The 115,343-nt window shown below is 70.9% G+C and carries 87 protein-coding genes (2 of these 87 only partly in view); 51 read left to right on the top strand and 36 right to left on the bottom strand.

The annotated features are described in order from the left end of the window. On the top strand, positions 1 to 547 hold the 3' portion of the coding sequence (locus tag ACQPZX_RS34080) for an AI-2E family transporter (protein WP_433364500.1). 521 nt of this gene lie to the left of the window's left edge; the window shows 547 of its 1,068 coding nt (coding positions 522-1,068); its start codon lies beyond the left edge, outside the window; the stop codon is at positions 545 to 547. Here ACQPZX_RS34080 and ACQPZX_RS34075 read toward each other — a convergent pair. Beyond that, positions 544 to 2,031: a non-reducing end alpha-L-arabinofuranosidase family hydrolase gene (locus ACQPZX_RS34075; protein ID WP_433364497.1), complete on the bottom strand. Its 1,488-nt coding sequence runs from the start codon at positions 2,029 to 2,031 to the stop codon at positions 544 to 546. The two genes, ACQPZX_RS34080 and ACQPZX_RS34075, sit on opposite strands and share 4 nt — an antisense overlap. 334 nt (positions 2,032 to 2,365) lie before the next feature. Between ACQPZX_RS34075 and ACQPZX_RS34070 the strand changes: the two genes are divergently transcribed. From ACQPZX_RS34070 to ACQPZX_RS34040, 7 genes are all read left to right on the top strand, one after another. Continuing rightward, complete coding sequence (locus ACQPZX_RS34070; RefSeq protein WP_433385566.1) at positions 2,366 to 3,424, top strand: ricin-type beta-trefoil lectin domain protein; 1,059 nt, start codon at positions 2,366 to 2,368, stop codon at positions 3,422 to 3,424. 3 nt (positions 3,425 to 3,427) lie between these two features. Further along, the gene (locus ACQPZX_RS34065) at positions 3,428 to 5,035 is read left to right on the top strand and encodes a glycoside hydrolase family 27 protein (RefSeq protein WP_433364494.1); all 1,608 of its coding nucleotides are present in this window, start codon (positions 3,428 to 3,430) and stop codon (positions 5,033 to 5,035) included. Positions 5,036 to 5,038: 3 nt separating this feature from the next. Further along, on the top strand, positions 5,039 to 6,844 hold the full coding sequence (locus tag ACQPZX_RS34060) for a family 43 glycosylhydrolase (protein ID WP_433364491.1): 1,806 nt from the start codon (positions 5,039 to 5,041) through the stop codon (positions 6,842 to 6,844). Between the two features lie 31 nt (positions 6,845 to 6,875). Beyond that, positions 6,876 to 8,312, top strand: a complete 1,437-nt coding sequence (locus tag ACQPZX_RS34055) for an arabinofuranosidase catalytic domain-containing protein (protein ID WP_433364488.1) — start codon at positions 6,876 to 6,878, stop codon at positions 8,310 to 8,312. A gap of 12 nt (positions 8,313 to 8,324) precedes the next feature. Then, a complete protein-coding gene (locus tag ACQPZX_RS34050) occupies positions 8,325 to 10,295 on the top strand; it encodes an alpha-L-fucosidase (RefSeq protein WP_433364485.1) in 1,971 nt (656 codons plus the stop codon). Positions 10,296 to 10,408: 113 nt separating this feature from the next. After that, on the top strand, positions 10,409 to 11,233 hold the full coding sequence (locus ACQPZX_RS34045) for an alpha/beta fold hydrolase (RefSeq protein ID WP_433364482.1): 825 nt from the start codon (positions 10,409 to 10,411) through the stop codon (positions 11,231 to 11,233). A gap of 127 nt (positions 11,234 to 11,360) precedes the next feature. Further along, a complete protein-coding gene (locus ACQPZX_RS34040) occupies positions 11,361 to 11,999 on the top strand; it encodes a fasciclin domain-containing protein (protein WP_433364479.1) in 639 nt (212 codons plus the stop codon). 59 nt (positions 12,000 to 12,058) lie between these two features. Here the strand turns inward: ACQPZX_RS34040 and ACQPZX_RS34035 are convergent, their stop codons facing one another. Beyond that, on the bottom strand, positions 12,059 to 12,784 hold the full coding sequence (locus tag ACQPZX_RS34035) for an anti-sigma factor (RefSeq protein WP_433364477.1): 726 nt from the start codon (positions 12,782 to 12,784) through the stop codon (positions 12,059 to 12,061). Next, positions 12,738 to 13,316 (bottom strand): RNA polymerase sigma factor, encoded by a 579-nt coding sequence (locus ACQPZX_RS34030; protein WP_433364475.1) that lies wholly within the window; start codon positions 13,314 to 13,316, stop codon positions 12,738 to 12,740. Before ACQPZX_RS34030 ends, ACQPZX_RS34035 begins: the two co-directional genes overlap by 47 nt. Before the next feature lie 156 nt (positions 13,317 to 13,472). On the opposite strand from ACQPZX_RS34030, the gene ACQPZX_RS34025 reads away from it, so the two are divergent. The 6 genes from ACQPZX_RS34025 to ACQPZX_RS34000 all read left to right on the top strand — a co-directional run bounded on the left by ACQPZX_RS34025 (position 13,473) and on the right by ACQPZX_RS34000 (position 20,964). Then, positions 13,473 to 14,297, top strand: a complete 825-nt coding sequence (locus tag ACQPZX_RS34025; RefSeq protein WP_433364472.1) for a DUF4397 domain-containing protein — start codon at positions 13,473 to 13,475, stop codon at positions 14,295 to 14,297. Between the two features lie 35 nt (positions 14,298 to 14,332). Continuing rightward, positions 14,333 to 14,935 carry a class F sortase gene (locus ACQPZX_RS34020; protein ID WP_433385563.1) on the top strand — a complete coding sequence of 201 codons (603 nt, stop codon included), beginning with the start codon at positions 14,333 to 14,335 and terminating at the stop codon, positions 14,933 to 14,935. Between the two features lie 164 nt (positions 14,936 to 15,099). After that, on the top strand, positions 15,100 to 17,451 hold the full coding sequence (locus ACQPZX_RS34015) for a ricin-type beta-trefoil lectin domain protein (protein WP_433364469.1): 2,352 nt from the start codon (positions 15,100 to 15,102) through the stop codon (positions 17,449 to 17,451). Positions 17,452 to 17,563: 112 nt separating this feature from the next. Next, on the top strand, positions 17,564 to 19,234 hold the full coding sequence (locus ACQPZX_RS34010) for a serine hydrolase domain-containing protein (RefSeq protein ID WP_433364466.1): 1,671 nt from the start codon (positions 17,564 to 17,566) through the stop codon (positions 19,232 to 19,234). 9 nt (positions 19,235 to 19,243) lie between these two features. Further along, positions 19,244 to 19,915, top strand: a complete 672-nt coding sequence (locus tag ACQPZX_RS34005) for a response regulator transcription factor (RefSeq protein WP_433364463.1) — start codon at positions 19,244 to 19,246, stop codon at positions 19,913 to 19,915. Then, positions 19,912 to 20,964 (top strand): HAMP domain-containing sensor histidine kinase, encoded by a 1,053-nt coding sequence (locus ACQPZX_RS34000; RefSeq protein WP_433364460.1) that lies wholly within the window; start codon positions 19,912 to 19,914, stop codon positions 20,962 to 20,964. The genes ACQPZX_RS34005 and ACQPZX_RS34000 overlap by 4 nt, the downstream gene beginning before the upstream one ends. Positions 20,965 to 20,969: 5 nt before the next feature. On the opposite strand, the gene ACQPZX_RS33995 is transcribed toward ACQPZX_RS34000, so the two are convergent. From ACQPZX_RS33995 to ACQPZX_RS33960, 8 genes are all read right to left on the bottom strand, one after another. Further along, positions 20,970 to 22,235, bottom strand: coding sequence for an MFS transporter (locus ACQPZX_RS33995; RefSeq protein WP_433364457.1), 1,266 nt, complete (start codon positions 22,233 to 22,235; stop codon positions 20,970 to 20,972). Next, on the bottom strand, positions 22,232 to 22,795 hold the full coding sequence (locus ACQPZX_RS33990; RefSeq protein WP_433364454.1) for a winged helix-turn-helix domain-containing protein: 564 nt from the start codon (positions 22,793 to 22,795) through the stop codon (positions 22,232 to 22,234). The genes ACQPZX_RS33995 and ACQPZX_RS33990 overlap by 4 nt, the downstream gene beginning before the upstream one ends. A 94-nt stretch (positions 22,796 to 22,889) precedes the next feature. Then, positions 22,890 to 23,192, bottom strand: a complete 303-nt coding sequence (locus tag ACQPZX_RS33985) for a hypothetical protein (protein WP_433364451.1) — start codon at positions 23,190 to 23,192, stop codon at positions 22,890 to 22,892. 87 nt (positions 23,193 to 23,279) lie between these two features. Next, the gene (locus tag ACQPZX_RS33980) at positions 23,280 to 26,528 is read right to left on the bottom strand and encodes a BTAD domain-containing putative transcriptional regulator (protein ID WP_433364448.1); all 3,249 of its coding nucleotides are present in this window, start codon (positions 26,526 to 26,528) and stop codon (positions 23,280 to 23,282) included. A 54-nt stretch (positions 26,529 to 26,582) separates the two neighbouring features. Beyond that, the gene (locus ACQPZX_RS33975; protein ID WP_433364445.1) at positions 26,583 to 27,149 is read right to left on the bottom strand and encodes a dihydrofolate reductase family protein; all 567 of its coding nucleotides are present in this window, start codon (positions 27,147 to 27,149) and stop codon (positions 26,583 to 26,585) included. Then, positions 27,146 to 28,408 (bottom strand): SGNH/GDSL hydrolase family protein, encoded by a 1,263-nt coding sequence (locus ACQPZX_RS33970; protein WP_433364442.1) that lies wholly within the window; start codon positions 28,406 to 28,408, stop codon positions 27,146 to 27,148. Before ACQPZX_RS33970 ends, ACQPZX_RS33975 begins: the two co-directional genes overlap by 4 nt. 24 nt (positions 28,409 to 28,432) lie before the next feature. Next, positions 28,433 to 28,783 (bottom strand): DUF1801 domain-containing protein, encoded by a 351-nt coding sequence (locus tag ACQPZX_RS33965; protein ID WP_433364440.1) that lies wholly within the window; start codon positions 28,781 to 28,783, stop codon positions 28,433 to 28,435. 10 nt (positions 28,784 to 28,793) lie between these two features. Continuing rightward, positions 28,794 to 29,915, bottom strand: coding sequence for a serine hydrolase domain-containing protein (locus tag ACQPZX_RS33960; RefSeq protein WP_433364437.1), 1,122 nt, complete (start codon positions 29,913 to 29,915; stop codon positions 28,794 to 28,796). A gap of 128 nt (positions 29,916 to 30,043) precedes the next feature. Between ACQPZX_RS33960 and ACQPZX_RS33955 the strand changes: the two genes are divergently transcribed. Beyond that, positions 30,044 to 30,181 (top strand): hypothetical protein, encoded by a 138-nt coding sequence (locus tag ACQPZX_RS33955; RefSeq protein WP_433364434.1) that lies wholly within the window; start codon positions 30,044 to 30,046, stop codon positions 30,179 to 30,181. A 43-nt stretch (positions 30,182 to 30,224) separates the two neighbouring features. Here the strand turns inward: ACQPZX_RS33955 and ACQPZX_RS33950 are convergent, their stop codons facing one another. Together ACQPZX_RS33950 and ACQPZX_RS33945 are read right to left on the bottom strand one after the other, a co-directional pair. Beyond that, positions 30,225 to 30,815: a TetR/AcrR family transcriptional regulator gene (locus tag ACQPZX_RS33950; protein ID WP_433364431.1), complete on the bottom strand. Its 591-nt coding sequence runs from the start codon at positions 30,813 to 30,815 to the stop codon at positions 30,225 to 30,227. Then, complete coding sequence (locus ACQPZX_RS33945) at positions 30,815 to 31,759, bottom strand: arginase family protein (protein ID WP_433364428.1); 945 nt, start codon at positions 31,757 to 31,759, stop codon at positions 30,815 to 30,817. Before ACQPZX_RS33945 ends, ACQPZX_RS33950 begins: the two co-directional genes overlap by 1 nt. Positions 31,760 to 31,851: 92 nt before the next feature. Here ACQPZX_RS33945 and ACQPZX_RS33940 point away from each other — a divergent pair, with 92 nt between their 5' ends. Beyond that, positions 31,852 to 32,784, top strand: coding sequence for a DMT family transporter (locus ACQPZX_RS33940; RefSeq protein WP_433364426.1), 933 nt, complete (start codon positions 31,852 to 31,854; stop codon positions 32,782 to 32,784). 59 nt (positions 32,785 to 32,843) lie between these two features. On the opposite strand, the gene ACQPZX_RS33935 is transcribed toward ACQPZX_RS33940, so the two are convergent. After that, the gene (locus ACQPZX_RS33935) at positions 32,844 to 34,250 is read right to left on the bottom strand and encodes an endo-1,4-beta-xylanase (RefSeq protein ID WP_433385560.1); all 1,407 of its coding nucleotides are present in this window, start codon (positions 34,248 to 34,250) and stop codon (positions 32,844 to 32,846) included. A gap of 417 nt (positions 34,251 to 34,667) precedes the next feature. Between ACQPZX_RS33935 and ACQPZX_RS33930 the strand changes: the two genes are divergently transcribed. From ACQPZX_RS33930 to ACQPZX_RS33910, 5 genes are all read left to right on the top strand, one after another. Further along, on the top strand, positions 34,668 to 36,086 hold the full coding sequence (locus ACQPZX_RS33930; RefSeq protein ID WP_433364423.1) for a non-reducing end alpha-L-arabinofuranosidase family hydrolase: 1,419 nt from the start codon (positions 34,668 to 34,670) through the stop codon (positions 36,084 to 36,086). A gap of 251 nt (positions 36,087 to 36,337) precedes the next feature. Beyond that, positions 36,338 to 37,687 (top strand): endo-1,4-beta-xylanase, encoded by a 1,350-nt coding sequence (locus tag ACQPZX_RS33925; RefSeq protein ID WP_433364420.1) that lies wholly within the window; start codon positions 36,338 to 36,340, stop codon positions 37,685 to 37,687. Positions 37,688 to 37,691: 4 nt separating this feature from the next. Then, on the top strand, positions 37,692 to 39,680 hold the full coding sequence (locus ACQPZX_RS33920) for a family 43 glycosylhydrolase (RefSeq protein ID WP_433364417.1): 1,989 nt from the start codon (positions 37,692 to 37,694) through the stop codon (positions 39,678 to 39,680). Between the two features lie 14 nt (positions 39,681 to 39,694). After that, entirely contained in the window at positions 39,695 to 40,936 is a 1,242-nt protein-coding gene (locus tag ACQPZX_RS33915; protein WP_433364414.1) for a cellulose binding domain-containing protein, read from the top strand. A gap of 214 nt (positions 40,937 to 41,150) precedes the next feature. Beyond that, the gene (locus ACQPZX_RS33910; protein WP_433364411.1) at positions 41,151 to 42,842 is read left to right on the top strand and encodes an RICIN domain-containing protein; all 1,692 of its coding nucleotides are present in this window, start codon (positions 41,151 to 41,153) and stop codon (positions 42,840 to 42,842) included. A 287-nt stretch (positions 42,843 to 43,129) separates the two neighbouring features. Here ACQPZX_RS33910 and ACQPZX_RS33905 read toward each other — a convergent pair whose 3' ends face one another. Further along, positions 43,130 to 44,209 (bottom strand): aldo/keto reductase, encoded by a 1,080-nt coding sequence (locus tag ACQPZX_RS33905; protein ID WP_433364408.1) that lies wholly within the window; start codon positions 44,207 to 44,209, stop codon positions 43,130 to 43,132. A gap of 82 nt (positions 44,210 to 44,291) precedes the next feature. Between ACQPZX_RS33905 and ACQPZX_RS33900 the strand changes: the two genes are divergently transcribed. After that, positions 44,292 to 45,182: an AraC family transcriptional regulator gene (locus ACQPZX_RS33900; RefSeq protein WP_433364406.1), complete on the top strand. Its 891-nt coding sequence runs from the start codon at positions 44,292 to 44,294 to the stop codon at positions 45,180 to 45,182. A gap of 31 nt (positions 45,183 to 45,213) precedes the next feature. On the opposite strand, the gene ACQPZX_RS33895 is transcribed toward ACQPZX_RS33900, so the two are convergent. After that, positions 45,214 to 46,545: an extracellular catalytic domain type 1 short-chain-length polyhydroxyalkanoate depolymerase gene (locus tag ACQPZX_RS33895; RefSeq protein ID WP_433364403.1), complete on the bottom strand. Its 1,332-nt coding sequence runs from the start codon at positions 46,543 to 46,545 to the stop codon at positions 45,214 to 45,216. A gap of 259 nt (positions 46,546 to 46,804) precedes the next feature. On the opposite strand from ACQPZX_RS33895, the gene ACQPZX_RS33890 reads away from it, so the two are divergent. Then, the gene (locus tag ACQPZX_RS33890) at positions 46,805 to 47,755 is read left to right on the top strand and encodes a PaaX family transcriptional regulator (protein WP_433364400.1); all 951 of its coding nucleotides are present in this window, start codon (positions 46,805 to 46,807) and stop codon (positions 47,753 to 47,755) included. Positions 47,756 to 47,820: 65 nt separating this feature from the next. Here the strand turns inward: ACQPZX_RS33890 and ACQPZX_RS33885 are convergent, their stop codons facing one another. Next, positions 47,821 to 49,281, bottom strand: coding sequence for a sigma-70 family RNA polymerase sigma factor (locus ACQPZX_RS33885; RefSeq protein ID WP_433364397.1), 1,461 nt, complete (start codon positions 49,279 to 49,281; stop codon positions 47,821 to 47,823). 202 nt (positions 49,282 to 49,483) lie between these two features. Further along, a complete protein-coding gene (locus ACQPZX_RS33880) occupies positions 49,484 to 50,629 on the bottom strand; it encodes an RCC1 domain-containing protein (RefSeq protein ID WP_433364394.1) in 1,146 nt (381 codons plus the stop codon). Positions 50,630 to 50,971: 342 nt separating this feature from the next. Between ACQPZX_RS33880 and ACQPZX_RS33875 the strand changes: the two genes are divergently transcribed. From ACQPZX_RS33875 to ACQPZX_RS33865, 3 genes are read left to right on the top strand one after another with little or no spacing between them, the layout of a single operon-like run. Continuing rightward, positions 50,972 to 52,264 (top strand): extracellular solute-binding protein, encoded by a 1,293-nt coding sequence (locus tag ACQPZX_RS33875; protein ID WP_433364391.1) that lies wholly within the window; start codon positions 50,972 to 50,974, stop codon positions 52,262 to 52,264. Positions 52,265 to 52,270: 6 nt separating this feature from the next. Continuing rightward, the gene (locus ACQPZX_RS33870) at positions 52,271 to 53,239 is read left to right on the top strand and encodes a carbohydrate ABC transporter permease (protein ID WP_433364388.1); all 969 of its coding nucleotides are present in this window, start codon (positions 52,271 to 52,273) and stop codon (positions 53,237 to 53,239) included. After that, positions 53,236 to 54,072 carry a carbohydrate ABC transporter permease gene (locus ACQPZX_RS33865; protein WP_433364385.1) on the top strand — a complete coding sequence of 279 codons (837 nt, stop codon included), beginning with the start codon at positions 53,236 to 53,238 and terminating at the stop codon, positions 54,070 to 54,072. Before ACQPZX_RS33870 ends, ACQPZX_RS33865 begins: the two co-directional genes overlap by 4 nt. A gap of 7 nt (positions 54,073 to 54,079) precedes the next feature. Here ACQPZX_RS33865 and ACQPZX_RS33860 read toward each other — a convergent pair whose 3' ends face one another. Next, positions 54,080 to 54,517: an ATP-binding protein gene (locus ACQPZX_RS33860; RefSeq protein WP_433364383.1), complete on the bottom strand. Its 438-nt coding sequence runs from the start codon at positions 54,515 to 54,517 to the stop codon at positions 54,080 to 54,082. A 76-nt stretch (positions 54,518 to 54,593) separates the two neighbouring features. Between ACQPZX_RS33860 and ACQPZX_RS33855 the strand changes: the two genes are divergently transcribed. After that, a complete protein-coding gene (locus ACQPZX_RS33855) occupies positions 54,594 to 55,790 on the top strand; it encodes a PP2C family protein-serine/threonine phosphatase (RefSeq protein WP_433364380.1) in 1,197 nt (398 codons plus the stop codon). On the opposite strand, the gene ACQPZX_RS33850 is transcribed toward ACQPZX_RS33855, so the two are convergent. Further along, positions 55,781 to 56,392 (bottom strand): TetR/AcrR family transcriptional regulator, encoded by a 612-nt coding sequence (locus ACQPZX_RS33850; protein ID WP_433364377.1) that lies wholly within the window; start codon positions 56,390 to 56,392, stop codon positions 55,781 to 55,783. The genes ACQPZX_RS33855 and ACQPZX_RS33850 overlap by 10 nt on opposite strands. 92 nt (positions 56,393 to 56,484) lie before the next feature. Between ACQPZX_RS33850 and ACQPZX_RS33845 the strand changes: the two genes are divergently transcribed. From ACQPZX_RS33845 to ACQPZX_RS33815, 7 genes are all read left to right on the top strand, one after another. Next, positions 56,485 to 57,828 (top strand): cytochrome P450, encoded by a 1,344-nt coding sequence (locus ACQPZX_RS33845; RefSeq protein ID WP_433364374.1) that lies wholly within the window; start codon positions 56,485 to 56,487, stop codon positions 57,826 to 57,828. Positions 57,829 to 57,837: 9 nt separating this feature from the next. Then, positions 57,838 to 59,415: a succinic semialdehyde dehydrogenase gene (locus tag ACQPZX_RS33840; RefSeq protein ID WP_433364371.1), complete on the top strand. Its 1,578-nt coding sequence runs from the start codon at positions 57,838 to 57,840 to the stop codon at positions 59,413 to 59,415. Between the two features lie 10 nt (positions 59,416 to 59,425). After that, positions 59,426 to 60,568, top strand: coding sequence for an acyl-CoA dehydrogenase family protein (locus ACQPZX_RS33835; protein ID WP_433364368.1), 1,143 nt, complete (start codon positions 59,426 to 59,428; stop codon positions 60,566 to 60,568). Beyond that, complete coding sequence (locus ACQPZX_RS33830) at positions 60,565 to 61,530, top strand: acyl-CoA dehydrogenase family protein (protein ID WP_433364365.1); 966 nt, start codon at positions 60,565 to 60,567, stop codon at positions 61,528 to 61,530. The genes ACQPZX_RS33835 and ACQPZX_RS33830 overlap by 4 nt, the downstream gene beginning before the upstream one ends. Continuing rightward, complete coding sequence (locus tag ACQPZX_RS33825) at positions 61,530 to 63,032, top strand: class I adenylate-forming enzyme family protein (RefSeq protein ID WP_433364362.1); 1,503 nt, start codon at positions 61,530 to 61,532, stop codon at positions 63,030 to 63,032. The genes ACQPZX_RS33830 and ACQPZX_RS33825 overlap by 1 nt, the downstream gene beginning before the upstream one ends. Further along, the gene (locus tag ACQPZX_RS33820; RefSeq protein WP_433364359.1) at positions 63,029 to 63,859 is read left to right on the top strand and encodes an SDR family oxidoreductase; all 831 of its coding nucleotides are present in this window, start codon (positions 63,029 to 63,031) and stop codon (positions 63,857 to 63,859) included. The genes ACQPZX_RS33825 and ACQPZX_RS33820 overlap by 4 nt, the downstream gene beginning before the upstream one ends. Positions 63,860 to 64,038: 179 nt before the next feature. Continuing rightward, positions 64,039 to 64,959 (top strand): IS110 family transposase, encoded by a 921-nt coding sequence (locus tag ACQPZX_RS33815; RefSeq protein WP_433364356.1) that lies wholly within the window; start codon positions 64,039 to 64,041, stop codon positions 64,957 to 64,959. Here ACQPZX_RS33815 and ACQPZX_RS33810 read toward each other — a convergent pair. The 3 genes from ACQPZX_RS33810 to ACQPZX_RS33800 all read right to left on the bottom strand — a co-directional run bounded on the left by ACQPZX_RS33810 (position 64,872) and on the right by ACQPZX_RS33800 (position 66,651). Then, positions 64,872 to 65,786: an IS3 family transposase gene (locus ACQPZX_RS33810; protein ID WP_433364353.1), complete on the bottom strand. Its 915-nt coding sequence runs from the start codon at positions 65,784 to 65,786 to the stop codon at positions 64,872 to 64,874. The two genes, ACQPZX_RS33815 and ACQPZX_RS33810, sit on opposite strands and share 88 nt — an antisense overlap. Then, positions 65,783 to 66,094, bottom strand: a complete 312-nt coding sequence (locus ACQPZX_RS33805; RefSeq protein WP_433364350.1) for a transposase — start codon at positions 66,092 to 66,094, stop codon at positions 65,783 to 65,785. The genes ACQPZX_RS33810 and ACQPZX_RS33805 overlap by 4 nt, the downstream gene beginning before the upstream one ends. 230 nt (positions 66,095 to 66,324) lie before the next feature. Continuing rightward, positions 66,325 to 66,651 carry an ArsR/SmtB family transcription factor gene (locus ACQPZX_RS33800; protein ID WP_433364347.1) on the bottom strand — a complete coding sequence of 109 codons (327 nt, stop codon included), beginning with the start codon at positions 66,649 to 66,651 and terminating at the stop codon, positions 66,325 to 66,327. A gap of 74 nt (positions 66,652 to 66,725) precedes the next feature. Here ACQPZX_RS33800 and ACQPZX_RS33795 point away from each other — a divergent pair, with 74 nt between their 5' ends. Then, positions 66,726 to 67,751: a quinone oxidoreductase family protein gene (locus tag ACQPZX_RS33795; protein ID WP_433364344.1), complete on the top strand. Its 1,026-nt coding sequence runs from the start codon at positions 66,726 to 66,728 to the stop codon at positions 67,749 to 67,751. Here ACQPZX_RS33795 and ACQPZX_RS33790 read toward each other — a convergent pair. The 4 genes from ACQPZX_RS33790 to ACQPZX_RS33775 form a co-directional block, all read right to left on the bottom strand. Beyond that, a complete protein-coding gene (locus ACQPZX_RS33790) occupies positions 67,726 to 69,039 on the bottom strand; it encodes an Ig-like domain-containing protein (protein WP_433364341.1) in 1,314 nt (437 codons plus the stop codon). The genes ACQPZX_RS33795 and ACQPZX_RS33790 overlap by 26 nt on opposite strands. A gap of 99 nt (positions 69,040 to 69,138) precedes the next feature. After that, positions 69,139 to 71,391 (bottom strand): endopeptidase La, encoded by a 2,253-nt coding sequence (gene lon, locus ACQPZX_RS33785; RefSeq protein ID WP_433385557.1) that lies wholly within the window; start codon positions 71,389 to 71,391, stop codon positions 69,139 to 69,141. Positions 71,392 to 71,515: 124 nt separating this feature from the next. Continuing rightward, the gene (locus ACQPZX_RS33780) at positions 71,516 to 72,661 is read right to left on the bottom strand and encodes an alpha/beta hydrolase family protein (RefSeq protein ID WP_433364338.1); all 1,146 of its coding nucleotides are present in this window, start codon (positions 72,659 to 72,661) and stop codon (positions 71,516 to 71,518) included. Between the two features lie 45 nt (positions 72,662 to 72,706). Continuing rightward, positions 72,707 to 74,311 (bottom strand): MFS transporter, encoded by a 1,605-nt coding sequence (locus tag ACQPZX_RS33775; protein ID WP_433364335.1) that lies wholly within the window; start codon positions 74,309 to 74,311, stop codon positions 72,707 to 72,709. Positions 74,312 to 74,358: 47 nt separating this feature from the next. Between ACQPZX_RS33775 and ACQPZX_RS33770 the strand changes: the two genes are divergently transcribed. Next, positions 74,359 to 76,083 carry a SulP family inorganic anion transporter gene (locus tag ACQPZX_RS33770; protein ID WP_433364331.1) on the top strand — a complete coding sequence of 575 codons (1,725 nt, stop codon included), beginning with the start codon at positions 74,359 to 74,361 and terminating at the stop codon, positions 76,081 to 76,083. 6 nt (positions 76,084 to 76,089) lie between these two features. Here ACQPZX_RS33770 and ACQPZX_RS33765 read toward each other — a convergent pair whose 3' ends face one another. Further along, the gene (locus ACQPZX_RS33765; protein WP_433364328.1) at positions 76,090 to 77,409 is read right to left on the bottom strand and encodes a neutral zinc metallopeptidase; all 1,320 of its coding nucleotides are present in this window, start codon (positions 77,407 to 77,409) and stop codon (positions 76,090 to 76,092) included. A gap of 35 nt (positions 77,410 to 77,444) precedes the next feature. Further along, positions 77,445 to 78,077 carry a TetR/AcrR family transcriptional regulator gene (locus ACQPZX_RS33760; protein ID WP_433364325.1) on the bottom strand — a complete coding sequence of 211 codons (633 nt, stop codon included), beginning with the start codon at positions 78,075 to 78,077 and terminating at the stop codon, positions 77,445 to 77,447. Positions 78,078 to 78,163: 86 nt separating this feature from the next. Here ACQPZX_RS33760 and ACQPZX_RS33755 point away from each other — a divergent pair, with 86 nt between their 5' ends. The 8 genes from ACQPZX_RS33755 (at position 78,164) to ACQPZX_RS33720 (ending at position 89,419) form a co-directional block, all read left to right on the top strand. Further along, the gene (locus ACQPZX_RS33755) at positions 78,164 to 79,393 is read left to right on the top strand and encodes an oxygenase MpaB family protein (protein WP_433364323.1); all 1,230 of its coding nucleotides are present in this window, start codon (positions 78,164 to 78,166) and stop codon (positions 79,391 to 79,393) included. Positions 79,394 to 79,450: 57 nt separating this feature from the next. Further along, a complete protein-coding gene (locus ACQPZX_RS33750) occupies positions 79,451 to 81,400 on the top strand; it encodes a GMC family oxidoreductase N-terminal domain-containing protein (protein WP_433364320.1) in 1,950 nt (649 codons plus the stop codon). Positions 81,401 to 81,490: 90 nt separating this feature from the next. After that, positions 81,491 to 82,762, top strand: a complete 1,272-nt coding sequence (locus ACQPZX_RS33745) for a cation:proton antiporter (RefSeq protein WP_433364317.1) — start codon at positions 81,491 to 81,493, stop codon at positions 82,760 to 82,762. Between the two features lie 31 nt (positions 82,763 to 82,793). Further along, positions 82,794 to 83,435, top strand: coding sequence for a YesL family protein (locus tag ACQPZX_RS33740; RefSeq protein ID WP_433364315.1), 642 nt, complete (start codon positions 82,794 to 82,796; stop codon positions 83,433 to 83,435). Further along, entirely contained in the window at positions 83,432 to 84,949 is a 1,518-nt protein-coding gene (locus ACQPZX_RS33735; RefSeq protein WP_433364312.1) for an extracellular solute-binding protein, read from the top strand. The genes ACQPZX_RS33740 and ACQPZX_RS33735 overlap by 4 nt, the downstream gene beginning before the upstream one ends. Continuing rightward, positions 84,949 to 85,902, top strand: a complete 954-nt coding sequence (locus tag ACQPZX_RS33730) for an ABC transporter permease (protein WP_433364309.1) — start codon at positions 84,949 to 84,951, stop codon at positions 85,900 to 85,902. The genes ACQPZX_RS33735 and ACQPZX_RS33730 overlap by 1 nt, the downstream gene beginning before the upstream one ends. Then, positions 85,902 to 86,759, top strand: coding sequence for a carbohydrate ABC transporter permease (locus tag ACQPZX_RS33725; RefSeq protein ID WP_433364306.1), 858 nt, complete (start codon positions 85,902 to 85,904; stop codon positions 86,757 to 86,759). Before ACQPZX_RS33730 ends, ACQPZX_RS33725 begins: the two co-directional genes overlap by 1 nt. 2 nt (positions 86,760 to 86,761) lie before the next feature. Continuing rightward, the gene (locus ACQPZX_RS33720; RefSeq protein WP_433364303.1) at positions 86,762 to 89,419 is read left to right on the top strand and encodes a hypothetical protein; all 2,658 of its coding nucleotides are present in this window, start codon (positions 86,762 to 86,764) and stop codon (positions 89,417 to 89,419) included. Here ACQPZX_RS33720 and ACQPZX_RS33715 read toward each other — a convergent pair. Next, a complete protein-coding gene (locus ACQPZX_RS33715) occupies positions 89,412 to 91,904 on the bottom strand; it encodes a galactose-binding domain-containing protein (RefSeq protein ID WP_433364300.1) in 2,493 nt (830 codons plus the stop codon). The genes ACQPZX_RS33720 and ACQPZX_RS33715 overlap by 8 nt on opposite strands. Before the next feature lie 84 nt (positions 91,905 to 91,988). Between ACQPZX_RS33715 and ACQPZX_RS33710 the strand changes: the two genes are divergently transcribed. From ACQPZX_RS33710 to ACQPZX_RS33695, 4 genes are all read left to right on the top strand, one after another. Beyond that, positions 91,989 to 92,921, top strand: a complete 933-nt coding sequence (locus ACQPZX_RS33710) for a nucleotide excision repair endonuclease (RefSeq protein WP_433364297.1) — start codon at positions 91,989 to 91,991, stop codon at positions 92,919 to 92,921. A gap of 83 nt (positions 92,922 to 93,004) precedes the next feature. Beyond that, positions 93,005 to 95,809, top strand: coding sequence for a BTAD domain-containing putative transcriptional regulator (locus ACQPZX_RS33705; RefSeq protein WP_433364294.1), 2,805 nt, complete (start codon positions 93,005 to 93,007; stop codon positions 95,807 to 95,809). A gap of 123 nt (positions 95,810 to 95,932) precedes the next feature. After that, the gene (locus ACQPZX_RS33700) at positions 95,933 to 104,626 is read left to right on the top strand and encodes a DNRLRE domain-containing protein (protein WP_433364291.1); all 8,694 of its coding nucleotides are present in this window, start codon (positions 95,933 to 95,935) and stop codon (positions 104,624 to 104,626) included. A 20-nt stretch (positions 104,627 to 104,646) separates the two neighbouring features. Continuing rightward, entirely contained in the window at positions 104,647 to 105,279 is a 633-nt protein-coding gene (locus ACQPZX_RS33695) for a hypothetical protein (RefSeq protein WP_433364288.1), read from the top strand. A gap of 1 nt (position 105,280) precedes the next feature. Here ACQPZX_RS33695 and ACQPZX_RS33690 read toward each other — a convergent pair whose 3' ends face one another. Genes ACQPZX_RS33690 through ACQPZX_RS33675 form a run of 4 tightly spaced genes read right to left on the bottom strand, consistent with a single transcriptional unit; the run spans position 105,281 to position 109,212 of the window. Continuing rightward, positions 105,281 to 106,090, bottom strand: a complete 810-nt coding sequence (locus tag ACQPZX_RS33690; protein ID WP_433364285.1) for a carbohydrate ABC transporter permease — start codon at positions 106,088 to 106,090, stop codon at positions 105,281 to 105,283. Further along, positions 106,087 to 106,995, bottom strand: a complete 909-nt coding sequence (locus ACQPZX_RS33685; protein ID WP_433364282.1) for a carbohydrate ABC transporter permease — start codon at positions 106,993 to 106,995, stop codon at positions 106,087 to 106,089. Before ACQPZX_RS33685 ends, ACQPZX_RS33690 begins: the two co-directional genes overlap by 4 nt. Continuing rightward, the gene (locus tag ACQPZX_RS33680; RefSeq protein WP_433364279.1) at positions 106,995 to 108,266 is read right to left on the bottom strand and encodes an ABC transporter substrate-binding protein; all 1,272 of its coding nucleotides are present in this window, start codon (positions 108,264 to 108,266) and stop codon (positions 106,995 to 106,997) included. The genes ACQPZX_RS33685 and ACQPZX_RS33680 overlap by 1 nt, the downstream gene beginning before the upstream one ends. 16 nt (positions 108,267 to 108,282) lie before the next feature. Then, positions 108,283 to 109,212, bottom strand: coding sequence for an N-acetylmuramic acid 6-phosphate etherase (locus ACQPZX_RS33675; RefSeq protein ID WP_433364276.1), 930 nt, complete (start codon positions 109,210 to 109,212; stop codon positions 108,283 to 108,285). Positions 109,213 to 109,396: 184 nt separating this feature from the next. Between ACQPZX_RS33675 and ACQPZX_RS33670 the strand changes: the two genes are divergently transcribed. The 3 genes from ACQPZX_RS33670 to ACQPZX_RS33660 are packed head-to-tail and all read left to right on the top strand — an operon-like array spanning position 109,397 to position 113,255. Then, complete coding sequence (locus ACQPZX_RS33670; protein ID WP_433364273.1) at positions 109,397 to 110,662, top strand: exo-beta-N-acetylmuramidase NamZ family protein; 1,266 nt, start codon at positions 109,397 to 109,399, stop codon at positions 110,660 to 110,662. Beyond that, positions 110,659 to 112,335 (top strand): serine hydrolase, encoded by a 1,677-nt coding sequence (locus ACQPZX_RS33665; RefSeq protein WP_433364270.1) that lies wholly within the window; start codon positions 110,659 to 110,661, stop codon positions 112,333 to 112,335. Before ACQPZX_RS33670 ends, ACQPZX_RS33665 begins: the two co-directional genes overlap by 4 nt. Positions 112,336 to 112,340: 5 nt before the next feature. Further along, positions 112,341 to 113,255, top strand: coding sequence for a MurR/RpiR family transcriptional regulator (locus tag ACQPZX_RS33660; RefSeq protein WP_433364268.1), 915 nt, complete (start codon positions 112,341 to 112,343; stop codon positions 113,253 to 113,255). Between the two features lie 116 nt (positions 113,256 to 113,371). On the opposite strand, the gene ACQPZX_RS33655 is transcribed toward ACQPZX_RS33660, so the two are convergent. Continuing rightward, the gene (locus ACQPZX_RS33655; RefSeq protein WP_433364265.1) at positions 113,372 to 114,391 is read right to left on the bottom strand and encodes an N-acetylglucosamine kinase; all 1,020 of its coding nucleotides are present in this window, start codon (positions 114,389 to 114,391) and stop codon (positions 113,372 to 113,374) included. Positions 114,392 to 114,418: 27 nt separating this feature from the next. Then, on the bottom strand, positions 114,419 to 115,343 hold the final stretch of the coding sequence (locus tag ACQPZX_RS33650; RefSeq protein WP_433364262.1) for a putative bifunctional diguanylate cyclase/phosphodiesterase. Its footprint extends 1,304 nt past the window's final position; 925 of the gene's 2,229 nt are visible here — the last part of the coding sequence; its start codon lies off the right edge, out of view; it ends in the stop codon at positions 114,419 to 114,421.

Below are 115,343 nucleotides of genomic sequence, written 5' to 3'. Positions count from 1 at the left end.
CGTCGCGCTGCGGGAGGATCATCCACGGCTGGCCGGCGCGCTCGCGGGTTTCGTGGCCAACACCCGGCGGTACGTCGCCATCACCGGCATCTTCGCGATCATCGTGGGCTCGCTGGATGTGGTCTTCCTGCTCATCCTGGGGATCCCGCTGGCGTTCCTGTGGGGCCTGCTCGCGGCGGCCTGCAACTTCATCCCGTACGTCGGATTCATCATCGGCCTGGTCCCGCCCGCCCTGCTGGCGCTGCTGACCCAGGGGTGGCAGAGCATGGTGCTGGTGATCGTCGTCTACATCATCCTGAACTCGATCGTCACCACCATCGTCCCGGCGAAGGTCGTCGGCGACGCGGTGGGCATGTCGATGACGGTGACCATCGCGTCGGTGGCGTTCTGGTCGTGGGTCCTCGGCCCGCTGGGCGCCGTGCTCGCCATCCCGCTCAGCCTCCTGGCCAAGGCCGTCTTCATCGACTCCGTCCCGTCGGCACGATGGCTCGCCGGTTTCGTCGACGCGGGCCCGCGCCGAACGCGGGCCCGCGCTGGCGACTCCTAACGCTGCCGGGTCAGCAGGCCCGGGCGGTACGGCAGGAGGCCGTAGTCGCCGCCGGAGCTGGGTGAGCGGCCTTGGTAGAGCAGTTGGAGGTTGCAGGGGTCGATGGTCATGGTCTGGTCGGCGGTGGAGCGGACGAGGTCGCCGTGGCTGATGTCGTTGGTCCAGGTGGCGCCGCTGTTGGCTTTGCCGGCGAAGGGGTTGCTCTCGGTGGCGGCCTGCGGTGTCCACGACCCGCCGAGGCTGCTGGCGGTGAACGAGCGGAAGTAGCGGCCGTTCGCCCCGATCGCCTCGACGATCATCAAATATTGATTCTGACCGGCGACTTTGTAGACCTGCGGGGCTTCGAACAGGTTGTTGGTGGTGTCGCTCATGATCGTGGTGTAGGAGGTGCCGAAGTTTCCGGGGAAGTTGCCGATCGGCATGCTGGCCCGATAGATCTTGCCGTTGTCGCCGGCGAAGAACAGGTACATGTTGGTGCCGTCACCGATCAGGGTCTGGTCGATGGGTCCGGTGCCGGAGCCGGAGATGCTGCCGGAGAACAGTGGTTGCGCGGCCGACCAGCCGTTGGCGTTGGTGGGGTTGCTGGAGGTGCGGTAGGAGAAGGCGGTCGGGCCCCATTGGTAGGCGAGGACCCAGATGCTCTTGGGGGCGAAGTAGAACAGGGTCGGTGCGACGGTGCCGGAGGACATGCCGTTCTGGCTGGCCGAGGCCATGTCGGACCAGTTGGTGAAGACCCCGAAGTTCATCGAGCCCCACGTCGAGCCGTTGTCGTGCGTGGTCGCGTAGACGAGGTGTCCACCGTTGTAGGGCACGGTGGTGAAGTCTTTGAGGGAAGCCCAGCCCGACTTCGGGTTGGCCAGCGAGCCGGTCGAGGTCCAGCGGTACGTCGACGGCAGCGTGCAGGTGCCGCCCGTCGGCGGCGTCGTGGGGGTGGAGCCACCGATCCGCACGAGCTGCCACTGCTGGTTGGCGCCGTTCCAGTCGGCGTACTGGACGATGTTGCCGCCATCGCCGGTGGAGGCGCCCTGTACCTCCATGGCCTTGCCGCTGTTGCGGTTGATCAGCTGGATGTACCCGTCGATGTCCTGGATACCGAACTGCTGGTTGGCGGCGTTGTTGTCGGTCCACTGCACGATGGAGCCGCCGTCGGCGGTCGACCAGTTGTAGACGTCGAGAACCTTGCCGGACAGGCGTGACTTGAGCCGGTAGTAGCCGCCGCCGGAGTCGACGAACTGCCACTGCTGCTGGTTCTGGTCGTTGCGGCTCCACTGGGTGATCCGGGCGCCGTCGTTGGTGGCGAGGTTGTAGACGTCGAGCGCTTTGCCGCTGTTGCGGTTGACCAGCACGTACCAGGCGCTGGTGTCGATCGTCGCGGCCGAGGCCGCGGGGGCGTTGACGATCGTGAACACGCCGCCGGCCAGCGTGGTCAATGCCGCGGCTGCCACCGCCAGCCATCGGTGGCGTCGGCTCGGGGATGGTTCCACGTCGGTCCTCCTGAGGGTGATCACGCGGGTCCATTACATTTCGTCGATGTTAACCTTCACAAACTTTGAGTCAAGAATGGAATTTTCCGAAGGCGGCACTGAAAACTTGTTATGCGCGCGTAGGTACGACAGTCAGCCCGGTTATCAGGGGCTCAATCGGGCTCAAATTGGCCGCTTGAAGGTTCGGAAACGATATGGCAATCTCACGAATCAAGCTGTTAACGTTCTCATCCCCATTCCCCAGCCTTTGTTGTCGCTAACACGTGCCCGGCCGACAGGAGGCATCCCCGTGCAGAGAAGAAGGCGATGGTTCGTCACCGCGGCGCTCGGCGCCATGGTCATGGCGGCCGGCGTCACCGTCCCGGCCGCCGGCGCGGCCGCCGAGTCGAACGGCGGCGTGCGGGTCATGCCGCTGGGCGACTCCATCACCGAAGGCACCCAGGTTCCCGGCGGATACCGCATCGGCCTGTGGCAGCGGCTGGCCGCCGCCGGTTACCGGGTCGACCTGGTCGGCTCCCAGTTCAACGGCCCGGCCGCCCTGGGCGATCACGACCACGAGGGTCACCCCGGCTGGCGGATCGATCAGATCGACGCCAACGTCAACGCGTGGCTGGGCAGCACCAGCCCGCGTACCGTGCTGCTGCACATCGGGACCAACGACGTCCTGCAGAACTTCAACCTCGGCGGCGCGCCGAACCGGCTGTCCGCCCTCATCGACCACATCGCCGCGGCGGCGCCCTCGGCGGACGTGTTCGTGGCGACGATCATCCCGCTGAGCTCCGCGAGCCAGGAATCGGCCGCGCGTGCCTTCAACGCCGCCGTACCCGGTATCGTGCAGGCCAAGGCAAACGCCGGCAAACGGGTCCACCTTGTCGACATGCATGCCGCGCTGACCACCGCGGACCTCATCGACGGGATCCATCCCACCGCCGGCGGCTACGACAAGATGGCCGCCACCTGGTACGCGGCGCTGCGCGCGGTCCCCGGCGCCATCGGCGACCCCGGCACCCCGGGCACCGGCGGGGCGCTGGTCGGCACCGCTTCCGGCCGTTGCCTGGACGTGCCCGGCGGCAGCACGGCCAACGGCACCCAGCCGATCATCTGGGATTGCAGCGGCGGCGCGAACCAGCGCTGGACGGTCAGCGGCCAGACATTGCAGGCCCTCGGCAAATGTCTGGACTCGCCGACGAACGCTGCCGCGGGCGCCAAGGCGCAGCTGTGGGACTGCCACGGCGGCACGAACCAGCGATGGAACCTCAACGCCAACGGCACGATCAGCAACGCCCAGTCCGGCCTCTGCCTGGACGTCAGCGGCAACGCCACCGCGAACGGCACCCCGGTCGTCCTCTGGAACTGCACGGCGACCGCGAATCAACTCTGGACGAGGCGGTAACCCATGAGACGCTTGATGATCATGCTGGCCGCGGCGGTGCTGCTGCTGTCGGGCGCCCCCGCCGCGCAGGCGCTCGAGAACGGCGTGGCCCGCACGCCACCGATGGGCTGGAACAGCTGGAACACCTTCGGGTGCAACATCAACGAGACGCTGATCCGGCAGATGGCCGACGCCATCGTCAGCAGCGGCATGCGCGACCTCGGCTACGAGTACGTCGTGGTCGACGACTGCTGGTTCAACCCCAACCGCGACTCGGCCGGCAACCTGCAGGGCGACCCCAGCCGCTTCCCCAGCGGCATGAAGTCCCTCGGCGACTATCTGCACGGCAAGGGCCTCAAGTTCGGCCTGTACGAGGTGCCGGTCGCCGAGACGTGCGCCCAGTACTCCAACGCGTACCCGGGTGCGACCGGCAGCCAGGGCCATGAGGCGCAGGACGCGCGGCAGTTCGCCGCCTGGGGCGTCGACTACCTCAAGTACGACTGGTGCTCGCCGAACGGCAGCATCGACGAGCAGGTCGCCACGTTCGCCAAGATGCGCGACGCGCTGGCCGCCACCGGCCGGCCGATCGTCTACAGCATCAATCCCAACAGCTTCCACGCCAAGACCGGACCCCAGCGCAACTGGGGCGACGTGGCCAACATCTGGCGCACCACCGAGGACATCACCAACGCGTGGGACACCGGCCAGACCAACGGCTACCCGATGGGCATTCAGAACATCGTCAACGTCACCGTGCCGCTGGCCGGATACGCCCGGCCGGGCGCCTTCAACGACCCCGACATGATGGAGGTCGGCCGCGGCGGCATGACCGATACCGAGATGCGCAGCCACTTCGCGCTGTGGGCGATGCTCGCCTCCCCGCTGATCGCCGGCAACGACATCCGGAGCATGAACACCGCCACCCAGACGATCCTGAAGAACCAGAGCCTGATCGCGATCAACCAGGACTCGCTGGGCCTGCAGGCCACGCAGATCTCGTACGACGGAACGCGCCGGGTGCTCGCCAAGCGGCTGTCCAACGGCGACGTCGCGGTGGCCCTGTTCAATCAGGGCAGCGGCACCACGACGGTCGCGACCACGGCCGCCGCGATCGGCAAGACCGGCGCCTCGTTCACGCTGCGCGACGCCTGGTCCGGCGCGACCAGCACCACCACTGGGACGATCAGTGCCTCCGTGCCAGGCCACGGCACCGTCGTGTACCGGGTCAGCGGCGGGGGCACCGGCACTCCCTCCGGTGCCGCCACCCTGGTCAGCGCCGCCTCCGGGCGCTGCCTGGACGTGCCCAACAGCAACACGGCCAACGGCACCCAGCCGGTCATCTGGGACTGCAACGGCGGCGCCAACCAGCGCTGGACCAGCTCCGGCCAGGCCCTGCAAGCGCTCGGCAAGTGCCTCGACGCGCCGGTCAACGCCGCCGCCGGCGCCAAGGTCCAGCTGTGGGACTGCAACGGGGGCGCCAACCAGCAGTGGACGCTCAACGCCGACGGCACCGTCCGCGGCGCGCAGTCCCAGCTGTGTCTCGACGTCGACCACAACAACACCGCGAACGGCACTCTTGTCCTGCTCTGGACCTGCACCGCCGCCGCGAATCAACTCTGGACGAGGCGGTAGCCCATGCGAACGAAGATCGCCCTCCTGGCCGCGGCCGTGCTGAGCGTGCTCGCCCTGTTCGCGCCGGCCGCGCACGCCGACAACCCGATCGTGCAGACCATCTACACCGCCGACCCCGCGCCGCTGGTCTACAACGGCCGCGTCTACCTCTACACCGGTCACGACGAGGACAACTCCACCTACTTCACGATGAAGGAGTGGCGGGTCTGGTCGTCGGCCGACATGGTCAACTGGACCGACCACGGCTCGCCGCTCAACCTGGCCAGTTTCAGCTGGGCCAGTGCCAACGCCTGGGCCGGGCAGACCGTCTACCGCAACGGCAAGTTCTACTGGTACGTCCCGATGACCGTGCGAGCCACCGGGCAGATGGGCATCGGCGTGGCCGTCTCGAACAGCCCCACCGGGCCGTTCACCGACGCGATCGGCCGTCCGCTGGTCAGCAACGGCCAGATCGACCCGACCGTGTTCGTCGACGAGGACGGCCAGGCCTACCTGTACTGGGGTAACCCCGATCTGTGGTACGTGCGGCTCAACGCCGACATGACCTCGTACTCGGGAAGCCCCACCAAGATCGCGCTGACCACCGCCGGCTTCGGCACGCGCACCGGCGACGCCAACCGGCCGACTCTCTTCGAAGAAGGACCGTGGGTGTACAAGCGCAACGGCCTGTACTACATCGTCTTCGCGGCGAAGTGCTGTTCGGAGTTCATCGCCTACTCGACCGCGACCGGCCCGACCGGACCGTGGACCTACCGCGGCACGATCATGCCGACCCAGGGCGGCAGCTTCACCAACCACCCCGGCGTGATCGACTTCAACGGCGGGTCGTACTTCTTCTACCACAACGGGGCGTTGCCCGGCGGTGGCGGCTACACCCGCTCCGTCGCCGTGGAGAAGTTCAACTACAACTCCGACGGCACCATCCCGACGATCACCATGACCAGCGCGGGGGCGCCTCAGGTCGGCACGCTCAACCCGTACGTGCGCCAGGAAGCCGAGACCATCGCCTGGGAGAGCGGGGTGGAGACCGAGCCCGCAAGCGAGGGCGGCATGAATGTCGGCTACATCGACAACGGCGACTACATCAAGGTGAAGGGCGTCGCCTTCGGCAGCGGCGTGACCTCGTTCTCCGCGCGGGTCGCCTCGGCCGCGTCCGGCGGCGCCATCGAGCTCCGCCTCGGCAGCGCCGGCGGCGCCGTCGTCGGCACCTGCGCGGTGCCCGGGACCGGCGGCTGGCAGACGTGGACGACGGTCACCTGCCCGGTCAGCGGCGCCACCGGCACCCAGGACCTGTACCTGCGGTTCACCGGCGGAGGTGGCTCGCTGTTCAACGTGAACTGGTGGCAGTTCAGCGGGTCGGCCGCCACCACCGACGCGATCACCAACGGCACCACGGAGAACGGCACCACCGGCTGGCGGGTGTTCGGCGCCGGGACGCTGACGTCGAACACGAGCGTGGCGCACGGCGGCACCCGGTCCCTGGCGATCGCCGGCCGCACGGCGTCGTGGAACGGCATCGCGCAGGACGTGACGTCCCGCCTGACCAGCGGCAAGACGTACACCACGAGCGCGTGGGTCCGGAGCCAGAGCGGTACGCCGTCGGCGCGCGCCACCCTGGCGATCACAGCGGGCGGCTCGACCACCTACATGTCGCTGACGCCCTCGACGACGGTCAATTCCGGAGGCTGGACGCTGCTGTCCGGCACGGCCGCGGTGTCGTGGAGCGGCACCCTGACGAACGCCACGTTCTACGTCGAGACCGACTCCGGCACCGACGGCTACTACCTCGATGACGTGTCGCTCCGATAGCGAGCGTCCCACCCTCAGCATCGGAGGAAACGTGCGTCTCATCGTCAGTACCGCGTTGAGCCTCGTGCTCACGGCCACGGCCGTCACCGTCACCCAGCACGCCGCGGCGGCCGCCGTCGTGGGCACCCCCACCCGCATCGTCGGCGCGGCCTCGGGCCGCTGCCTCGACGTCCCGAATTCCAGCACCACCAACGGCGCGCAGGCCCAGCTCTACGACTGCTCCGGCGCCGCCAACCAGTCCTGGACCTACACGAGCACGAAACAGCTCACCGTCTACGGCAACAAATGCCTCGACGCGTACGGCCGGGGCACGGCCAACGGGACGGCCGCCGTCATCTGGGACTGCAACGGCCAGACCAACCAGCAGTGGAACGTGAACGCCGACGGCACGGTCACCGGCGTGCAGTCGGGCCTCTGCCTCGACGCGAACGGGGCGGCCACCGGGAACGGCACCAAGATCATCCTGTGGTCCTGCAACGGCCAGGCCAACCAGCGATGGAGCCAGGGCACGTCGACCGCGACCGGCGGGCCCTGCGACCTCTACGCCGCCGGCGGCACCCCCTGCGTCGCGGCGCACAGCACCGTGCGTGCCCTCTACAGCTCCTACCGGGGCAACCTCTACCAGGTCCGGCGCGGCTCGGACAACGCCACCAGGAACATCGGCGTGGCCGACGCCGCAAGCCAGGACTCCTTCTGCGCCGGCACGAGCTGTGTGATCACGGTGGTGTACGACCAATCCGGCCGCGGCAACGACCTGTGGTACCAGGGGTCGTCCGTGGTGCCCGGGTCACCGCAGAGCAAGCCCGCGGTGGCGACCACCGAGTCGCTGAGCATCGGCGGGGCCAAGGCGTACTCCCTCTACATCAACCCGGGAAACAGTTACTGGCGCGACGGCCACCTGACCGGCGTGCCCACCGGCAGCGCGCCGGAAGGCATGTACATGGTCACCAGCGGAACGCACGTCAACAGCGGCTGCTGCTTCGACTACGGCAACAGCGAGACCACCCGCAAGGCCGACGCCGCCGGCGCGATGGACGCCATCAACTTCGGCAAGCAGTGCTGGTTCGGCGGCTGTTCGGGAACCGGTCCGTGGGTGCAGGCCGACCTCGAGTGGGGGCTCTTCCCCGGCGGCAGCACCTCGTGGAACCCGAACCAGCGGGCCTTCACCAGCAAGTTCGTGACGGCGACGCTGAAGAACAACGGCACCTCGCGGTTCGCCATCAAGGGCAGCGACGCCCAGTCCGGCAGCCTCGTCACGCTCTGGGACGGCGCTCTTCCCTCCGGGTACAACCCGATGAAGAAGCAAGGCGCGATCGTCCTCGGCAGCGGCGGTGACTGCTGCAAGCCCGACGGCGGCGCGAATCTGAGCGCCGGGACCTTCTACGAGGGCGCCATGGTCGCCGGCTACCCGTCCGACGCGACCGAGAACGCCGTCCACGCCAACATCGTCGCCGCCGGCTATCGCTGAAGGAGTGATCCCATGCCCGCCCCCCGATTCACCCGGCGGTCCGTCCTGGCCGCCGCCGGCGCGACCGGCCTCCTGCACGTGACGCCCGCGTTCGCCGCCATCCCCGGGCCGTCCAGCTACACCGCCTCCTGGTCGTCCGTCGATCAGCACCCGCCGGCGCCGGAGTGGTTCCAGGACGCCAAGTTCGGGATCTATTACCACTGGGGCGCGTTCAGCGTTCCCGCCTACGGCAACGAGTGGTACCCGCGGAACATGTACAACAACGGCTCGAACGAGAACAACCACCACAAGGCCGTGTACGGCGATCCGTCCGCCTGGCCGTACCACAACTTCATCAACGGCGGCCGCGACAAGGCGGGCAACTGGGTGCAGTTCGCGCCCAAGCTGGTCTCCGCCGGCGGCGCCTTCGATCCCGGGGCGTGGGCGCAGCTGTTCGTCGACGCCGGAGCGAGGTTCGCCGGGCCGGTCGCCGAGCACCACGACGGCTTCTCGATGTGGAACAGCAGCGTCAACGAGTGGAACTCGGTGGCCCGCGGCCCCCGGCTCGACCTGCTGCGCCTGCACGCCGACGCGATCCGCGGCAAGGGCCTCAAGCTCATGGTCGCGCTGCACCACGCGTACAACTTCACCGGTTTTTACCAGTGGGTGCCCAGCCAGTCGGACGCGAGCCTGCGCAAGCTCTACGGCCAGCTGGGCGCCCCTGCCGAGCAGCAACTCTGGTACGACAAGCTGCGCGAGGTCGTCGACGGCTATCAGCCCGACCTGATCTGGCAGGACTTCAACCTCACCCAGCTGCCCGAGTCCCGGCGGCTGGACTTCCTGGCGTACTACTACAACCGCGCGGTCGCGTGGGACAAAGAGGTCGTCGCCACCTACAAGGACGGCTTCAACAACCGCGGCGAGGTCTTCGATTTCGAGCGGGGCGGGCCGGCCGGCATCCAGACTCCATACTGGCTCACCGACGACAGCATCAGCAGCTCGAGCTGGTGTTACACGGTCGGCATCGGCTACTACTCGACCAACGCGCTGCTGCACGCGCTCATCGACCGGGTGAGCAAGAACGGCAACATGGTCCTCAACATCGCGCCGATGGCCGACGGCACGATCCCCTCCGGGCAGCAGACGATCCTGCGCGGCATCGGCGACTACCTCAAGCGCTTCGGCGAGTCGATCTACGCCACCCGGGCCTGGACCGCCTTCGGCGAGGGGCCGACGCAGATGGGCGGTGGCACGTTCCAGGCGCCGCGCACCGGAACACCGCAGGACATCCGCTTCACCCGGGCCAAGGACAACCGCATCCTGTACGCCACGATGCTCGGCTGGCCCGGCGGCACGGCCCATGTCACCACCCTGAGCGCCAACCGGATCAACCTTGGCACCCTGACGTCCGTGCAGTTGCTCGGCGCCACCGCCGGCACCTACATCAACCTCCCTACCCGCACCCAGGACGGCAGCGGACTGCACATCACCCTGCCCTCCACCGTCCCGTACAGCGCCCCGGCCTACGTGCTGAAGCTCACCTTCTCGGGGACCATCCCGGCGCTCGGCTCCGGCGGCACCGGCCTTCCCACCGGCTGGGCGAGAGTCACGAACGTCACCACGGGTCTGGTCCTGGACGGTGGCGGCAACGTCGCGTCCGGCTCGCAGCTCAAGCAGTGGAACTACGACGGCAGCACCAACCTGCACTGGCAGCTGGTCGCGCTCGGCAGCGGCTGGTACCGCCTGGTCAATCGCACCAACGGACTGGTCGCCGACAGCGGCGGCAACGCCGCCAACGGTGCCCTCGCGATCGAAACGTCGTGGAACAGCGGCAACAACCAGCAGTGGCGGCTCAACGACATGGGCGGCGGCCGATATCAGATCGTCAACCGGGGCACCGGCACGGCCCTCGACAGCGGCGGCGTGAACACTGTCGGGGCCCCGGTGAAACTCTGGGCGCCCGACTCCAGCACCAACCTGCAATGGACCTTCATGGCTGTCTAGCTGCGGGAACACTGTGATTGTCGCCTCGCACGATTCACCCGTTGTTCGGCTCTGATCGGTCCCGGACGTGGTTACGGTGGCGGTAAGTACGCCGGGACCGAGGGAGGCAACACATGGGTTTCGTGACCACGAATGACGGCACGGAGATCTTCTACAAGGACTGGGGGACCGGCCAGCCGATCGTCTTCAGCCACGGCTGGCCGCTGTCGGCCGACGACTGGGACGCCCAGCTGATGTTCTTCCTGCAGAACGGCTATCGGGTGATCGCACACGACCGCCGCGGGCACGGCCGGTCGACCCAGACGAGCGACGGCCACGACATGGACCACTACGCCGACGACCTGGCCGCGGTCACCGCCCACCTCGACCTGCACGACGCGATTCACGTCGGGCACTCGACCGGCGGCGGCGAGGTCGTGCACTACATCGCCAAGCACGGCGAGAGCCGGGTGGCGCGGGCCGTGCTGATCAGCGCCGTCCCGCCGATCATGGTGCAGACCGCCGCCAACCCCGGTGGCCTGCCGAAGAAGGTGTTCGACGACATCCAGGTGCAGGTGGCCACGAACCGGTCGTCCTTCTACCGGGACCTGCCGTCGACCGCGTTCTACAACTTCAACCGGCCGGGCGTCGAGCCCAACGAGGCGATCATCCAGAACTGGTGGCGTCAGGGCATGATGGGCGGCGCCAAGGCCCATTACGACGGCGTCGTCGCGTTCTCGCAGACCGACTTCACCGAGGACCTCAAGAAGATCAGCGTCCCGGTCCTGGTGATGCACGGCGACGACGACCAGGTGGTGCCGTACGCCGACTCGGCGCCGCTGTCGGCCCAGCTGGTGCAGAACGGCACGCTCAAGACGTACGCCGGCTTCCCGCACGGCATGCCCACCACGCACGCCGACACCATCAACGCCGACCTGCTGGCCTGGCTGCAGGCCTGATCACCGTTTCCCGGCCGGCGCCCGGCGCCGGCCGGGGCGGTCAGCTGCATCTGTCGCGTCCGATCCGAGTGAAGGACCGAGTGGTGGCATCGCCGCCACCCCTTCGCACCGGAAAGGACGCACGAAGATGAGGTTCCTCCGATTCGGCAGCGCGACCGCCGCCCTCGTGGCCTGCGCGCTCGTCGCCACCCCGGCCGTCGCGCAAGCCGGCACCAAGGCGCTCGGGACCAGGTCGCTCGCGGCCGTGCTGACCGCGGACAAAAGCGGCTTCGACCGCAACGGCAGCGACTTCGACATCCTGACCGCCGCGGTGCTGGCCGTGCTCAAGGCCAAACCCTCCAGCCCGGTCGGCGTGCTCACCGACGGCCGGACGGCGCTGACCGCCTTCGTCCCGAACGACCGCGCCTTCCGTACGCTGGTCGCCGACCTTCAGCACAGCAAGCGGCTGCCGAGCGAGAAGAAGGCGTTCACGGCGGTCGCCGGGCTCGGCATCAACACCGTCGAGTCGATCCTGCTCTACCACGTCGTGCCCGGCGCCACGATCGACCGGCGGGCGGCCCTGAAGGCCGACGGCGCGAGCCTGAAGACGGCGGCCGGCTCGTCGATCAAGGTCGACGTGTACGGCTACTGCTGGAAGCGCGTCAAGCTCGTCGACGCCGACCGCAGCGACCGCGACCCCCGCGTGATCAAGTTCGACATCAACAAGGGCAACCGGCAGATCGCGCATGGCATCGACCGGGTCCTGCGCCCCGTCGACCTGCCCTGACGCATAAGCCGTCTCAACCCACCCGGCCCGGCATCCCACGATGCCGGGCCGGACTGCCGCTAGGACGTCAGGGTTCCGCGCAGCAGGCTGTGGCCGGAGTGTGCGGAGTTGCCGTCGTGCGGTTCGTCGCTGACGTCGACCAGCCGGTACTGGTTCATGTCGATGCCCGGCGGCACCGGCAGCACGGCGTCCGGCTTGTCGGACAGGTTGCCGATCGCCACCATCTTCGTCTGGTCGTCCGGATCGATCAGCCACACCTCGTGGTAGCCCGTGGTCAGCGGCAGATTGCGGACGTCGATGCGCATCTCACCGTCGGACAGCACCCGGACGGAGCCACCGGCGGCCGCGGGCACGGTCGGCAGCGGCGATAGCGTCGCCCGCGCCGTCACCCGCTCGGCCGAGCCGCCATGCGCGAACCGGTCGGCCAGGACCGTGCCGGCCACCGCCAGCACCGCCGCGGCCGCGGCCGCGAGCACCGGCACGAGCCAGCGGCGCCGCGAGCGGCCGGATCGACTCGGCGACCCGAGGGCGCCGGCCGGTGCGGTGCTCGGCACGGGCCGGGGCGGCCCGGCGATGCCGGCCTCGATGCCCTGCCAGATCCGCTCGGGCGGCGGCGGCAGGTCACGCAGGTCGTGACTTGCCACGCCCAGGTCGGCGACGGTGCGCAGCGCGTCGAGATCATGGCGGCAGACGTCGCACTGGGACAGGTGGCCGGACTCGCCGGGCTCTTCGGTCTCCTCAGAGAGCGCGAGAAGGACCAGCCGATCGGGATCCAAATGTTGCACCGTCCACCTCCCAACGACGTCGCAGGTTCGCCAGTCCACGCCGGATGTGGCTCTTGACCGTACCGAGCGGCAGCCCGGTGACGGCAGCTATCTGGGGATGGGTCAGATCGTCGAAGAACGCCAGCTCCAGCGTGCGCCGCTGCTCGGCGGGCAGCCGGCCGAGCTCGTCGGCGACCACCAGCCGGTCCACGATCCGCTCCGGGCGCTCGGGCTCCTCCGGCGGGGCGACCTGGGCGCGTACGGTCTCGGTCACCCGGTCGTCCCGCGCCACCGACCGCATCCGGTCGACCGCCTTGCGCCGCGCGATCCCGAGCAGCCAGCCCAGCATGGTGCCGCGCTGCGGGTCGAACGAATCCCGCCCGGACCACGCCGCCACGAAGGTCAGCTGGGTCACGTCCTCCGCGTCGGCGCGGTTGCCCAGCAGGCGCTGGGCCAGATAGAGCACGGCGGCGCCGTGTCTTTCGTACGCCGTCCGCAGCGCTTTCTCGTCGCCGGCGCGCAGGCGCTCGGCGAGCTCGTCGTCGGAACTCATCAACCTCCCTCCCGCACACCGATTCTCAGGTGATTCGCTCCGCGGGGCGCCCGTGGATGCAGCAATTTCTCACATCGGCCGGCCGCATCCGCCGCCGGCCATCCGGGCGAAGACACCGGCGTACGGAAATCACGGCGATCTTTTTGAGGAGCTTCGATGCGTAGCAAGCACGTTCGGCGCGCGGTGGTCATCGGCGCGGTGGCCATGCTCGCCTTCGGCACGGCCGGCGCCTTCGCCTCCGGACCGGCGTTCGCCCGGGCCAACGCGCGGGTGTCGGTGGTGCACGGCATCCCCGGGCAGCCGGTCGACGTCTACGTCAACGGCAAGAAGACCATCCCGGGCTTCCAGCCGGGCAAGGTGGCCGGGCCGCTGAGCCTACCGGCCGGGCAGTACGACATCGCCCTCACCAAGCCGGGCGACCCGGTCGGCGAGGCGCTGCTGACCGTGGACGACGCCGAGGTGCCCGGTGGCGCCGACATCAGCCTGGTCGCCCACCTCAGCGCGGACGGCAAGCCGGCGCTGACCCCGTTCGTCAACGACACCGCCAAACTGGCCCCGGGCCAGGCCCGGCTGATCGTGCGGCACACCGCGGCGGCGCCCGCGGTCGACGTCCGGGCGGGCGGCAAGCCGGTCTTCGAGGGCCTGACCAACCCGAAGGAGGCGAAGGCCGACGTGGACGCGAGCACGGTCTCGGCCGACGTGGTGCTGGCCGGCACGACCGCCCGGGTGCTCGGCCCGGCCGACCTCGACCTGGCCGAGGGCACGGCGACGATCGTGTACGCGGTGGGCTCGGCCGACGACAAGACCCTCGACCTGGTCACGCAGCGGATCACCGGGCTGCATTCGGCGCCGGGCGGCGTGCCCAGCGGCGACGGTGGCCGCGCCGACCGCGGGGTTCCGCTGCCCTGGTACGGCATCGGTGGAGCCGGCGTCCTGCTGGCGTTGCTCGGCCTCGCGCGGCTGGCGACCGGCCGCCGGTGATCGGACTTCGTGGCACGTCCCGGCCCGCTCTCCTGATGCTGGCGGCCGGGACGGCCCTCACCACCGCCTTCGGCGTGGCCGCCTGCCAGGGCCGGCCGGCGGCGGACTTCGGCGGACCGTCGGCCACCGCGCCGGCGTCCGCCCCCGCACCCGTACGCGTGCTGGACGGCAAACCCACGACGGCCGCGACCGACGCGCCCACCCGGATGACCATCCCGGCCCTGAATTTGAACGCCGTGGTGGACGCCGTCGGCGTCGACCGGCGGACCGGCGAGCTCGCGGTGCCGCCGAGCGTGGACCGGGTCGGCTGGTACCGGTTCGGACCGGGCTTCGCGGCCACGGCCGGCTCGATCGTCCTGGCCGGGCACGTCGACAGCGCGGCCCAGGGCGAAGGCGCGTTCTTCCGGCTCGGTTCGCTGGAGAAAGGCGACGAGATCACCCTGACCGGCCCGGGGGAGCGGACCCGCTCGTTCCGCGTGGTGGCCCGCGAGCGCTACCGCAAGACGGCGATCCCGCTGGAGAAGTATTTCGCCCGCGACGGCGCCGTGCGGCTGACGCTGATCACCTGTGGCGGCCCGTTCGACCCGAATACCCGCCATTACCGCGACAACGTGGTCGTCACCGCTTTTCTTTCATGATGGGCGAGGAGGCGATTCTGAAAAAGCGTTATGTCACGACCGGTATTACATATCGACAAACGTCGTTTGACGGGCGCGTCAAACGGCATTAGCTTCACGATCACGTCGTTCCTTCGGCCCCCTGACAGAAGGGAACCGGGCTCGTGATACGTGGCTGGTCCACAATGGCGGTTCTGGTGCTCGCATTGTCGAGCATCCTGGTCGCGTCTCCCTCGCCGGCGCAGGCGGCGACGGCCATCACCGTCAACGGCACGTCCGGCGGCCGGGTGTTCGACGGCGTCGGGGCGATCAGCGGCGGCGGTGGCAACAGCCGCCTGCTGGTCGACTACCCGGAACCGCAGCGCAGCGACATCCTCGACTACCTGTTCAAGCCCGGTTACGGCGCGGCAATGCAGATCATGAAGGTGGAGATCGGCGGCGACACCAACTCGACCTCCGGCGCCGAGCCGAGCCACGAGCACGTCCGCGGCACGGTGAACTGCGATCGCGGGTACGAATGGTGGCTGATGGGCCAGGCGAAAGCCCGTAACCCGAACATCAAGCTGGTCGGATTGTCCTGGGGAGCGCCGGGCTGGATCGGCAACGGGAACTTCTGGTCCAGCGATTCCATCGACTACCTGGTCGCGTGGCTCGGGTGCGCCGCCTCGCACGGGCTGACGATCGACTACCTCGGCGGCTGGAACGAGCGCGGCCGGGACCTGACCTGGTACAAGAACCTGCGCTCGGCGCTGAACTCCCGCGGGTACCCGAACGTCAAAATCGTGGCATCCGACGAGTTCGGCTGGGGATCCGCCGACGACGCGCAGCGCGACTCCGCGTTCGCCGCCGCCGTGTCGGTCTTCGGCAGCCACTACGTCTGCGGATACCGCAGCGCGCAGACCGACTGCCCCAGCTCGGCGACCGCCGTGAGCTCGGGCAAGGCGCTGTGGGCCAGCGAGAACGGCTCCGACGACTACAACGCCGGCGCCCAGGCGCTGGCCCGCGGCATCAACCGCGACTACATCGACGGCAAGATGACCGCGTACCTGAACTGGCCGGTCATCGCCGCGATCACGCCGAACGTCCCGTGGGGCACCACGGGCCTCGCGGTGGCGCCGCAACCCTGGTCGGGCTACTACTCGATCGGCAAGAACGCGTGGGTCATGGCCCAGACCACCCAGTTCACCGCGCCGGGATGGCGCTACCTGGACAGCGCCACCGGCTATCTCAACGGCAACAAGAGCAACGGCAGCTACGTCTCGCTGAAGTCGGCCGACAACACCGACTACAGCACGATCATCGAGACGATGGACGCCGGCTCGGCGCAGGACCTCACCTTCACGGTCACCGGCGGGTTGTCGACCGGGACCGTGCACGTCTGGTCCACCAACGTCCGGTCCAGCAACCCGGCCGACCACTTCGTCAAGCGCGCCGACATCACCCCGTCGAGCGGGACGTTCTCACTGACCGTGCAGCCTGGCTACGTCTACAGCATCACCACGACCACCGGACAGGGCAAAGGCGCCGCCACCAGCCCGGCGCAGGGCAGTCTCGCCCTGCCGTACGGTGACGACTTCGAGAGCTACCAGCCCGGGCGGGAAGCGAAGTACCTGATGGACCACCAGGGCTCGTTCGAGGTGGTCACCTGCGGCGGCGGTCGCGCCGGCCGATGCGTACGCCAGATGTCGGAGCAGACGCCGATCTTCTGGACGTCGGGCCACGCCGAGCCGTTCACGCTGCTGGGCGACCTCGGCTGGCGCAACTACACCGTCTCCTCCGACGTCATGCTGGAGAAATCCGGCTACGTCCAGCTCGTCGGCCGGGCCACCAACTACAACCACGAAGGCCCGCAGAACCTCAACGCCTATTACCTCCGGGTCGCCGACAACGGCTCGTGGTCCATCCGCAGCAACAACACCAGTGGCAATCAGCGGACCCTGGCCAGCGGCTCGGTGGCGGCGCTGGGCACCGGCCGCTGGCACAAGCTCTCGCTCACGCTCAACGGCGGCACCCTGACCGCGGCCATCGACGGCGCCACCGTGGGCAGCGTGTCCGACTCCACCTGGGTCGCCGGCCAGATCGGTTACGCCACCGGCCAGGGCGTGACGGCTCAGTTCGACAACCTGTCCGTCACCTCGCTCGGCGGCGGCCCCGGCCCCACGGGGGAGATCCGCGGCGCGGGCTCCAACCGGTGCCTCGACGTCAACGGGCAGAGCCAGTCCGACGGGGCGGTCGTGCAGATCTGGGACTGCAACGGCGGCGCCAACCAGCGCTGGACGCTGACCTCCGCCAACCAGCTCACCGTCTACGGCAACAAGTGCCTCGACGCGCCGAGCGCCGCCACCGGCGCCCGGATCCGGATCTGGTCCTGCGCCGGCGCGGCCAACCAGCAGTGGCGGGTCAACCCCGACGGCACCATCACCGGCGTCGCGTCCGGCCTGTGCCTGGACGTCACCGGCGCGGCCACCGCCAACGGCGCGGCGGTCGAGCTGTGGACCTGCAACGGCGGCAGCAACCAGCAGTGGATCAGATCCTGACCGGCCGCTGACGCCCGCGGAGTCCCGGGGGCTGGGAATCCATGCAGGGGGATTCCCAGCCCCCGGCCTCGTTCGCAGCCCGTTAACCCGGGGCTCATTACGGTCCGGTCCCATGAGAAAGCACCTCGCCGCCCTGACGGCTCTTCTGCTGCTGACCGCGTGCACCGAGGACCTACCGGAACCACCGGCCCGGTCCACGCCGGCCTCCTGCCCACGCGACCTGGACACGTCGCTCAGCGCCTGGGCGGTGGCCGGTTTCAGCGGATCGATCGCCGTCTCGACCGGTGACACGATCGAATGCCTGGCGGCGTACGGGTCGGCCGACGAGAAGACGCCGAACACCATCGGCACGGTCTTCGACATCGGCTCGATCACCAAGGCCTTCACCGCCGCGGCCGTGTTCGGCCTGGCCGACGACGGCCGGCTGAGGCTGGACGACCGGGCCGGTGACCTGCTGCCGGACCTGAAGGGCCCGGTGCGGGCGGCGACAGTTCGTCAGCTGTTGCTGCACACCAGCGGGCTGAAGGGAACGCACGGCAACGACACGCAGCCGATGACCGCGCGGCAGGCGCTGGCGGCGATCGGCCGTCTGGAGCCGGCCGCGCCGCCGGGTGTGAAGTACCTGTACTCCAACGCCGGCTACACACTGCTGGCGCTGATCGTGGAGGCGGTGTCCGGATCGGGCTACCGCGACTACCTGGCCTCGCGGGTCCTGCGGTTGCCTGGCGGGCGGATCGCCGGAGGCTTCTGGAACGGGCAGCCGGCCGCGCCCGGGCCGCGGGCGACCGGCTACCGGGAGGACGGCAGCCGCGCGGACGGCGGCCGGTTCGGCGGACCGTACTGGGCGGTCGAGGGCAACGGCGGCCTGGCCATGACCGCGGGCGACCTGGCCGCGTGGACGCGCGCGCTGTTCACCGGCAAGATCGTGTCCGACGCCGCCACCACGGCGATCGCTGTTCCGGGCCGGGCCATCGACGCCCACCGCGGCGAGGCGCCGGGCTGGGTCGCCTTCGACGCCACCCGGTACGGCGAGCCGTTCCTGGCCGCCGCCGGCGGTGGCGGCGACGTCGGGCACAACGCCGTGGTCGTCTGGTTGCCCCAGCGGCGGCGGGTTGTCGCGATCATGTCGAACAAGCCGAAGATCTCGGCCGAGGACCTGCTGCAGGCGGTGGGACCGGCGATCGCGACCGGTAAGCCGCTGCCGGTCCCGCCCGCGCAGGGCGGCGCCGCCGACCTGACCGCGGCGGCGGGCACGTACCGGCTGAGCACCGGAGGGTCATTCGAGGTGGGTGTGCGCGACGGACGGCTGTCCGTCGCCGCGGTCGGACCGGACGCGGTGGCCGCGCTCTTCCCGCCGCCCGCCGGCCTCCCGGTGAGCCGGCTGCGCGCCCATGAGGACCTGGTGCGCCGCCTCCTGGCCGGTGAGACGCAGGAAGGACGCAAGGAACGGGCGGCGTTCGAGAAGGGGATCGGGCCGATCGACCAGGTGAACATCGCCGGGACGACCGTATCCGCGGGTGAGATCCGGACGTACGTTTCGGTCGTGTCTCGTGGCAAGCCCGTCCTCGGCTGGTTCGCGCTCAACGAGGAGGGTGGAGTGGAGGCGGCCGAGGTGCCGGCCGATACGCCTCCGACGGTGCGGTTCCTGCCCACCGGCGACAACCGGTACCGCCCGGACGACCCGGCCGGTGCGCGCCCGGACGTGAGCATCGGCTTCGCCGGGGACCGCTTGACGGTGACCGGCCCGGACGGCGCCGGCACCTCGGCGCAACGGGCGCGGTGAGGTGGCGAAGTGCGCATTCTGGTGGTGGAGGACGACGCCGAGCTCGCCGGGCTCATCGCCATGGGCCTGCGGAACGAGTCCTACGCCACCGACGTCGCGGCCACCGGCGCCGAGGCCGAGGAGTGCCTCCGGACCACGGCGTACGACCTGGTCTGCCTCGACCTCGGGCTGCCCGACGCGGACGGGCTCGAGCTGGTGCGCCGGCTGGGCACGGACGCCGGGCTGCACCGGCCACGCCGGCTGATCGTGCTGACCGCTCGCGACGCGGTCGCCGACCGGGTGGCCGGGCTCGACGCCGGCGCGGACGACTATCTGGTCAAGCCGTTCCACTTCAGCGAACTGACGGCCCGGCTCCGGGCGTTGGCTCGCCGGGGCGTCGAAGAGGGCATCGCGTTGCGGGTGGGCGAGCTGGCGTTGGATCCGAGCACCCATGAGGCGTGGCGTGCGGGCGTCCCCCTCGTCCTCACGCCCCGCGAGTACTCGCTTCTGCGCTATTTCATGCTCCACCCGGGCGTGGTGCTGTCCACGGAGGACCTGCTGGAGCACGTATGGGACGCCAACGCGAACCCGTTCACCGCCTCGGTGCGGGTCATCCTCAGCCGGCTGCGCCGCAAGCTGGGCGAGCCGCCACCGATCGTCACCATCCCGAACGTCGGCTATCAGCTGCGGACGGAGCCATGACGCGCCTCTGGCGGTCCTTGCGGGTCCGTCTGGCCACGCTCGGGTTCCTCGCCATCTACACGCCCACGCTGCTGTTGCTCGGCGTCGTGCTGGCGACCGACACGGAGGTGACCAGCACCGCCCGGAACGGCCAGTCGCCGCAGGTCACCTCGGATGTCAGCCACTCCGGCTGGACGCTCGGCACGGTGATCGCCCTCGCCCCGGCGGCCGCCGCGCTGGCGTGGTGGTGGGCGGGACGCGCCGTGCGCCCCCTGCATCAGGTGCGGGCGGTCGCGGAGGACATCGAGGCCACCGACCCCGGCCGCCGCATCGGATTGCGGCACGGGCTGACCGAGGTCACCGCTCTCGCCGCCAGCTTCGACGCCATGCTTGATCGGCTGGAGGCGGCCGCCGAGACGCAGCGCCGCCTGATCGAGGAGACCAACCACGAACTGCGCCTGCCCCTGGCGGTGCTTATGACCAACGCGGAGGTCGTGCTGGCCCATCCCGCGCCGACGGAGGAGGTGTACCGGGAAGGCGTGCACCGGTCCCGCGCCGCCGCCGAGCGCCTGCAGCGGACGATCGAGGAGCTGCTCATCGACGCCCGCGGCCGGGCCCGCGGCATCACGCGTTCGCCGGCCGACCTCGTACGCGTCATCGGTGATCTTGTTGCCGACGCCGGCCTGCTGGCCGCGCCGAGGAGGGTGCGGCTGATCGTCGAGGCGCCGGAGACCGTGGTCTGCCGGGTGGAGGAGTCAACGGTCCGGCGGGCCGTCGCCAACCTTCTCGACAACGCGGTGCGGCACGCGCCGCCGGGGTCCTCGATCGACGTCCACCTCGAGCAGTCCGGGCCGATGGCCGCGATAACCGTCACCGATCACGGTCCCGGCGTCCCAGCGGAGCAGCACCAGCGGGTCTTCGAGCGGTTCCGGCGCGATGCCCGTCCCGGCCACGGCCTCGGACTGCCGATCGCTCGCCAGATCGCCGAGGCGCACGGCGGAGAGCTCACTGTGACCTCGCCCGGCCCGAGCGGAGACGGCGCGGTGTTCCGCCTGACTCTGCGGCTCTGAACGGGTCAGCCGCTGACCGCGGTCGCGGCCGTCCCAGCCGGGCCCGGGACGGCCGTCGGCGGGTGGCTGCGCCGTTCGTGCCGCAGGAGCATCAGCGCGACCGCGGTGGCGGCGACATAGAGGGCAGCCTGGGCATTGAGGGCGACCGTCAGTCCGATGTGCTCGGTGAGAAGTCCCGCGGCCAGCATGCCGGCGGCGCTGCCCGCGTCGGAGGTCATGCCGAACAGGCCGAACGTGCGACCGCGGTGGCGATCGGTGGTTGCCTGCTGCAGCACGCTGGTCAAGCCGGCGACCATGGCGAGGGCCGGCAGGCCGACGGCGATGAACAAGACGATGTAGAGCGGCAGTGACGTGGTGACGGCCGGGCCGTTCCAGATCGCGAACGAGACCAGGCCGAACGCGGCGCCGCCGGCGACGACGAGCACCGCCGGGCGTCTGACGGCGGGCGCGACGGCCAGCAGGATGCCCGCGGCGACGGTGCCGACGGCTTGGACCCCGCGCAGCAGTCCCGTCTCCGCGGCGCCGCCGCCGAGTTCGCGGGCCACCCACACCACGAAGAGCACGACGAAGATGCCTTGCGCTACGCCGGTCAGCGCGCCGATGGCGAGAGCTATCCGCACCGGCCGCGGCGTCCGGGCGGCATCTCCCGGCGTCGGCCGATCGGCGGGGCGCGTCCGCACGCCGGTGATGCCCTGGATGAGAGCGGCCGCGGCCAGGAAGCTGACCGAGTCGACGACCACGATCGTGGGCAGCCCGCTGACGGCCAGCAGGAGGCCGCCCAGCGGGCCACCGACGAGGCGGCCCACGTTCTGCCCGATCACCATCAGGGAGTTGGCCGATACGGCGTGGCCGGCCGGCGCCAGCGCGGGGACGAGCGCGTTCTTCGCGGCCTGCGACACGGTGAGCAGCCCCGCCTGGACCGCGATGACGCCGTACAGAACAGGTAGATCTTCCCGGCCGTGCACCAGCAACAGTGGCAGCAGCGCCAGCGCCTGGATCCCGGCGACGACGACGAGCAGCCGTCGCCGGTCGCACCGGTCGGCGAGGTATCCGCCGGGCGCGCCGAGCAACACCGCCGGAACGAGCTCGGCGAGAAACGCGAACGAGGTGTGGCCGACCGAGCCGGTCAGCTGGTAGACCAACGTGGGCAGGGCGATCAGCAGCAGCCAGTCGCCGGTGTCGGAGATGACGCCGGCCAGCCAGAGCCGGCGGAACCCGGGCCGGCGGAGAGCGCCGGCGCCGGCCCGGGTTCCGCCGGCTCTGGCCCTCACAGCGGTCTCCCGTCGTCGGTCGTGACCGGGAAGCCGTGGAACCCGAAGTGGACCTGCGCCGCGTCGTCCGGAGCGGTGGAACGGGTGGCCGTGATGAACGGGCGCAGCAGCGCGTCGATCTGCTCGCCCAGGTCGCGCAGCTCGTCGGGAGACGCGCGGAGCGTGTAGGTGTGGAACTGTTCGGCGTTGCGCCACCGCCGGTCGAGCCGGTCGCGCCGTTCGAGGTGCCGGCGGGTGAGCTGCTGGTCCCGCTGCGTCATCATCGCCGTGACGAGCGTGGCGTGCCGGCCCGCGGCGGATCGCGGATCGACGTCGGTGGGCAGGGCGAGCCCGGTGACCAGGGCGCGCCACGGCCGCTCCCGCCCGTCGGCCGAGGCAACGGGCTCGACGAGTCCGATCTTGGCCAGCGTGCGCAGGTGGTAGCTGCAGTTGGACGGCGTGTCGTCGACCGCCGCGGCGCATTGGGTGGCCGTGGCCGGACTGTTGGCCATCAGATACGTCAGCAGGGCCAACCGGACCGGATGAGCCAACGCCCGGAGCGTCTCCGGTTCCGTGATCACTCGCCGTGCCTCGCGTGCCATCGCCCGGCCTCCCGTCCCAGATCTGAAAGACTCTTTCAGACTAGCGACGGCACGATCGATGCGAAAGGTTCTTTCAGATCTCGCGGCCGACTCGGTGAACGCCGGCGCCGGCAGCACCGCCACCCCGGAGCTCGACGAGGCGGAGTTCGCCGCGGCCGCCGGCCTCGTCGCCGGCCCTTTGGCGGAGCGGCTGTGGCGCCGCCCCGCGATCGCCGTCCTGGGCATCGACACGCCGCCGGTCGCCGCGGCGACGCCGGTCCTGCCGGCTCGGGCCCGCGCCCTGATCAGCGTCCGTCTCGCTCCCGGCGAGCAGCCGGTCGAGGTCCTGCTGGGCGGAGGCAAGCTGCCCGTACGCCTCGCGCTCCCGTTCCGCCACGAGGCGCACGATGACCCGTCGCCGGTCGGCCGGATCGGGCTGCCGCCAGCAGCGCGCTCCGGTCCGGCCTCGTCACGGTCGCCAACCCTAGCCGACCGAGGGGTGGACGAGCCGGGCGGCGGCCGCCGGTTCCAGGCCCCGCCCCCGGTCCCGCTCGAGGTCGAAGCCGTCGCCGAGCGCCGCCCGGGCGGCGGCCGCGGTGCGATCGAGATCCGCCTGGTCGGCGGCGTCCGGCGTGCTTCCGGTCGACGCCCGGACCGCCTCGGCCGCGCCCAGGAGCGCCGCCGCCGCCGAGTGCCGGCCGTCCGCGGCCGCCACGCCGGCGAGCGCGCCCAGCGCCAGGGCGATGTCGCGCTCGGCGCCGACCTCCCGGGCGATCCGCAGCGCCTCGCGGTGGTGGCCGGCGGCGGCGGTCAGGTCGCCGCGCTCCCGGGCGAGCTGCCCCAGCTCGACCAGCACGCTCGGCACGTAGAGGGGGCGGCCGGCCCGGCTGTGCTGGGCGGCCGCCTCGCTGAGCAGGGCCCGCAGGTGCCGTACCGCGGTGTCGTGGTCGCCCGACCGGCGGGCCGCCCAGGCCAGGCCCATCCGGGCGAACGTCGCGGTCAGCGGGGCGTTCTGCTCCTGGGCCAGGGCGAGGGCCTGCGCGCTGTACCGGACGGCGGCCGCCTGGTCGCCGCCCTCCATGGCGAGCCACCCCAGCCAGCCCAGTCGCCCGGCGACGTCGGCCCACAGACCCAGCTCCCGGGCCAGGCCCAGACCCTCCTGGTGCAGCCGGGTGGCCAGTGCCCGGTCGCCGGTCAGCCCGGCGTGCGCGCCCAGCCACTCGGTCGCCTGCAGCAGTCCCCAGTGGTCACCCACCTCGCGGAACAGGGCCGCCGCCCGGTCGCCGTCGCGGACCAGCCGATCGGCGTCGCCGCGGATGTACGCCAGCTTGGCGGTGAGCGTGAGTGTTGCCGCCGTGCCCCACCGGTCGCCGGCCGCCTCGAAGGCCGCCAGCAACTCGGCCACGAACGTCTCGGTGGCGGCCACCTCCCCGAGGTCGACCTCCGCGTACGCCAGGAACCACGCGGCCCGCGCGCCGCCGGGATCGGCGATCAGGTCGCCCAGCGCCGCCCGCACGGCGCGGCGCCGGGCGGGCCAGTCGGTCACCTCGCCGAGCAGGAACGCGAAACCGGTCTCCCAGGCCGCCACCCGGGCGCGCTCGGGTGTGGCCTCCGCCGCCTCCGGGACGCTCAGCGCGGCGTGCAGCAGCCGGCGAGCCTCGCCGAGCCGGCCGCGCAGGAACCAGTACCAGCACAGCGCGTCGGCCAGCCGGAGCGCGCCGCGGCCGTCGCCGTCCGCCACCGCCTGATCGACGGCGGCGCGCAGGTTCGCGGCCTCGCCGTCGAGCCGGCGTAACTCCCGGCCCTGCCGCGGGCCGCGCAGCTCGGCCTCGGCCGAGGCCGCGAAGGCGAGATAATGGCGCAGCCGGCGGCCCCGGGTGCCGGTCAGGTCGCCGGCCTCGCCCAGCCGATCGAGGCAGAACGCGGCGATGGACTCGAGCAACCGGTAGCGGGCCGGATCGCCGTCGCGCTCCACCCGGACCACCAGCGACCGGTCGACCAGCCGGGCCAGGACCTCCGGTACGTCCTCGGCCGGCACATCGGAGGCGGCGCAGAGAGCGCACGCGGTTTCCAGGGTGCTGCCGCCGGGGTTGACGGCCAGCCGGCGCAGCACGATCCGCTCCGGGGCGGTGAGCAGCCGCCAGCTCCAGTCGATGGTGGCGCTCAGCGTCTGCTGGCGGGCCGGCGCCGCCCGGTTCCCGGCGGCCAGCAGGCGGAAGCGGTCGTCGAGCCCGGCCACCAGCCGTTCCAGGGCGAGCCCGCGCAGCCGGGTCGCGGCCAGCTCCAGCGCCAGCGGTATCCCGTCCAGCCGGCGGCACAGGTCGGCCACCAGCGCGGCGTTGCCGGGGCGCAGCTCGAAACCGCGATGCGCGGCCGCGGCGCGGGCCAGGAACAGCTGGACCGCCCCGGCGGCGGCCGGGTCGTCGCCCTCGGCCGGCACGTCCAGCGGTGGAACCGGCCACACCACCTCGGCCGGGATGCCCAGCGGTTCCCGGCTGGTGGCGACGATCCGCAGCCCGGGCGCCGCCGCGAGCAGCCGGCCGGCCAGCGCCGCCGCCGCCTCGACGACGTGCTCGCAGTTGTCGAGCACCAGCAGCAGGTCGCGGGAGCGCAGCGCGGCGGCGAGCCGGTCGGCGGCCGCCGGCTTGGCGCCGGGCGCGCCGCGGATGTCCAGGGCGGTCGCGACGGCGTCGGCAACCAGCTCCAAGCGCTCGCCGAGGCCGGTGGCCGGCTCGGCGGCGGCCGGGCCGTCGACCGCGGCCAGCTCGACCAGCCAGGCGCCGTCGCGGAACCCGCCTCGCGCCCGGCGGGCGACCTCGACGGCCAGCCGGGTCTTGCCGACGCCGCCGACCCCGGTGAGCGAGATCAGCCGGTGCTCCCGGATCAGCGTGGCGAGCTCGGCCAAGGCGTGCTCCCGGCCGAACATCTCGCCGACCGGGGCCGGGAGGTTGGTCACCGGTCCGAGCGGCTCCGGCGCCGGCCGGGGCGGGTCGAGCCCGGGGTCCTGCGCCAGGATGGCCTGGTGCAGGCGGGCCACCTCGGGCCCGGGGTCGATCCCGAGCTCGTCGGCCAGGCGGGTGCGCAGCTCCGCGTACGCGTCGAGCGCCTCCGTCTGCCGGCCGGACCGGTACAGCGCGAGCATGCGCAGCGAGCGCACGCGTTCGCGGAGCGGATGGCGGCTCACCACGTCGGCCAGGGTGTCCGCGACCGCGGCGGCCTGGCCGAGCTGGAGCCGGGCCTCGGCCAGGTCCTCCACCGCGGTCAGCCGTTGCTCCTCGAGGCGGGCGACCACGGCCTCGGCGTACGGCTCCTCGCGGTACCCGGTGTAGGCGGGACCACGCCACAGGCCCAACGCCTCGCCCAGCAACGCCGCGCGGGTGTGCGGGGACGGCTCGGCGGCGGCCCGGCCGACCAGCGAGCCGAACTCGGTGGCGTCGACCGACGGGGCGCGCAGCGCGAACCCGGCCGGACCGGATTCGACCAGCGCGCGGCTGCCCGGCTCGGCGTCCTCGAGCGCCCGGCGCAGCTGCGAGACCTTGACCGCCAGCGCGGCCTGCGGGTTGCCCGGCACCGGGCCGGTCCAGAGCTCGTCGACGAGCCGGTCGGCGGACACCGCGTCGCCGTCGCGGGCGATCAACGCGGCGAGCAGCGCGCGCACCTTGGCGCCGGGGATCGGCACCGGCCGGCCGTCGCGGTCCCAGGCCGCCAGCGGTCCGAGCACCCCGAAGCGCATGTCACCGATCCTAGGCGGGCCGGCATCGGGCGGTCGTGGCACGGGCAACCGCGCCTAAGAGATATTGGATGGCGGGGTCAAGGGCTCCGGCCGGTACGAGAGAACGACGACGCCGTGCGGCAGCTGGGTCTGCGAGAGCAGCGTCATCCGGGTACGCGGCCAGCCCGGCAGGACGTTCGTGCCGCCCCCGGCGACCACCGGATGCACCCACACCCGGAACTCGTCGACCAGACCGGCGGCGGCCAGCGTGCGCGCCACCCGCCCCGATCCGTAGAGCAGCGTGGCGCCCGGCAGCTCGCGCACGAACGTCGCGAGGTCACCCGTCACCGGCTGCGTGTTCGTCCACAGAAGACTCGGCCGGCGGCCGGCCACCACGTACTTGCGGATGCTGTTCATCCGGTCGGCGAAGCCTTCCGTGGGCGAGCCCGTGTCGTCGACGGCCGGCCACGTGGCGGCGAACGCCTCGTACGTGACCCGGCCCATCACGAGCGCGTCGGCCGCCAGCAACTGGTCGCGGGCGTGCCGGCCGTACTCCTCGCTCCAGAACTCCAGGGACCAGTCCTGCGGATCGTCCTGCACCCCGTCCAGGGTCACGAAGGTCGACACGATCACGGTGCTCATGCGAGCACCCGGAACACGGCCGCGGCGATCGCGTCGGCGCCCGCGTCGTTGAGATGCAGGCCGTCGCCGGAATCGAACTCCGCGCGCAGGGCGTCGGGATCGCGCGGGTCGGCCAGGAGCCGGTCCAGGTCGGCCACGGCGTCGTACTCGCCGCCGCCGCGGATCCACCGGTTGACCTCGTCCCGCACCCGCTCCTTGTCGGCGTCGTAGTAGCCGGTGAAGTTCTTCATCGGCGTGACGGTGGCGCCGATGATCCGGACACCGCGCTGGTGCGCGGCCCGGATCAGCATCCGGTGGGCGTGCACCAGGTCGGCCGTCCGAGCCTTCGGCGACGCCCCGCAGCCGAAGTCGGGATAGCCGCCGGCGCCGATGTCGTTCACCCCCTCGAGCACGACGACCGCGCGGACGCCGGGCTGGTCGAGCACGTCCCGGCCGAACCGTGCGGTGGCACGGTCGCCGTAGCACGGCGAGTCGGCCAGCAGCTTGTTGCCGCCGATGCCCGCGTTGACCACCGCGACCGGCCGCCTGCCGGTGGCGGACCGCTCGGCGAGCTGGTCCGGATAGCGGTTGTCGGCGCCGGCCCGGGTGCCGTGCCCGTCGGTGATCGAGTCACCGAAGGCCACGACCACATCCCGTACGGGTGGCGCACCGGCGACGTCCACGCCGGTCAGGAAGTAGCGCGACCGGCTGGTCTCGCCGGCGAACGCGGCCGCACCGGCGTCGTCGCGGTGGTCGCCGGCCGCCCGGTAGGTCGTGGTCAGGCCGTCCTGGTGGAACGTCGCCGGCCCGGTGTACTCGGCGAAGTAGAGCGTGACCGTGAGCGACTCGAGCGGGGACACCCGCACGTCGACCGCGTCGGAGGCCAGGGCGCCACCGGGTGGGACCACGGCCCAGGAGTGCCGCCCGAACCCGAGGGTCCGCACGGTGCCCGGCTGGACGGAGGCGCCCGGCCCGGTCCGGCCGATCGACGCGCCGGCGATGCGCAAGGGCTTGATCCCGTACGCGTTCGACAGCCGGACACGTACCTGCGAGCCGCCGGCGCTGGTCCGCACGACCTGCCGGACGGTCGTGTCGGTGAAACCCGGTACCGACCAGTTCGGCCCGTCGAAGTCGTTGCCGGGAACCGGGGCATGCGGCGCCGCGGTCCAGGTGGCGATCCAGCTGGGCGGCCGGGACGGGCCGTGGCCGGCGGCGATAACCGGTGCGGCGATCACGGCGATCAGGCCGATCGGCAGGATCGCGAGCAGGGGGATGCGCATGGATTTCCTCTCTGGTGTGGAGGGTCAGGACCCGTCGAGGTCCAGCGACACGGCCTGGCGGACGTAGTCGGCCATCAGGGCGTCGGTCACCTGGGCGGGCGACCTGACCTTGAGATGGCGGGTCGTCTTGCCGGCGCCCTCGAGCCGCTGGTGCGGGTCGGAGAACTCGGCCCCGCGGGCGAACGCCAGGGTGACGTGGGTCCGGCTGAGGCTCACGATCGCGATCAGTTGCCGGCCCCGCCAGGCGAGCGAGCCGCGGCTGATCACCTCGCGGCTGCCCGGGGCGTGCCGCCTCAGCTGATCGCGGATCGCCTGGACGATCGCCGCCTGCTTCTCGTCCAGCCGGGTGCTGAGGTAGTCGTCGATGTCGGTCATCGCCGGGCCCTCACAGGCTCTTCGCGACGGCGGCGCCGATCGCGGTGAACGCCGTGTAGTCGCCCGCGGTGACCCGGTTCTTGGCGACCGCGATCGCGACGCCGGTCTCCGGGTCGGCATAGGCCGCGGTCCCGCCGCTGCCGGCCATCCCGAACAGCGTGGGGCTGTCCAGCGGGCCCGCGAACCCGATGTCGTAGCCGAGCCCGCGCTTGGCCGGGAAGCCGAGGACCGCGTCCGGCCCGCTGACGACGACCGAGGCGATGTCGCGCAGCCGCGCGCCGGACAGCAGGCGGACGCCGTCCACCGGGCCCATCAGGGCGGCGTACATGCGGGCGATGCCGCGCGCGGACACCACCCCGCCGGCCGGGATCTCCGAGGTGAGCACGTCGACCCGGTTGCAGAAGTCGGCGTCGGGCAGCGCGCCGAGCGGGGCCGCGGTCCAGCCGTCGAGGACCCGGAAGAACGGCACCGTCTCGGCCATCTGGGCGGCCATCTCGAGGGTCAGGTGCATGCCTTCCGGCTGGACGTGGTGCGCGACGCGGCCCAGGTCCCGCGTCGGCACCGCGAAGAACAGCTCGTCCTCGACGCCGAGCGGCTCGGCCACCCGGCGGCGGGTCTCCTCCGAGATGGTGTTGCCGGTCGCGCGCCGCACGATCTCGCCGACCAGATATCCGTACGTCTGTGGGTGATAGCCGGTCCGGCTTGCCGGCTCCCACCACGGGGTGGCGCCGGCCACCAGACCGCACATCTTGTCCCAGTCGCAGAGGTCGTCCGCGGTGGTGCCGACGGGCACGGCGGGCACGCCCGCGGAGTGGGTGAGCACGTCGCGGACGGTCGTGCGGTCCTTGCCGTTGACGCCGTACTCCGGCCACAGCTCGACGACCGGCGTGTCGTACCCGAGAAGCCCGTCCGCCACGAGGGTGTGCAGCACCGTCGAGGCCACGCCCTTGGCCGTCGAGGTGACGTGGAACAGCGTGTCCGAGGCGACCGGCCGGTCGCCCGCGGCCATCCCGCCGACCGCGTCCACGATCAGCTCTCCGTGCCGGTAGACGGCGACCTGGAGTCCCCGCTCGGCCCCGCCGTCGACGAGCTGGTCGATCGCCTGCTGGACGGTGTGCTGGATGTCGTTCATCGTCGCCCTCCGGATCCGATCGGGCGCCGATCGCCCGCTCGCCATCGAGACTCCGGAGAACGCTTACGATTTCTTTACCGCCCACGCGGCCGTAGAAGAACGGTAATCGGCGGGCGCAGGATCGCGACATGAACGAGATCGTGAACGAGATCCTCGACCGCGAGGAACGGCTGTGGGCGGCCAACCGGGAGGGCGACGGGCTCTTCTACCGGGCCGCGCTCACGGACGACGCGCTGGCCCGGCACCAGCAGACCCCGCTGGGCTGAACCTCCGGGCCGGCGTGCCCCCGGAACCCCGCGCCGGCCCGGGTCACTCCGCGCGAGCGTCCGGCGCCTGGGCGAAGACGCCGTCGGCGACGAGGCCGAGAGCCGCGACGATGCGGCCCCGGCCGATGCCGAGGACGCGACGCTGGTACTGGAACACCTCGGGCGCCAGCGGGGCCAGCAGCGTGTCGACCAGGGCGGCGCGTTCCCGGCGCAGGCCCGCGCCGTCCAGCAGGGCGCCGACGTGGGCGCGCCAGAAGCCGTACGCGCCGGTGGTGAAGCGCTTGGCGCCGGTCTCGGCCGCCAGCGCGAGGTGGCCGTGCTGGTCGAGCAGATCGGCCATGGCGGCATAGAAGGCGCGCATGCGGGCGACCGGCGGCGCTCCGGGGCCGAGCGGCGGCGGACCCGTCAGCAACCGCTGCTGGAGCCGGCGCTCGTGCTCGTCGAGGAGGGCGACGGCGACCGCGTCCCGGTTGGGGTAGCGCCGGTACAGCGTGCCCTTGCCGACGCCGGCCGCCCGGGCGATGTCCTCCATCGTGACCGTGGCCGGATCGAGCCGGGCGAACAGCTCCTCGGCGGCCTCCAGCACGCGCGTCCGGTTGCGCGCCGCGTCCGCCCGTTCCTCCCGCACGACCATCACCCGAGATTACGTGGGCCGCGACGACCCGGATCCCCGGCTGCCGAAGGAGTGAAGGCGATGACTGCCTCGACGAGGTCGGCCAGCAGCGCCGCGCCCGTCCCGGCGGGGTCGAGGTCCGGGTCGTACACCGCCAGCTGGAAACCCACGCATCCGGGCGACGCCAGCAGCACGGTGAGCAGGGCACGCACCTCGTCGATCGTGAGGCCGTCCGGATCGGGGCTGTCCACGGCCGGCATGATCGACGGGTCCAGCACGTCCGCGTCGAGGTGGACCCAGAACCCGTCGGCGCCGGCCGACTCCAGGTGGCGCCGGGCCGCCCGGGCGACGTCGCCGGCTCCCGCGCTGCGGATGTCGGACACCGCGGCGTGGCGGATGCCGAGGCCGGCGAGCTCGTCACGAGCCGTGTCGGCGTCGCGGATGCCCAGCACGTGGACGTCGTCGTCGCGGAAGTACGGCCCCAGGCCGTCGATGTCGGTGAGGTCGGACTGCCCGCGCCCGGTCGACAGGGCGAGGTCCTCACCGGCGGCGGCGCCCACCCCGGTGGAGTTGCCGGGGTGGCGGAAGTCGGAGTGCCCGTCGACGAACGCCAGCCCGTACCGGCCGCGGCGGCGCAGGGCCAGACCCGCGGCCAGCACGATGCTGCAGTCGCCGCCGAGCACCACCGGGAACTCGCCCGCGCTCAGGTGCTTGTCCAGCCGGTCGCCGAGTCGCCGGCTGTAACCGGCGATCGCGGCCGCGTTGAAGACGCCGTCGCCGGGCTGCCAGCCTTCGCGGTCGTAGCGGGGCGGCACCACGACGCCGCCGTCCACCGCGCCGAGCCGGTCCAGCAGCCGCTGGTCCCGCAGGGCGCCGGCGAGTTTGTAGCACCCGGGAACCGTGCCGGGCGACGGAGGACGCAGACCGAGGTTGGACGGGGCGTCCAGCAGCACGACGGTACGCATGGCGCCAGTCTGCCACCGTCGCCCGGAATAAGCGGACGCGAGGTCCGCTTAGATGAGAGTAAGCGGACTAAGCGTCCAGATAGGGGCGGAAAATGGAAGCCATCCTTCTCCTGACGGCCGTCGCGGTGGGCGGGCTGCTCGCCGTCCAGGCATCGGTCAACCTCCAGCTGACCAAGGCGGTCGGCACGCCGTACGGGGCATCCACGCTGCAGCTCGGGTTCGCCGCCGTGCTGCTGCTGGCCGTGGCCGCGGCGGCCGGCCAACTCGGCGGGCTGGGCGACCTGCCCGGCGTCGCGCCGTGGAAGCTCCTCGGCGGCATCGCCAGCCCGATCTACATCACCAGCGCCATCCTGCTGTTCCCGCGGCTGGGCGCGCTCGCGTCGGTCGGCCTGTTCGTCACCGGTCAGGTCCTCGCCTCGCTGGCGCTCGACTTCGGCGGCCTCCTCGGCGTGCCCCGCGAGCCGGTCAGCGCCGGCGTGGTGGTCGGCGCGGCGGCGGTGCTGGTGGGGATCACGGCCGTCATCCGCGGGCAGCGGAGCGCGGCGGGCCCGGCCGGGGCGGGTTCGGCGGTCCGCGGACCGTGGATCGCCCTGGGCCTGATAGCCGGGGCGGTGCTGCCGGTCCAGGGCGCCATCAACGCCGCCCTCCGCCGGGAGGTCGGCGAGCCGCTCGCGGTCGCGCTGGTCAGCTTCACGGTGGCGACCGTGACGATCGCCGTCGTGCTGCTGGCGCTGCTGGCCCTGAGGCGGACGCCGCGGCCGCAACTGCGTCCGCTGCGGGACATGCCGTGGTGGGGCTGGCTGGGCGGCGCGGCCGCGGCCACCTACGTGACGGCGACGTTCCTGCTGATCCCGGTCATCGGCGCCGCCACCACGGTGGCGTTGACGGTGACCGGTCAGCAGCTCGCCTCGGCCGCGATCGACCAGTACGGCCTGTTCCGGCTGCCGAGCCGCCGGCTCACCCCGGCCCGGCTCGGCGGCCTGGCGATCCTCCTCGGCGGCTCGATCCTGGTGCAGCTGAGCTGACCGCGACGAGCCGAAGCGGTGTGGCGGCTCCACCTGCCGCCACACCGCGCTCGCGGGGATCAGCTCAGGCTGAATCTCTGATTGGCTTGCCCGTTGCAGTCGTAGATCTGGACCTGCTGGCCGTTGCCGGTGCCCCAGACGTCGAGGCAGCGTCCGGACTGCACGCCGGTGATGGTGCCGTTGGCGTTGACGTTCCACTGCTGGTTGGCCTGGCCGTTGCAGCTGTAGATCTGCACGGCCGACGCGTTGCCCGAGCCCGCGGCGTCCAGGCACCTGGTGCCGTACACCATCAGCTGCTTGCTCGACGTGAGCGTCCACTGCTGGTTGGTCTGGCCGTTGCAGTCGTAGAGCTGGACGCGGGTGCCGTTGTTCTGCGACGAGTTAGGCACGTCGATGCACCGGCCCGACTGGGCTCCGACGATGCGGCCGGAGCCGCTCGGCGGCGGGGCCGAGGTCGTGGGGGACACGGTCGGCGAGGTGGTGGTGCCCGGGCCGGCGGCGTTGAGGGCGTTCAGCACCGAGGTGTAGGCGGCCTTCTTGTTGCCGCCGCCATCGAACAGCAGCGGACTCTCGCCGGAGCGCCACGAGTCGCTGTCACGCACGCCCCAGACGGTGATGCCGATGCAACGCGGCACGTTCATGCAGGCCTGGGTGAGCCCGGCGTACTGCGAGGTCGACGCGTTGGTGACGTCGACCTCGGTCAGCGCCACATCCACGCCCAGAGCGGCGAAGCTCGACAGCGTGGTCTGGAAGTTGCCGGGCAGGGAGCTCCCGCCGGTGAAGTGGGTCTGCAGGCCCACGCAGTCGATCGGCACGCCGCGCGACTTGAAGTCCTGGATCATGCGGTAGACGCCCTGCGTCTTGCCGTAGGACCAGTTCTCGATGTTGTAGTCGTTGTAGCAGAGCTTGACCGACGGGTCGGCGGCGCGGGCGGTGCGGAACGCCACCTCGATCCAGTCGTTGCCGGTGCCCTGCAGGTTGGAGTTGCGGCGGCTGCCGTCCTCGTTGAACGCCTCGTTGACCACGTCCCACGCGGCCAGCTTGCCCTTGTAATGCGCCATCACGCCGTTGATGTGATCGATCATCGCCTGGCGCAGCGAGCTGCCGCTGAGGCTCTGCATCCAGCCCGGCTGCTGGGAGTGCCAGGCGAGGGTGTGGCCGCGGACCTTCATGCCGCGCTGGGTCGCCCAGTTGTAGATCTGGTCGCCGGAATTGAAGTTGAACTGGCCCCGGTTGGGCTCGGTCGCGTCCGGCTTCATCTCGTTCTCGGCCGTGACCATGTTGAACTCACGCCCGGCGATCGACGAGTACGTCGAGTCGCCGAGCCGGCTCGCGGCGATCGCCGTGCCGAAGTACCGGCCCGACTGCGCGGCCGCCGCACCCAGGGTGCTGGCGGCGTTCGCGGCCGGCATGACCATCACCACGCCCGCCGCCGCGACGGCGGCGACCGCGCCGCCGACCAGCATCCGGACCCGCAACGATCGGCTCGCCGAGGAACCAGGGGAAGGAGAGGGGGAATTGGTCACCGCGGTGGCCTCCTTTCACCAACTAATGATGGGCTTCAATGACCGACATGCTGGCACAGCTAACAACTCCGAAACAATAGTTTCCGGAAGCTCCCGGAAACTATCGGCGACGTTATGACCGGATTCGCACGGTATTTGGAGGAAGGGTGCGAGGTCGTGCACGATTCCCGGTCGAGGGTGTGGCCTGAAACTTACGAGGCCAAGATATCTACTGAATTAGTGTTATGAACGGCTCTCCCGTCCTTTTGTTGAGTCGATGGGAGCGCTCCCGTAGCATCCGTCTCGCGGCCGTCAATGCGCTTGCACAATGACCCCCACCAATGCGTCGGCCGCTGTCCCCGTCGGGAGGAAAGCACTATGTCCAGATCGAGAGCGACCACTGCCGGCCTGGCCTCCGCCGGCGCTCTGGCGCTGGCGTCGGCGGCGGTTGCCGTTGCCCTGCCGGCTGATGCGGCGGTCGCCGGCTGCTCGGTCAGCTATACGGTGTCGTCACAGTGGCAGGGTGGCTTCGGCGCCAACGTCGCGATCACCAATCTCGGCGATCCGCTCACGAGTTGGACGCTGACCTGGTCGTACAGCGCCGGCCAGACCGTCACGCAGGCCTGGAACACCACGCTGACCCAGAGCGGCGCCGCGGTCACGGCCAAGAACGTCAGCTACAACGGCGCGGTGGCGACCAACGGCACGGTGTCGTTCGGCTTCAACGGCTCGTGGACGGGCAGCAACCCGGCGCCCACCAGCTTCGCCCTCAACGGTGTCGCGTGCACCGGCGGCACCGGGCCGACGACGCCTCCGACCACGACGCCCACCACGACGCCCACCACCCCGCCTACCACGCCACCCACCACGCCGCCGACGACTCCGCCCGGCAACTGTTCGCTGCCGTCGTCGTATCGGTGGAGCTCGACCGGCGTGCTGGCGAACCCGAAGTCGGGGTGGGTCTCGCTGAAGGACTTCACCAACGTCGTCTACAACGGCAAGCACCTGGTCTACGCGTCCAACGTGTCCAACGGGTCGTACGGCTCGATGAACTTCAGCCCCTTCACCAACTGGTCCGACATGGCTTCGGCCGCGCAGAACGGGATGAGTCAGGCCGCGGTGGCGCCGACGCTGTTCTACTTCGCGCCGAAGAACATCTGGGTGCTGGCCTATCAGTGGGGTGCGTGGCCCTTCATCTACCGGACGTCCAGCGACCCCACCAACCCCAACGGGTGGTCCTCCCCGCAGCCGCTGTTCACCGGCAGCATCTCCGGGTCGGGCACCGGGCCGATCGACCAGACGCTGATCGGTGACGGCCAGAACATGTACCTGTTCTTCGCCGGCGACAACGGCAAGATCTACCGGGCCGGCATGCCGATCGGGAACTTCCCCGGCAGCTTCGGCTCTTCCTACACCACGATCATGAGCGACTCGACCAACAACCTGTTCGAGGCGGTCCAGGTCTACAAGGTGGCCGGGCAGAACCAGTACCTGATGATCGTCGAGGCGATCGGGAGCCAGGGGCGCTACTTCCGGTCGTTCACCGCCAGCAGCCTCGGCGGGTCGTGGACACCACAGGCGGCCGGCGAGAGCAACCCGTTCGCGGGCAAGGCCAACAGCGGCGCCACCTGGACGAACGACATCAGCCACGGTGACCTGGTCCGCAGCAACCCGGACCAGACCATGACCGTCGACCCCTGCAACCTGCAACTGCTCTACCAGGGCAAGAACCCCAGCGCCGGCGGCGACTACAACAACCTGCCGTGGCGGCCCGGCCTGCTCACCCTGCAGCGCTGAGACATTTCCGCTACAAGGCCGGCCGGCGCCACCTCGGTGGCGTCGGCCGATTGCCATTTCGGCATGCGAAGAATGGCGAACTGAAAACCGGTTATGAACGACATAGTGGCTGCTCAGGGCCGTTCTCATGATTCAAATGCGGACATTTACTTGAGTTGATGGGAGCGCTCCCGGTAACATTTCCGAATCGGGTTGTTAACGTTCACTATCAGCGCCGCCCGAGCATTCCCCTCTCCCGAAAGGTTCCCCCCATGTCCATCCCCAGGCAGGGCCGGCTCGCGCTGCTGACGACGGCCGCCGTGGGCGTCGTCGTCGCGGCGAGCGTCGCCGTGATCGGCACCGCGGACGCGGCCTCCACACTGGGCGCCTCGGCGGCGCAGAGCGGCCGGTACTTCGGCGCCGCGATCGCTGCCGGCCGGCTCGGCGACGCCACCTACACCCGCATCCTGACCACCGAGTTCAACGCGGTGACGCCGGAGAACGAGATGAAGTGGGACGCCACCGAGCCGTCCCAGGGCCGGTTCACGTACACCAACGGCGACCGCATCCTCAACCAGGGCGTCTCGATGGGCGCCAAGGTCCGCGGCCACGCCCTGCTCTGGCACGCGCAGCAACCGGGCTGGGCGCAGTCGCTCTCCGGCAGCGCGCTGCGCAACGCCGCCATCAACCACGTCACCCAGGTAGCCACCCACTACAAGGGCAAGATCTACGCCTGGGACGTGGTCAACGAGGCGTTCGCCGACGGCGGCAGCGGCGGCCGGCGCGACTCCAACCTGCAGCGCACCGGCAACGACTGGATCGAGGCCGCCTTCCGCGCCGCCCGGGCCGCCGATCCGAACGCCAAACTCTGCTACAACGACTACAACACCGACGGTGTGAACGCGAAGAGCACCGGCGTGTACAACATGGTCCGCGACTTCAAGGCGCGCGGCGTCCCGATCGACTGCGTCGGCTTCCAGTCGCATCTGGGCACCGGCATCCCCGGGGACTACCAGGCCAACCTGCAGCGCTTCGCCGACCTCGGCGTCGAGGTGCAGATCACCGAGCTCGACGTCGCGCAGGGCGGCAACCAGGCGAACATCTACGCCGCGGTCACCCGGGCCTGCATGGCGGTGTCCCGCTGCGGCGGCATCACCGTGTGGGGCATCCGGGACAGCGACTCCTGGCGCACCGGCGAGAACCCGCTGCTGTTCGACTCCTCGGGCAACAAGAAGGCCGCGTACACGTCGGTCCTGAACGCCCTCAACGCCGGCGGCCCGACCAGCCCGACGACGCCGGTCACCACCACCCCGACCGGCAACCCGCCCGCCGGCGCCTGCTCCGCCGGTGTCTCGCTCAACTCCTGGAACGGCGGCTACGTCGCCACCGTGCGGGTCACCGCCGGCTCGGCGCCGGTCAACGGCTGGACGGTCAGCCTGGCGCTGCCGTCGGGCAGCGCGGTCACCAGCACCTGGAACGCCACCAACACCGGCGCCACCGGCACGGTCGGCTTCCGCAACGTCAGCTACAACGGCCAGATCCCGGCCGGCGGCTACACCGAGTTCGGCTTCCAGGGCACCGGCGCCGGACCGACCGCCACCCCCACCTGCGCGGCCGGCTGACGCCATGAGGAGACATCCCTGGCTGACGTCCGCCCTGACGCTCGCCTTCGCCACCGGCCTCACGGCGGTCGCCACCACCGCTCAGGCGGCCGCCGGCTGCCAGGTCACCTACACCGTGACCAACCAGTGGCAGGGCGGCTTCGGCGCCGGCGTCACCATCACCAACCTCGGCGATCCGCTGACCGGGTGGCAGCTCTCCTGGAGCTTCCCCGCCGGCCAGACGGTGACGCAACTGTGGGGAGGCACGGTGACCCAGTCCGGCGCCCAGGTGACCGTCGCCAACGCCGCGTACAACGGCGCCATCGCCACCGGCGGCACCGCCACCTTCGGCTTCAACGGCAGCTGGACGTCGAGCAACCCGGCGCCGGCCGCGTTCAGCCTCAACGGCGTGGCCTGCACCGGATCGGTGCCGACGACGAGCCCGACCGGGAGCCCGACCACGAGCCCGACCGCGAGCCCGACCGCGAGCCCGACGCCCAGCGATCCCACCACGCCGCCGGCTCCGACGAGCTTCAGCAATCCGGTGGTGTGGCAGGACTTCGCCGACGGCGACATCATCCGGGTCGGAAACGTCTTCTACTACTCCGCCTCGACCATGCACTACTCGCCGGGCGCGCCGATCCTGCGCTCCTACGACCTGGTCAACTGGGAGTACGCCGGGCATTCGGTGCCCCGGCTGGACTTCGACTCCGCCGCCTACGACCTGAGCGGCGGCCGCGCCTACGTGAAGGGCATCTGGGCGTCGGCGTTCAACTACCGGCCGAGCAACAGCACCTACTATTGGCTCGGCTGCACGGAGTTCAACCGCACTTACGTGTACGCGTCGACGTCCGTCACCGGCGGCTGGGGCAAGAAGGCCCGGATCAACAAGTGCTACTACGACGCCGGGCTGCTCTTCGACAACGACATCCCCTATGTCGCGTACGGCAACACCACGATCAGCGTCGCGCAGTTGTCGGCCGATCTCACTTCCGAGGTGCGGTCGCAGACCGTGTACACCACACCGTCGAGCATCGGCACCCTCGAAGGCTCCCGCATGTACAAGCGGGGCAACTACTACTACATCTGGCTGACCCGGCCCGCCAACGGCCAGTACGTCCTGCGCTCGACCAGCCCGTGGGGGCCTTACGAGCAACGCCAGGTCCTGCTGAACCTGCCCGGACCGATCTCCGGTGGGGGCGTCCCGCACCAGGGCGGCCTGGTGCAGACGCAGAACGGTGACTGGTGGTACATGGCTTTCACCGACGCCTACCCGGGCGGCCGGATGCCGACCCTGGCCCCGATCACGTGGAGCGGCGACGGCTGGCCGGTGCTGCAGACCGTCAACGGCCGGTGGGGGAGCAGCTATCCGCGGCCCAACCTGCCCTGGCATCCGCTGGCCTCGATGACCGGGACCGACACCTTCACCGCCGGCGTCCTCGGGCCGCAGTGGGAGTGGAACCACAACCCCGACACCACCAAGTTCAGCGTCGGCAACGGACTGAGGCTGTCCACCGCCACGGTCACGAACGACCTGTACAACGCGCGGAACACGCTGACCCGCCGGATCCAGGGGCCGTCGTCGACCGCGACTGTCCAGCTCGACTACACGGGCATGGCCAACGGCGACCGGGCCGGGCTGGCGATGTTGCGTGACCAGTCCGCCTGGATCGGCATCCGCAAGGACAACGGCGCCACCCGGGTGTCGATGACCGGCGGCCTGACCATGTCGACCAGCGGCTGGACCACCACCGGCACCGGCGCCGAGCAAGCCGGCGCGGCGGTGTCCGGCGGAAAGATCTGGCTGCGGGTCTCGGCCAACATCCAACCCGGCTCCGGCCGGACCGCCACGTTCTCGTACAGCACCAACGGCAGCACCTTCAGCCCGCTCGGGCCCGCTTTCACGCTCAGCAGCGACTGGCAGTTCTTCATGGGCTACCGGTTCGGCGTCTTCAACTACGCCACCAGCGCGCTGGGCGGTTCCGTCACCGTCAACCAGTTCGCCGTCTCCTGAATCGAGGAATCGTGATGTCCATCCGTAAACTCGCCGGGGGAGTGGCGGCGGTCTTCCTGGCCGCCGCGGTCGCCCTGGCGATCGTGACCGCGGTGCCGGCGGACGCGGCCGTCACCGCCGGTTGCGGCAAGGCGCCGACGCTGACCAGCGGCACCCGCACGATTTCCAGCGGGGGCCAGAACCGCACCTACATCCTGCGCGTCCCCGACGGCTACGACCGCAACCGGCCGTACAAGCTGATCTTTGCCTTTCATTGGTTGAACGGCACGGCCGGCAACGTGGCCAGCGCCGGTTACTACGGGCTCCAAGGCTTGTCGAACAACTCGGCGATCCTGGTCGCGCCGCAGGGCATCGACAACGGCTGGGCCAACACCGGCAACCGCGACCTCACCCTCGTCGACAACCTGACCTCGCTGATCGAGGGCGACCTGTGCGTCGACACGTCGCAGCTGTTCGCCCTCGGCTGGAGTTACGGCGGCTCGATGAGCTACGCCGTCGCGTGCGCCCGGCCGGCGGTTTTCCGCGCGGTCGCGGTGCTTTCCGGCGCCAACCTCAGCGGCTGCAGCCCCGGCACCCAGCCGGTCGCCTACCTCGGGATCCACGGCACCCACGACAGCGTCCTCAACATCTCGCTCGGCCGGTCCATCCGGGACACGTTCGTGCGGAACAACGGGTGTACGCCGCAGAACCCGCCGGAGCCGGCCCAGGGCAGTCTCACCCACATCGTGACGGCGTACGCGGGGTGCCGCGCCGGATACCCGGTTGCGTGGGCGGCGTTCGACGGCGACCACACCCCCGAGCCGGTGGACGGGTCGACGTCGACCAGCGGCGCCCGCACCTGGGTGGGCGGCGAGGTCTGGAAGTTCTTCACCCAACTGCCCAGCACCACGCCGACCTCGCCGACTTCGCCGACCACTCCGACCTCGCCGACCTCGTCGCCCACCGTCCAACCGGGAGCCTGCTCGGCCGTGTACCGGATCACCGGTCAGTGGCAGGGCGGATTTCAGGCCGAGGTCGCGGTGACCGCGGGCGCCACCGCGCTGAGCGGGTGGCGCGTCGGCTGGACGTTCGCGAACGGCCAGACCATCACCCAGATGTGGGGCGGCCGCAACACCTCCAGCGGCGGCACGCAGAGCGTCGCCAACGAGAGCTGGAACGGCAACCTCGGCGCGGGGGCGTCCACCACGTTCGGGTTCCTCGGGACCTGGAACGGCACCAACAGCGTGCCGTCGGTGACCTGCACCGCGTCTTCGTGATGCCGGTGCGCACAGGGGGATAAGAAGGGTGCCGCCGGAGCCATCCGGCGGCACCCTGCTGTGTTGTCCGGCCATCGGATCGACCGTCGTCGCTTGACATCACGGAAACGTCGTCGATACAGTTCGGAAAACGATTTCCTTGCGCGAACTCCGAGTTCATCCCCTCTTTCGGAGTCGATTCGTGCACGCCGTTTTCCTGAATGGAGACGAGCCGATGATCAGATCCCTCCGAACGGCCGCCGCGGCCCTGCTCCTCGTGGGACTCGCGGCGGCGCCCGCGTCCGCGGCCGCCGCATCCGCCACGCTCGTGGTGAACGCGAACCAGGTGTTGCGGCCGGTGACCCACGTCGCGACCGGGAGCCTGTACGGCCTGGCCAACGCGTCCCAGCCGACCGTCGCCCTGGCCCAGGCGATCAAGCCGAACACCTTCGTGCAGATGCCCGCGGGCGGCAAGCAACAGCCCACCGGCGACATCTCGGTGGTGGCGCCGACCGCGGTCAGCGTCGGCGCGAAGCTGGTCAACCGGCTCTCGGACTACTACGCGGGCTGGCCGTATCAGTTCAGCTGGAACACGTGGACGCCCTTCATCACCTCTCAGATCAACACGATGAAGTCGTCGTCCTACTACAACAACATCTCCGCGTACGAGCTGTGGAACGAGTCGGACAACACCTGGAACTCGTCCAACGGCACCTACGAGGCCTTCTGGACCACGACCTTCCGCCAAGTCCGCTCGCTCGACGCCACCAAGCCCATTCAAGGTCCCAGCTTCTCCGACAACATCAGCGACATGGAGAACTTCCTCCGCAATGCCGTCGCCACCAACACCGTGCCGGACATCCTCGCCTGGCACGAGCTCTCCAGCTCCTCGAAGATCGCGGGCGACGTGGCCAAGGTCCAGGCGCTCGAGGATCAGCTCGGGATCAGCCGGCGGCCGATAGCGATCGAGGAATACGCGTCGCCGAGCGAGGTCGGCCTGGCCGGTCCGCTCGTCGGGTACATCTCGAAGTTCGAACGTCTCGGCATCCGCGACGCCGAGCTGGCCTTCTGGAACCAGTCCGGCACTCTGGGAGATCTTCTGACGTCGAGGGGTGGCAGCCCGAACGCCGCCTATTGGCTCTACACGTGGTACGCGGCGATGAGCGGCAACATGGTCGTGACGACCCCGCCCGCCCAGACCGGCATCGACGGGTTCGCGTCCGTGCCGGCGGGCAACAACCAGGTCAGCATCGTCGTCGGCAACTGCAACGGATCCTGTGCCGTCACCGTCAACGGGCTCAACGCGCTCGGCCTCGGCAGCACCGTCACCGTCAAGGTCGAGCAGACCGTCTCCCAGGGCCGCACTGTCGCGTCCTCGGGCTCCAACACCATCTCGACCGCGTCATACACCCCGTCCAACGGCACCATCAGCGTTCCGATCACGATGGCCACCAACAACGCCTACCGCATCACCATCACGCCCGGCTCGACCGGCTCGACGCTCGCCGGCACGTACCGCATCACCAACGCCAACAGCGGCCTGCGCCTCGCCACCCGGAACCAGGCAACCGCCTGGGGCACCCCGGTCGTCCAGGAAACGGCGAGCAGCAGCGGCACCCAGATCTGGTCCCTGGTCGCCGACGGCGCCGGCCACTACAAGATCGTCAATCAGCAGGGCACCGTGCTGCTCGGCATCCAGGACGCCTCCACCAGCCAGGGCGCGTCCGCGCTGGTGTGGGGAGACACGGGCACGACGGATCATCTCTGGACGGTGACCCCGGACGGCGCCGGGCACTACAAGCTCTGGAACGTCAACAGCAACCTGCTGCTCGGGGTCACGAACATGGCCACGACCTCGGGCGCGCAGGTGCTCCAATGGGGCGACAACGGCACAGCGGACCATCTCTGGACGCTGACCAGGATCTGAGGGCAAGGGGCGCTCAAGAGGGCTGTTTGGCTCTCTTGGCGCCTCCCCAGAGCGATCCGGGGTTGGCCCGCCGCGGATAGCGCTCGAGCATCGCCGGATCGTCGGGCCGGTCCGGGCTCTTGCGGCGACGTCGCCGGCCACGAGCGGCCGCAGGCCGGGCGCCCAGAGCACGGAGGAGCCGGCCGTGTCGGTGAAGCCCGCCCAGAAGGAGCTGACCGATTCCGGTCCGGCCTGGATCAACGACCGGGCCGCGGTCTGCGGGGTGGCCACCGCTCGCACGTACTCCATCAGTACCTCACCTGGCCGGCGGAGCGCCGCAGCGGCACGGTGGTCGGGCGCCCGTCCACCGTCGCGCCGGCGAAGGCCAGCGCCGGGGCGAGGTCCCGGTTGTTGGCCGCCGGGAAGTTGAGCACCGGCGCCGAGATGTCGTCGAGTCGCGCGGTCTGCTCCGGCGACAACCGGGTGTCGACGGCGTCGAGGTTCGCCTTCAGCTGGTCCAGGCGCCGCGCCCCGATCAGCACGGACGTGACGCCGGGCCGCGCGGCGACCCAGGCGAGCGCGGCGGCGGCGGGCGTCACCGCGGCCTCCGACGCGACCTCGTGCAGCACGTCGATGACTCGCCAGTCGCTCTCCGCCGGGCCACCCACGAGGCCGGTCCGCAGGGTGTCCACCGGGGCGTCGCCGCGAGTGAACTTCCCGGAGAGCCAGCCGCTCTTGAGCGGGCTCCACGGCAGCACACCCATCCCGTGCTCGCCCGCCATCGGGATCAGCTCTCCCTCGCTGGTGCGTTCCAGCAACGAGTATTCGAGCTGCATCCCGACGGCCGGGGTCCAGCCGCGGAAATGTGCCACGACCTGCGCCTCGGCCGCCTTCCACGCGGGCAGGTCGGACAGGCCGACGTACCGGATCTTGCCGGCCGTGACGAGGTCGTCGAGGGCGCGCAGCGTTTCCTCGACCGGAACCCCGCGGTCCCAGTTGTGCAGCCAGTAGAGGTCCAGGTAATCGGTGCGCAACCGGCGCAGCGACTCCTCGGCCTGGGCGATGACCGCCTTGCGCCCGGCGCCGCCGCCGTTGGGATCGCCGGGGAACAGATTGGCGAAGAACTTCGAGCCGAGAACGATGCGATCCCGGACGCCGGGCCGGGCGGCCAGGTAATCGCCGATGATCTTCTCGGAGTGTCCGTTGGTGTAGATGTTGGCGGTGTCGATGGAATTGCCGCCGCGTTCCAAGTACTCCGTGATCATCGCCTCGGACTCGGCGACCGGGGCGCCCCAGCCGTGGTCCTCGCCGAAGGTCATCGCGCCCAGGGTGTACGGGCTGACGCGCAGGCCGGAGCGGCCCAGGGTGACGAAGCTGTCGAGTGGCATGCGTCCAGTTCACACCGGCGAGGCTGGGGCCGGGTAGATCAATGCTGTCGCGCCGTTGCCCGATCCTGCCAAAGTCGGCAGGATGGACCACGTGAGTGCGCTGCCCGCGATTCGTGATCTCGTGCTCCGCCACGCCGGCCTTCCGGCCCCGGGTGGTCTGATCCTGCATCGCAGCGACGCCCCGACCGAGCCGATGCCGTCCCAGTCGGCGCCGGTCTTCGCGTTGGTCGCACAGGGCACGAAACGCGCGGTTCTGGGGGAGCGGGTCTACACGTACGGCGCCGGGCAGTTCCTCGTCGCGTCGATGGAGCTGCCGGTGATCGCGCACGTCTCCCGAGCCACGCCCGCCGAGCCGTATCTGGTGCTGGGCCTGCCGCTGCGGCCGCCGCTGATCGCGGAGCTGGTGCTGGAGGCGCCGCCGGCGCGGGGCGAGCCGGCGCCGGGCATCGCGATCAGCGCGGCCGGCAACGAGCTGCTGGACGCGGTGCTGCGCATGCTGCGGTTGCTCGACCGTCCCGACGACCAGCGGGTGCTGTGGGCCGGCGTGGAGCGCGAGGTCGTCTGGCGGCTGCTGACCGGCCACCAGGGCGGCACGGTCCGGCAGATCGGGCTGGGCGACAGCAACGTCGTGCAGATCGGGCGGGCCGTCCGCTGGATCCGGGAGCACCACGCCGATCTGTTCCGCATCGAGGACGTGGCGCGGGTGGCCGGCATGAGCGTGACGTCGCTGCACCGGCACTTCCGGGCCATCACGACGATGACGCCGATCCAGTTCCAGAAGGCGATCCGTCTGCACGAGGCGCGCAACCTGCTGCTGGCCGAGCCCGGTGACGTGGCGGCCGTCGGGCTCGCCGTCGGCTACGAGAGCGCGTCGCAGTTCAGCCGCGAGTACCGCCGGCTGTTCGGGCTGCCGCCGGGCCAGGACGCGGCCCGCCTGGCCCGCGCCGGCGCGGCGCGGACCGTCGGCGTGTGAGACGGCCCGCGCCACGCCCGCCCTGGCGACCTCAGGCGGTGACGCAGGTGTTGTCGTTGAGCGTGAACGCGGAGGGCTTGCTCGCGTTACCGGTGTGGGTGGCCTGGAAACCGATGGTCACCGAGCCGTTGGCCGGGATCGCGCCGTTGTAGGCCGCGTTCCGGGCGGTCACCTGGCCGGAAGCCGGCGAGTACGAGGCGTTCCAGCCGGACGTGATGGTCTGCCCGCCCGGCAACGTGAAGACCAGCGACCAGCCGTTGACGGGCGTCGCGCCGGTGTTGGTGATCGTGAGGTTCTCGGTCAGGCCGGTGTTCCAGGCGTTCACGGTGGCCGTCACCCGGCACGCGCCCGAGGCCGGTGGGCTCGACGGCGGCGTGGTGGGTGGTGTGGTGGGCGGCGTCGTGGGTGGTGTGGTGGGCGGGGTGCTTCCGCCGGTGAGGCCGAAGAACGAGATCGCGTACGCGGCCATGCCGGCGCTCGGCAGGCTGTGCCCGGCGCCCTGGATGCTGTAGGCCTCCACCTGGACCGTGCCGGAGCCGTCGGCGTAGCGGCGGCGGTTCCATCCGGACTGCGGCGTGTCCGACGAGGACGGTGTCTGGCTCAGCCCGAACACGTTGGTCCACTGCTCGATCTCTTCCTGCAGCAGCGAGTACGGCACGAGCGTGTCGCTGGTGCCGTGCCACAACTGGACGCGCGGGCGCGGGCCGGTGTAGCCCGGGTACGCCTGCCGGACCGCGTCGCCCCACTGCTGGGGCGTCCGGTCCATGCTGCCGCCGGTGCATTTGCTGGTGCCCGGCGGATAGTCGGCGGCGTTGGCAAAGCAGCCGAACGGCACGCCCATGAAGGCCGCCCCGGCCTTGAAGACGTCGGGGTAGAGGGCGAGCATCTCGTTGGTCATCATGCCGCCGGAGGAGCTGCCGGTCGCGTAGACCCGGCCCGGGTCACCGCCGTACTGCCGTTCGACGTACGTGACCATCGAGACGATCGACACCGGGTCGCTGCCGCCGCCGCGGCGTTTGGCGGCGTCCGACCAGGTGTCGAAGCAGTTGCCGAACCCGGCCTGCTGGGTCGCGCTGGGATAGATGACCAGGAATCCGTAGCGGTCGGCCAGCCCGGCGAACTCGCTGCCCGAGTAGAAGCCCGGTCCCGAGCCGCCGCAGCCGTGCATGGCCACCACGATGGCGGGGTTGGCCGGGCGGTTGTCCGGCACGTAGATGTGCATTCGCATGCCGCCGGGGTTGTCGCCGAAGCCGGTCACCTCGGTCAACGAGGCGGCGAAGGCGGGCCGCGCCGCGGGCACGGCCAGACCGGCGATTGCCGCGGTGAGGACGGCCGCGAGCAGGACTTTCCGTCTGATCTTCATCGTCTGGCTCCTTTGTTCCGCGCAGGCGGGCATGGCCGGCCGCACGGTGGACTGCGCGGTCGACTGCCGCCATGGCAGGTGGAGAGAGGGAGGTACGCGTCAGAGGTGGTGGTGACATGCCGCGGGCACAGCGCATCGGTACAACGTGCGTGAACCGGTCCACCACCAATCGCGTGACACATATCCTTCACCCGGTACAGCAAACTGTCAATCGACATCTCTCGATCAATATGGCCGATCGGCCTTTAGAGTCGTCTCTGTGACCAGCCCGTACGACATCGACGAGATATTTCCGGAGGATGCGGCCGGCCCGGTGCGGCTGCCGCGGCGGCAGGCCGGACCGTCGCCGCAGGGCCTTACGGTTACCTTGCTGGCCGACTACACGCTGCGGTCGCGGGCCTGGCTGCCGTCCGCGGCCATCGTGGCCCTGCTGGCGGAGGCCGGCGTCAGCCAGGCCGGCGCCCGGACGGCGATCAGCCGGCTCTCCCGTCGCGGTGTGCTCGAGAGTCACCGGCAGGGCCGGCGCAGCTCGTACCGGCTGACCGCCGCGGCCGCCGGATTTCTGGCCGTCGGCGGGAGCGCGATTGTCTCTCCCGCCGCCGGCCGGCCGTGGGACGAGCAGTGGACGCTGATCGCCTTCTCCCTGCCGCAAGAGGAGGGCGCGCTCCGGCGAGGGCTGCGCAGTCAGCTGCGGTGGATGGGCTACGCGCCGCTGTACGACGGACTGTGGATCTCCCCGCACGACCTCAGCGAGAAGACCAAGGCCCGGCTCGCCGAGCTCACCCTCGGCACCCTGACCGTCTTCCGGGCCCGGCACGTGGAGCTCGACGCGGCCATCCGCCGCAGCCCGCTGGACGCCTGGGACACCGCCGGCATCGCGCGTCAGTACGAGGCCTTCATCCGGCGCTGGACCGCGACGCTGCCCGGCGCCTCCGCCGGGCGCATCGCCGGCGCCGAAGCGGTCCGGGCCCGGACCGAGGTCATGGACAGCTACCGGCGCCTGCCCATCCTCGACCCCGCGCTGCCGGCCCGGCTGCTGCCGCCGGGATGGTTGCGTGAGCCGGCCCGGGAACTCTTCATCGCCGTCTACGACGGGTTGGCGCAAGCGGCCGAGGATCATGTACGCGCGGTGGCGAGCCGGTACGCCGACGGACCGATCGCCGGCGTGGGCGCGCACACCGTCGCCGACCTCACGACCGGCTTCTCCTGACTCTCCGAGCGGGACGCCCTCCTCAGGCAGCGTCATAACAACTTTTCAGTAGTGGATTTCGTGGCTCAGCCCAATGGCGGGCGGACGAGGAATGAGCTGTCGGCGCGGAATTCGGCGCTTCCGTCGTCCTGGTCGATCCATATCTGATCGCCGACGTGGCGCAGGAAGAAGCCGCGGTAATTGAACGACTCGAGCGACACCGACCCGTTCAGGAAGCCGGTCTGGCGGCAGAACGTCGCGTCCCGCCGGAACAGCACGGTTCCGTCCTCCGGGCTCAGCCGGAGCCGGAAGGAGGAGTGCCGCAGGTAGCGGCCGTCCGGGCGGCGCAACGAGAAGCACGACGGATCGGCGAGCCCGGCGACCACCCGCAGGCTGGCCCGCTCCCGCGCCGCCGCGTCGCTCGCCGGGCCCACCGGAGTCAGCACCCCGGAGTCACCACTCACGGCGACGTACCGCCCGGGGATGCCGGCCGATTCCAGCGACATCCGTCCGATGGCGAGCTGGCCGGCCGCCGTGCCGGGCGTGGCCGTGCCGGTCCGTCCCGGTGGGGGCGCCGCCGACGTGGTCCATCCGGTCGTGGGCACCGTGACGCCGACGGCCAGGACGCCGACGGTGACCGTGGCCGCTACCGGGTGCGTCGCGGCCACCTGGACCGCGCGGCCCAGCCACGCGGCGAGGCCCGTCGCGACCTTGACCCCGGAACCGGCGGCCGCGCCGCCGGCCAGGGCCTTGACCACGGCGGCGGCCGCGAGCGCGGCCGGGACGGGCAGGAGGACCAGCCCGGCCAGCAACCGGTCCGTGGGCAGCAGGCTCCGGGTGGCGCGGGCGCACACCGGGCAGGACTGCACGTGGCGTCCGAGCCGCTTTCGCCAGTAGGGGTTCGGCGTTCCGTCCCACTCGGCCGAGACCTCGCCGAGCGTGTCGCAGCCTGGCATCGCCTCCAGCGCGGCGACGATCTGCCGGCTGGCCTCGAGCTGCTCGCGCATCCGCTGGATCCGGACGCCGGCGTGCGCGACGCTCGTCCCCAGGGCGGCGGCGACGTCGGCGCGGGTGAGCTCGCCGGTCATCTCGAGCCACCACAGAGAGAACGCGGTCCGCTCGTCCGTGCCCATCCACCGCAGCGCGTGCCCCACCTGCTGCCGCTGCCCCGAAAGCTCCACCCGCAGCAGGGCCGGCCCTTCCACGTCGGCGCCGGCGTCCGGGCGGCCGTACGCCGATTCCAGCGGGGCGACACGCCGGGCCGCGGCGTCGGCCCGCGCCAGGTGACTGCCGATCTGGCGTACGGCGATGGCGGCCAGCCAGGGCCGGAAGCTGTTCGCCGACCTCAGGTCGGGCATCTGCCGCAGGGCACGCACCAGCACGTCCTGCACGACGTCGTCGACGGCCGGGTCGCCGGGCAGCGCCCGGCGGACGAGGTTGTAGAGCATCGGCAGGTGCCGGCGGAACAACTCGTTCGTCGCGGCCGGATCCCCGGCGCGCGCGGCGACGACGAGCGGCTCGTCGCGACCGGAAAACGGCTGGTCCAACGCGGTGTCCTGACTTCGGCAAGGAAAAGTGAACGCTCACAATCTGCGCCACATGCTATGAGCGTCGCACCGCACATTCAAGACGATAGTTGGGCTGACCTCGCCGGTTACGTTTCAATCCATTGTTCGAAGACCATTCTCGGGGACCGAGAGAATGCGAATGCCGCCGGCCGGGCCCGGCGGCACTAATCGCGATGAATGGTCAGGCCGGCAGGCTCACCGGCGCCGGGGCCGGCCGGTCGACGGTGGTGCCGTCGCCGAGCTGTCCCGTGGGGTTGTAGCCCCAGCACCACAGGCTGCCGTCGGAGCGGGCCGCGCACGCGTGATAGGCGACGTCGAAGCTGCCCGTCCAGGTGGTGGCGTCGCCGACGCGGGCCGGCGCGTTCCGGTTGACGGTCGTGCCGTCGCCGAGCTGTCCGGCCATGTTGTTGCCCCAGCACCACAGGGTGCCGTCGGTGCGGGTCGCGCAGGTGGTGTTGAAGCTCGCGCCGACGGCGGACCAGGTGGCGCCGTCACCGACCCGCATCGGCGTGGTCTGGTACGTGGTGTTCGCGCCCAGCTGTCCGTACCCGTTCTCGCCCCAGCACCACAGTGTCCCGCCGGACCGGACCGCGCAGGTGAAGGCGTATCCGGCCGTCACGGCGGTCCAGGTGGTTTCGGTGCCGACCTGCGCCGGCGTGGCCGTGTAGCTCAGGATGCCCAGGCCGAGCTGCCCGGTCGTGCTGTCGCCCCAGCACCAGAGCGTGCCGTCGGTGCGCAGGGCGCAGGTGTGCGCGTACCCGGTCGTGACGTTCGACCAGGTGGTGGCGCTGCCGACCTGGACGGGCGCGGTCGCGTAGTAGACGTCGGTGCCGATGCCCAGTTGACCGAGCCGGTTGAAGCCCCAGCACCACAGCGTGCCGTCGGTGCGGACGGCGCAGGTGTGGCTGTCGCCGGCGCTGACCCGGGCCCAGTTCGTCGCGGCGCCGACCCGCACCGGCGTGCTCCGGTCGGTGGTGGTGCCGTCGCCGAGCTGACCCCGGCGGTTGCTGCCCCAGCACCAGAGCGTCCCGTCGGTGCGGACCGCGCAGTTGTAGCTGGTGCCCGCGTCCAGGGTGGCCCAGGTGGTGGCGTCGCCGACCTGGGCCGGCGCGGCGTGGCCCGTGGTGGTGCCGTCGCCGAGCTGGCCGCTCTCGTTGCCGCCCCAGCACCAGAGTGTGCCGCCGGTGCGGACCGCGCAGGTGTGCGAGTAGCCCGTGGCAACGGTGGCCGGCCCCGGGCTGGCAGCCGCGGAAGCCGGCTGAGCGACCACCAAAGCGGCCACCAGGCTCAGCACGGCGAATGCGGCCGCGATGATCGATCTTCTCACGTCGTTCCCCCAGCGAGTCGATGCATGAACGTTGGGGGCGCCGTTGCCCCGGCGGGCCGCGAACGGCCCCCCAGTTCATAGCACCGACCTTGCGACATTGACTACCGGCAATGTGGCGTGCGACTTCGGGCGTTGCTCATAACGAGATTTCAGTAAACATTTGAGGACCGGAAGTTTCGCACGCCCGCGAGAGGCTTGGTATTGACCGGGCCGTCTCAAGCTCGTAACGTGCCGCTTACGAAGCCAAAAGGTTTCGATCAATCTCCGAAACTTCCGAGCGGCCCCATGTTTTGGCCGCCTATTTCACGTGTGCCTGAGCAAGTGTCGAAAGGGGAGTTCACGGTGCCTCTCAGCCGTAGATCATTGTTGGGACTGACCGCCGCGACCGCCGCCGGCGCGGTTCTCGCCGGATGCAGCGACGACGACAGCGGCGGCGGCAAGTCGGGTTCCGCCAAGAAGATCCGGTGGTGGCACATCGCCAACACCGACCCGATGTTGTCGGCGTGGGCGCAGATGGCCCACCAGTTCGAGGCGTCGCATCCGGGCGTCAAGTTCGAGATCACCCCGCTGGAGAACGAGGCCTTCAAGACCAAGCTGACCACCGTCATCCAGGCCGGCGATCCACCGGACATCTTCCACACCTGGGGCGGCGGAGTGCTCTTCCAGCAGGCCGACGCGGGGATGGTCAAGGACCTCACGGGGGACGTCGGCGCCTGGAAGGACACGCTCATCCCGACCGCGCTCGGCGCGTACACCAACGACGGCAAGACGTACGCGTCCGCGGTGGACACCGGGATGGTCGGCTTCTGGTACAACAAGGAGCTCTTCGCCCGGGCCGGCGTCAGCACAGCGCCGGCCACCTGGGCCGACTACCTCGAGGCCGTGCGCAAGCTGAAGACCGCGAAGATCACGCCGATCGCGCTCGCCGGCAAGGAGAAGTGGCCGGGCCACTACTACTGGGCCTACCTGGCCATGCGGGTCGCCGGGCTGGACGCGCTGCGGCAGGCCGGTATCGACAAGAACTTCAACACGCCCGACTTCGTCGCGGCCGGTGATCGCCTGGCCGAGCTGGTCGCGCTGCAACCGTTCCAGACCGGCTACCTCGCCGCGGGCTACTCCACGGCGGACGGCCAGGCCGCGACCATGGGCAACGGCAAGGCGGCCATGGAGTTGATGGGCCAATGGGCGCCGGTCGTCGAGCGCGACAACTCGGCCGGTAAGAAAGGGCTCGGCGACAAGCTCGGGTTCTTCGCGTTCCCGGCGGTCGACGGCGGCAAGGGAAAGATCACCGACGCGTTCGGTGGCGGCGGCGGCTTCGCGGTCGGCAAGGACGCGCCACCCGAGGCGATCGAGTTCCTCAAGTTCATCGCGCAGCCCGAGAACGCCCGCATCGAGGCGAAGACCGCCGGCGTGCTGCCGGTGGTCGCGGCCGCGCAGGACGCCGTCACCGACCCCAACCTCAAGCAGGTGGGCGAGACGCTGGTCAACTCGACCGGATTCCAGCTCTACCTCGACCAGGCCTACGCCCCGGCGGTGGGCCAGCAGGTCAACGACAGCGTGGCCGAACTACTGGCCGGCAAGTCCTCGCCGCAGAAGGTCGTCGAGGCCATCACGACCGCGGCCAAGCAGGGCTGACCGGCGGTGCTCACCGACGAACGCCGGCCCGCGCCGGCCGTGCCCCCGCCGGTCGAGGCCGTCCGGCGGCGGCGCCGGCGGCCCTGGCCGACCATCGTGGCGTTCCTCAGCCCCGCGTTGGTGTTGTTCCTGCTGCTCGTGCTCACCCCGATCGTGGTCGCCGCGTACGGCAGCTTCTTCAACTGGAACGGCTTCGGCGCACCCACGCAGTTCGTGGGGCTGGAGAACTTCCGCCGCTTGCTCGCCGACGAGATCTTCGCCGGGGACCTGCGGCGGGCGATGCTGCTCGTGGTCCTGTCGCTCGGCGTCCAGCTTCCGGTGTCGCTGGCTCTGGCCATGCTGCTCAACCAGCCGTTGCGCGGCCGCCGCGCGTACCGGATGCTGTTTTTCACGCCCTTTGTCCTGTCGGAGGTCGTCACCGCGGTCCTCTTCACGATGATCTTCTCGCCCAATCAGGGCCTGGCGAACCACGTCACCCGGCTGATCGGGCTCGGCGACCTCGGCGCCACCTGGCTGGCCGACCCGGAAACCGTGATGTACTCGCTGTTCCTGGTGATCTCGTGGAAGTACTTCGGCTTCCACACGATCCTGTTCCTGGCCGGCCGCCAGGGAATTCCGCAGGAGCTGCACGACGCGGCCGCCATCGACGGCGCCGGGCCCTGGCAGGCCTTCCGGCGCATCACCCTGCCGCTGCTGGGACCCACCATCCGGATCAGCGTCTTCCTGTCGGTGCTCGGCACGATCCAGCTGTTCGACATGGTGTGGGTGCTCACCGGGGGCGGCCCGATCCGCTCGTCGGAGACCCTCGCCGTGACGATGTTCCAGGAGGGATTCAAGCGGTTCCACGTGGGCTACGCCAGCGCGATCAGCATGGCGATCTTCCTGATCAGCCTCGCCTTCGGCCTGCTCTACCAGCGGTTCGTCCTGCGCCGTGACCTCGAGGGCGCCGTCACCACGATCGGAGACGGGCGATGAGCCACGCCACCGGCGCGCGCCGGACCCGACACACCGCCCTGCAACTGCTCAGCATCCTGGTCGCGGCCGTCGTGGTCGTGCCGATCGTCTTCGGCGTGCTGGGCGGGTTCAAGGACAACGGCCAGCTGTTCACCAACCCGTTCGGGCTGCCCGACCCGTGGATCCCCGGCAACTACCTCGACGCGCTGCGCTCGTCGGCGTTCTGGCAGCAGGCCACCAACAGCCTCGTCATCGCGGTCGCCAGCACGATCCTGGTGGTTCTGGTCGGCGCCATGGCCGCGTACATCTTCGCCCGGTACGCCTTCCCGGGCCGCGAGTTGCTGTTCACGCTCTTCGCGATCGGGCTGATGTTCCCGTTCGCCGTGGCGATCCTGCCGCTGTTCATCCTGCTGCGCGAGATGAGCCTGCTGAACAACCCGCTCGGGGTGGTGCTGCCGCAGGCGGCGTTCGGCCTGCCCATCACCATCGTCATCCTGCGCAGCTTCTTCCGCGGCATCCCGGCCGAGGTCGAGGAGTCCGCGGTGCTCGACGGCTGCGGCCCGTTCCGCTTCTTCTGGCGGATCCTGCTGCCGATGTCCCGGCCCGCCCTCGGGACCGTCTCGGTCCTCGCCGTGGTGGGCAGCTGGAACAACTATCTGCTCCCGCTGATCGTCTTCAACGACTCCCGGTGGTGGACGCTGCCGCTGGGCGTCCAGCAGTTCCAGTCGCAGTACTCGGCGGACACCGCGCGGATCCTCGCCTACGTCACCCTGGCGATGCTGCCGTCGCTGATCTGCTACGCCTTGGCCGAGCGGCAACTCATCAGCGGCCTCACCAGCGGCATCGGCAAGTGATGAACCGCTAGTCCGCATGGGGTATGGGGAACTGAGCCCAGACGCGCTTGGTCGTCTCGTCGCGATACCAGCCCAGAGCGCCGGCGAGATCGTCGACGATGTGCGTCCCGAACCCGCCGGCCCGGTGCGCGTCCGGAGCCTTCGGCCGGGGTACGGCGCCGATGTCGTCGTCGACGACCTCGAGGATGAAGGTCGTCGCGGTCCGGCGCAGGCAGACCAGAGTGGGCCTGCCGGCGTGGGTCAGGGCGTTGGTGGCCAGCTCGGTGGCGACGACGGCCACTTTCTCGGGGATCTCGTCCAGCACGCCGCCGGCGGGCATGGGCTGGCCGGTCAACGCCGCGAACAGTGATGCCCGCAGGCGACCCAGCTCCTCGTAGCTGTCCAGCACCCATTCCCGCAGCAGCTCGCCCTGCTCGGGCGGACGAGTCGAAGGCTGAAACGACATAGCGGCCCATTGCCCCGGAAACCGAATCTCTATGCGGTTCGATGGCGAGCTGTGTGGAAAGCGTACGCATGTGACGATGAGCGAGCTCGAGCCGCTGCGGCAGATCCTGCGCCAGTCGCACCACGCCCGGCCGGAGGATCTGCCCGAGATGGCGATGCGGGTGGCGCCCGTGCTGGGGGTTTCCGCGTTGGTGATCTATATCGTTGATCATCAGCAACGTGTCCTCGTCCCGCTGCCGGGCGGTTCCGCGCCGCACCGTGCGCCGACAGCGGTGGAGGGCACGATACCGGGGCGCGCCTTCGCGCTGCTCGCTCCGTGCATCGGCGAGGAGCGACTGTGGGTCCCTCTGCTCGACGGTGCGGAACGTCTGGGCGTGCTCGAGGTCGTCCTGACCCAGGCGCCGGACGAGACGCTGGTGGACAACTGCGAAGCGGTGGCCTCTCTGCTGGCCGAGCTGGTGGTCACGCGGAGCTCGTACAGCGACGCCATCGAGCGGATCCGCCGCCGGCAACCCATGCGGCTGGCCGCCGAGATGCTGCGCGCGCAACTGCCGCCGCTGACCTTCTCCACCGGCCACCTGATGATCAGCGGCATTCTGGAGCCGTGCTACGACGTCGGCGGTGACGCGTTCGACTACGCCATCAACGGCGACGTCGCCCATCTGGCGCTGTTCGACGCCACGGGTCACGGGTCGGCCGGGGGAATGCGGGCGGTGATCCTGGCGTCGCTGGCTCTGGCGTCGTATCGCAACGCCCGCCGCGGCGGCTTGGACCTGACGGCCACCTATCACCACATCGACGCCGCGGTCCGCGATCACGATCGGTTCGGGATGATCACCGCGGTCCTGGCCGAGCTGGACCAGCGCACCGGCGTGCTGCGGGTGATCTCCGCCGGTCATCCGAGCGGGATCGTGATCCGGCAGGGCCGGGTGGTCAAGGTCCTGCCGACCCCGACAGCCCTGCCGGTGACATTGGGCGAGAACCGGGCGCCGGTCGTGGTCGAGGAGGCTCTCGAGCCGGGGGATCGGCTGCTGCTCTACACCGACGGGATCATCGAAGCGAGGTCGCCGGAGGGCGAGCAGTTCGGGATGGACCGGCTCATCGACTTCGCGGTCAAGGCGGTCGCCGACGAGCTGCCCCTGCCCGAGACGACCCGGCGGCTCGTGCACGCCATCCTCGACTACCAGAACCACGAGCTCCAGGACGACGCCACGGTGCTGCTGGCCGAATGGGTCAGCGCCGCCCCACCGCGCCCGGACGGCCGTCAGCGGTAGATGCCCAGCAGCGCCCGGGAGGCGGCCTCGACGATCTCGTCCGTGGAGGCCACGAGCGTGCCGTCCAGCCAGGCGGTGATGAGCTCGGCCATGCCGCCGATGAAGAGCAGGCCGCCGATCTCGTCCTCGTTGGTGCTGCGGCCGGGGGAGCCGAGGAGCTTGCGCGACTCCAGCGCCGACTGGTGGGCCAGGTAGCGGAGCAGGTCGGTGCGGCGCTGCCGCAAACTCGGCACGGCGACCGACTCCACGATCGCGACCCGCCCCTTGCGCGGGTCGTCCACCAGCAGTTCCATGAACGCCCGCACCGAGGCGCGCACCCGGGCCACCGGGTCGTCGCCGGCGGCCTCGGCGGCCGTGCGGCTGGTCGTCTCGATCTCGGCGGCGATGGCGTCCATGACCGCCTCGAGCAGCGCCTCCAGCCCGGTGAAGCTCTCGTAGAAGTAGCGCTCGCTCAGGCCCGCCTCGGCGCAGACGGCGGTCATCGTGGTGCGGGTCAGCGGGTCGGCCCAGACCGTGAGGGCGGCGGCGAGCAGCCGGGCGCGGCGCTCGGCCGCCCGGTCGGCGGCGCTGACGCCGCGGTAGATGCCTGACTGCACCGCCATGAAACCCACGATGCCACAACCGGCCCTCGAAGGTTGACAGGACGCCCTTCCCGAATAACGCTGGGCGGAACGAGGATGCCTAGAGGTGAGCCATGACGGCCGAGACTCTGCAAGCGCGCCACGTTCCACCCCTGCGCCGCGACGACCGGGGCGTGCCCTGGATCGGCCAGATCTTCGCGTACCAGAAGGATCCGATCCGGCTCTACCGCCGCAAGTGGGAGCACTACGGCCCGGTCGCTCCGTCCCACATGCTCGGCAAGAACACGGTGATCCTGCTCGGCCCGGACGCCTGCGGCGAGGCGCTGCAGAACCGGGACAAGGCGTTCGCCAACGAGCCGGCCTGGTCGCAGCTGGTCGGCCCGTTCTTCCACGGTGGCCTCATGCTCATCGACTTCGACGAGCACCACGACCACCGGCGGATCATGCAGGAGGCGTTCACCCGGCCGCGGCTGGCCGGGTACACCCGCCGGCTGCACCCGGCCATCGAGCGGGGCATGGCGAGCTGGGGGTCCGGCAAGCAGTTCCGGGCGTACTGGCGGCTCAAGCAGCTCACTCTCGACATCGCCGCCGATCTGTTCATGGGCGGCGCCGGGCAGACGAGCAAGGCCGAGATGGACCGGGTCAACAAGGCGTTCATCAGCTGCGTGCAGGCCGCGGCCGGCATCGTACGGGCGGACGTGCCGCTCACCCGCTGGGGCCGCGCCTACCGCGGTCGCAAGGTGCTGGAGGGCTTCCTCCGGGGCTACCTGCCGGCCAAGCGGGCCGAGCGGACCGACGACATCTTCTCGGTGCTCTGCCACATCGAGACCGACGACGGCGAGCGCTTCACCGACGACGACGTCATCAACCACATGATCTTCCTGATGATGGCGGCGCACGACACGTCGACGATCACCACGTCCGCGATCCTGCAGTACCTCGGCCAGCACCCCGCCTGGCAGGACCGCTGCCGGGCCGAGTCGATGGCGCTCGGGCCGGCGCCGGAGCTGGCCGAGCTGGAGTCGCTCGTCTCGATCGACCTGGTCATGCGCGAGGCGCTGCGCCTGCGCGCGCCGGTGCCCGTCCTGGTCCGCTACGCGGTCAAGGACACCGTCGTGCAGGGCGTCCGCATCCCGGCCGACACCTTCTGCACGCTCGGCATCCAGTTCACCCAGCTGATGGAGGAGTACTGGACCAACCCGATGGTCTTCGATCCCGAGCGTTTCGCGCCGGGGCGCCGCGAGGACCGCTCGCACCGGTTCGCCTGGGAACCGTTCGGCGGCGGCGTACACAAATGCATCGGCCTTTATTTCGCCGGCCTGGAGGTCAAGGCGATCATGCACCGGCTGCTGCGCGGCTACCACTGGAGCGTCGACCCCGGCTACGTCCCGCCGATCGACAACCACTCGCTGCCGTTCCCCAAGGACGGCCAGCCCATCGTCCTGGTCCGGAACTGAGCCGCGGTCATGGCCACGGTCAGCGCCCACCGCCCGGCCTGGCTGACTGACGCCCGGCTCGCCTCGCTGCGGCGCTGGGTCGCCGTCACCGGTCCCGGCAGTGGAGTCACCACCACCGCGATCGCGCCGTTCGATGCCCTGCCCACGGTTCCGGTGCCGGCCTGCACGCCGGCCGACGTCGAAGCCGCGGTGGTCCGGGCACGTCCGGCGCAGGCGGCTTGGAGCGAGATATCGTACGGATCCCGCGCCGACGTCGTGCTCCGGTTCCACGACCTTCTCCTCGAGCGGCAGGACGAGGTGCTGGACCTGATCCAGTGGGAGATGGGCAAGGCCCGCTTCCACGCCTGGCAGGAGGTCCTGCTGCTGGGCACCGTGGCCCGTCACTATGCCCGGCACGGTCACACGTACCTGCAGGACCGCGCCGTCCGCCCGGCCGTCCCGGTGGTCACGCACGCCCGCGAGCTTCGCATCCCCAAGGGCGTCGTCGGGATCGTGTCGCCCTGGAACTACCCGCTCTACCTCGGCGTCGGCGACCTGATCCCGGCGCTGCTGGCCGGCAACGCCGCCGTCAGCAAGGCGGACGAGCAGACACCGCTGAGCCTGCTGTGGGCCCGGGCCCTGATGGCCGAGGCGGGCCTGCCGGAAGACGTCTGGCAGGTCGTCGCCGGCGACGGTCCGGCGATCGGCACGGCCCTCGTCGATGCCGTGGACTACCTCTGCTTCACCGGCTCCACCGCCACCGGCCGGCTTGTGGCCGAGCGGGCCGCGCGCCGGCTCATCGGCACGTCGCTCGAGCTCGGCGGCAAGAATCCGCTCATCGTCCGCGCCGACGCCGACCTGGAGCTCGCCGCCCGCGGCACCGTGGAGGCCGCGTTCGCCAACACCGGCCAGATGTGCATCCACATCGAGCGCGTCATCGTGCACGCGGAGGTCTACGACGCGTTCACCGCCGCGCTGCTGGCCGCCACCAGCGGGCAGCGGCTGGGCCAGGGCTTCGGCTTCGGATACGACGTCGGGCCGTTGGCCGGCCAGGCTCAGTTGGAGAGGGTTGGCGCGCACGTGCGGGACGCCGTCGCCAAGGGCGCGACGGTGCTGGCCGGCGGGCGCGCCCGCCCCGACATCGGCCCGTACGCGTATCAGCCCACCGTCCTCGCCGACGTCACCGACGAGATGGACGTGTGTCTCGGCGAGACCTTCGGCCCGGTCGTGGCACTGCACCGCGTGGCCGACGACGCCGCCGCGATCGCTGTGGCCAACCGGGGGCGCCAAGGCCTGTCCGCCAGCATCTTCAGCCGGAACACCGCCGAGGCGGAGGCGATGGCGCGCCGGATCCGCGCGGGCGCGGTCAACATCAACGACGGCGCCGGCCTCGCGATCGGCACGGTGGAGGCGCCGATGGGCGGCCGCGGGGAGAGCGGCCTGGGCCGCCGCCACGGCGCGGAGGGGATCCGCCGGTTCACCGACGCGCAGACCGTCGCCGTCTCCCGCGTCGGCCCGGTCGGCCCGCCGCCCGGCCGGCCGGCGGAGTCGTTCGTGGCACTCGGCAACAGGCAGTTGAAGCTGCTCCGGCGGCTCGGCATCCGGTGAAGGGATCAGTATGGACTTCGACGACACCCCGGACGAGGCAGCCTGGCGCGCGTCGGTGCGCACGTTCCTGTCGCAGCACCGTGCCGTCGACGATCCGCGAGCCTGGCAGGCCACGCTGTACGAGGCCGGGTTCGTGGGCGTCGCGTGGCCGGTGGCAGCCGGCGGCCGCGGCGGCACGCCGATGCAGCAGGCGATCGTCGACCAGGAGATGGCCAAGCTCGGCCTGCCCGCGCTGATCAACCTCATCGGGATCGGCATGTGCGGCCCGACCGTGATGATGCACGGCAGCGACGACCAGAGGGAGCGCTACCTCAAGCGGCTGCTGCGCGCCGACGACCTGTGGTGCCAGCTGTTCAGCGAGCCGGCGGCCGGCAGCGACCTGGCCGGGCTGCGCACCCGGGCCGTCCGCGACGACGGCGGCTGGCGGATCAACGGCCAGAAGGTGTGGACGACGCTGGCGCACCTGGCCGACTACGGGATCCTGCTCACCCGCACCGATCCGGCCGTACCCAAACACCGCGGCCTGACCATGTTCGTGGTCGACATGAAAGCCCCAGGCGTCACCGTACGGCCGTTGAAGCAGATGAACGGGGACGCGCATTTCAACGAGGTGTTCTTCGACGACGTGCTGGTGCCCGACACCGAGCGGCTGGGTGAGCCCGGCGAGGGCTGGCGGGTGGCGCTGACGACGCTGATGAGCGAGCGGCTCTCGCTCGGCGGCGGCGGCACGTCGATCGGGCCCAAGCCCGAGGCGGTGGCCCGGCACGTCGCCGAGCACATCGGCGCGCTGCCGGCCGACCGGCAGGTGCTGGCCCGCCAGGAGCTCGGCCGCGGGTACGTCGCCGCGCTCGGCGCCCGGTACACCGGCTACCGCCAGCTCTCCAAGCTCAGCCGCGGCGAGCTGCCCGGCCCGGAGGCGTCGGCGGGCAAGCTGAGCGGCACCCGGTCGGCGCGGGACCTGACCGACCTCGCGGTGCGCGTCCTCGGCGGCGACGCCCGCGTCGGCGACAACATCTGGCAGAACATGCAGGCGGTGCTGCCCGGCATGGCCATCGCGGGCGGCAGCGACCAGGTGCTGCGCAACATCATCGGCGAGCGGGTGCTCGGCCTGCCCGCGGAGCCCCGCGTCGACAAGGGAGTTGATTGGCGTTGAACTTCGACCTGGACGACGAGCACCGGGAGCTGGCCGGCGCCGCCGCCGAGTTCCTGTCGGCCTTCGCCTCCCCGGCGGCGGCCCGCGCGGCTCTCGAGGACGGCGCCGCGGTCCGGCCCGGCCGCGCGGAGCTGGTCAAGAGCGGCTACGCGACGATCACGGTCCCGGAGAGCGGCGGGTCCGTCCTCCAGTTGGCGGTGGTGGCCGAGCAGGCCGGCCGGGTGCTGGCCGGCCCGTCGCTGGTGAGCTTCGCGCGGGCGGCCGTGCTCCTGGAGAACGACGCCGACCGGCTGGCCGGCCTCGCCGACGGCAGCCTGGCCGTCGCGGTGATCGACGACGACGGACCGGTCCTGGACGCGATCGGCGCCGACACCTTCCTGGCAATGCGCGACGGCGCCCTGGTCTGCGGGCCGGGCACGGTCGCGGCCCGCGAGCCGATCGACCCGACCCGGGGCCTGGGCGACGTCACACTGGGCGAGACCACCGTGCTCGTGCCCGATGCCGCCGAGCTGTGGCAGCGGGGCGAGCGGGTCGGCCGGACGATCCTCGCTGCCGAGGGCCTGGGCGCCGCGGCGCGCGTCCTCGAGCTCGGGGTCGCGTACGCGAAACAGCGCCAGGCCTTCGGGCGGCTCATCGGCTCGTACCAGGCGGTGAAGCACATGCTCGTCGATGTCTACGTCGAGGTGGAGCAGCTGCGGTCGCTGGTCTGGTGGGCCGCCTGGGCCGCCGACCGCGCGCCCGGCGAACTGCCCCTGGCCGCGGCCGCCGCCAAGGCCGCCGCGGCCACCACTTTGGAACACGCGGCGGAGACGGTGATCCAGGTGCACGGCGGCATCGGGTTCACCTGGGAGCACGACGCGCACCTGTACTGGCGGCGCGCCAAGGTGGACCGGTTCCTGCTCGGTGACGATGTGGCGGCCTTCGACGAGGTCGCCCGGCTGGCGATGGGGGAGGTGGCGTGATGAGCGGTCCCGGGGAACACAATCTGGCGGTCCTCGCCGAGCAGTCCTTCGAGCGCCTCGGCGACTACGAGTCGCTGTTCTTCGAGGGCGCCTGGCTGACCTCGGCCCAGATCCACGAGCGGTCGGCCCGGGTCGCCGGCGGCCTGCGCGCGCACGGGGTCGAGCCGGGCGACCGGGTGGTCGTGATGACGACGAACACGCCCGAGGTGTTCATCGCCTACCGGGCGATCTGGCGGGCCGGCGCCGTGGTGACGCCGGTGATCTTCCTGCAGAGCCCGCCGGAGCTGCGGCACATCCTCACCGACTCCGGCGCCACCGCGGCGATCATCAGCCCCGAGCTGGCCAAGCTGTTCGGCGCCGCCGCCGACGGGCTGGGGATCACGACGTTCGTCATCGGCGAGAACTTCGCCGCTCTCGAAGCCGGCGAACCGGCCGGGATCGAGCCGCGCGGGGACGACGACCTCGCGGCGCTGCTCTACACCGGGGGCACCACGGGGCGGGCGAAGGGCGTCATGCTCAGCCACCGCGGACTGTGGGAGAACGGGCGCGGCCTCGACCTCGCCGCCCGCACGACGCCCGCGACCCGCACGCTGCTGCCGCTGCCGTTGTCGCACGCGTACGGACTCATCGTCGTCATCGCCGGCCTGCACTCCGACCGCCGGCGCGTGTCGGTGCTCCAGCGCTGGTTCGATCCGGTCGGCTGGCTGGAGCTGGTCGCCGAGCACCGGCTGGAGAGCAGCTCGGTCGTCCCGGCGATGCTGCAACTGCTGCTCGGCCAGCCGATCGGCGACTATGACCTGTCCTCGCTGGTCTCGTTCGGCTCGGGCGGCGCCACCCTCCCGCCGGCGATCCGGGTCGCGGCCGAGAAGGCCTTCGGCGTGACCGTCCTGCAGGGCTACGGTCTGACCGAGTCGAGCGCGGTGGTCTCGGCCGAGACCATGGCCGACCACCGGGCCGGCAGCGTCGGCAAGCCGCTCGCGCACGCCGAGGTGGCGATCCGCGACCTCGAGGGCAACGCGGTGCCGGCCGGCGAGGACGGCGAGATCTGCGTGCGCGGCGCCGGGGTGATGCTCGGGTACTGGAACGATCCGGAGCTGACCGCCCGGACCGTACGCGATGGGTGGCTGCACACCGGCGACATCGGGCGCCTCGACGAGGACGGCTACCTCTACGTCGTGGACCGGTTGAAGGACCTCATCATCCGGGGCGGGTTCAACGTCTTCCCGCGCGACGTCGAGGACGTGCTGCTCGAGCATCCGGCGGTGCAGCTGGCGGCCTGCGTCGGACGGCCGGACGCGGAGAGCGGCGAGGAAGTCGTCGCCGTCGTGCAGCTCGCGCCGGGCCAGGAGGTGACCGGCGCGGAGCTCGTCGAGTTCACCCGGGCCCGGATGGCGAAATACAAATACCCGCGGGAGGTCACCGTGCTCGAAGCGGTGCCGCTGACCAGCGTCGGGAAGATCAATCGCAAAGCCGTACGGGATCTCGTCGGGAGGGATCGATGAGCCGCAAGATCTCCGGGATGGCCGTGATCGTCACGGGCGGCGCGCGGGGCATCGGCCGCGCCACCGCGGAACGCCTGGCACGGCTCGGTGCCTCGGTCGCGATCGGCGACCTCGACGCCGACCTGGCGGCCACGGTCGCCGCGCCCTTCGGCGACCGGGTCGTCAGCGAACGGCTGGACGTCACGGATCCCGCCTCGTGGCGGGACTTCCTGGCCGCGGTGAGCGAGCTGGGCCCGTGGGACGCGCTGATCAACAACGCCGGCATCATGCCGCTCGGCTCGCTGCTCAAGGAGCCCGACCAGATCACCCGGACCATCTTCGACGTCAACGTGTTCGGCATGATCAACGGCACGAAGGCGGTCGCTCCCGGCATGGTCGACCGCGGGCACGGCCACATCGTCAACGTGGCCTCGGCGGTGGGACGCCTCGCCGTCGCCAACGGCGCCACGTACTCGGCCTCGAAGTTCGCCGTGGTCGGCTTCAGCGAGGCGATGCGGGCCGAGCTCGCCCCGGACGGCGTCGACGTCACGCTCATCCTGCCGACGGTGGTGCAGACCGAGCTCTCCGCCGGGGTCCCCGCCGCCAAGGGCGTCAAGCCGGTCACAGCCGAGGACGTGGCCAAGGTGATCGAGTCCGCCCTGCGCAAGCCGCGCGCCGAGCTCTGGGTGCCGCGCTGGGTCCAGGGTCCCACGAAGTTCACCCAGGCCCTCCCGCGCCGCGTCACGGCCGTGCTCGACCGGTTGTCCGATGCCGGAAAGGTCCTCAGCCGCGCCGACCCGGCCGCCCGGGAGGCCTACGAGGAGCGCGCCCGGCGCAACGCCGGCTAGACGGTATGAGGGTCCTGGTTGACCGGGCCGGGGCCTCACTCGCAAGTTGACGTGGATTGCTGGCGAGGAGTTGGCCTCGCCGGCACCACATTTGCGGGAGGCCCCGGTGTTTTCTGAGCGTACGAGTGTCGGGTTGGACGTGCATGCGCGGTCGATCGTGGCGTGCGGGGCTGGACACGGTGACAGGCCAGATCGCGCGGCAGCGGTTGGCGCCGACACCGGAGGCGGTGCTGGAGTGGCTGGCGCGGTTACCCGGGCCTGCCGCGGTGGCGTATGAAGCGGGACCGACCGGGTTCGGGCTGGCGCGGCAGCTGTCAGCGGCGGGTGTGCGCTGTGTGGTGGCAGCACCGTCGAAGCTGCAGCGCCCGGCCGGGGATCGGGTCAAAACCGATGCTCGAGACGCGTTGCATCTGGCCCGGTTGCTGCGCATGGACCAAGTTACGCCCGTGCGGGTTCCCGGCGTGGCGCAGGAAGCCGCCCGGGACCTGGTACGCGCCCGTGAGGACGTGCGTGGTGATCTGATGCGCTGCCGGCATCGGGTGTCGAAGTTGTTGCTGCGTCACGGCATCGTCTACTCGGGTGGTCAGGCCTGGACCGGCGGCCATCAGGTCTGGCTTCGGCAGCAGCGTTTCGCCCAGCCGAGTCTGCAGCTGGCCTTCGAGGCCGAACTTGAGGCGATGCTGCTGACCGTGGATCGGCGCAACCGGCTCGACAAGGCCATCACCGACATGGCCCTGGGCGGTGAATACGCCCCGGTGGTGCACCGGCTGGGTTGCCTGCGTGGAGTCTCGGCACTGACCGCGTTCGGCCTGGCCGTGGAGATCGGTGACTGGCATCGGTTCACCGGGGCCACCATCGGCGCCTATCTCGGTCTGGTGCCCACCGAATCATCCTCCGGCGCCCAGCGTCAACAAGGGTCGATTACCAAGACAGGCAACACTCATGCCCGCCGGCTGCTGGTCGAGGCGGCATGGCATCACCGTGAGTTCCCCCCGTTTCGACGGAGCGGTGGTTACCTGCCTCCGGTCGGGGCAGGGGTGAGGTTATCTGGCTCGTCCTGGGCGTGCCAGGTGATCTCGTATTCGTCGGCGCTGAGGTAGCCGAGTTCCTTCTGGATGCGGCGGGTGTTGTACCAGGCGTCGATGTAGGTGAAGATCGCGTTCTCGGCCTCGTCGCGGGTCCGCCAGCTCGTGCGATACACGAGTTCGATCTTCAGCGTCGACCAGAAGTTCTCCATCAACGCGTTGTCATAGGAGTCACCGACCGAGCCCATGGACGGCCGGATTCCGTTGTCCTGCAAGCGTTGCGAGAAGCGGAAACTCGTATAGTTCGAGCCCCTGTCCGAGTGGTGGATCAACTGGCCGTCACGGACGTCGCGCGACCAGATGCCGTACTCGAGCGCGGCCAGGATCAGATCGGTGTCACACCGGTCCGAGGTCTTCCACCCGACGATCCGGCGGGAGAACACGTCGCGGACGGCGGCCAGCCAGAACACACCCTCACCGCACGGAATCCGGGTGGCGTCGGCGACCCACAGCCGGTTCGGGCCGGCCGCGGTGAAGTTCCGGTTGACCAGATCCGGCGCCGGCGTGCGCCGCGGATCCTGTTTCGTGGAGCCGCCCCGCCAGCCACGCCGCAGGAACGCCCCCTGCCAGCCCTGGCCGGCCATCAGCCGCTCGACGCGTTTACGACCGACCCGGATACCGTCGCGGCGCAGCTGCCGATGCACCCGGTCAGCGCCGTAGGTGAACCCGGATGCCTCCCAGATCTCGTAAATGTTGGAGAGCAGCCCAAGGTCGACCAAGTCCCGGTCACAGGGCCGCTCGACCGCTCGCACCCACTGGTAGTAGGTCGACTCGGCGATATTCAGGACCCGTAGCAGGAGCGCGACCGCGAAGCGGTCACGGTGTTCGTCGACGAACCTCATGACCGTCGCCGGGGCGGGCCGAGCTCCGAGGCGAAATAACTGGACGCAGCCCGCAGGATCTCATTCACCCGGCGCAGCTCAGCGACTTCTTCCCGCAGCCGGCGGTTCTCCTCGGCCATCTCGGTGGTGGGCCGGTCATGACGCTCGCCCGCGTCGGCCTCGGCCTGCCGGATCCAGTTGCGCAGTGCCTCGTGATGCACGTTCAACTGCTCCGCCAGCCGCCGGATCGTCGGCTTCGGCTCCGACTCGCGATACAGGCGCACAGCCCGCGCTCGCAGCTCGTCGGGGTACTTCTTCGGTACGGCCACGGATACTTCCTCCCCATGATCAGTCGATCATGCTTGAGAAGCTCCGCCAAACCGGGGGGAACTCACAGCCCGTCCTGCGGTAATCAACCCGCGCATATCAGTCTGACCGCGCGTCGCCAACGACACGCTCACGACCGGCTCACCGCCTGGCCCTAACCAAACCAAGGCGTCCCAGAATCCCAACTCAGGACGCTTCTTCACCATGCCCCTTGACAAACCGGCAGCTCATATCAGGTGTTGTCCGGCGGGGAGGCCAGGACCGTGTCGATCAGGCCGGGGAAGCGGGCGTCGAGGTCGGGCAGGCGGAGCGTGGTCCAGCGGCGGTTGCCCTCGTCGCGCTGGCGGATCACGCCGGCCTCGCGCAGCACCCGGAAGTGGTGACTCAGCGTCGACGGCGCGACGGTGACCGGGAAGGTGCCGCAGGGGCGCTCCGGGTCGGCGCGCAGCGTTCGTACGATCGTCAAGCGCGTGGGATCGGCCAGCGCGTGCAGGACGGCGACGAGGCTCAGATCGCTCTTGTCCGGGTGGATCAGGGGCGGACGTGGTGTAGCGGGCATCACGGCTCTTTCGATGGTCGTCGAAGGTAATGTGCGGTGCAAACCTTCGATGATTGTCGAAAGGAAGTCTAGCCATGCAGGCTCTCGTGTTCGACCGCCCCGCATCCGACACCGGCGCCACCCGCGTCGCCGAGCTGGACACGCCGGTCCCCGGCCCGGGGCAGCTGGCGGTCCGCGTGGAATACGCGGGGATCAACTTCAAGGACGTCATGGCCCGCCGGGGCGACCCCGGCTACGTCACGCGGTGGCCGTTCGTGCCCGGGCTCGAGATCACCGGAACCGTCGTCGAGATCGGGCCCGGAGTGACCGCGCATCGGGTGGGCGACCGGGTCGTGGCGCTGACCAATGCCGGCGGCCTGGCCGAGGTGGCCATCGCCGACGCCGCGCTCACCGTCGGGCTGCCCGCGGGGCTCGACGCCGCCGCGGCCGTCACCGTGCCGGGCGCGCTCACCACCGCCGTCCTGCTGCACGACCACGTCGCCCGGGTGCGCCCCGGCGACGCCGTCCTGGTGCACAGCGCCGCCGGGGCAGTAGGGCGAGCCCTCGCCGATGTCTCCCGCGCTCGCGGCGGAGCCCCCGAAGCACGCGGAGCACGCGGGGCCCGGCTGATCGGCGCGGTCGGGGCGGCGTCGCGTGTCGCCGCGGCGCACGACGCGGGCTACCCCGACGTGCTCGTCCGCGGCGACACGCTGGCCGACGACGCCCGCGCCCTGACCGGCGGCCGGGGCGTGGACATCGTGCTCGACCCGCAAGGCACCACCTATCTCGATCAGGACCTCGCGATGCTCGCGCCGACCGGCCGCGTCATCCTGTTCGGCAACGCCTCCGGCGCGGCGCTGGCCGCGCTCCCGCCCACGGGGTTGCTGTATCGCCGCAACGCCTCGGTGGGCGGGTTCAGCCTCGAGGCACTCTCCGCGACGGCGCCCGCAATGGTCGCCGCCGCGATGAGCACAGCCCTCGGCCTGCTGGCCGACGGCCAGGCGACTGCCGACCCGACGATCCTTTCCGGTCTCGCCGCCGCCCCGGAGGCCCAGCAGGCTCTCGCCGACGGCGCCGGCCACGGAAAGTACGTCGTCAGCCTCTCCTGGGCAGGACGGTGAGGGTCTGCGGCGGGGAGGACACCGAGGTGGCGTAGGTGCCGTTGCCGTTGTACGTGGCCGTCATCTGGTAGGTGCCCCGGGCCAGCTGCCTCGCCGTGAGGTTGCAGTTCCCGGTGCCGCTGGCCAGGATGATCGTGCACACGGCCGTCGCTCCGGCCTTCACCGTGACGTTCCCGGTGGGGGTGCCGCTGATCGACGAGGTGACGTCGACCGTGAACAGCTCGGCCTGCTCGCTGCCGACGGCGATGGTGTCGGCCGACATGGTCAGCTGGGTGAGTGTCGGCTGCTTGGCCACGACCAGGGTCTGGGACGTGTTCGTGGAGGTGGCGTAGGTGTCGTCGCCGCCGTAGGTGACGGTCAGCGGGTAGCTTCCGGGTGGCAGCTGGCTGGCCGTGAGCGAGCATTTGCCCTTGGCATTGGCCAGGAAGAAGCCGCACACGGTGGTCGACCCGGTCTTCACCGAGACGAAGCCGGTGGGGGTGCCGCCGATCGAGGGGACGACCGTGACGTCGATCGTCTCGGCCTGCTCGCCGCCGAACGGGACCGACGGCGCGGACAAGCCGACGTTCATCGTGGTCGGTTGCTGCGGCACGACCGTCAGCGTCTGTGGCGCCGAGGTCGAGACGGCGAAGTCCCGGCTGCCGTTGAACCTGGCGGTCAGCTGGTAGGTGCCGGGCTGCAGCTCGCTCGCGCCGAGCCGGCAGGAATTCACGCCGCCGAAAAGCGGGAGGTTGTCGCACTGGGACAGCGGCGCCGAGTTCAGCAGCACGGAGGCCGTACCCTGTGCGGCGTTGCCGGTGTCGCCGTTGACCTGGACCTGGAGGGTCCCGTTGTCCTCGTGACCGAGGACGACCGTGGCCGGCGACAGGGTCAGGGACGTGCTGGTCGGCTGCTGGGCCACGACCGTGAGCGGCACCAGCCCGGAGGCCGAGGGGCTGAAGTTCTCGGTGCCGCCGTAGAAGGCGAGCAGGTTGTAGTTGCCCGGCGGCAGCGCATCGGGACTCATGGTGCAGGTCGTCTGGCCAGGCAGCGCGCCGCCGCACAGAATCTTCGTCGGGAACGTCGGCGAGCCGGCCTCGATGATCCAGCCCCCCTCGGTGGCGGAGCTGATGCCGACCGACATCACGAAGTTGGGCTCCTGGCCCTGGACCACCCGGCCGGACGGCAGGAACAGGTCGGTGCTCGTGCCTTGCGTGTCGGCCATGGCCGGGCCGGCGGTCGCGACCACCGCCATGAGCGCGGCGCCCAATGCGGCCGCCAGCGTTGTGAAGATCTTTTTCGGTCTCACGGATTCCCTCCCCCTCGGGACAGCTGTCCGGGGGGACCATGCCGGGATCCGCTGAAACGGCGCTGGCGTCCCGCTGAAACGGGACGCCGGCGCCGTGGGTCAGGCCGCCGCGGCGACGCCGAGCGACACCGGCTCGAGAGCCGTGCGGAGGATCTCGCGGACGTCCGAGACGATGTGGACGGTCAGCGCGTCGAGCACGTCGGCGGGAACGTCGTCGAGGTCGGGCTCGTTGCGTTTCGGCAGGTAAACCTCGGTGAGACCGGCTCGCTGGGCGGCGAGCAGCTTCTGCTTCACGCCGCCGATCGGCAGGACCCGGCCGGTCAGCGAGACCTCGCCGGTCATCCCGACCTCGGCGCGCACGTTGCGGCCGAGCAGCAGCGAGACCAGCGCTGTCGTCATCGTGACACCCGCCGACGGCCCGTCCTTGGGCACCGCGCCCGCGGGCACGTGCAGGTGGATCGGGTGGTCGAGCTGCTCCGGCGAGATGCCGAGCTCCTCGGCGTGGGCCCGCACGTAGGAGAGCGCGATCTGCGCCGACTCCTTCATCACGTCGCCGAGCTGGCCGGTGACCGACAGCCCGCCCTTGTCGCCGGGCAGCAGCGACGCCTCGATATAGAGGACGTCGCCGCCCATCCCGGTGACGGCCAGGCCGGTCGAGACGCCCGGCACGGCGGTGCGCTCGGACGACTCGGGGGTGAACCGCGGCCGCCCGATCAGGTCCTTGAGGTCACCTGCCCCGATGGTGGCCGGCAGGTCGCGCAGGGCGACCTTGCGGAAGGCCTTGGCCAGCAGGCGCTCGACGGAGCGGACGCCGGCCTCCCGGGTGTAGTTGGCGGCGATCTCGCGCAGCGCCTCGTCGGTGACCGTCACCTCGTCGGCGGACAGCGCGGCCCGGTCGAGCTGCCGGGGCACCAGGAAGTCGCGGGCGATGGCGACCTTGTCGTTCTCGGTGTAGCCGTCGATCGAGATGAGCTCCATCCGGTCGAACAGCGCCTGCGGGATGGTGTCCAGCACGTTCGCGGTCGCGATGAACAGCACGTCGGACAGGTCGAGGTCGAGGTCCAGGTAGTGGTCGCGGAACGTGTGGTTCTGCGCCGGGTCCAGCACCTCCAGCAGCGCGGCCGCGGGGTCTCCCCGGTAGTCGCTGCCGACCTTGTCGACCTCGTCGAGGAGCACGACCGGGTTCATCGAGCCGGCCTCGCGGATGGCGCGCACGATGCGTCCGGGAAGAGCGCCGACATACGTACGGCGGTGGCCGCGGATCTCGGCCTCGTCCCGCACGCCGCCCAGCGCGACCCGGACGAACTTGCGGCCCAGCGTGCGCGCGACCGACTCGCCCAGCGAGGTCTTGCCGACTCCGGGCGGGCCGGCGAGGAGGATCACCGCGCCGGAGCCGCGGCCGCCGACGACCGACAGGCCCCGGGAGTCGCGGCGGGCGCGGACGCCGAGGTACTCGACGATGCGCTCCTTGACCTCGTCCAGGCCGTGGTGGTCGGCGTCGAGCACCGCCCGGGCCGCCGCCAGGTCGGTGTTGTCGGTGGTGCGGACGCTCCAGGGCAGGTCCAGCACCGTGTCGAGCCACGTGCGGATCCAGCCCGCCTCGGGGTTCTGGTCGCCGGCCCGCTCGAGCTTGTCGACCTCGCGCAGCGCCTGCTCGCGGACGGCGTCGGGCAGCTCGGCCGCCTCGACCCGGGCGCGGTAGTCGTCCTTGCCGTCCGGCTCGCCCTCGCCGAGCTCCTTGCGGATGGCCTTGAGCTGCTCCCGGAGCAGGTACTCCCGGTTGCGCTTCTCGACCGACTCGCGGACGTCCTTCTCGATCGTGTCGCTGACCTCGGACTCCGCCAGGAAGTCCTTGGTCCACTCGATCAGCAGGCGCAGCCGGGCCTCGACATCCGGGGTCTCCAGCAGCTCGCGCTTGCGGTCGTTGGACAGGTAGGGAGCCCAGCCGGCGGTGTCGGCCAGGTCACTGGGGTCGTCGATGGCGCTGACCGACTCGATGACCTGCCAGGCCTCGCGGCGCTCCAGCACGTCGACGACCAACTGCTTGTATTCGGCGGCCAGCTCGCGGACGTGCTCGCCGGCGGTCTGGGGCTCGACGGGCTCGGCCTCGACCCACAGCGCCGCGCCCGGGCCGGTCACGCCGGCTCCGATGCGGGCGCGCACGCCGGTGCGCAACACCGCGGCGGGCGATCCGTCACGGGACTTGCCGACCTGCTTGACGCTCGCCACCACGCCGTGGGTGGCGTAGCGGTCCTCGAGCCGCGGGGCGATGAGCAGCTCGGAGCTGGCCGAGGTGCGGGCCGCGTCGACGGCGGCCAGGGCGGCCTCGTCGAGCGCGATCGGGACGACCATGCTCGGCAGCAGCACGATGTCGTCGAGGAACAACACGGGGAGTCGCTTGCTTGCCACCGGGGCACCTCCGAAAAAGTTGAGTACGGCCGACTCAACCGCGGACGGCCGTACCCTCTTCCGGCGTTCACTGCGAGCGAACACGGTGGGCCTTGAGCCACCCCTGGATCTCCGTGATGACCTGCTTGTCGGGCTCGCCGAACACCGGCTGGAACTTCGGCGTGATGTTCATCGTGTGCGCCATGCCCGGATAGATCACGATCTTGTGGTCCTTGTTGCCGGCCGCGGCTACGGCGGCGTCCGCGACGATCGCGGCCCGGGCCGGGGTCTGGAGGTCGTTCTCGCCGTTGAGCATCAGCACCGGCCCGGAGAACTTCGGCAGCGCCTGCGAAACCGTCGGGAAGCGCGCGATGTCCGTGGCATAGCTGATCGTGTACGGGTCGAGGTCCGGCAGGTTCGGGTAGTCGTCGATGTGGGTGAGCTCGCGCAGCACGGCGCCGGCCTCGGTGTCGATCGCGATCCGCCCGTCGTGGTTCTTGTCGGTCTTGGGGGCAAGCAGGGCCGCCATCTCCGGCGGCTGACCCACCAGTCCGTCGGTGACCTCGGTGGCGGTCAGCTGCCCGTCCCCGTCTACGTCGAACTCGTCGTGCAACTGCACCAGCACCCGGCCGTAGATCTGGAAGGTCAGCAGCTGCTTCACGGGCAGGCCGACCACGCCCATCTCGACCACGCCGGCGGGCTTCGGGATGCCGAACTTCTGCGGCGTGGCGGCGAGGTTGGCGGCCACGTTGGTGCCCTCGCTGTGGCCGAGCAGGAAGATCCGCGACGGGTCCACCTTCGACGACCGGGCGGCGAAGCGGACCACCGACGCGGCGTCGAGCTGGATCTGCTCGTACGGATGCTCAGGAAGCAGTTGATTTTGATCGGTGCTCTCGACCGGCCCGATGTCGGTCACGCCGCGCTTGTTGAAGCGCAGAGTGGCGAAGCCTTCCTGGGTGGCGGCCCGCACCAGCGGAGGGAAGGTCGCGCCCCGGCCGTCGGGCAGCGTCTGGTTCATGTCGTTGTGCCCGCTGCCGTGCAGGAAGATGACCAGCGGCAGCCGGCCCTTGGCGCTGCTCGGATAGGTGAGCTCGGCCTTGGTGACCCACCCCTTGCCGAAGTCGATGCGCACCTGCTCGCGCTGGATGCCGTCGGCGTGGGCGACCCCCACGCCCGCCGCGAGCACCGCGCCCGCGGTGAGGATCCCGATCGTCGTGCTGAGAGATTTCTTCATGCCGGAAACGCTATTTTCGCCAGCGACCGCGATCGATCCCGGCAGCTACCCACTACGGGTATAGCCTGCTGTACCCGGATCCGCCCCGACCGGTGTGTCCTCGGCGTGGTACTGCGCGAGCAGCCGCTCCTCGGCGGGCTTGCGGGGGAAGAGGAAGAACACGATCACCGCGCCGACCACGATCGCGGTGATGCCCGCGGTGTACGCCCAGTCGGCGCCGTCGAGGAAGGACGCCTTCGCCGCGGCGACGATCTGGTTCGCGTACTGCGGGTACTGCTGCGCGGCGTCCGCGGCGCTGGAGAAGGACTTGGTGAGCTGGTTCTCCATGCTCGTGGAGACCTGTTGCCGTTCCGGTGACGCCGCGACGGTGGCGGCGAAGGCGGTCGCGTAACCGGCCGAGAGCAACGCCCCGAAAACCGACTGCATGACCGCGCCGCCGAGATCCCGCTGCAGGTCGGCGGTGCCCGACGCCATCCCGGCGCGCTGCACCGGCACCGAGCCGGTCAGCGAGTGCGAGGCCGGCGTGCCCGCGAAACCCACGCCCGTCCCGATGAACACGTACGCGACGCCGACCTGCCAGTACGAGCTGCCCTCGTTCCACAGCAGCAGCATCCAGCCGAACGCGAGCAGCAGGAACACGTAGCCGATGAGCAGGGTGAACCGCGACCCTCGCGTCTCGATCAGCCGGGCCGACTGCGGGGCCACCAGGACCATGAGCACGACGGCGGGCAGGAACGCCGCGCCCGCCTCGAACGTCGAGTAGCCGAGCACGTTCTGCAGGTACTGCTGGCTCACGAACGCCGAGCCCATCAGCGCGCCGAACACGATGATCCCGGCGCACGCCGCGACCCAGAAGACACGCCGGCCGGCGACGTGCAGGTCGTACAGCGGGTTCCGCGCCCGGCGCTGCCGGATGACGAAGCCGGCCAGCGCGGCCAGCGCGACCGCGGCGCCGCCGAGCGCGAGCGCACCCTTGCTCGGCACCGGCGCGAAGTTGATCGCGACGATGGTCGCCCCGACCAGGACGACCGACAGGATGCCGCCGAGGTTGTCGACCGGCTCCGAGGTCTCGTTGACGTGCGCCGGCACGGTGAAGTACGCCAGCAGCAGGGCCAGCACCGCCAGCGGCAGGGTGATCAGGAAGACCGATCCCCACCAGAAGCTCTGCAGCAGGGCGCCGGCGGCGAGCGGCCCGAGCGACGCGATCCCCCCGCCGATCGACGACCACAGCGCGATCGACCGGGTGCGCCCCGGCCCCGACCACAACGCTGTGATCAGGGCCAGGGTCGTCGGGTAAGCCATGCCGGCCGACACCCCGCCGAGCACGCGCGCCACGAACAGCACCCCGTCGGAGGGTGCGTAGGCGGCCAGCAGGCAGGCGGGGATCGACAGCACCATGCCGAGGAGCAGCAGCAGCTTGCGCCCGTAGCGGTCGCCGATCGCCCCGAGGTACAGGACCGAGGCCGCCAGGCCGAGCGAGTAACCGACCGCGATCAGATCCAGAGTGGTCTGCGACGAGTCGAAGGCCCGGCCGATCGAGGGCAGGGCGACGTTGGCGACCGACAGGTTCAGGTTCGCGACGCCCGCCACCGTGATCAGCGCGACCAGCACCAGACCGGCTCGTGGCGGGGCAGCTGCGTTCGCGGGCATGGTCGGATGGTTCCTCATCCGGCCGTCCGGAGGCTCATCCGCCGCGCATGATGCTCCGCGCGCGGCGCCCGGCCGACAATCACGGCGTGGTGATCGCCGGCCGGGCCAGGCGCTGGTTGCGCCGGGTAGCACCCCGACGGGAGACCGTCCGCAAGGATCTCGTGGCCGGGCTGCCGGGAGCGATCAGCGGCGTGCCCGACGGCATGGCGGCGAGCGTGCTGGCCGGCGTGAACCCGGTGTACGGGCTCTACGCCAGCATCTTCGGCCCGATCGGCGGCGGGCTCACGGCCGGCACCCGGCTGATGGTCATCACGACGACCAGCGCCGCGGCCGTCGCCGCCGGTTCGGCGCTGGCGGACGTCCCGGCCGCGGACCGCCCGCGGGCGTTGTTCCTGCTGACCCTGCTGGCCGGGGCGCTGATGGTCGTGGCCGGGCTGGCCCGGCTCGGCCGCTACATCCGGTTCGTGCCGCACTCCGTGATGATCGGATTCCTGTCCGGCGTGGCGGTCAACATCGTCCTGGGCCAGCTGCCGGATCTGGCGGGCGCCTCGGCGAGCGGGCCGTTCGCCCTGGCCAAGGCGTGGGACCTGCTGACCCACCTGGGCCGGGTGAACGCCGCCGCGCTGCTGGCCGGGCTGTTCGCCCTGGCGGTGCTGGTGGCGCTGCGGCCCACCCGGTTCGCGGCGTACTCGACCCTCGTCGCGCTGATCGTGCCCAGCGTCGTCGTGGCCCTCACGGGGGCCGACTCCGTGCCGGTGGCCGGCGACGCCGGGGGCATCCCGAGCGGGCTGCCGGCGCCGAGCCTGCCGCACTTGTCGGACTTCTCCCTCAGCCTGCTCGCCGGGGCGTTCGCCGTGGCGGCCGTCGTCCTGGTGCAGGGCGCCGGGGTCAGCGAGTCGGCGCCCAACCCGGACAAGACCCGAGCAGACCCGAACCGCGACTTCCTGGCGCAGGGAGCCGGCAACCTGCTTGCCGGGCTGTTCCGCGGCCAGCCGGTCGGCGGCTCGGTCGGCCGCACCGCGTTGAACGTCGCGTCCGGCGCCGCGGACCGCTGGGCCGCCATCTTCTCCGGCCTCTGGATGGCCGTGCTCCTGCTGCTCTTCTCCGGCCTGGTCGGCGCCGTGGTGATGTCGACCCTGGCCGCGGTGCTCATCGCCGCCGCGATCGGCGCCTTCCGGGCCGCCGACGTGCGGGCGATCCTGCGCACCGGCGCCATCTCCAGGATCGCGGTGTGCGCCACCTTCCTGGCCACGCTGTTCCTGCCGGTGGCCGCCGCCGTGGGGATCGGCGTGGTCCTGTCGCTGCTCATGCAGCTCAACCGGGAGGCGGCGGACCTGCGGGTGGTCCAGCTGACGCCGCGCGACGACGGCGCCTTCGTCGAGCACCCGGCGCCGCGGCGGCTGGAGTCGCGCCAGGTCGTGCTGCTGGACGTGTACGGAAGCCTCTTCTACGCCGGCGCCCGCACCCTGCAGGCCCGCCTGCCCGATCCCGCGGAGGCCGAGCGACCGGTCGTGGTCCTGCGGCTGCGGGGACGCGCCATGCTCGGCTCGACGGCCTTCGCCGTCCTGTCGGACTACGCCGGACGGCTGGCCGACGCGGGCGGTCGGCTCTATCTGACCGGCGTCGACCCGGCGGTCCTGCACCAGCTCCGGCGCAACCGGACGGTCGAGCAGGTCGACGGCGTACGGGTCTTCGAGGCGAGCGACGTGGTCGGCGAGTCCAGCCTCGAGGGCTATCACGCCGCCCAGCGCTGGCTGGCGACGCCCGGCTGATCCGGGTCACTTGCAGGCGGAAAGCCCGTTGAGCACGCCGTTGCGGTAGGCGGCGATCCGGTCGAACCCGGACGCTCCGGTTCCCTTGGTGGCCCGGCCGAGGGCGAGCAGCGCCGCGACGGCCTCGTCGAGGTCGCCGGGCGACAACGTGGTGGCGTCGGGCTGGTTGCCGCGCTTCAGCAGATCGTTCGTCCAGGAGCCGTTGAGGCAGTCGACCGTGAGCTGACCGGCGCTGCCCTCGGTGGACTGGCCGCGGCGATGCTGGACGGCCCGCGCGTACAGGTCGCCGAGGAGCAGCCCGACGGCGTTGTCACCGAGCTGCTCGTACAGTGCCTGGAGTTTCTGATCGTCGTAGGCGATGAAATCGCCGTCCGGGCAGTAGAAGGCGGCGCCGTTGGCGATGGCGTCGGGATCCGCGCACACCGGCGCCGAACCCGGCTCGAACGGCTGCACCTTCAGCGGGGTCCACGGCTTGCCGGTGAGCTGCGGATAGGCCTTGGCCCAGTACGCCTCCGCGTCCTTGACGATGGTGTCGACCGCCTCCTCGTAGGGCAGGTTGCCGCCGGTCGCGGCGTCCCGGTCCCGGGTGAACGGCACCTCGGTGATCGGCAGGTTGTCGGAGTTGTACCCGGCGCACTTGGTGGCCCCGTTCTCCACGCCGTCCTGGAAGGCCCGGATCCGGTCGAAGGCGTTGCCGTGGGCCCCCGGGTTCGTCGCGGAGGTGCCCGGTTGATCGCGCAGCTGCAGCATGCCGGCGAGCGCGTCGTCGATCTGCGCCGGCGTGATGCCGGTGAACGAGCCGGCATGCCCGGCCTTCGCGTCGGCGATCCAGGCGCCGGCGTAGCAGTCGGCCTGCTGTTCCAGGACCACGGTGGGCTGATCGGTCACCCCCAGGCGGTGCTGGACCGCGTGCCCGTACTCGTGGGCCATTACCACGGCGACGAGCAGCTGACCGAAGTTGCTCTGCAGCTCCGGGATCAGCTTCTCGGCGTCCCACGCGATGAAGTCGCCGACCGGGCAGTAGAACGCGTTGGGCTGGTAGACGCCCTCCTCACCGCCGCAGGCCGGCGGCGGGGTGCTCTGGGTGTAGGGGTGATAGCCACCCTGGATCGGCTGGAACGGCTTCCCGTCGCTGATCGTGGGGTAGGTGGCGGTCCAGTACCGCTCGATGTCGCTGAGCGCGCGTTCGACCACCTCGGCCGGCGGCAACGACGCCGCCGGGCTGGCGGCCACGGTCGGCGTGTCGGTCCCGCCGCTGCATCCGGCGAGGACGACAAGGACCACTGCTCCGGCGCCCAGCAAGGTCTTCGCGCGATGCCCGGTCATCCGGCCAGAGTGGCAGCCCGGCGGGCCCGGTTACTTCATCCCCCGGAGATGAGCATCGGCACCAGGAACCGGCGCGCCACGGTCCTCAGCTGCTCGTCGTCGTCGAGGTCGACGACGGTGCTCGGAGTGATCAGGAAGGAGCAGCACAGCCGGGTCATCACCTCGGCCACCAGGTCCACGTCGACCGTCGCCGAGATGGTGCCGGCGTGCTGCTCGCGGCGCAGCTGGCCGGCGACGAAGCGCTGCACCGCGGCCATCGTCCGGCCGCCGTCGCTGATCATCGAGGGGATCAGCAGATCCGGTTCGGCGGTCATCAGGCCGCCGATCAGCGGGTTGCGCCGGATCGCCTGCAAGGAGCTCACGAAGCCCAGGACCACCCGGTCGGCGGCGGTCGTGGCCGGCCGGATGTCGATCTGGAACTGGTCGAAATAGCGGCGGAACTCGCGGCGCACGACGTGCTCGACCAGCGTGTCCTTGGTGGCGAACCGGCGGTACGCGGTGATCCGCGAAACCCCGGCCCGGCGGGCCACATCTTCCATCGTGGAGCGCCGGATGCCCATGCGGCAGAACTGGTCGTAGGCCGCGTCGAGGAGACGCTCGGCGATCTCGTCGCTGTCGCCGCCGGGCTCGAACGCGTCGGCGAGAGCGCGCTCCAGCAACGACGTCATATACGCACCGTATCAAAGGTCTTGTGATCGAGATACATAGATGCACATCATGTTTCACAGTATCAGCGAGCGGAGGGAGACGAACCATGGAACCAACCAGTAGACGCGCGGTATTGAAGGCCGGCGGCGCCCTGGGCGCGCTCGGTGCGCTCGGCATCGCCGCTCCGGCTCAGGCGAAATCACTGTGGACGTGGTCGCCGAAAGGCTCGGTGGCCGGCGCCGGCACGGGCGCCGATCCGCGCTGGGTGTGGGACGACGAAGCTGACCCGCTCGTCGCGTCGCTCCTCGACCGGGGCGACGTGCCCGCCGTCAACCAGGTCCTGCGGACCTGGACCAAGAACGGCCAGCCGCTGCCCGACGGGCTGCCCGCCGACCTGCGCGACTTCATGGAGCGGGCCCGTCAGCTGCCGTCCTGGACCGACAAGCGCAAACTGGCCACCGCGGTGGAGTTCAACACGAAGCGCGGCCTCTACCTCGGCGTTCTCTACGGGCTGGCCAGCGGCATGATGAGCACGGTCATCCCGAAGGAGGCCCGCGCCGTCTATTACTCCCAGGGCGGCGCCGACATGAAGGACCGCATTTCCAAGACCGCCAAGCTCGGGTACGACATCGGCGCGGTCAACGCGTACCAGAGCGACGGCTCGATGATCGTGACGGCGGTCAAGACCCGGCTCGTGCACGCCGCGGTCCGTCACCTGCTGCCGCAATCGCCGTACTGGACGCAGGCCGCCGACGAGGAGATCCCGATCAGCCAGCGGGACATGATGGTCACCTGGCACAGCCTGCCCACGACCGTCATGCAGAAGCTCACCGCCTGGCGGGTGCCGATCCCGGCCGCCGAGTCCACCGCGTTCCTGCACTCGTGGCAGGTGGGCGCCCACCTGCTCGGGATCCGCGACGAATACATCCCGGCGACCTGGACCGAGGCCAACTCCCAGGCCCAGGAGGTCCTCGACCCGGTGCTGGCGGTCACGCCCGAGGGCAAGGCACTGGCCGACATCCTGCTCAACCTCGGTTCGGTGATCGACGCCGGCATTCTGAGCAAGCCCATCCTCGGGGCGTTCACCCGCTTCATGCTCGGCGACCGGATCGCCGGCTGGCTGAGCATCCCGCCGGAGCCGATCTGGGACACGCTGCTGCGGACGGCCTGGGGACCCTTCGTCGCCGTACGGGAAGGTCTGTTGCCTTTCCCGCTCGCCCCCGCGGCCTATTGGACCTTCGACGAGTTCCTGCGCCAGGCGGCCCTGCTGTTCCTCTCCGAGGCCCGGCCGATCAGCATCGAGATCCCGGTTGTTAACCGGCAATCGCAGCGCTGAGGTGACCAGAAATCTAGGCATCTTCCCAACAAGTTAACGCTGAATTACAGTTCAAGCATGGAGCTGACGGACACGCAGCGCGCCACCCTGGCGAGCATCTGCGACACGTTCGCGCCGGGCGACGGGGCCGGCATACCGTCGGCCGGCGAGCTCGGCGCGGTCGACATCATGGCCGCGCTGGTCCTGCACAACCCGCGCGACGCCGAGGTCCGGCAATTCCTGCGGCTGCTGGACCTGTGGGAGTCGCCCGTCGTGCGACTGGCCCTGGGCGGCGGCGCCCGGCGGTTCTCCCGCGAGCCCCAGCAGCGGCGCGAGCAGATGCTGCTCGCCCTGGCCGAGTCCCGCATCGCCGCCAAGAGGGCGCTCTTCCAGGCCCTCAAGGGCGCCGCCACCCTCTCCTACTACATGGCGCCCGGGCCGGACGGTCACTCGCCGCTGTGGGACGCCATCGGCTACCCCGGCCCGCTCGGCGCCCGGGCCGACGCGCCGGCGCCCCCGCTGACGCCGATCCGCCCGCCGGCGGCGACCACTTTCGACTGCGATGTGGTCGTCGTCGGCTCGGGCGCCGGCGGGGGCACCGCCGCGGCCGTCCTCGCCGCCCACGGCCTCGACGTCATCGTCGTGGAGAAGGGCGAGTACTACGACGACAAGGACTTCGACGGCGGCGAGCTCTCCGGCCTGTCCCGGCTCTACGCGCCGGGCCCGGCCGGCAGCGCGGAAGGCCAGCTCAGCCTCCTGCAAGGGCAGTGCGTCGGCGGCGGCACCGTGGTCAATTACTCAACCTCATTCCGTACGCCTCCGCGGGTCCGCGGCGAATGGGCGGCGCTCGGGGTCCCGCAGTTCGCCACCGACGAGTACGAGCGCTGCCTCGAGGCCGTGTGGTCCCGGCTCGGCGTGAACCGCGACCACAACCAGATCTCCTCCCGCGACGCCCTGATGGAGCGCGGGCTGACCAAGCTCGGCTGGCATGTCGACGAGATGCCCCGCAACGTCCGGGGCTGCGACACCGGCATCGAGTGCGGCCGGTGCGGCCTGGGCTGCCGCATCGGCGCCAAGCAGTCCGTCGCCAAGACGTGGCTCGTCGACGCCGAGAGGGCGGGCGCCCGGCTCGTGGTCGGCGTCGACGTGCGCACGGTGACCATCAAGAGCGGCCGCGCGGCCGGCGTCACCGGGCGCACGGCCGGCGGCCACGAGGTGACCATCCGCGCCCGGGCCGTGGTGGCCGCGGCCGGCAGCGTGCGGACACCCGCGCTGCTGCGCCGCTCCGGCCTGACGAATCCGAACATCGGCCGGCACCTGCGCCTGCACCCGGCCACCGGCGTCTGGGGCGTCTTCGACGAGGAGGTCCGGCCGTGGGAGGGCGGCATGCAGACCCGGTACTCCACCGAGCACGCCGACCTCGACGGCAACGGATACGGCGTCATCTACGAGACCGCCGCCACCAATCCCGCCATCGCCGTGTCCTTCATGAGCTGGACCGGCGCCGCGACCCACCTGAGCCGGATGCGCTCGCTCCCGCATCTCAGCGGGGTCGGCGTCATCACCCGCGACCGCGACAGCGGGCAGGTCACGGTCGGCCGCGACGGCGAGCCAGTGGTGCGCTACCGCATCTCCGCCTACGACGCCGCGCACATGCGGGCCGGGATCGAGGGCGCCGCCCGGATCGTCGAGGCGGCCGGCGCGTCCCAGATGTTCTCCGGCCATCAGCGCGGCCGGATCTGGGAGCGCGGCAAGGATTCCCTCGACGACTTCATCCAGCGCACCAACGGCCTCGGCACCGCGCCCGGCGAGATCGCCATGGCCGCGCTGCACATCATGGGCTCGGCCCGCATGGGAGGCGACAAGAAGACCTCGGCCGCCGGCCCGGACGGAGCAACCTGGGAGGTCCCCAACCTCATCATCGCGGACGCCTCGACCTTCCCGACGTCGTCGGGCGTCAACCCGATGATCTCCATCGAGGCGATCGCGTACATGAACGCCGAGCGCCTCGCCGCCGCCCTGTCCTAGCTGCGACGTCCGGGGACGTCGCACGCAAACCGCGCTACCGCTGATCCCCGAAAAGCGCATGCCTCGCGCCTGAGCGGGCAGTTGTGGGCTGTGCAGAAGTCAGACGTGGTGTTCGCGGTGGTCGGGGTCGGGGCGTTGCTGGCCGGGATTCTTCCTCGGCTGCTGGAGCGGCGCCCCCTCTCGATGCCGATCGCCTTTCTCGGGCTCGGCATGCTCGCCTTCGGCCTGCCGCTAGGCCTGCCACATGCCGACCCCATCGCGCACCCCAAGGTCGCCGAGCACCTCACCGAGGTGGGGGTGATCGTCGCGCTGATGGGCGCCGGCCTGAAGATCGACCGGCCGCTCAGCCGCAAGGGGTGGGCGTCGACCTGGCGCCTGCTGGCGATCGCCATGCCGGCCACCATCGCCGCGGTCGCGCTGCTCGGCTGGTGGTGGGCCGGGCTCGTGCCGGCCGCGGCGCTGCTGCTGGGGGCCGCGCTGGCGCCGACCGATCCGGTGCTGGCCTCCGATGTGCAGGTGGGGGAGCCCACCGACGAGGAGGACTCCGAGGACGAGGTGCGGTTCGCGCTCACCTCGGAGGCGGGGCTCAACGACGGGCTGGCGTTCCCGTTCGTCTACGCGGCCATCGCGATGGCGGGCACCGCGGGACTGGGCTGGATCGGTCACTGGGCGTGGCAGGACCTGGGCTACAAGATGGTGGTCGGCGTGGCCGGCGGCCTGCTCGTCGGCAAGCTGCTGGGCTGGCTGTTCTTCCGGCCGCGGGCCGAGGCGCTGCGCCTGGCCCGGCATTCCGAGGGCTTCCTCGCCCTGGCGGCGACCTTTCTCGCGTACGGCGTCGTGGAGGTGGCCGGCGGATACGGCTTCCTCGCGGTGTTCGTCGCCGCCCGGGCGATCCGCGCGGCCGAGCGCTCGCACGAGTACCACCAGGTACTGCACGACTTCGCCGAGCAGGTCGAGCGGCTGCTCACCGTACTGCTGCTGCTGTTGTTCGGCGGCGCGGTGGTGGGCGGGCTGCTCAAGCCGCTCACCTGGCAGGCGGTTCTGGTCGGGCTGGCTCTCATCCTCGTGATCCGGCCGGTGTGTGGTTTCCTGTCGCTGCGGGGCGCGCCGGGGCACACCGCCGAGCATTGGGTGATCGCCGCGTTCGGCATCCGGGGCATCGGCTCGTTCTACTACCTGTCCTACGCGCTGACGCACGCGTCGTTCCCGGGCACCGAGCTGATCTGGGCGACCATCGGCTTCGTGGTGCTGGTGTCGGTCGTGCTGCACGGCGTGGCCGTCACGCCGGTCATGCGGCTGCTGGATCACGCCAACGAGCGCACGGGACGATCGCTGGCCGCACAAGACATAGATGAACGTTGACATTGATACGGTTCAAAGTTACGTTCACGCCGTGTACGCACGAGGTGGCTCGCCGACCTGGGTGATCAGGCTCTACGACGCTGCCGACGAGGTCCTCTGGGCGGCCCGCCTCAACCTGCTGTGGCTGGCGGGCACCCTGCTCGGCGGGATCGTGCTGGGCGCCGGCCCGGCCACCCTCGCGGCGTACACCCTGGCTCGCCGGCACGCCCGCGGTGAATCCTTTCAGGCCTTCCCGGCTTTCCTCGACGCGTACCGGCGGCAGTTCCTGCGGGGCACCGCCCTGCTTTTTCCGGTCCTCGGGGTAAGCGTTTTCCTGGTCAGTGACTATCTCTACTTCGCGAGTCGTGGGCCGGCGGCCACCGCCCCGCGGCTGGCCACGCTGGCGGGCCTGGCCGCCACGGCAGTCATCGCTTCCTATCTATTTCCGATGGTCGTGCACTACGACCTGGCCCCCCGAACATGTCTCCCCAAGGCGTCGCTGTTCGCCCTCACCCGGCCGGCCTCGTCGGTGCTGCTGCTGTTCGCCTTCCTCGCGGTCGTCAAGGCGACCGCGACGTACCCCTTCCTGGCCCTGGTGATCTCCGTCGGCGCATGGATCCAGCTGGACACGTGGCTGTGTCTGCGGTTCTTCGCCGAGAACGAGGCGCGTTTACGAGCGGAGCAGATCTCATGAGAACAACGAAGACCTTGGCGGCCGCGCTGGCCCTCACCACCGCCCTGACCGTCGCCGCCTGCGGTGACGACAAGGCCGAGGGCACCGGCGACACCATCACGATCATGTCGAAGCTGTACGGCACCGCGCCGAACCCGGACGGCGAGCTGCAGAAGGCCGTCGAGGCGCTGATCGGCAAGAAGCTCAGCATCACCTGGGTGCCCGACGCCAGCTACAACGACAAGGCGAACGTGACGCTGGCGTCCAACAACCTCCCGGACGTGATGGTCGCCGACGAGAAGTCGCCGTCGTTCGTGAAGACCGCCGAGGCCGGCGCCTTCTGGGATCTGACCGGCAAGCTCGACAAGTACCCGAACCTCAAGCCGCTCGACCCGCAGACCGCCAAGAACTCGATGACCAACGGCAAGACGTACGGGATCTACCGTGTGCGCCCGCTGCTGCGCTCCGCCATCTCGATCCGCAAGGACTGGCTGGCCAAGGTCGGCCTCCCGGAGCCGCAGTCGGTGCCCGACCTCTACACCATCGCCAAGGCGTTCCGCGAGCAGGACCCGGACGGCAACGGCAAGAAGGACACGTACGGCCTGATCATTCCGAAGTGGAGCGGCAAGTACGCCACCGCCAGCCCGTACGACGTCTTCGAGACCTGGTTCGGCGCGCCCAACGGCTGGGGCCTGCGCGACGGCAAGTACGTGCCCGGCTTCGACACCCCGGAGTTCCTCGCCGCCAACAAGGAGCTCAAGAAGTGGGTCGACGAGGGCCTGATCAACCCGGACTTCGCGACGCTGGACACCGGCAACTGGATGGACCCGTTCGTGCAGGGCAAGGGCGGCATCATCATCGACGTCGACGTGCGCGCCACCCAGCTCTACGACCTGTTCCGCGAGAAGAACGCGAAGGACGCCGACAAGGTCCTCATGGTCGGCAACCTCAAGCGGGCCGACGGGCAGAAGTTCTCGTCCCCGTTCACCGGATACAACAACGTGCTCGCCATTTCCAAACAGCGCATCCGTACGGACGAGCAGCTCGACCAGTTGCTGCAGGTGCTCGACAAGCTGGAGGGCAAGGAGGGCTCGATCCTGATCACGAACGGGATCGAGGGCCGCAACTTCAAGCTCGACGGCAACTACGCGGTGCCGATCGGCCTGGACGACCCGGCGGTCAAGATCGTGCAGAACGACGTGCAGAACGCCTTCATCCAGCTCGGCACCCGGTACAGCGTCAACGGCGGCTACTACCCGCTGAAGCCGGCCGACGAGGCCAAGCTCAAGCTGATCGAGCAGCGCAAGCCGATGGAGGACGAGGACCTCAAGACCGCCGTCCACAACCCGGCGCTGAGCGTGATCGCCCCGACCGCCATCGCGCAGGGCCCGACCCTCGACAAGATCATCCCGGACGCGCGGGTCAAGTACCTGTCCGGCGCGATCACCGAGGACGGGCTCAAGGCCGAGATCAAGCGCTGGTACGACGGCGGCGGCACCAAGATCACGCAAGAGATCAACGATCTCCTCAAGTGATGGCCACCCAACTGGCACCCCGCCAGGCGCCGGTCGAGTCTCCCCCGCAGGCGCCGCGGCGGTCGCTTCTGAAAAACCGGTGGCTCTACCTGATGCTGCTGCCCGGCCTCGCGTACTTCCTGATCTTCAAGTACTGGCCGATGTACGGCCTGACCATCGCGTTCAAGGACTACCTCCCGTTCCTCGGGTACTCGGACAGCCCGTGGGTCGGACTCAAGCACTTCGAGGCGTTGTTCACCGGCCCCGACTTCGGCCGGCTGCTGGTGAACACGCTGGTGCTGGCGCTGCTCACCGTGCTGTTCGTGTTCCCGGCGCCGATCGTGGTGGCGCTGCTGCTCAACGAGGTGCGGCAGAACGTGGTGAAGCGCTCGGTCCAGTCGCTGATCTACATCCCGCACTTCCTGTCCTGGACCATCGTGGCGTCGCTGACCTACCTGCTGTTCTCCGTGGACTACGGCGTGATCGCCCAGTTCATCCACGGCATCGTGGGCGGCCGGCCGGTCGACTACGTCGCCCAGGAGGAGTGGTTCCGCCCGATCATCGTGCTGCAGTCGCTGTGGAAGCAGACCGGCTGGGGGACGATCGTCTATCTGGCCGCCCTGGCCGGCGTCGACACGCAGCTGTACGAGGCGGCCCGGGTGGACGGCGCCGGCCGGTGGCGGCAGTTCTGGCACATCACACTGCCCGCCATCCGCCCGGCGATTGTCGTAATGGCCATCCTCACCTCGGGCCACCTGCTCGACACCGGCTTCGAGCAGATCTGGCTGATGACCACGTCGCTGAACCGCTCGGTGGCCGACGTCTTCGACACGTACGTCTATCAGGTCGGCATCACCCAGGGCGGTTACAGCTACGCCACCGCGGTCGGCCTGTTCAAGGCGGTCGTCGGCGTGCTGCTCATCTTCGGCTCCAACTGGCTGGCCAAGCGCCTCGGCGAGCGGGGGTTGTACTGATGCGTTCCCGGCTCTTCGACTGGTTCAACGCGGTGTTTCTGATCGGGCTGGGGCTGATCACCGTACTTCCGCTGCTCTATGTTCTGGCGGGGTCGTTCGCGAGCGAGTCGGAGATCGCGTCCCGGCATTTCTTCCTGTGGCCGGAGAAGTTCGTGACCACGACGTACGACTACATCTTCGGCACCGACACGTTCGTCCGCGCGCTGATGGTCACCGTGGTCGTGACCGCCGTCGGCACCGCCATCCAGGTGATGCTCACGCTCACGATGGCGTACCCGCTGTCGAAGAGCTACCTGCCCGGCCGGACCCTGGTCCTCAACCTCGTCATCTTCACGCTGGTCTTCACCGGTGGCATGATCCCGCTCTACCTCGTGGTGCGCGATCTCGGGCTGCTCGACAGCTACTGGGCGCTGGTGCTGCCGCTGGCCATCAACCCGTTCTACCTGATCATCGTGAAGACGTTCTTCCAGGCGCTGCCCGAGGCCCTCGAGGAGGCGGCGCGGATCGACGGCGCCAACGACCTGCAGGTCTTCCTGCGGATCGTGCTGCCGCTCTCCAAGCCGATCATCGCCACGTTCTCGCTGTTCTACGCGGTCGCCATCTGGAACGACTACATGTCGCCGCTGCTCTACATCTCGGACAGCCATAAGTGGACCTTGCAGATGCTGGTCCGCCAGCTCACCGCGCCGGAGGCCGACTCGGCCAACGCGCTGGAGGCCCTGCAGGGCTACGCGTTCCCCGAGCAGGGCGTGAAGTTCGCGATCATCGTGATCGCGACGGTCCCGATCCTGCTGTTCTACCCGTTCCTGCAGAAGCACTTCGCCAAGGGCGTTCTCATCGGCTCAGTGAAGGAGTGACAGTGAACCGTCGACAGGTGCTCGCGGGCGCGGCGTCCATCCCCCTTCTTTCGGCGATTCCGGCCCAGCGCCGTGCCGCACCACCGCCGGTGACGCTGAATTGGCTGGAAGGAACGCCTGGCGCGGCCGCCACGTCGACCTGGGGCACGCCCTGGCCCAAGGGCGAAGTCCCGGCCGGCACCTCCTTTCAGCTCACCGCGCCCGACGGCAGCGCCGTGCCGATGCAGAGCTGGCCGCTCGCGTATTGGCCGGACGGCTCGCTGAAATGGAGCGGGCACGCCGCGGCCCCATCGGTTCCGGCCGACTCCTACGCCCTCGCCGCCGGCGTTCCCGCCGAGCCGGCCATCGCGGTCACGGTGAAGAGCCATCGGGACTATGTGGACGTCGACACCGGTGTGATCCGGGCACGGATTCCCCGGCGGGGACGCGAAATCATCAGCCACCTGTGGCGCGGCGACAGCGAGATCGCGCGGCAGGGGGTGCTGGTGAGCTTGCGCCAGGAGCGGATCGAGGAGGACGAGGAGCGGGCCGCCCCGCGCGAGCGCTGCGAAAGCGTGATCCACAAGGTCTCGCTCGAGCAGCACGGTCCGGTCCGGGCGGTCGTGCGCATCGAAGGCCGGCACGGGAAGTGGCTGCCGTTCACCGTGCGGCTCTGCTTCTTCGCGGGCGCCGAGAGCGTCCGCATGATGCACACCTTCGTCTACGACCGGGACGGCTCGCGGGACTACATCGCCGGGCTGGGCGTGCGGTTCCAGGTGCCGATGCGCGACGCCGCCTACGACCGGCACATCCGGTTCGCGGGGGAGGGCGCCGGGCTGCTGGCCGAGGCGGTCAAGGGCATCACCGGCCAGCGTCGCGACCCCGGGTCGGCCATCCGGGCCGCGCAGATCGCCGGCACCAAGCTCCCCGATCCGTCCACCTGGGACCAGCGCGTCACGACCCGGCTGCAATACATTCCCGAGTGGGGCGACTACACGCTGAGTCAGCTGTCCGCGGAGGGATTCACGATCCAAAAGCGGACCAAGCACGGGTACGGCTGGGTCCAGGTCGATCAGGGCCGGCGGGCCTCCGGGCTCGGCTACGTCGGCGGAGTGACCGGCGGTGTGGCGTTCGGGCTGCGCGACTTCTGGCAGCGGCACCCCACCCAGCTCGACATCCGCGGCGCGCACACCGACCTGGCCGAGGTCACCGTCTGGCTCTGGTCGCCGGCGGCGGGCCCGATGGACATGCGCTTCTACCACGACGGCATGGGCCAGGACACGTACGCCGAGCAGCTCGAGGGCCTCAACATCACCTACGAGGACTACGAGCCCGGATTCGGCACCCCGTACGGCATCTCGCGCACCAGCGAGCTCACCCTGTGGGCGCTGGCCGCGACCCCGACGGCCGAGCGGTTCGGCGCGATGGCCGCCCAGGTCCGCACCCCGCCCCAGCTCGTCAACCCGGTCGGGCACCTCGTGGCGGCCCGCGTCTTCGGCGGCCTGTTCAGCCCGGTCGACCGCAGCAACCCGGCCAAGGCCGTCATCGAGGACCACCTCGACTTCCTGTTCGCTTATTACCAGAAGCAGGTCGAGCAGCGGCACTGGTACGGCTTCTGGAACTACGGCGACATCATGCACACCTTCGACGAGGACCGCCTGGTCTGGCGGTACGACGTCGGCGGCTACGCCTGGGACAACTCGGAGCTCTCGCCCGACCTCTGGCTGTGGTACGCGTTCCTGCGCTCGGGCCGCGCCGACATCTTCCGCTTCGCCGAGGCGATGACCCGGCACACCGGCGAGGTCGACGTCTACCACCTCGGCAAGTGGGCCGGGCTCGGCACCCGGCACGGCGTGCAGCACTGGGCCGACAGCGCCAAGCAGCAGCGGATCAGCACCGCCGTCTACCGCCGCATGTACTACTACCTGACCGCCGACGAGCGGACCGGCGACCTGCTCACCGAGCTCGTCGACTCGGACCGTACGTTCCTCGTGCTCGACCCCATCCGCAAGATCCGCACCGAGCCGTACACGCCGGACCCGCACGCCTTGTCGATCGGCCTCGGCACCGACTGGAGCGGCCTGGCCGCCGCCTGGCTCGCCGAGTGGGAGCGACGCGGCCCGAAGGCCGACCTGGCCCGGTCCAAGCTGCTCGGCACCATGGAGACGATCGGGGCCATGCCGAACGGCTTCGTGACCGGCAGCGGCCTGTACGACCTGGACACCGGCCGCTTCGCGCCGGTCACCGCCAAGACGGTCAGCGTCTCCCATCTGAGCGCCATGTTCGGCCAGGTGGAGATCTGCGCCGAGGTGATCGACCTGGTCGGCCAGCCCGCGTTCGAGGTGGCCTGGCTGCAGTACTGCCGGCTCTTCAACGCCACCAAGGCCGAGCAGGCGGCCGAGTGCGGCGTCGACTTCGGCAACCTCATCCTCAAGCAGGGCCACGCCCGGCTCACCGCGTACGCCGCCGTCCGCTTGAACGACGCCGCCCTGGCCACCCGCGCCTGGCGCGACTTCTACACCGGCGACGGCTACGCGCCCGACCTGCCCTGGGCGAGCCGGCGGGTGAGCACCACGCTCAATCCCACCGACGCCGCCGTGTGGGTGTCGACCAACACCACCGCCCTGTACGGCCTGTCCGCGATCCAGTGCCTGGCGTTGGTCGGCGATCAGATCAGCTGAAGGAGACGTCGTCGATGAGCACCTGATCCCCGTTGGGTTCCGTGCCGCCCGAGGCGAACGTGTACCCGCTGACCGTCGTCGCGCTGTTGCGCACCGGCACCGCGACCGGCGTGCCGCCGTTGATCTGGAGGGTGCCGCCACTCGCGGTGCGGGTGACCGTGATGGTCGACCAGGCGTTCATCGGCACCGACGGACCGCCCAGCGCGACATAGTCGCCCGCCGTGTACGCGTGCAGCGTCCCGTCCTTGAACACCGCGAGCGACAGCACCGGCGTCGTGCCCGAGTCGACGGTGAACAGGAACCCGCCCTCGGGGACGTTGGTGGCCCACTGCAACGGCTTGACCCGGAACGTGAGCGTGCGTGCCGCGGCGGCCGGGGCGGCGAAGGAGATGCCGGCGATGGCGTCGGCGGACGAATCGGCGATGCGCAGCGCCTGGTGGCTGCCGCCGCTGGTGTCGGTCGTGATCCAGTTCATGAGCGCCGGCCGGCTCGCGTCCGCGCCGCGCGGAAGGTTGCCCCACGGGTCGTTCTCGAAGCCGTCGACGGTGGAGTACAGCTCGATCTCGTTGAGGAAGGCGCACGAGGTGCCGAGCCCGGCGTCGCATCCGCTCGTCGCCGGCACGGTGACGCGCACGTAGCGCGCGGCGACCGGGGTGATGTCGGCGTAGGTGAGCGCCCGGGTGACGGCGTTGCTCAGGCTGGTCACCGTCGTCCAGGTCGCGTTGTCCGCCGAGACCTCCACCGTCGCGGACTCCGGCAGCTGCGGGCGCAGGCTCAACCCCACCCGATTCAACGTGTACGGCTTGCCGAGGTCGAGCTGCAGGGTGCCGGGGCCGCCGGTGGCGATCGCCGACGACCAGTAGGCGCGGCTGCCGTCGAACGCGCCGGCCGCTCCCGCCCGCGGGTGCGCGGCCGAGCCCCAGGTCATGTTGCCGGTGACCTGGAGCTGTCCGGCGGCCTTCAAGCCGGCGAGGTCGAGCTTGCCGGTGTTGGGGGTCACCACCGACACCTGCCGCTGCCAGATCCGGCTGGTCAGATCCACGGTGTACGGCGACTGGGCCGGCTGCGCGTGGAACGACGTGTCGGTGCGGACGCAGCCCCAGTGGTAGTTGTGGCAGTTGTCCCCGAACTGGAGGATGCGGTTGCTGCCGGTGCGGGCCAGCGAGGTGTTCCCGCTCGAACCGTAGCGCCACTGGTCGGGGTCGTTGCCCGTGTAGTAGCTCCGCGACGGGGTCACCGAGGTGGTCGGGCAGTTGCGGTACGTGTACTGCCCGGTCCAGCCGGTGGCGTTGCCGGTCGTCGAGAAGGCGATCCAGTTGTCCGGCTTGCCGGAGCTCAGCACGATCAGGCCGTTGGTCATCAGCTCCAGCTGCGGGTTGATGCCGGGCAGACCGCTCGCGGTCGGTTGCGCCACGCCGTTGCCGTTCCAGCCGCCGATCGTGCCGGTCATGGTCGCGTACGCGCTCCAGCTCAGCCCGTTGTCGGTGGAGGTGCTCCACTTCATGAAGTCGGAGCCGCTGCTCTGCCCGACGACGAGGTTGCGCATCACCGCGATCAGCGACCCGTTCGGCCGCTCGAGCAGGCCGGCCTCGCTGAAGTTGCTATTCGGGTACGCCGAGCCGAACGTCACGGCCTTGTTGGTGGCGGACAGCGGCGACAGCAGGTCCGGTCGCAGCGCCTGGAAGGTCCAGTCGGTTTGTCCCGCCGCGGGAGTCGCGACGGTCAGCGCGACGATGGAGTGGGCGGTGTTCGCGCGGTCCGATCCGTACATCGGCAGCAGCACCGAGCCGTCGGAGCGCTGGATCGGCAGCCCCGCCGTACGTGAGTAGGTCAGCGGGCTGGAGGCCGTCTGCACTGTGTCCGGGAACTTCACGGCGATCGGGGTGGCCGTGGCCGCGGCGCCGGTCGTGTCGGTGATGGTGCCGGAGTAGTCGTACCCGCTGGTGGCCTTGAATCCCACGGAGAACACCCGGCCGTCGCGCAGCTGCACCGAGAACGGGGCGGTGCCGCCGCTCACGGTGGTGGGCGTGGGCCACGACGAGCCGCCGTCCGCGGACACCGCCCGCAAGGTCTGCTCGGTGGCGCCCGAGACGTCACCGTTGTGGGTCCAGTACCCGGTGATCGCGGTCGTCGGCGCGGCGGCGCTGCCCTGGTCGACCGCGGTCATCTGCGGCCCGGCGCCCAGGTAGGTGGTGTCGCCCGTCTGCGGGGCGTCCCACACCGTGCGCATGCCGTTGTTGAAGTCCTTGTGCGTCGGGACCGCGCTGGCCGGTGAAGGGCCGGCCGGATCGCCGACGAGGTTTGCGGTGTCCAGCGCGTAGCCGCTCACCGGCCGGATCTGCTTGGCGGCATCGGCCACCTGCAACGAGCATCGGGCCACGCTGGAGTCGCCGTCGCTGGCATAGGCGGCGCCGGGCGCCGCGGCCAGCGCGAGAAGCTGGATCGATGCGGCCAGGAACGCCGGCACCAGGACACGTCGAGTCATCCGGATCATGCTGAACATCACTCCCTTGTGGGAAGTCCCCCGTCGCCGGTGAGCTTAGTGACTCACGCCGATACCGTGTGCCCCATGAGCCCACGCCCGCCGGCGGTGGCCAGGCTGCCCGAGGAGCCCGGTGTCTACCGGTTCCGCGGCGCGACCGGGGAGGTCCTCTATGTGGGCCGCGCCGTCAACCTGCGGCGTCGCGTCGGCTCCTACTGGGGCGATCTGCGCGGCCGCGCGCACCTGAGCGCGATGGTGCCGCGGATCGCCCGGATCGAGGCGCTCGTGTGCGCTTCGGAGCACGAGGCGGCCTGGCTCGAGCGCAACATCCTCGAACGCCACCTCCCGCCGTGGAACCGTACCCGCGGCGGCGAGGAGAGCCCGGTTCACCTCTGCCTCGACGTCTCGGCGACCACGCCCGGCCTCCGCGCCGCGCACCTGCCGCGCAGCGGCTGCTTCGGCCCGTACCTGGGTGGGCTCAAGGTCCGGATGGCGGTGACCGCTCTGCATCGGGTGTATCCGCTGGCGTACACCGGAATCGCGCTCACCGCCGCCGAGCAGGAGATGGCTCGGCTCCGGGGCGTGGTCCCGGCCGACCGCCCCCGGTTCGCCGAGGCGCTGACCGCGGTGCTCCGGCGTCGCCGGCAGGCGGTCCGGCAGGTGTGCGCTGAGCTGTCGGCCCGCCGCGACGAAGCCGCCGCGGCCGAGGCGTTCGAGCTGGCCGCCCGCATCCAGGAGGAGCTGGCCGCGATCGCCTGGATCACCGCGCCGCAGCGGGTGACGACGATGACCGCCACCGACGCCGAGTTCAGCGCGTACGCCGGCGGCGTCCGCGTGCGGTTCGAGGTTCGGGGCGGCCGGCTGTGCGACTGGCACGAGAGCCCTGCCGCCGAGCCGGAGACCGGACCCGCGGTCCCGCCCCGCTGGGCGTCCTTCGCCGGGCGCAACGCGGCGCTGGCCGCCGCCCTCGATCCGAGGATGCATCCGCCCGGCCGGCGGGACGGGTCGGGCAGCGGATAGCGACGGCACTCGATCTGTACTACGGTCTGTGCTCTCGATGCAACTGAATGTCCAGCTGAAGCCGTGGTGCCGGGGGGACCGAGGTGACCAGCAATGTGCGTGTTGACGCGTTCGGAGACGTGCTGCGGCGCTATCGCAGGCGCGCGGGCCTGACGCAGGAAGAGCTGGCCCGCCGCAGCGGGCTCAGCACCCGGGGGATCCGGGACCTGGAGAAGAACCGGGTGGCGACGCCGCACGCCCGGTCGCTGCGGAGGCTCGGCGACGCGCTGAGCCTGTCGGCCGAGGAGACCGCGGCGTTCGTGCCGGTCACCGCCGCCGGCCCGCCGCCGGTCGCCGTCTCGCTGCTCGGGCCGCTGACCGTCACGGTCGGGGGCCGGCCGGTCGGCTCGCCCACCACGCGGCTGCTGCTCGGCCTGCTCGCGCTGCGGCTGGGCGAGGTGGTGCCGCGCGACGAGATCGCCGAGCTGCTCTGGCCGGGTGAGCCGGCCCGGGCCCGTCTGGCCCACCTGCGGGCCGCCGTGGCGCGGCTGCGCAAGGAGCTGCAGCCCGCCGATCGGGCCGCCGCGCACCCGCTCCGGACGCCGGGACACGGACTGCTGCTGTGCCTCGACCCGGAGCAGGTGGACGCGGCCCGGTTCGCCGGCCTGGCCGAGCGCGCCGCCGGCCGGCGCGGGGCGGCGGCGCGGTCCGAGCTGTTGCGCCGGGCGCTGACCTGCTGGCGCGGCCCGGTGCTCGCCGACGCGCCGGCCCTGGTGCGCGAGCACCCGGCGGCCCAGGCGCTGCGGCACCAGCGGATCGCCGCGGCCCTCGGCTACGCCGACGCCGAGCGCGGCCCGGCGGCGATCGACGCGCTGCGCTCGGTGGCCGCCGGCGAGCCGCTGCACGAGCCGGTGCACGCCGCGCTGGTGCTCGCGCTGGCCCGCAGCGGCGACCGGGCCGGTGCGCTGCGGCTCTACGGCGAGATCGCCGGACGCCTGGCCGGCGAGCTGGGCATCGCGCCCGGCGGCCGGCTGGTGGAGGCCTACCAGCAGGCCGTCGCCGATACCGGGTCGCGGCATCCGTGGGTGCGGCCCGCGCAGCTGCCGCGCGACGTGCGCCATTTCGCCGGCCGCCGGGAGCAGCTCGACGCCCTCGACGGCGGGTCGGGCATCACCGTGGTGGTCGGCCCACCCGGCTCGGGCAAGACAGCCCTCGTCGTGCACTGGGCGCACGCCGTGCGCGACCGGTTCCCGGACGGGCAGCTCTTCGCCGACCTCGGCGGCTTCGGCGCCGGGGACTCCACCCGGCCCGATACGGTGCTGCGCGGGTTCCTGCACGCTCTCGGTGTGCCGGCGACGCTGGTGCCGGCCGAGTTCGAGGCGCGCGGCGGCCTGTTCCGCAGCCTGCTCGCCGAGCGGCGGCTCCTGCTGGTGCTGGACAACGTCCGCTCGGCCGACCACATCCGGCCGCTGCTGCCCGGCGCGGCCGGGTGCCGCACCCTGATCACCAGTCGCGACCAGCTGCGCGACCTGGTGGCCACGGCGGACGCCGAGTCGCTGACCGTGGGCCCGCTCGAGCCGGAGCACGCCCGGAAGCTGATCGCGCGCCGGCTCGGGCGGGCCCGGGTCGAATCCGAGCCCGAGGCGGCGGCCGAGCTGACGGCCCGGTGTGCCGGCCTGCCGCTCGCGCTGAACGTCGTGGCCGCGCGGGCCGCCGCGACCCCGGGCGCGCCGCTCGCCGCCGTCGCGGCCCAGCTCGGCCCGGTGCACCGGATGGACGAGCTGCGCGACGCGTTCCGCTGGTCGTCGCGCGGGCTGAGCGTCGACGCGGCCCGCCTGTTGCGGCTGTGCGGCCAGGCGCCGGCCGCGCCGCTGTCGCTGCCCGCCGCGGCCAGCCTCACCGGCTGGCCGTCCGGCCGGGCCCGCACCGCGGCCGACGAGCTCGTGCGCGGACACCTGTTCAGTGTTGACGGCTCCGGCCGGTACACCAGTCAGGATCTGTTGCGGGTGTACGCCGCCGACCTGCCCGGCGTGACCGACCCCGGACCCGGCCGGCGCCGTCTGCTCGACCACTACCTGCACACCGCGTACGCGGCCGCCCGCCTGCTCGATCCGCACCGCCGCCCGATCGACCTGCCGCCCACGACGGCCGGCGTCAGTGTGGAGCCGCCGGCGGACGCGGCCGCGGCGCGGGCCTGGCTCGGCGCCGAGCACCGGACCCTGGTCGCGGCGGTGGAGTGGGCCGCGGGCGACGGCTTGGTCATGCACGCGTGGCGGCTGGCGTGGGCCCTGCAGGACCATCTGGACCACCCCGGCCGCCGCCACGAGTGGCACGCTGTCGAGCGCCTGGCCCTCGCCGCGGCCGTGCGCGCGCTGGACAAGCCGGCGCAGGCGCACGCGCACCGCAACCTCGGCCGCTGTTGCGTGCTCCTGGGCAAGCGGGCCGAGGCCGAGGTGCACTTCCGGCACGCGGCCCAGCTGTGCCGGGCGGCCGGCGACACCCTCGGGTACGCCCAGACGCTGGCCGGGCTGGCCGAGCTGGCTCCCGACGCGGAGCTGGCCCTGCGACACCGGCTGGCGGCGCTCGGGTTGTACCGCCGGGAGGGCAACGCGGTGGAGCAGGCGCGCGCCCTGGGCGCGGTCGCCTGGGCGTACGTGCGGCTCGGCAATTGCCTCGAGGCGCTCGACCACGGCCGCCGGGCGCTCGCCGTGAACGCCACTGTGGACGACGAACGAGGCCGCGCCGCGATCCACGACATCATCGGCCACGCCCACCATCGTCTCGGCGAGTACGGCGAGGCGACCCGGCACCTACGCCGGGCGATGGAGCTCAGGCGGGCGGCGGGCGACCCGGAACCCCTGGTCACGGTCTCCGACCGGCTCGAGCCCGGCCCGGCCGGACGCCCCTGAACCGGCAGTTCCGGACCGGCAGTTCCGGGCACGGGTACTGCCGGAAGTCGATGCGTTGACCCGCTTGCCCGCTGGGCGGATCGTCGTGCCCGCACAGCACGTCGGCATTCGGGGGAGACGACGATGTTCAGAACGAGGACGGCCGTGGTGGCTTTCGGAGCCACCTTGCTTCTGCTGGTCGGCGGCTCACCGGTGAAGGCGCAACCGGACCGGGGGCCGACCACGCCACCGCCGGCGCCGGGCTCGGTGCTGAGACCGCCGCCGGCCAAGGGCCGGGCGGTGCCGCCCGGTGCCGCCGCGCCGTCGGCCGTGCTGCCGGCCGCCGACAAGCCGGTGCCGGCCGTCGCCACGCCGCCCGCCCGCCGGGTGCGCGAGCTGACCGACCGGCGCACCGCCACCACCAAGTTCTTCGTGCTGGCCGACGGCCGGGTGCAGGCCGAGGTGGGCCGGGAGCCCGTGCACTACCGCGACGCCAAAGGCAAGTGGCAGGACATCGACACGCGCGCGGTCGCCGGGAAGACCGCCGGATACCCGTACGCGTCGACCAGGAACTCGTTCGGCAGCCGGTTCGGTGACCGCACCGACCGGCTGGTGCGCTTCGACGTCGCCGGCGGCCATGGGCTGACGATGGGCCTGGACGCCACGCCGGAGGACGCCCGGCCGGCGGCCACCGGGAGCCGGGTGACCTATCCGGGCGCCGTCGCCGGTGGCGACCTGGTCTACGAAGTGACCCGCACGGCGCTCAAGGAGCAGATCGTGCTGCGCTCGGCGCCGACCGGCCCGGCCACGTACACGTTCGCGCTGGCGCTGAGCAAGGTCCGCGCCGCCGGGCAGGCCGACGGCTCGATCGCCTTCTACGCCACCGACGGCGAGGGCCCGGCGCTGTTCACGCTGCCGAAGCCGTACATGTACGACAGCGCCGACGACCCGGACTCGCCCACCGGCAAGGCCTTCAGCGACATGGTCACCCAGAAGGTCACCGTCGCCGGCGGCCGGGTGCTGGTCACGGTGACCGCGGACGCCGCCTGGCTCGCCGCGCCCGGCCGCAAGTACCCGGTGACGATCGACCCCACCATCAAGGTCCAGCCGACGCTCGACAAGGCGCAGGACGTCATGCTGGCGTCGAACGCGCCCACGCAGAACTTCGACAACGTCTGGCGGCTGTCCGCGGGCGCGTCGGCGAGCGGCGCCTTCCGGTCGCTGACCCGCTTCGACCTGTCGCACGTGCCGTTCAACACCGCGCTCGACTCGGCGCAGCTGCAGCTCTACTTCGACCAGACGCACGGCAACGCCGACCCGTCCACGCAGGTCTACGAGGTCCGCCGGGCTTCGGCCAACTGGGTCGAGAACACCGCGACGTGGAACTCGTCCGCCGCCAACTTCGCCGAGGTGGGCGAGAACCGCGAGCAGATCGACGACGCCGACACCGCCAAGATCGTCCGTAGCGGCGAGTGGCCCGGCGCCACCGGCGCCGACAAGTCGCAGGCCATCAACGGGTCGTACCTCTACAACTCCGACGCCACCGCCGGGCAGAGCCTGACCTGGGTCCCGCGGGTCACCGAGGCCGGCGGCTACGAGGTCCTCGTCCACTACGTGCCCGGCTCCAACCGGGCGACCAACGCGCCGTACACCATCTACTACAACGGCGGGTCGGTCACCAAGACGGTCAACCAGACCACCGGCTCCGGCAACGGCACGTGGGTCTCGCTCGGCAGCTATCCGTTCGTGGCCGGCACCACGCACAAGGTGGTGCTGGGCGACGTCGCCGGCAAGGTCGTCGTGGCCGACGCGGTCAAGCTCGTCAAGCGGGCCGAGGCGACCAAGGAGCTGAACCAGACCAACGCCTGGCACACGTTCAGCGTGCGGTCGATCGTGCAGGACTGGCTCAACGGCCAGCCCAACTACGGCTTCATGGTCAAGGGCAAGGACGAGAACAACAAGACCGGCGGCCCCCGCTACGAGTCGGGCGACTACTCGTACGGCGGCGAGGACGACCACGGCCCGAAGCTGCTGCTCACCTGGGGCCGCCCAGGCGTGACGCTGAACCCGGTCACGACGGTCCGGGCGACCGGCGCCGACCTGTCCTGGACCGCGTACGCCGACCCGTCCTCCTCACCCGACGACGACCTGGTCGAGTACCAGGTGCACGCCAGCAAGACCCAGAACTTCCTGCCGTCGGCCGCCACCCTGGTCGCGCCGGTCCGGCCGGGCCGCACGACGTACTCGGACACGCACGCCACCCCGACGCCGGCCGATTCCACCGCCCAGTTCGGCGACCAGTTCTTCTACATGGTGGCGGCCCGCCTGCGCGACGGCACGGTGATCCCGGCCCAGACCCAGCTGGTGCGCCTGCCCAAGGCCGGTCAGGTGATCAGGTTCTTCGGCAGCGCCGATGACAACACGCTGACCAGCGCCAAGCCGACCAGCAACTGGGACGTCCTGGACACCGGCGGCGAGCTGCAGGTGGGCAACAAGGGCTCGGTCTACGGCACCAGCCGGGTCGTGCTCAAGTTCCCGAACGTCACCGGGTTGCCGGCCAAGGCCAAGGTGATCAACGCCCAGGTGGGACTGTGGGGGTGGTACACCGAGGGCGCCAACATCGGCCAGGGTCAGTTCCAGCTGCGCGGCCTGACCCGCGACTTCAGCGAGACCACCTCGACCTGGAACAGCGCCCAGTCCGGCACGGCCTGGACCACGCCCGGCGGCGACGCCGAGAGCACCGTGCAGTCGACCGTCGGCTCGCTCAACGGCGACCCGGGCTGGACCAACTGGGAGGCCGGGCCGCTGGTGCAGCGCTGGGTGGACACGCCCGGCACCAACAAGGGCGTGCTGATGCGGCTGGCCGACGAGGCCGGGCCCGAGCAGCGGGTGCTGTTCCTGTCGGCCGAGGCGGCGGAGCCGTCGCTGCGGCCGCGGCTGCGGGTCGTGTACACCGCGCCGGACAGCACCAGCACCTACTACGCGCCGGACACCCCGGGCCGCATGATCCCGAACGACCAGTACTTGGTGCCGGTCACGCTGACCAACACGACCGGGTCGATCTGGTCGCCCGCCGACTGGGCGCTGACCTACCACTGGCAGAAGCAGGACGGCACCGAGGTCGCCGCGACCCGGATCGAGACACCATTGCCGTCGGCCCAGGCGCCCGGCGGAGTGGTGACGGTCAACGCCACCGTGCAGGCGCCCGACTCCGGCCGCGACGGTGACCGGCGCGAGCCGTATGTCCTGAAGTGGGAACTGCGCAACAAGACCACCGGGCAGTGGCTGTCGCAGACCGCCCAGATCGAGCCGCTGGACCTAAGCGTCGCGGTCGAGGACCCCACCTCTGACCAGCTCGGCCTCGAGAAGTTCTACAAGTACGCGGGCGGCGGCGCCGGCGCCGGCTCGTCGATCATGGTGAACCAGTTCTCCGGCAACGCGGTCTTCGGCTACAACCCGATCAGCAACCCGAGCCTGGGCGTCTCCACCTTCGTCCGGCTCACCTACAACAGCCAGGACACCTCGACCTCCTCGGCCGGGCAGGGGTGGTCGATCTCGACCTCCAGCACGGTCCGGCTCGGCTCGCCGCTGCAGTTCCGCGGCGGCGACCGCACCTGGCCGCGCCAGGTGGCAATGACCGACGGCGACGGCACGACGCACCTGTTCAACCTGGACAAGCACAACAGCGCCAACCCGGCCGACTGGCGCTACATCCAGCCCGCGGGCGTGCACTTCTACCTGCAGCGCACCGGCAGCGGGGACAGCACCGAGGCCTGGACGATGACCCGGCCCGACCGCAGCCAGTTCATCATCGACGAGCAGGGCTACCAGACCGCGGTCCGGGACCGGAACGGCAACCGGCTCGACTTCACCTACGAGCGGGTGTGCCAGGGCAACCGCAACACCGGCGTGCTGCGCTACCTGACCGACCCGGCCGGCCGCCGCACGCTGACGCTGGACTACTACGCCGCCGGCGACAGCTACACCGCGTACGTCAACGGCACCAAGCAGACGCTGACCAACCTGCAGAACCGCCGGATCGTCGACCAGGTCAAGTCGATCACCGACGTCAGCGGGCGGACCCTGTCGTTCGTCTACAGCGACAGCGGCCTGCTGCGCGAGGTCACCGACGGCGCCGGCACCACCGAGGCCAAGACCTTCGTCTTCGGCTACGACGACGACGGCGACCGCCTCGTGAAAATCACCGACCCGCGGAACGGCTCGACCAAGGTCGGCTACAACGACCCCGGCGACGAGTTCCTGCAGGGCAAGGTCAACACCGTCACCGACCGGCTCAACAAGCCGATGTACTTCGACTACGCCGACCCCGACGGCGCCGCGAGCGGCGCGGTCGTCGCCACGGTGACCGACGCCAAGGGCCGGGCCACCGAGAACGCGATCGACGGGTACGGCCGGGTCACCCGGATCACCGACCCGAAGAGCGAGGTCACCCAGCTCGGCTGGGACGCCGACAACAACGTCGTGCGGCTCGAGGAGCCCAACGGCGCGGTCACGACCTGGCGCTACGACCAGGTCACCGGCTACCCGCTGGAGATCAAGGATCCGGAGGCGAACAAGAACAACACCGAGAGCACCCGGCTGGGCTACCAGTTCGGGCTGGCCGGGCACGCCGCCGACCTGATCGACAAGATCTCGCCGGAGGGCCGGCACTGGACCTTCGGCTACGACGCCAAGGGCAACATCCTCTCGGCGACCGATCCCAAGGGCACGGCGACGGCGACGACCGGCGACTACACCACGAGCTACACCTACGACGCGGCGGGCCGGCTGCTGACCGACACCGACGCGAACGACCACACCACGAAGTACTCCGACTACGACGCGGTCGGCTACCCGCGAACGCTGACCGACGCGCTGACCCGCACCACCAAGTACACGTTCTCGCCGACCGGCGACGTGCTCACCGCCACCGACGCCAACCAGCACACCTCCACCTACACGTACGACGTCTTCGGCCGCCCGCTCACCTCGCGGGTTCCGAAGGACGCCGCCGCCGGCGTCTACATCACCACGCCGGCGCCGGTCTACGACAAGAACGACAACGTCACCCAGTCGACGTCGCCGACGGGCGCGGTGACCACGGCGACCTACGACGCGCTCGACCGCAGCAGCACGGTGACCGCACCCAAGGACACCGCCACGTCCGACGCCGCGGTGACCAGGTACGAGTACGACCAGGTCGGCAACATGACCAAGGTGACGCAGCCGAAGGGCTCGCTCACCGCCGCCGACACGCAGGACTACACCACGAGCTACGTCTACAACGAGCTCAACCAGGTCACCGACGCCGTGGACGCGCTCGGCGGGCGGGTCTCGGTCACCTACGACAACGTCGGCAACGTGGTCGCCCAGTACGACCAGCGCAAGACCGCGACCACCGACACCACCGACTACACCAGCAAGTTCGTCTACGACCTCAACCACCGGCTGAAGACGGCGATCGACGCCAAGGGCAACTCGACCGGCAAGGAGTACGACAAGGACGGCAACGCGACCGTCGCGATCGACCAGGACGGCAACCGCAGCACCACCACCTACGACGAGCGCGGCATGGTGGTCGAGACGAAGACGCCGTACCAGTCGGTGAACGGCACGGTCACCTATCGCACCACCAGGCTCGAGTACGACGAGGTCGGCAATTCGACCCGGACGGTCAGCCCGCGGGGCGTGGAGACCACCGACGACCCCGACGACTTCGCCACCGTCACGCTCTACGACGAGCTCGACCGGATCAGCGAGGTCCAGCAGCCGTACGACAAGGACGACTCCCGGTACACCACGCCGGCCGTCACCAAGTACAGCTACGACAACGTCGGTAACCTGCTGCGGATCTCTGCACCGCCGTCCGAGGGGCAGAGCACCCGCAACGACATGGTGCAGACGTTCTTCGACAACGGCTGGGTGCGCACCACCCAGGATGCCGGCTGGAACATCACCGCGAGCTACGGCTACGACGACAACGGCGCCCAGACGACCCGCTCGGTCGCCGCGCCGTCCGCGACGACCCGGCAGATGACCTGGTCGTACTACCCGGACGGCAAGCTGCGCACGACGGCCGACAACGGCGCCGGCTCGGGCACCGCGGCCAAGAGCTTCGCCTACTCGTACGACGTCAACGCCAACATGACGCAGATGCTCGACACGAGCACCGGCGCGACCATCGACACGTACGCGGTCTCCTACGACGGCACGAACCGGGTCGCCAGCGTCGAGGAGAAGAAGAGCGGCACGGTCAAGGACACCACGACCTTCGAGTACGAGCCGAACGACCTGCTCAAGCGGCGCACCCACAACCTGCAGGTCTCGACGTACAGCTACGAGGCGCAGCGGGACCTGGTCACCGAGATCAAGAACGCCGAGACCCAGGACGACCCGAAGCCCAAGTACACGAAGTACACGTACACGAACCGGGCGCAGACGGCGACCGAGACCAAGGGCAACAACAACGTCGTCACTTCCGACTACTACCTCGACGGCTCGCCGCGCAGCCAGACCGAGAAGAAGCCGGACGGCACGGTCGTCAGCTCGCACACCTACGAGTACGCGCCGAACGGGCAGAAGTCGAAGGACGTCCAGCACAAGCAGAACGCGGACAACCACGCGTCCTACCTCGACACGACCAGCACGTACGCGTTCGACCCGCAGGACCGCGTCCGCACGGTCACCAAGACCGGCTCGGGGGCGACCACCGAGAGCTACGTCCACGACGCCAACAGCAACGTCGTCAGCCAGACCGTCGGCGGGGTCAGCACCACCTTCGCCTACGACAAGAACCGCCTGACGACCGCGACCGCCGCGGGCGTGACGGCGAGCTACGCCTACGACCCGTACGGCCGGCTCAAGACCGTCACGGCGGCCGGGACCCAGCTGGAGAACTACACGTACGACGGCTTCGACCACGTCATCAAGAACGTCAAGAACCCGGGTGGCAAGACCACCGAGTACACGTACGACCCGCTGGACCGGATGGCGACCCGCACCTATGGCGGCAAGACCACCACGTACGCCTACCTCGGCCTCACCGGCGATGTCTCGGCCGAGCTCGAAGGCAGCAAGGTCACCAAGTCGTACCAGCGCGGCCCGGACGGCAGCCTGCTCTCGCAGGTGATGACGAACGCGGACAACACCAAGGAGGACGCGTACACCGGCTACGACGGCCAGTCGGACGTCGAGCAGATCACCGACCAGAGCGGCGACAACAAGGCGACGTACGGCTACACCGCCTACGGCACCAACGACGCCGCCCAGTTCACCGGCGCCGACAAGCCGGACGCGAACAACCCCACCAACCCCGACAAGGTGCCCTACAACGCGTACCGGTTCCAGGGCAAGCGGTACGACCAGGCCTCCGGCGACTACGACATGGGCTTCCGCGACTACGACCCCGGCATCAACCAGTTCCTGAGCCGGGACTCGTACAACGGCGCCCTGGACGACCTCGGCCTCGCGATCGACCCGTACACCGGCAACCGGTACGCGTTCGCCGGCGGCAACCCGATCTCCAACGTGGAGCTCGACGGGCACAGCTTCCTCGACGACATCGGCAACGGGATCAAGAAGGCGGCGGGCGCCGTCTCGGACGCCATCTCGAGCACCCTGTCGAGCGCCTCGAGCGCCGTGTCGAGTGCCTCCAGCGCGGTGTCCAAGGCCGACAGCAAGGTGAACGAGTTCTTCTCGGCCGCCGCCGACTGGACCAAGGGTTCGATCAAGGAGGGCCTGGATACGTACGCCGAGCTGGACGACTGCTCGTCCGGCGACAGCGACGCGGCCTGCCACAGCCTGGAGAACAAGGCCAAGCAGCAGCTCGACCTGTTCGACAAGGCCGAGGACTGCGGGTTCAGCAACGACAAGGCGGCCTGCGGCCAGGTCCAGGAGGCGGTCGGCTGCGGTCAGGGCACCAGCACGGCGACGTGTGCCGGTCACCTGACCTCGATCGGCCTGCAGGCCTTCGTCAGCCACAAGATCGGCGGGCGGCTCGGCGGCGGCGCGGCCTCGGACGACGCCTCGGCGGGCGGGCTCACCTCGCGGGCCGGCCGGAACTGTCTCTCGAACAGCTTCATACCCGGCACCCAGGTGCTCATGGCCGACGGGAGCACGAAGCCGATCGAGGACGTCGAGGTCGGCGACGAGGTGCAGACCGCGGCCCCGGAGAGCAACACGACGCAGGCGGAGCCGGTCACCCGCACGATCACCGGGACCGGGCAGCGCGATCTCGTCGATCTGACGATCGACGTCGGCGACGGGCGGACGGCCGAGATCACCGCCACCGCCGGTCACCCGTTCTGGCTGCCCGAGGCGTACGCGTGGGTGGACGCCTCCGACCTTCGCCCCGGCGACCGGGTGAGCACCTCGGACGGCGACGAGCTGACGGTGGTGCACACCCGCCGCTGGACCCAGCACGCGACCGTCCACAACCTGACCGTCCAGGACATCCACACCTACTACGTGCTGGCGCAGGGACGAGCGGTCCTCGTCCACAACTGCGGCGACGGCTTCGACGACCTGCGGGCCAAGACCGCGAGCCACCGGCAGCGGAACGGGCTGCCGGCCGCCGGAGCCACGAACGACACGCGGACAGTGGCGACCTTCGAATACAGCACGGGCGCCCGATCGCGGACGCTGACCATCGAGAACATCCCGCGCAACACGCCCGGCTTCCCGGCCGGCCTGCACGCCGAGATCCGGCTCAACCGCATCCTGGCGGACCGGGGGATCGACCCGCTGAGCGTCACCCGGGTCTACGCTGATCGTGCCTTCTGTCCGATCTGCACCAGGTCGTTGAACAAATACAAGAACGCTACCCGCGGCAGCGGGTGAGAGCAGCGGTGAAGGGTGAGATGCAAGAGCTGAAGAACGTCGACGGGACATCCCTCGCTCGCTTCCTGGCCGGCTGGTACGGCCTGCCGGAGCCCAGCGGAAGCGAGCGGGGGGTGCCCCGGCCCCTCGCGCAGTGGTACGAGGCCGTCGCGGCGGGCGGCGAGCGGGTGACCCAGTACTACCAGGTCCGCCCGCCGGACGGCCTGGACGAGGCGGACGGCCGAATGGTGTTCTGCGACGACCCGGGCGGGGAGTTCGTCTGGGCGTACGGCCAAGACGGCGACGACCCGCCGACCTTCGAGCGCGCGGTGGGGGAGCAGTCGTGGCGCGAGACCGGCTTCCCCCTGTCGAGCCTGCTGCTCCACGTCGCGGTGGCGGGCGCGGTGATGTCCGCCCGGATCGGCTTGGTCAGCACCGACATCGCCGGGACCGACTTCGACCGGGCCGCCGCTCACCTGCGCAAGCTGCCGGGCCGGCTGTGGTCGTGGCCGGACCCGAACCTCTCCTTCTACGAGGGCGAGGGCGTGCTGGCGTACGGCGGCCGCGGCGGCGACCCGGCCGGGAGCCAGCTGCTCATCGGCGCCCGCGACGAGAAGTTCCTGTCGTCCTTCGACGGCATCGGCTGGGAGTGGGACTCCCGCGCGGACGGCTGAGTCACCGGCCCATGCCGGCGGTCAGGCCCTCGACGATCTGCTTGGTGGCGACCAGAAACAGCACCACCAGCGGCACCGTGGCGATGACCAGCCCCGCGAACAGCGCCGACCAGTTCGTCTGGAACTCGCCGAAGAACTGGGTGAGGCCGACCGGCAGCGTGTAGCGATCGGTTGTCCGCAGCAGCACGAGCGGGAAGAAGAAGTCGTTCCACAGTGGAACGAAGCGGAAGACCACCACCGTAGCGATGGCCGGCTTCACGAGCGGCACCATGACCCGGGCGAACACCCGCAGCTCGCCCGCGCCGTCGATGCGCGCCGCTTCCTCGAGCTCGCGGGGGAGTCCGCGGAAGAAGGCCGACATGATGAAGATCGAGAAGGGGACGCCGGCGGCGGCGTAGACGAGCACCAGCCCGAGCCGGGAGTCGACCATGCCGAGGCTGCCCAGCAGGTAGAAGATCGGCAGAATGCCCAGCCTGATCGGCAGCATGAGCCCGGCCAGGAAGTACGCGATGAGGACGCCGCTGCCGCGGAACCGATAACGGCCCAGCACGTACGCGGCAGGCAGCGAGACGAGCACGTCCAGGGCCACCGCGCCGACGGTGACCAGGACCGAGTTGCGCACATAGGTGGAGAACGACGCCTGCGTCCAGGCGGTGGAGTAGCTGCTGAAGTCCAGGGAGCTGGGCAGCGCGAGCGGGCGGGACAGCACGTCCGCGTTGGGGCGCAACGAGTCCAGCACCATGATGATCAAAGGGATCAGGGCGGCCGCCGCGTACGCCCATAGGATGAGATATCCGGCGAACCGCTTCACGTCAGCGTCGCTTCCCGGCGACGGACGACGCGGTTGGCTACCACAGCGATGCCGAAGGTGAAGACGAACAGCAGCACGGCCAGCGCCGACGACTGGCCGATCGCGTTCGAGCCGCCCTCCTGGAAGGCGACCCGGTAGAAGATGAGCCCGAGCACGTCGGTGGCGCCGCCCGGCCCGGTGGGCTGGTTGCCTTGCGCGCCCGACAACGAATACACGAGCTCGAAGGTGTTCATCGACCCGATGAAGGTGAGGATCGAGACCACGCCGATCGCCGGCAGCAACAGCGGCAGCGTCACCTTGCGGAACCGCTGCCAGGCGTTCGCCCCGTCCACCCGGGCCGCCTCGCCGTATTCGGGCGGCAGCCCGGCCAGCGCCGCTCCGAAGAGCAGGATCGGAAACCCGATGTACTGCCAGGCGTTGACCAGGATCACCGCCGGCAGCGCGGTCGCCGGGTCGCCCAGCCAGGGCCGGGCCAGCGAGTCGAGCCCGACGGCGTCCAGCCCGGCGTTGAGCGGGCCGAAGGTCGGGCTCAGCAGCAGGCTCCACAGATAGCCGACGACCAGGCCGCCGATCAGATACGGAACCGTATACACCGTTCGCAGGAACCGCCGGGCCGCCGGCAGCTCGACCAGAAGCACCGCGATCAGCAGGCCGAAGGTGTTCTGGACAACCATCGTCCCGGCGAAGAACGCCATGGTGTGCCAGAACGCCGGCCAGAGCTGCTGGTTGAGCGGGAACGTGGTGAACAGGCTGGTGAAGTTGTCCACGCCGGCGAACCCGCCCCGGGCCGTGCCCCGCCACTGCCAGAAGCTGTTGGCGAGCGCCGACAGCAGCGGATAGACGGTGAACACGGTGTAGAGCAGGAACGCCGGCAGCAGGAACCAGAACGCCAGGCGGAACCTCATCAGGGTTTGAACCACTGCGAGACGCCGCCCTGGATGTCACCGGCCACCTGCGCCGCGGTCTGCTGGCCGAGCAGCATCTTCTGCAGGCCGGCCGCCTGCAGGTCACTGCCGAGCGGCGTGCCGTAGCGGAAGTCGACCAGCATCAGGTACGGCGTCGGATCCTTCTGGTACGCCTGGACCATCTGGCTGAGCAGCGGATCGCTCGACTGCACGCCCTTGACCAGCGACACCTGCTTGAGATTGTCGGCCACCATCTGGCCGAACTCGGCGCCGGACATCCACTCGAGCAGCTCGAGCGCCTCCTTCTGGTGTTCCGACTTGGCGTTCAGCCCGTAGGAAGCGTCCACCCAGCCCACCTGCAGCGGCTTGTTCACCAGCGCGCCCGGCGCCGGCGGCGCGTTGAAGACTCCCAGGTTGAGCTTCGGGTTGATGGCCTTCATCGGGGCGAGCGCGAACGAGCCCTCCGGAATCATGGCGGCCTTGCCGGTGGCGAATAGTGTCTGCACATCCGCTTCGCCGAGCGCCATCAGATCCTTGGGAAAATAAGGCTTCAGGAGATTGAGTACGTCCAGAGCGGCCACGTACTCGGGGTCGGTGAACTTCGCCTGCCCCGCCAGCAGCTTCTTCTCGAAGTCCGGGCCGCCGTAGCGGGTCGCCCCGAACGTGTCGTCATACAGCGGCAGGAGCCAGGTGTCCTTGCCCGCCACCGCGAACGGGGTGACGCCATCGGTCTGCAGCGTCTTGGCCGCCGAGATCATCTGATCCCAGGTCGTCGGGGGCTGGAGCTGGTACTTCGCGAAGATGTCCTTGTCGTAGTAGATCTGGAACGTCGACATCTCCAGCGGCACGCCGTAGACCTTGCCATCCTTCTTGCCGCGGCTGCCGTCGAGCGACGCGGTCTCGAAGTTCGACAGCCCGGCCACCCTTCCCTCCAGCGGCACGAGGTCGCCCGCCTCGATCAAAGGCTGCACACCGCCGTACGCCCGCAGCTGCGCCACATCGGGGCCGCCGGCCTGGGTCAGCCCCGTGGAGAGGATGGTGTTGTACTCGGTCGACTTGTACGGCTTGAAGTCCACCTTGATGTGCGGGTGCGAGTCGTGGAACTTGGCGAAGATCTGCTTGTACACGGCCGCGTCCTCCGGCCGCCACGACCAGACCGACAGCGTGACGTCACCGTCGCTGTCGTCGGAGGATCCCGTCGCGGTACAGGCGGCGGTGGCGGCCATCATGGCCGCGACCGCGAGAACCGCGAATCCGTTGCGCGCTCTCATCTCTGTCCCTTCGCAGTCAGCTTCTCCGGCCGGCCAGCGCCAGCGCCTGCCGCACCGCACCGCCCGACTCGGCCAGCGCCTCGCGCGCGGCGTCGACCGGGACCTCGGCCAGCAGCGACACCAGCGCGACCCGGCCGTCGCCTCCCGCCTGCTCGGCCGCCTCGGCGCAGGCGCGGGCATCGAGCCCGGTCGCCTCGACCAGGATCCGCACGACCCGGCCGCGCAGCTTGGCGTTGCGGGCGCCGACCGCCACCATCAGGTTGGAGAACGTCCGGCCGGTCCGCACCATCAGCGCGGTCGAGAAGGCGTTGAGCAGCATCTTCTGTGCCGTGCCGGCCTTCATCCGGGTGGATCCCGCGATGACTTCCGGCCCGGTGGCGACGCCGACGTGCACGTCGACCTCCGCGCCGAAAGCCGCCACGGGATTTGCGGACATCAATATCGTACGGGCGTCGCGCGCCCTTGCCGTGCGCAGGGCGCCCACGACGTACGGGGTGCGTCCGCTCGCCGTGAGGCCGACCGCCACGTCTCCCGGCCGCAGCCCGGCGGCGTCGTTCGCGCCGGTGGCCTCGTCGTCCTCGAGGTTCTCGATCGGCCGGCCCACCGCCTCGGTGCCGCCGGCGTGGTGCGCGACGACCTCCGACGGGTCGGTGCCGAAGGTGGGGATCAGCTCGGCCGCGTCCATCAGCGCGATGCGGCCCGACGTGCCGGCGCCGAAGTAGTGGACACAATGCCCGCCGCCCAGCGCCTCGGTCGCCAGGTCGATCGCCTCGGCCAGCGCCGGAAGCACCGCCCGGACCGCGCCCGCGACCTTGGCGTCCTCATCGTTGATCATGCGCAGCACGTCGAGGGTGCCGGCGAGGTCGATGCCGACCGTGGCGGGGTTGCGCTCCTCGGTAGGGGCGACGACCCAGGGTGGAGCGGCAAGGGGATCGATGTGCGGCACGATAGAAACTTTCCACCATGCGCATCAATGCGTCAATAACTTACCGACGGCGCCGCCGGAGCGGTAACTTCCGGACTCATCCCATTCGGGCTTGCAACGGGGGCCCGCGGGTGGGCGTCGCGGATCCGGGTGCCGGCGACGCCCATCCGCGCGGGCCGCGCCCGCCGGCGGAAGGAGCACTCCTGTGCCCGTCGACCGTCGTGGACTTCTCGCCGGAGCCGTCGGGGGCGCGGCCGGGGCCGCCCTCGGCCCACGCGCCGCGACGGCGGGCGGGCGTGCGCGGGTGCGCACCGGCGTCGAGCGGCTGATCGCCTCGCGCTACGCGATTTTGCGCGGCGAGCGGGCCGGTGTCATCACCAACCCGACCGGGATCCTGCCCGACCTCCGGCACGAGGTCGACGTGATGCACGCCGACCCGGCCGTCGACCTGGCCGCGGTCTTCGGCCCTGAGCACGGTTTCCGCGGCACCGCGCAGGCCGGCGGGTCGCAGGGGTTCTACGACGATCCGCGCACCGGGCTGCCGGTCTACGACACGTACGGGAAAAGCGGACGCGCCCTCGCCGATGTCTTCACCGCGTCGGGGGTCGGCACCGTCCTGTTCGACATCCAGGACGTCGGCGCCCGGTTCTACACCTACATCTGGACGCTTTACGACTCGATGGTCGCGGCCGCCATGGCGGGCAAGCGGATGGTCGTGCTCGACCGGCCCAACGCCATCTCGGGGCGGCGGGCCTCCGGGCCGGTGCTGCACCCCGAGTACGGCACGTTCGTCGGCCGCAAGCCGATCGCCCAGGCGCACGGCATGACCGCCGGCGAGCTGGCCCGCCTGTTCAACGCGGAATGGGTGCCCGCCGACGCCGGCCGGCCCGCGGCGCTGACCGTGGTGCGGCTCGAGGGCTGGTCGCGGGACATGTACTACGAGGACACCGGCCTGCCGTGGGTGCCGCCCTCGCCCAACATGCCGACCGTGGACACCGCCGTCGTCTACCCGGGAACGTGTCTGTTCGAAGGCACCCAGGCCTCGGAGGGCCGGGGGAGCACCCGGCCGTTCGAGCTGATCGGCGCGCCGTACGGCGATTGGCGCTGGGCGGACGCGCTCACCGCCCTCCGCCTTCCCGGCGCCGCGTTCCGCGAGAGCTACTTCACGCCGACCTTCTCGAAGTTCGCCGGGCAGACCGTCGGAGGCGTCCAGGTGGTCGTCACCGATCGGCACGCCTTCGACCCGATCCGGACCGCCATCGCCATGCTGGTGACGCTCAAACGGCTGTACCCGGCCGGGTTCGCGTGGCGCCCCGACAACTGGATCGACACCCTCACCGGGTCCGCGCAGGTGCGTACGTCAATAGATCTTGGTCTTGATCATGACGCCGTCGCGGCCGGCTGGCAGGGCGAGCTTGCCGCCTTCGCCGCCCTGCGCGCCCGGCACCTCATCTACGGGAGCGGACGATGATCTCCTGGGCCTTGACCGCCGCGCTGATCCTGGCGCCTACCACGGTGACGGCGGCCGACGTCCATTTCACCCCGGGTCAGACCCTTCGGTACGGCACCGCGGCGCAGGCCGGCCTGGCCCCCGAGTATGTCGACCGGATCGCCGGCGACATCGCGGCCTACACCCGCCCCTCGCCCACCTACCCGGAGTACGCCGGTGCCGTGGCGCTGGCCGCGCACAACGGCGTCATCGTCGCCCACGACGTGACCGGCTACGCGCTGCGCTACGCCGACGACAAGCCGACCGAGCTGCCGCCGGACCAGTGGATCCCGATGCGCCGCGACACCATCTTCGACATCGCGTCGATGACCAAGCTGTTCACCTCGATCGCCGCGGTGCAGCTGATCCAGGCGGGGCGGATCGGACTCGACTCCCCGGTGGCCGATTACCTCCCACAGTTCGCCGCCAACGGCAAGGGCGCCATCACCGTACGGAATCTGCTCACCCACACCTCGGGACTGCCCGCCGATCCGGTGCCGTCGCTGTGCACCTACGCCACCGACGACGAGCGCTGGGCGGCGGTGTACGCGGTAGCGCCGATCGCGCCGCCGGACACGACCTATCTCTACAGCGACATCAACCTGATGACGCTCGGCCGGGTCGTCGAGACCGTCACCGGGCAGAGCCTCGACCGGGTGGTCGCCCGGCGCATCACCGGGCCGCTCGGCCTGACCGACACCATGTTCAATCCGCCCGCGTCGCTGCGGCCGAGGATCGCCGCCGAGGAGTATCAGCCCTGGACCGGCCGGGGGATCGTGTGGGGCACCGTGCACGATGAGAACGCCTACTGCCTCGGCGGGGTGTCCGGGCACGCCGGCATCTTCTCCACCGCACGCGATCTGGCCGTGCTCGCGCAGACCATGCTCGACGGCGGGCAGTACCGGCACGCGCGGATCCTCTCCGAGCGGAGCACCCGGTTGCTGTTCACCAACTTCAATCAGGCGTACGCCGGGCACGCGCACGGCCTCGGGTTCGAGCTCGACCAGCGGTTCTACATGGACGCGCTCAGCTCGCCCGTCACCGCCGGCCACACCGGGTACACCGGCACCTCGATCGTCGTCGACCCGCTCTCCCACTCGTTCGTCATCCTGCTCACCAACCGCGTGCACCCCAGCCGGAACTGGGGCAGCAACAATCCGGCCCGGCGCGCGGTCGCCCGCGACCTCGCGCTCGCCCTGCCGGTGCGCCCGGTGTCCGGCCGGACCGAGTGGTTCTCCGGCGCCGCCGACGCCACCACCTCGACCCTGACCGTGCCGGCGGCCGGCACCCGGCTCACCTTCGACCTCTGGTACGACACCGAGCAGACCGACGTCGGCTATCTGGAGTCCTCGGCCGACGGCGGCGCGACCTGGCAGCCCGTCCCGTTCACGCTGCGAGCCGGCGCCGGCCGGTGGGCCACCGACGGCTCGTTCTCGGGGTTCGAGGGCCGGCAATGGCTCTCCGGCTCGGCCGAACTGCCGGCCGGCACGACCGGGTTCCGCTGGCGCTACACCACCGATGCGGCCTATCAGGGGCGCGGCGTCTACGTCGACGGCATCCGGGTTGTCGGCCCGCACGGCACGGTGTTCGACGACCGCCGCCCGGCCGACGCGGCCCGAGTCCGGCTCGACGGATGGGAGCCTCGGCTACGTTGAGCCCCATGGCACGTACCCGCAAGCCCGCCCCGGCGACGACCGGGACCGCCGTGCACATCCGCGCGCTGCTGCCGAGCCTGCAGCCGTCGATGCGGCAGGTGGCCGAGCGGGTGCTGGCCGACACCACCGCCACGGCCGGTCTCACGGTCACCGAGCTGGCGCTCGCGTCCGGGGTGTCCGAGGCGACCGTCGTCCGGTTCTGCAAGGCGATCGGCTTCGCCGGGTACCCGCAGCTGCGGCTGGCGCTGGCCGCGGAGGCCGGGCGGGCGGAGGGCGCCGACCGCAACGGCCGCGAGGTGGACACCGACATCCAGCGCGGCGACGACCTCGCCCGGGTGGTCGAGAAGATCGCCTTCGCCGACGCTCGCGCGGTCGAGGAGACCGGCGCCCAGCTGGACATCGTCGCGCTCGGGCGGGTCGTCGAGGCGCTCGTGCGAGCCGAACGGGTCGACCTCTACGGCGTCGGCGCCAGCGCCTTCGTAGCGCTCGACTTCCAGCAGAAACTGCACCGCATCGGCCGGGTGGCGTTCGCCTGGCCGGACACCCACGTCGCACTGACCAGCGCCGCCCTGCTGCGCCCCGGCGACGTGGCGATCGGCATCTCACACACCGGCACCACCACCGACACCATCGACGCCCTGACCGAGGCCCGCGCCCACGGCGCCACGACGGTGGCCCTGACCAACTTCCCGCGCTCACCGATCGCGCGAGCCGCCGAGCACGTCCTCACCACGGCCGCCCGCGAGACCACGTTCCGGTCGGGCGCCACCGCGAGCCGGCTAGCCCAGCTCACGGTGGTGGACTGCCTCTTCGTCGGGGTGGCCCAGCGCACCTACGACCAGACCCTCGCGGCCCTGGACGCGACGCGGACCGCCGTGAGCTCCCGCCACACATCATCGATGCGGAACCGGGCCCGCTAGCGGTCGGCTCCCGTCGACACGCCATGATCGCGGAACCGGGCCCGCTAGCGGTCGGCTCCCGCTAGCGGGCCATGATCGCGGGAGCAGGCCCGCCGGCGGTCAACGCCCGTCGCGCGTCAGTGTCGCGGCGCCGGGGCCGTGAGCAGGGCGTGCACCTGCGCGAGCCGCTCACCGGACCACTGCGGCCGGATGTCGCGCACGGCCAGCCACGCGGCGCCGGCGATCCCGTCAGCCGCGGTCAGCACCTCGCCCGCGAACCGCTCGGCGATCAGCCGCCGGACCCGCCGCCCGACCGGCGCGTCCTGCGCACGCACGACGCCACCGTTCAACACCAGCGGATCGGCCTCCGCCGGCCCGCGAACGTCCCCGACGAGCCGGACCAGGCGGGCGGCGGCGTCGTCGCAGATGGCGGCGGCCACCGCGTCCCCGGCCGCCTCGGCCTCCACCACCAGCGGCGCCAGCGCGGCCAGCTGGATGGGCGGCCGGGCCGCAACCGCCCGGATCAGCGCGGACCGCCGGCGCTGGACCGAGCCGGCCGAGCCCTCGTCGAGGACCTCACCGGGCGCGGTGTCGAGCAGGCGGGCGGATACGGCCTCGACCAGGGTGGTCGCCGGGCCAGTGCCGCCGATCGCGGCTATCGCGGCCCGCACCGCCTCGCGGCCGAGCCAGTAAGCCGAACCCTCGTCGCCCAGCAGCCAGCCCAGGCCGTCGGAGGTTGTCGTGGTGCGGCGGTCGCGGATGCGCACGGCCATGGCGCCGGTGCCGGCCAGCAGCACCGTGCCGTCGGGGGCGGGTGTGGCCGAGCAGAACGCTACCTCGGCGTCGCCCACGAACACAGGCCGGGCCGTTACGCCCGCGGCGGCCAGCGCGCCGGCGAAGATGTCCGCGGCCCGCTTGTCGTCGAGGGTGGCGCGGCCCGCGACGCCGATGACGACGGCGGCCACCGCGGCCGGATCGAGACCGGACAGCGCCCGCCGCGCCGCGCTGCTCAGCTCGGCGGCGGCCCGCTCCACGCCGTGCGTGGTCGGATTCCCGCCGGCGCCCTCGACAGTGGCCGGCCGGGATCCGGCGGTCGTCGCCACCGTGAGGCGGGTCGAGGTGCCGCCGAGGTCGGCGCCGATGACCAATTCGTCCATGGCGCCAACCGTGGCAGATGTCCGCCGTCAGCGCAGGAGCGGAGCATTCTCCAGAAAGGAGTTCGCGGCCAGCGGGGCCGGCCGGCCGAGGTGGAAGCCCTGGCCCAGGTCGCAGCCCAGCTCGATCAGCATCGCCGTCTGGGCCTCGTCCTCGATGCCCTCGGCCACCGCGGTCAGGCCCACTGCGTCGAAGAGCTGCCACAGCGTGCCCAGGATCCGCTTGGCTGCCGGGTCGCGGGCGACTTCATGCACGTACGATCGATCGATCTTGACGATGTCGGCCGGGAACCGATGCAGATAGCGCAGTGACGCGTAGCCGGTCCCGAAGTCGTCGATCGCGACCCGGACGCCGGTGGCGCGCAGCCGCGTCAGCGTGCCGATCACCTCGGACTCGTCGGCCAGGACGTTCTCGGTCACCTCGAGAACCAGTTGGCGTGGTTGCAACCCGGCCTCGGCCAGCGCGGCGGCCACCTGGCCGGGGAATCGCGGGTCGATCAACTGCAGCGGTGAGACGTTCACCGACAGGTACCGGCCGGGCGCGCCGGCCCAGGCCGCGAACTCCGCGCAGGCCCGCCGCAGCACCAGCACGCCCAGCTCGCCGATCAGCTCGGCCCGCTCGGCAACCGGGATGAACACGTCCGGCGGCACCGAGCCGAGCTGCGGGTGGTCCCAGCGGGCCAGCGCCTCCACCCCGGTCACCCGGCGGACGCGGAGTCCGGCGATCGGCTGGTACACGACGTGCAGCGCGTCGTCCGCCAGCGCCCGGCGCAGCTCGCCGCGCAACGTCAGCTCGCGGTCGAAGCCCTCGCGCATGGAGGGCTCGAACAACGCGTAAGTGTTCTTGCCCCGCCCCTTGGCGGCGTACATCGCGAGGTCGACGTTCTTGCGGAGATCCTCCGGGCGGGTCGAGCCGTCCGCGACGGCGATGCCGACGCTGGCGCTGATCGGGACC

The sequence above is a fragment of the Actinoplanes sp. CA-142083 genome, from assembly GCF_050942195.1.
Classification (GTDB): domain Bacteria; phylum Actinomycetota; class Actinomycetes; order Mycobacteriales; family Micromonosporaceae; genus Actinoplanes.
Note: the sequence above shows the minus strand (reverse complement) of the source record. Positions and strands in the feature narration are given on the sequence as shown.

Bases quoted from the DNA above. Each gene is read 5' to 3' on its own strand.
- ACQPZX_RS33935 (WP_433385560.1), bottom strand. From the start codon at position 34,250: ATGCTGGTCGGCGGCGCGGTCGCCGCCGTCGCGGCGGCGGGCGTGGTG.
- lon (WP_433385557.1), bottom strand. From the start codon at position 71,391: ATGGTCGTCCCGATCGCGCTCGACGAGGCCGCCCTGGCCGCCGTCGAC.
- ACQPZX_RS33945 (WP_433364428.1), bottom strand. From the start codon at position 31,759: ATGCGTACCGTCGTGCTGCTGGACGCCCCGTCCAACCTCGGTCTGCGT.
- ACQPZX_RS34015 (WP_433364469.1), top strand. From the start codon at position 15,100: ATGGCGGTTCTGGTGCTCGCATTGTCGAGCATCCTGGTCGCGTCTCCC.
- ACQPZX_RS34030 (WP_433364475.1), bottom strand. From the start codon at position 13,316: ATGAGTTCCGACGACGAGCTCGCCGAGCGCCTGCGCGCCGGCGACGAG.
- ACQPZX_RS33710 (WP_433364297.1), top strand. From the start codon at position 91,989: ATGAGCCCACGCCCGCCGGCGGTGGCCAGGCTGCCCGAGGAGCCCGGT.
- ACQPZX_RS33735 (WP_433364312.1), top strand. From the start codon at position 83,432: ATGAGAACAACGAAGACCTTGGCGGCCGCGCTGGCCCTCACCACCGCC.
- ACQPZX_RS33655 (WP_433364265.1), bottom strand. From the start codon at position 114,391: ATGGACGAATTGGTCATCGGCGCCGACCTCGGCGGCACCTCGACCCGC.
- ACQPZX_RS33920 (WP_433364417.1), top strand. From the start codon at position 37,692: ATGAGGAGACATCCCTGGCTGACGTCCGCCCTGACGCTCGCCTTCGCC.
- ACQPZX_RS33665 (WP_433364270.1), top strand. From the start codon at position 110,659: ATGATCTCCTGGGCCTTGACCGCCGCGCTGATCCTGGCGCCTACCACG.
- ACQPZX_RS34065 (WP_433364494.1), top strand. From the start codon at position 3,428: ATGAGACGCTTGATGATCATGCTGGCCGCGGCGGTGCTGCTGCTGTCG.
- ACQPZX_RS33810 (WP_433364353.1), bottom strand. From the start codon at position 65,786: ATGAGGTTCGTCGACGAACACCGTGACCGCTTCGCGGTCGCGCTCCTG.
- ACQPZX_RS33855 (WP_433364380.1), top strand. From the start codon at position 54,594: ATGAGCGAGCTCGAGCCGCTGCGGCAGATCCTGCGCCAGTCGCACCAC.
- ACQPZX_RS33775 (WP_433364335.1), bottom strand. From the start codon at position 74,311: ATGCCCGCGAACGCAGCTGCCCCGCCACGAGCCGGTCTGGTGCTGGTC.
- ACQPZX_RS34070 (WP_433385566.1), top strand. From the start codon at position 2,366: ATGGTCATGGCGGCCGGCGTCACCGTCCCGGCCGCCGGCGCGGCCGCC.
- ACQPZX_RS33900 (WP_433364406.1), top strand. From the start codon at position 44,292: ATGGACCACGTGAGTGCGCTGCCCGCGATTCGTGATCTCGTGCTCCGC.
- ACQPZX_RS33980 (WP_433364448.1), bottom strand. From the start codon at position 26,528: ATGCGCTTCGGGGTGCTCGGACCGCTGGCGGCCTGGGACCGCGACGGC.
- ACQPZX_RS33930 (WP_433364423.1), top strand. From the start codon at position 34,668: ATGTCCAGATCGAGAGCGACCACTGCCGGCCTGGCCTCCGCCGGCGCT.
- ACQPZX_RS33850 (WP_433364377.1), bottom strand. From the start codon at position 56,392: ATGGCGGTGCAGTCAGGCATCTACCGCGGCGTCAGCGCCGCCGACCGG.
- ACQPZX_RS34010 (WP_433364466.1), top strand. From the start codon at position 17,564: ATGAGAAAGCACCTCGCCGCCCTGACGGCTCTTCTGCTGCTGACCGCG.
- ACQPZX_RS34060 (WP_433364491.1), top strand. From the start codon at position 5,039: ATGCGAACGAAGATCGCCCTCCTGGCCGCGGCCGTGCTGAGCGTGCTC.
- ACQPZX_RS33730 (WP_433364309.1), top strand. From the start codon at position 84,949: ATGGCCACCCAACTGGCACCCCGCCAGGCGCCGGTCGAGTCTCCCCCG.
- ACQPZX_RS33685 (WP_433364282.1), bottom strand. From the start codon at position 106,995: ATGAGGTTCCGCCTGGCGTTCTGGTTCCTGCTGCCGGCGTTCCTGCTC.
- ACQPZX_RS33950 (WP_433364431.1), bottom strand. From the start codon at position 30,815: ATGGTCGTGCGGGAGGAACGGGCGGACGCGGCGCGCAACCGGACGCGC.
- ACQPZX_RS33960 (WP_433364437.1), bottom strand. From the start codon at position 29,915: ATGAACGACATCCAGCACACCGTCCAGCAGGCGATCGACCAGCTCGTC.
- ACQPZX_RS33910 (WP_433364411.1), top strand. From the start codon at position 41,151: ATGATCAGATCCCTCCGAACGGCCGCCGCGGCCCTGCTCCTCGTGGGA.
- ACQPZX_RS33905 (WP_433364408.1), bottom strand. From the start codon at position 44,209: ATGCCACTCGACAGCTTCGTCACCCTGGGCCGCTCCGGCCTGCGCGTC.
- ACQPZX_RS34025 (WP_433364472.1), top strand. From the start codon at position 13,473: ATGCGTAGCAAGCACGTTCGGCGCGCGGTGGTCATCGGCGCGGTGGCC.
- ACQPZX_RS33825 (WP_433364362.1), top strand. From the start codon at position 61,530: ATGAGCGGTCCCGGGGAACACAATCTGGCGGTCCTCGCCGAGCAGTCC.
- ACQPZX_RS33760 (WP_433364325.1), bottom strand. From the start codon at position 78,077: ATGACGTCGTTGCTGGAGCGCGCTCTCGCCGACGCGTTCGAGCCCGGC.
- ACQPZX_RS33695 (WP_433364288.1), top strand. From the start codon at position 104,647: ATGCAAGAGCTGAAGAACGTCGACGGGACATCCCTCGCTCGCTTCCTG.
- ACQPZX_RS33800 (WP_433364347.1), bottom strand. From the start codon at position 66,651: ATGCCCGCTACACCACGTCCGCCCCTGATCCACCCGGACAAGAGCGAT.
- ACQPZX_RS33680 (WP_433364279.1), bottom strand. From the start codon at position 108,266: ATGAGAGCGCGCAACGGATTCGCGGTTCTCGCGGTCGCGGCCATGATG.
- ACQPZX_RS34050 (WP_433364485.1), top strand. From the start codon at position 8,325: ATGCCCGCCCCCCGATTCACCCGGCGGTCCGTCCTGGCCGCCGCCGGC.
- ACQPZX_RS33780 (WP_433364338.1), bottom strand. From the start codon at position 72,661: ATGAAGAAATCTCTCAGCACGACGATCGGGATCCTCACCGCGGGCGCG.
- ACQPZX_RS33940 (WP_433364426.1), top strand. From the start codon at position 31,852: ATGGAAGCCATCCTTCTCCTGACGGCCGTCGCGGTGGGCGGGCTGCTC.
- ACQPZX_RS33955 (WP_433364434.1), top strand. From the start codon at position 30,044: ATGAACGAGATCGTGAACGAGATCCTCGACCGCGAGGAACGGCTGTGG.
- ACQPZX_RS33715 (WP_433364300.1), bottom strand. From the start codon at position 91,904: ATGACTCGACGTGTCCTGGTGCCGGCGTTCCTGGCCGCATCGATCCAG.
- ACQPZX_RS33895 (WP_433364403.1), bottom strand. From the start codon at position 46,545: ATGAAGATCAGACGGAAAGTCCTGCTCGCGGCCGTCCTCACCGCGGCA.
- ACQPZX_RS33700 (WP_433364291.1), top strand. From the start codon at position 95,933: ATGTTCAGAACGAGGACGGCCGTGGTGGCTTTCGGAGCCACCTTGCTT.
- ACQPZX_RS33915 (WP_433364414.1), top strand. From the start codon at position 39,695: ATGTCCATCCGTAAACTCGCCGGGGGAGTGGCGGCGGTCTTCCTGGCC.
- ACQPZX_RS33765 (WP_433364328.1), bottom strand. From the start codon at position 77,409: ATGACCGGGCATCGCGCGAAGACCTTGCTGGGCGCCGGAGCAGTGGTC.
- ACQPZX_RS33975 (WP_433364445.1), bottom strand. From the start codon at position 27,149: ATGAGCACCGTGATCGTGTCGACCTTCGTGACCCTGGACGGGGTGCAG.
- ACQPZX_RS33840 (WP_433364371.1), top strand. From the start codon at position 57,838: ATGGCCACGGTCAGCGCCCACCGCCCGGCCTGGCTGACTGACGCCCGG.
- ACQPZX_RS33970 (WP_433364442.1), bottom strand. From the start codon at position 28,408: ATGCGCATCCCCCTGCTCGCGATCCTGCCGATCGGCCTGATCGCCGTG.
- ACQPZX_RS34000 (WP_433364460.1), top strand. From the start codon at position 19,912: ATGACGCGCCTCTGGCGGTCCTTGCGGGTCCGTCTGGCCACGCTCGGG.
- ACQPZX_RS33750 (WP_433364320.1), top strand. From the start codon at position 79,451: ATGGAGCTGACGGACACGCAGCGCGCCACCCTGGCGAGCATCTGCGAC.
- ACQPZX_RS33965 (WP_433364440.1), bottom strand. From the start codon at position 28,783: ATGACCGACATCGACGACTACCTCAGCACCCGGCTGGACGAGAAGCAG.
- ACQPZX_RS33845 (WP_433364374.1), top strand. From the start codon at position 56,485: ATGACGGCCGAGACTCTGCAAGCGCGCCACGTTCCACCCCTGCGCCGC.
- ACQPZX_RS34045 (WP_433364482.1), top strand. From the start codon at position 10,409: ATGGGTTTCGTGACCACGAATGACGGCACGGAGATCTTCTACAAGGAC.
- ACQPZX_RS33755 (WP_433364323.1), top strand. From the start codon at position 78,164: ATGGAACCAACCAGTAGACGCGCGGTATTGAAGGCCGGCGGCGCCCTG.
- ACQPZX_RS34020 (WP_433385563.1), top strand. From the start codon at position 14,333: ATGCTGGCGGCCGGGACGGCCCTCACCACCGCCTTCGGCGTGGCCGCC.
- ACQPZX_RS33860 (WP_433364383.1), bottom strand. From the start codon at position 54,517: ATGTCGTTTCAGCCTTCGACTCGTCCGCCCGAGCAGGGCGAGCTGCTG.
- ACQPZX_RS34040 (WP_433364479.1), top strand. From the start codon at position 11,361: ATGAGGTTCCTCCGATTCGGCAGCGCGACCGCCGCCCTCGTGGCCTGC.
- ACQPZX_RS33820 (WP_433364359.1), top strand. From the start codon at position 63,029: ATGAGCCGCAAGATCTCCGGGATGGCCGTGATCGTCACGGGCGGCGCG.
- ACQPZX_RS33770 (WP_433364331.1), top strand. From the start codon at position 74,359: ATGATGCTCCGCGCGCGGCGCCCGGCCGACAATCACGGCGTGGTGATC.
- ACQPZX_RS33725 (WP_433364306.1), top strand. From the start codon at position 85,902: ATGCGTTCCCGGCTCTTCGACTGGTTCAACGCGGTGTTTCTGATCGGG.
- ACQPZX_RS33795 (WP_433364344.1), top strand. From the start codon at position 66,726: ATGCAGGCTCTCGTGTTCGACCGCCCCGCATCCGACACCGGCGCCACC.
- ACQPZX_RS33925 (WP_433364420.1), top strand. From the start codon at position 36,338: ATGTCCATCCCCAGGCAGGGCCGGCTCGCGCTGCTGACGACGGCCGCC.
- ACQPZX_RS33835 (WP_433364368.1), top strand. From the start codon at position 59,426: ATGGACTTCGACGACACCCCGGACGAGGCAGCCTGGCGCGCGTCGGTG.
- ACQPZX_RS33865 (WP_433364385.1), top strand. From the start codon at position 53,236: ATGAGCCACGCCACCGGCGCGCGCCGGACCCGACACACCGCCCTGCAA.
- ACQPZX_RS33660 (WP_433364268.1), top strand. From the start codon at position 112,341: ATGGCACGTACCCGCAAGCCCGCCCCGGCGACGACCGGGACCGCCGTG.